This window comes from Microcoleus sp. MON2_D5 (assembly GCF_036701905.1).
Lineage (GTDB): Bacteria > Cyanobacteriota > Cyanobacteriia > Cyanobacteriales > Microcoleaceae > Microcoleus.
Genome location: NZ_JAUBRM010000004.1, coordinates 1 through 103321, shown reverse-complemented (window position 1 = coordinate 103321; position 103321 = coordinate 1). Strand labels below are relative to the sequence as shown.

Below are 103321 nucleotides of genomic sequence, written 5' to 3'. Positions count from 1 at the left end.
TGTTCTAACTCGGAGATTTGAGATTGAAGTTGATTTTGATTCTGGTTTGCTGTCTCGGCTTGACTTTGAATTTCCGACAGTTGAGAATAAACTTGCGAGCGTTCTGTGTTAGCAGTTTCTAGCTGAGATTCCAATTCCGAGCGACTTTGACGCACACTTTCTAGCTGAGCTTCTAAGCCGGATACTTGAGATTGAAGTTGAGTTTGATTTTGATTAGCTGTTTCGATTTGACTTTGCAATTCCGAAATTTGAGAAGTGAGCTGAGCTTCCAATTCAGAGCGACTTTGACGCACACTTTCTAACTGTTGTTCTAACTCGGAGATTTGAGATTGAAGTTGATTGTGATTCTGGTTTGCTGTCTCGGTTTGAGTTTGCAATTCCGAGATTTGAGAATAAAGTTGCGAACGTTCTGTGTTAGCAGTTTCTAGCTGAGCTTCCAATTCAGAACGAGTTTGACGCACACTTTCTAACTGATGTTCTAACTCGGAGATTTGAGATTGAAGTTGAGTTTGATTCTGATTGGCTGTCTCGATTTGAGCTGGGAATTCCGAGAGTTGAGAATAAAGGTGCGAACGTTCTGTGTTAGCAGTTTTTAGCTGAGATTCTAATTCAGAGCGATTTTGACGCACAGTTTCTAACTGATTTTCTAACTCGGATACTTGAGATTGAAGTTGAGCTTGATTCTGATTGGCTGTCTCGATTTGACTTTGCAATTGCGAGAGTTGAGAATAAAGGTGCGATCGTTCTCTGTTAGCACTTTCTAGCTGAGATTCTAATTCAGAGCGAGTTTGACGCACAGTTTCTAACTGATTTTCTAACTCGGATACTTGAGATGGAAGTTGAGCTTGATTCTGATTGGCTGTCTCGATTTGACTTTGCAATTGCGAGAGTTGAGAATAAAGGTGCGATCGTTCTGTGTTAGCACTTTCTAGCTGAATTTCTAATTCAGAGCGAGTTTGATACACACTATTTAGGTGATTTTCTAACTCGGATACTTGAGATTGAAGTTTAGCTTGATTCTGATTGGCTGTCTCGATTTGACTTTGCAATTGTGAGATTTGAGAAGTGAGCTGAGATTCCAATTCAGACCGACTTTGACGCACACTCTCTAACTGTTGTTCTAACTCGGAGATTTGAGATTGAAGTTGATTTTGATTCTGGTTTGCTGTCTCGGTTTGAGTTTGGAATTCCGAGATTTGAGAAGTGAGCTGAGCTTCCAATTCCGAGCGACTTTGACCCACAATTTCTAACTGTTGTTCTAACTCGGAGATTTGAGATTGAAGTTGATTTTGATTCTGGTTTGCTGTCTCGGCTTGACTTTGAATTTCCGAGAGTAAAGAATAAAGGTGCGAGCCTTCTGTGTTAGCAGTTTCTAATTGAGCTTGCAGTTCTGATAACTGAGACTGGAGTTGCGAGTTATCTCCCTCCTTGCGATGTATCTGAGACTCCAGTTCTGACAACTCAGCCAGCAGTCTCTCTCGCTCTAAAACAACCATTTCGGATTGAAGTTGTAGTTCATGAAGTTGAGAGTTTAACTGCATTTTATCCAGATTAGCAGCTTCTAACTGTGTTTGCAGTTCTAATAATTCAAATGGAGGTTGCTGTGCTTGTTCGCGAGCGGTTTGCAATTGAGAGTTGAGTATTTCGCGTTCTTGCTCTGCACTCTCCAATTGAGCTTGTAGCTCTGACAATTCCGAAGTAAATTGCGATCGCTCTGCTTCGACTAATTGCAGTTGAGTTTGCAAACCAGACAATTGAGACTGAAGTTGCTGCCGCTCTTCAATGGAGCGATCGAACTTAATTTGAATTTCTGACAACTGGTACTGTACCTGCAATCTGCTTTGAGTAGCAGTCTCCAACTGATTCTCAAATTCAGACAGCAAAGCCTGAAATTGAGAACGTTCTGCATCAACCCTCTCTAATTCTGCTTGCCTTTCCAGCAATTGAGCGTTAAGCTGCGATCGCTCCTGCTCCCCAACTTCTAACTGATATTTAAGTTCTGCCACTTCTGCTAACTGCGACTCAGCTTGCTTAGCATTTTCTAGCTGAAACTGCAAATCAGCAATCAGAGAATCAATTTGCGATCTATCTTCGGCAATTCCTGCCAAAAATCCTTCCATTTCCGACACTTGATTTTTTAAAATATCTTGCTCGCGAGTCACACCCTCAAACCGACTTTGCAACTGGGACAATTCAGAATTTAACTTATTTTCATTCTGAACCTTTTGCCGCAATTCCGAATTTCGGGCATCCAACTGAGCAGCCAAATTCGATATAGCCTCCTGCGAACCCTGCATCCGCACCAAATTGCGTGAATTTCGCTTATGCAAAATTAGCCAGCAGACTAATGCCCCGCCTCCTAATCCTATCAATAAAAGTAATGCTTGCATTTTTTTTTCTAATTAATATAAAGTGAGTTTTTTTGCCCCTGACCAAAAAATGGACATCCACAAATCGCTATCTTAGATCGTTTCCGGTTGCATCGGAATAATAAAATCGACTCAACAGTTAACAATCAACCATGCAGTTTTGCGACCCGCCCGTCAACAGTCAACAGTCAACAGTCAACAATTCCGGAGGAGTGCAACCGGAATTGATATTACTCAAAACTATCACAACTTGCCAGCCTGTGTTCACTTGATCCAACAATTTATATTTCTTTACAAATCCCTTTTGTTTACAGGTAAGGTGCAGCGCACCCTGCAAGTCCGATTAATGAAGCAAATCCACAATATGAGGAATAATTTCGATATGCTGAGTCAGCAAATAATCCAACCTATCCGCGAGTAAACTAAAAATTAAATCGTTATAACTCATTCCGTATTCCGCCAAACCTAAAGCTACCAAACTCGTCACATTTTCCCCAGGGTGTTTCAGATCCGGTTTGGGATTTGCTTCCAAAACATAAAGTGAGCCATTCGCATCACTCCTGACATCAATCCGCACCAAACTGTTCAAACTAAACTCCCAATAAATTTTTCGAGCTAACTCAATTAACTCTTGTTTTAGTTCAGGTTCCTCACCACCCATTAACCGTCCTCTATCTGCCGTTATCGCCTTTTTATCCATAGAAGTAAAGATGCGTTCTTCCGGCTCTAGCACCCGCTCCACAGTCGAAAAAGCAAAGGGTTCTGTACTTTTATCAAATCTGCCTTTAGCATAAGTAACATAGCCGCAGACGGCTACACAAAATTCTCGTCCAGGCAAATACTTTTCAATTAAAGCAGTATTGTGAGTGTCTCGGTGAACTTCCGCAACCGCCTGAGACAAACTCTCAATCTTATCTACAAAATGAACGTGCAGCGAAGCGCGACCGGATACAGGTTTAACAACAAACGGCCCTTGATAGTCACCAAAAGCAATGGCAAAACGCTGATGCAAATTAGGCTCCAAAATTCCTTGAGAAGGATGCCAAGTCATAAACGGAGCGGTTTTAATTCCAACTGATTGCAGTTCCCGTTTAAAAGCGTGTTTATTATCTAACGTTGAACTGTTTAAAGGATTGTGACCGACATAAGGCATTCCCAACATTTCCAACAAGGCGGGAGTGTGACAAACAGGATTGTAGCCCTGGACTCCACCAGTATTCAGCCACACTAAATGAATATTTTTTTGTTGGAGTTGTTCCGGCAAGTTCATGTCGTCAGGTAGGACAAAGACGTGCTTAAAGCCAATTTCTGCTAATGCTTTAGCAATCTCGCGGGCGACGACTTCGTAACTCTTCCAAGCGCGGGGATTGTGAGTTTTGTAAATCACTGATCCGGGGCGATCGCAGTCGCCGCCGAACACCACAGCAATCCGCAATTTAGCAAAGAGTACCTCCAAATATTGAGGCAGCAAATTAAAGTCATAATGCCAGCGATTCCGGTTAATTGATGGGGGAATCATTTAAGTATTTTTCCTCTTTGTTTCATTTTTTAGCGACCGAACCGCTAGATTTACCCAAATATATTCCAGCCAAAACCACAGAGAAAGCAAACCAATTAAACAAGCTCAAACTTTCCGAAAACAGCACCCAAGCCATAATCGCCGTAATTACGGGTTCTAGCAGCAGGAAAAAAGCTACAAATTCCGAGGACAAACGACCTAGACTGTGGATAAGCAGTCCCTGACCGAAAGCTTGGCAAATCACCGCCAAAGCAATTACAGTCAGCCATCCCTGCCAAGAAGAAGGGAAAACTCGATCGCCCGCAAGCAGAACCAGTGGCAAAACCAATATACTCCCAATGAAACATCGCCATATCAATATAGTTGTTGCCGGAAACTTGGTTCGCAAGTGTTCTGAAATGAGCAGATTTCCTGCATAAAACATCGCCGATAAAAGAGCAGCAAGGTCGCCGACAAGAGTATCTCCCGCCGTTTGCAAATCTTCCATGCCGATCGCAATTGCGCCACACAAAGCCACCGCCAGTCCCACCAAAAACCTGTTGTCAAAGCGCCGCCCCAACAGCAGCCATCCCCCCAAAGTAGTAAATAAAGGAGTTAAGTTTCGCAGTACAGTAGAATTAGCGACATTAGTCTGACTCAGTGACCAAGCCCAGAAAACCACAGAAGCAGAAGAAACCACGCCTACCGCTGTTAACAGCATCACATCCTGCAGAGTGTAGTTCGATCGCTCTTCAACTTGTTCCCCAGACATTCGGCGACGCGCAGCACCCGCACCATTCCACACTCCAAATACTACAGTTGCTATCCACAAACGGTTAAAAACAGTAGCATTCGGGCTGATTTCCCGTTCGCTCAACCTAATAAAAATCGCAGCCAGCGACACCGCTAGCAGCGCCGCCGACAAGGATGCGATCGCCCAAATTTTGCCTTGACTGTCAGCTAATTCACCGTTTTTTAAACTGTCAGGCTTTCCTGAAACAAGAGTTTTGTCTTCAGTTGTTAAGGCAGAGTTTAACTCGGTTTTTTCCAAAATATTGCGCTGAAGTTCAATATTTGGATCTGGCAATCCTAGTTTTTTTGACATTATTAAAAGTTCCAATGAAGGCAGAAAGCAGTTGTGTAGAGTGCGTGACAAAACAATACTTTGCAGGCGAAGGGAATAACTCAAAAGTCACGCACTCTACTTACTATGGCTGCAAAAACTATTTTTTATAGTTAACAGCAGCTTAGGCTGAAGGTTTGACAGAAAGCCTTGTCAAAGCCTCCTTTAGCGCCGGCGGCAATTGCCGGATAATCTTGTTCTTGTCGCGATCGACACCAACCAAAGTTACCTGTGCTGTCACATATAACTCCTGAGTATCAGCCGATCGAATTTGGTAATCCCAAAGCAGCCGCACACCCTCGGTAGCAGCGATCCGCGTTCTGACTGCCACAGATTGACCCATTTGTACAGCCCGGTGGTAGCGCAGCGAAAGTTCCACCACGGGCAATTCCAAACCCTGCGCCACCCAGTCTGCATACTCGATGCCAAGAGAGCGCAAACTTTCCACCCTAGCTTCCTCCATCCAAGCCAGATAAGTCCCGTGCCAAACCACACCGCTGTAGTCAGTATGGTGAGGGTACACTCGCACCAAATATTCAAACCAGCCCTCAGAGTCGATCCCGCGCCGATTTTGAATAGCACCAGCCGGTGCGAGTTCTGGTTGAGTTCGATCGTTTTCTAACACGTTACAAATTGTTCCAAAACGCTACATTTCTACAAATCATAAAGCAAACTTCAGGCTTATGCTTGACATTAAGCCACTAGAGTACCAACGCCCTAGTTAGAGCGTCGCACAAGAAAACTCAACTATTTTTACCGCCCAAACCATGATAGAAAAAATTTTAGTAGCCGTCGCCGGTCGCGGCTTGTGCGAAGAGATGTTTAATATGTTGATGGACATCCCTTCCTTGCAAAAAGCCTCTGTCACTGTCTTGCACGTCGTGCCGCCGCAAGTAACATCCGAGGGCATGGCAGCCAAGTTGGAAGAAGGAGGCAAGATCTTAGCACAAGCAGTCCAGTCTTTGAAAATAGAGCCCAGCAAAGTCAATCCCCGGCTCAAACAGGGTGATCCGAAAACAACAGTTTGCCAAGTCGCAGAAGAAGAACAATCCGACTTAGTAATTATGGGTTCCCGGGGACTCGGACGGCTGCAATCGATTTTGGAAAACTCAGTCAGCCAGTACGTTTTCCAGCTAACATCCCGACCGATGCTGTTAGTAAAAGACGACATCTACGTCAAAAAAATCAAGCGCGTCATGGTGGCAGTAGACAAATCAGAAGCTGCCAAACAGTCATTGCAGCTTGCGCTATCTTTGGTCAAAGAAGTCAGTGGCGGAGAGATAATTTTAGTACACGTCACTAAAGATTTGACGGGAAAAGCCAGCGAAGATTTAACAGCTAGTGCTGAAAAAGACCCCGTATTAACTCCGGCAGTAGCACTAGCGAAACAAATGGGAGTTAGCTACCGCTGCGTTAGTGCTACAGGCAAGCCAGGGGAAGAAATTTGTCGGATTGCAGACGACATGAATGCCGACTTGTTGGTGCTCGGTTCCCCGGATCGGCGACCCAACGTTGCCAAAAACTTTGTGGATATCGATCGACTCCTGGGAAATTCGCTATCAGACTACGTGCGAGTTTATGCCAACTGTCCCGTCTTGCTAGCCCGCACAGTCGGCTAGAATCTCATCGTTAAGAGCGAGCAGCTAACACTCAACAGTTAACAAAAAAAGCGCCTCAGCAAAAAGCTGTTGGCGCTTTTTTTTGCAAGCAGCAAAGCCAGACAGAAATAGCAGCAGTTGCTAATCTTTTCTGCTTTGACGGCTAGCCGTTTGAATGTACAGAATGATTAGAAAAACGCTGGGAACCAATACAAACAGAATGGTTGCCACAAACCCTAAATCGTTAACTTCCATGAAGACGCTCGCCTCTATCGGAAAATAGGAAAATACACACAACTAGGATATCACTCAAAGGCGAAAGGCAAACTCGAAGATAGAAGGAGGACTGGCAGACAAGCGTCGAAACCCGGTTTCTGTCTGGATGCCTGGCAGCCCAACCTTTTATTCCTAGAAACCGCGTTTCTTTTCCTAGGTCGGCAAAAGGAATGATTATACAGTTAAATAGGAAAAAAAAACAAAATTCTTGGATTCTGAATTTTTCTTTCCTTCTGCATAAAAGCATCTCTAGCCTTCTGCCTTCTGAGAGTCACGGTTTAGTCTTCACGCTGACCTGGCCATTGACCATAGCTTGACAAGCCAACCGATAGTTTTCGGGCTTTTTCTTGAGCTTGCGGTTTTCAAAGTCAGTGCGCGGCGACAGATTTTCACTTCCCTCGACAATTTCCACAATGCAGGTGCCACATTGACCTATGCCCCCGCAATTCATGAGCTTTCCCGAAAATGTGTACAAGTCGATGCGATTTTCTAGAGCTTTGAGCCTCAAATTGGCCCCGTCTGCTGCGATGACTTCCTGATTTTCCTTCACAAACTTGATATTGGCCATTGCCGATTTCCTAACGCAGTTGACATGGAACTCTATTACAAAATATTAACGAATGTGTCAGACGTTTAATACAGGATGTCCAATTGTTCTGGTAATTAAAGCTCGCCCCAACTCAATTTCAAGGAGCATCCGAGAGGTTATTCGTGGGAAGATTGCTCACAGCCCGCTGAAGAGACGAAAGCCCCAGGTTGTAGGTGACAATTGCCGACAATCGGTTTCTCTCAGCCCTAGTCAAATCAGTTTCCGCCTGAATCACATCCGTCTGAGTACCCACACCAGCTTGAAACCGCAGTCTCGCCAAACGCAAAGCTTCCCTTGACTGCAAAACCCCCGCCTCAGAAGTTTCGATATTCTCAAAACTCGACTCTAAGCCAAAATAAGCTTGTTCCACTTCGCGGCGAACCTGGTTGCGGAGTTGGTCGAATCGACTTTCGGCGATCGTAATATCAGCATCCCGCTGTCTCACCCTGGCGTTCGCCGCGCCTCCATCGAAGATACTCCAAGTCAGACTCGCCCGGATCGAATAACCATCGGCCCAGCCGCGAGCAGCAAACGGGTCCGGGTCGTCAGGGTCTTGCCCCAGCACGTTGTAACTACCCCCAACACTCAGTTGAGGCAAACGCCCCGCCTGAATCGATCGCCTCTGCTGCTTGCTGATATCCCTCTGCACCAACTGCTGTTCCAACTCGGGGCGATTCCTAAAAGCCTGCACGATACTCTCTTCCAAAGACAGCCTCCAAGAGCCGGCTTGCTCTACCGGATCAGCCGCTGTCAAGTTCGTTGACTGGCTGATATTCAAAATCTCAGCCAGACGCCGCTGGGCAACTCGCTGATCGCGGCGGGCTACTGACAGTTGTTGCACTTCGTTAGCCAAATTTGCCTGAGCCTGCAACACAGCAAACCGGGTTCCCACCCCTGCCCGTTCCAAGGCTTCGGCATCCCGCAAACTTTGCTGGGCATTTCTGACCGAAGCTTGGCGGATGGCAACTTGTCCGTCCGCGTTTTGCAAGTTGTAGTAAGCCTCAGCAGTGTCGAAGCGCAGTTCCTCGGCTTGGCGTTCCACATCCAGTTCCCGAAGGCGCACCTGTTCCTCTGCCGCGCGGATGTTAGCCCGCCGCCTTCCGAACAAATCGATGTCATAGTTCAACTGCAAAGTGCTGTTGAGACTGTTGCTGCCGAAATTTGTGCCGGCTTGGGGGGCGGGCTGCCCGGTTCCGTTAGCCCGAGAGTTTAACTGGCGCTGCAATCGCCGGACTCCGAGTTCTCCGCCAGCAGTCATTGAACGGCTGGCGTCCATTTGAAAATTCAGGTCTGGATAAAGAGCAGCTTGCTGTTCGCGCAAAGCTGCTCTGCTTTGTTCCACTTGCTGTCCGGCGATTTGCAAAACTTGGCTGTTGCGGCGGGCGAGGTCGATCGCCTGCTGCAAGGTAATTGACTCTGTTTGCTCGATCCTGACATCCTCGGGGTTTGTCGGAAACAGCAGCGGATTCGGGTTGGGTTCCAGGGAAGCCGGAGGATTGGTGTTTAAGAGGCCCCTCGGAGGGAGAGGGGGGAAACTTTCGTTCGGAGTGCCCCGGAGAATGGGTACCGGGGAACTCGGCACAGGAAGATTGTTTGGAGGGTTCGGGGAAGGCTGCTGAGCGTCTTTCGGTTCCAACCCTCTTAGAGGTGTTGAACCGCCCTGAGACAGAGTTGATGGGGAAGCCGGAGCAGCCTGTTGAGGCTTTGATGCTTGCTCGGGCCCGGTTGGGGTAGTTGATGCGATCTTGGCTCCCCCTGGCTGCTGAGACTTGGAGGTTTGAGGGTTAAGGGCGATCGACTGTTCCGTCTCTGATGCTGATTCTGCCGCTGTGTTCGAGGTCGATCGAACATTCTGCCCTAATTCGAGCTGATTGCTAAGGGCGGAACTGTCCTGAGGTTGAGCAGGAGTCTGTGCTGAAGCACTCTGTGCGGCGTTGCTGAAAGTAATTGCAGCGCCCACTCCGACTACGATGATTTGACGAAAAACACGCATAATTTTTTAATTACTCTGCAATCCTAGAGACAATTTTAGAGCAAGATTGAGGTCTCAAGTTTCTAGTCTGTAGCCTGAACTCGACGGTTACAAGTCACAATTACCCTACTCATCTTAACTTTTGAATGTTCGATTCAAAATTTAGAATTTAACTTCAGCATTTGCCAGACCGATCGCCGCCGATATTAGTTCCTCTACTCCGCTCACCGGCAAAATCCGGGTTTTCAGCGAGCTGGCGAGCTGTTCGAGGGTCATGTCGTCTAGAAAACGCGGTTCCCCCTGTTTTAGCATCACCGACGGCAGCAGGATACCATCTCCCAAGTCTCGCCCCTGCAAAGCTTCGAGCAAATCTTGCCCGGTGAGCAAACCCGTAACAGTGATAGTTTGTCCCCAGTAGTGGCTGCACAGTGCTGCCATGTTGACGGACAAGCCCGGAATTTGGTTTAGTTGTTGTACGATCGGCTCAAAAGCTTTTTCCACAGCATTCCCCACCACCCAAACTAACTTGCGCGCAGGCTCGACTTGCATCGGTTGCAGCTTCTCAAAAGCCGTTTCAAACTGCTGGATAAACTGGCGGATAGAACCGACACCGTTACCAATTTGCGGATAATCTTCGTAATCTGCAGCCGACGGCAAATCTAAACCAGCTATTAAAAACCACTCGTCCGCCAGCCAAATGCACCGCGATTTTGAATTCGGCTTTTTCGCCCTTTGGCCACCTTTTCCTTTACTCAAAAGCACTTGAATTTTCTGCACTTGCTCGATTACTTCTCGCGCTTTTTCCGCAGTTACTGCAATTAGTTCATCTTCGGCTGGGCGAAAGCGAGTTAAACCTACTGGCACTACCGCCACCGATGCTACAGCCGGGATATTTCCGGTATGAAATTTTGCCAAATCTAACAAAGTGCGTTCTAAATGTTCGCCATCATTAATACCGGGACAAACAACTACTTGAGCGTGAATTTGCAAGCGGCGTTCTTGAAACCATTTGATTTGTTCGAGAATCTTCCCAGCGCGGAGATTTTTTAACAGTCTAATTCGTACTTCCGGTTCGGTAGCGTGCACGGAAACATAGAGAGGAGAAAGCCGCATTTGTTGGATTCTGTCCCACTCTTTTTGAGTCAAATTTGTCAGAGTGAGATAGCTCCCGTAAAGGAAGCTGAGGCGGTAGTCATCATCTTTGAGATAGAGAGTTTCTCGCTTTCCCGGTGGTTGTTGGTCGATAAAGCAAAAAGGGCAGCGATTGTTGCACTGAATTAGTCCGTCAAAAAGAGCCGTTTCAAATTCCACTCCCAAGTCTTCGTCATAATCTTTTTCTATTTCTAACTTGTGAGTTTTTCCTTTAGTGTCTAATACTTCTAATTCTAGAAATTCATCGGCGCACAGGAATTGATAGTCGATCAAGTCGCGGGGTTTTTGACCGTTGATGGCGACGATTGAGTCTCCTGCTTCAAATCCGATTTCGGCGCCGATGCTGTCGGGGATAACTTTGGTGATTAAGGCTGGTCGGATTGATAAGTCGCTCATATTTATTAGTGATTGCCCATTAGTTATTTGTTATTATTGGGACTCTGTTACACTTGTTTTGAGTTGATAAAACTTAGGCTATTTTATCGCCAACGATGACAGCGATTGGAACCGCATAATGAATTTCCTCGCCTCGAAAATGCGCGCCAATTCCGAGACTATCAACACCAATATCCTCTCTAAAGATTTCTCTGATTTTCTGGTCATCGCCGGGGTTGGGAAAAGAAGCAGCTAACTGTTGTTCTAGCCCAAGTTCTACCTTGTAAAAAGCCAATTTAACATTTTGAAGATTGGCATCTGCGACTAATTTTGGAAACTCTTCCAGAGTCAAGGCGCGAGTATGAGAGGGATCGCGCAACTTCTCAATCCGGTCATAAGCATTCACTTTATCCGCTGGCAAAGCAACATCAGCAATGAGGATTCGACCACCTGGACGACATACGCGAACCATCTCTGATAGAACAACATCTGGCTGCAAAAAATGATGGAAAGCGTAACGACTCAGAACCAGAGAAAAAGTAGCATCGGGAAAGGGTAGTGTTTCAATATCTCCTTGTTGCCAGGACAGATTAATCAAGTTTTTCTGTTGCGCCAGAATCTGGGCTTGTTCGAGCATCGCTGGTGTGATATCAATGCCAGTAACGTGACTGGCAACTTCCGCAAAAGCACAACTAACAATACCTGAACCGCAAGCAACATCTAGAACAGTGTCTTTGTCAGATACACTCGCCATTTCTCTCAGCAGGTACAGAGACTCTTGATTGGTGTGAGCGTACAATTTAGAGAAGGGAATTGCCTGACGAGTGAACTGGTCGATGATGGATTCCTGATGTGCTGTCATAGTTTAGGATGTGGCTAGCGGAGAATGTTTACAGTTTAACTTGTCTAGGCTGAATTTGGCGATCGGCCGATCGCTTCTGCCAGTCTAGGCGAGTGAATTGTCTTTAACAGAATTGACTTGTCTGGTTGCTAAACATACAGCATTATATTTTTTCCACAAACAGTCCTGCAATCCGCACCTCAAAAGTTATTCCAGGTAGCTGAGGCTGCCATCCAAATTGCATGGCTTGCCGTATCCATTGTGCTGCATCAGAGGGTGTTACTGGTCTCATTTGGTTAGTACCCCAACATGGAGGATGAGGTCGATCCGTGAGAATAACTAACACGCCCGCCCGGTTTTTCAGCGTGTTGGATAGCAACATGAATATTTCCGCAACCGTAGTCTGCTTGCATATTAGTAGCTTGTCTTCGGATTAGCCAGATGAAAGGCTGCCCATCAACAATTATTTTTCTGGTTCCTTTTTTCGGTATTGACATAGTTTGCTAAGGTCGATCGGCTTTAGCATCAGGGTTAGTTCTGGGTTGTGAATTTATTTGAGCTGTGACAGAATAAGGCAAAAATCTTTAATTTATGAAATTCAAAATCTTGACAGGGCTCCTAACCGGGTTAGTTGCTTGTACCACAAGTGTACTTTTTTGTCAATCCAGTAGGGCGGGAAATGATAGCTTTTTTAACAACGGCACTCTCAAATATATTAACACTGGGATTCTGAATGCAGAACCCGTGATGTGCGCTGCTGTTAATCAAGAGGATACTGGTACAAATAGGACTTTACTATTGACTCTGAAGCAGGGGAGTGATACTGAGGCTACATTGAAAAAACTGCCAAAAGTTGACTTAACAGTTGTAGAGTTTACCAACAGTCAAAAGTACAGCGTTGCTCACATTGGCAACTCAGATTTGGCGGCAGGGACAAAAGCTGAGGATTTGTTTATTCGGGGTGAGCAAAAATATGAAAAAGGAGATTATCAAGGCGCTATAGCCACTTACACTCAAGCAATTGCGCTTAATCCTAACTATGCCCAAGCCTACCACAACCGGGGAAATGCCCGCTCTAAATTAGGAGACAACCAGGGTGCTGTAGCCGATTACAACCAAGCTTTACGAATTAATCCTAACTATGCCAAAGCCTACTACAACCGGGGAATTTCCCGCTCTGAATTAGGAGACAAGCAGGGTGCTGTAGCCGATTACAACCAAGCTTTACGAATTAATCCTAACTATGTCTTGGCCTACAACAACCGGGGGCTTGCCCGCTTTAAGTTAGGAGACAAGCAGGGTGCTGTAGCCGATTACAATAAAGCTTTGCGAATTGATCCTAACCATGTTAATGCCTACTACAACCGGGGACTTGCCCGCCGTGGCTTAGGAGACAAGCAGGGTGCGATTCAAGACTTTCAGAAAGCAACAGATTTATATCAGAAGCAAGGAGATCAAGATAGCTATCAAAAAGCCCTTAACCATCTAAAAAAACTTAAATAAACTGCAACAAACGTCTTTTTTTATTGATAGGTAAAATTCATGAAGTTGTCTCAAAAAATTTCCATCGCGTTGATTGGTGCTGTTGCAATAAGTGCGATCGCACAACCAACCCCAGTTTGGGCTATATGTGCTCACGTTCAGAGTTCGCTTGTGCTGACACAGACAAAAGCTGAGGATTTCCTTATTCTAGGTGAGGCAAAGTATAAAAAAGGAGATTATCAGGGTGCTATACAAGCTTTCAGCCAAGCAATTGTGCTTAATCCTAATTATGCCGAAGCCTACAACAACCGGGGAAGCGCCCGCCGTACTTTAGGAAACAGCCAGGGTGCTGTAGCCGATTACAACCAAGCTTTGCGAATTAATCCTAATTATGCCGAAGCCTACAACAACCGGGGAAATGCCCGCTCTCAATTAGGAGACAAGCAGGGTGCACTCGCTGATTTCAACCAAGCTTTGCGAATTAATCCTAACTTGAGCTTTGCATACAACAACCGGGGAATTGCCCGCCGTGCTTTAGGAGACAAGCAGGGTGCACTCGCTGATTTCAACCAAGCTTTGCGAATTAATCCTAACTTAGAAGCAGCCTATAACAACCGGGGAATTGCCCGCTCTGAATTAGGAGACAAGAAGGGTGCTGTAGCCGATTACAACCAAGCTTTGCGAATTAATCCTAAGTATGCCGAAGCCTACACCAACCGGGGGGAAGCCCGCTTTGGTTTGGGAGACAAGCAGGGTGCTCTAGCCGATTTTAACCAAGCTTTGCGAATTAATCCTAACTTAGCCCCTGGCTACTACAACCGGGGGGAGGCCCGCTCTGAATTAGGAGACAAGCAGGGTGCAATTCAAGATTTTCAGAAAGCAGCAAACTTATTTCAGAAGCAAGGAGATAAAAATAACTATGAAAAAGCCATTAACTTTCTGAGGAGACTTCAATAAACTGCCGCCTTACTAATCGCTATAGCCTGTTTAACACCTGACAAATCCTCTGTCCTTCTATTTGAGCGAAGTTTGTACGAGGAACCTAACTTTGAAGTTCCTCCCAGTCGATCGCTTGCAATTAGTGGAGAAAGGCGAGTATGTTTAATTTCAAAGCTATTTTATTCCCAGGTAAAATCAATGAATTTTTTTAACAAACGGACGATCGCGTTAATTGGTACAGTTGCAATAAGTGCGATCGCACAACCAACCCCAGTTTTCGCTATATCTGCTCAGGTTCCGAGTCCCTCTGTGGTGGCTGCGATGAAAGCTGAGGATTTCTTGATTCAGGGAGAGGAAAAATATGATAAAGGAGATTATCAAGGCGCTATAGCCGCTTACACTCAAGCCATTGTGCTTAATCCTAATTATGCCGAAGCCTACAACGGCCGGGGAAATGCCCGCTATCGTTTAGGAGACAATAAGGCTGCTGTAGCCGATTTCAACGAAGCTTTGCGAATTAATCCTAATTATGGCGAAGCCTACGTCAACCGGGGGAATGCCCGCGATGACTCAGGAGACAGCCAGGGTGCTCTCGCCGATTACAACGCAGCTTTGCGAATTAATCCTAACGATGCTCTCGCCTACTACAACCGGGGAGTTACCCGCTCTCGTTTGGGAGACAACAAGGGTGCTGTAGCCGATTACACCGAAGCTTTGCGAATCAATCCTAACTATGCCTCTGCATACAACAACCGGGGACTTGACCGCTCTGATTTAGGAGACAACCAGGGTGCTGTAGCGGATTTCAGCGAAGCATTGCGAATTAATCCCAACCTTCCCGGTGCCTACTTAAACCGGGGGATTACCCGCTATCGTTTAGGAGACAACAAGGGTGCTGTAGCCGATTACAGCGAAGCTTTACGTATTAATCCTAACTTTGCTCTTGCTTACTACCACCGGGGGAATATCCGTTATTTTTCAGGAGACAACCAGGGTGCTGTAGCCGATTACAACGAAGCTGTGCGAATCAATCCTAACTTTGTCGAAGCCTACACCCACCGGGGGAATGCTCGCGATGATTTAGGAGACAGCCAGGGTGCACTCGCCGATTACGATCGAGCTTTGCAAATTAATCCTAACTTTGCCAGTGCCTACTTAAACCGGGGCGTTACCCGCTTTCGTTTAGGAGACAACAAGGCTGCTGTAGCCGATTACAATGCAGCTTTGCGAATCGATCCTAACTTAGCCGGCGCCTACTTGAGCCGGGGAATTGCCCGCGCTGAGGGGGGAGACAAGCCCGGGGCGATCCAAGACTTTCAGAAAGCAGCAGACTTATTTCAGCAGCAAGGTGATAAAGATAACTATCAAAAAGCCATTAACAATTTGAGAAAACTTCAATAAACTGCCAAAACTCCCGAAAGCTCGATCGCACTACTAAGCGCTAAAAAATAGAATAATTATAACCCAAACTTCTTTTTTAAGAAGTCTGAGTTATAATTAAACATTATCATAATCAGATAACTTAATTGTTTTTATAATTTTTATTAGTTACTATAGGGCGGGTAAATGACTTATGTAAATCAAAGAATAGTCCTAATTTAAAATTAAATAAAAGACGCAGAGAAATCGTTAGCCTTCATCCTTCTTAAAAGCACGCAGCTTTTATCTCAAATTTTCCTATCTACATGGATTTTTAACTATCAAAAAATTCGTTACTTGTGATTTTTTTATTTTGTGTTACAAAAAAATAAATTGTAATTTGGCGTTCCCGTTATTAATTATACCGAGTTCAGAGCGACATAAGTCGCTCCTACTGCTATCGAATTTCTATTTTATATATTTCGCAGTGCCCCACCTGCGATCGCCGTTAAAATGGCCACGCCAAATGCCAGCCGATACCACACAAACACCCAGGTGTTTTGAGTTTGCAGGAACTTGAGCAGCCACGCGATCGACAAATAGGAAAACACAAATGCCGAAATTGTCCCCACTATCAAAGCTGCAACTCCAGCATCACTGATTCCTTCTCCCAAAGCACCCTTCAATTCTACTAATCCAGCCAGAGTAATTGCCGGAATTCCCAATAAAAAAGAAAATCGCGCGGCGGCGGATCTTTCCAATCCCATGAACAATCCTGCTGTGAGAGTGGAACCCGATCGCGAACACCCCGGAATCAAGGCTATTGCTTGAGCTAATCCCATAAAAATGCCGTCTGAAACAGTTAACTTTTCATAAGTGCGATTGCGCTTGCCAATTTTTTCTGCTGTTGCTAACAGTAGCGACATGACGATCGAAGCAATGGCGATGCTGGTCAAACTTCTCAGCGGCGAGCGATCGAAATCTGGAACCAATGCCTTGATTAGCAGCCCAAAAAAGAGTATAGGTATTGTTCCCAAAGCAATTCCCAAGGCGATCCGAAACTCTTGCGATTCGTAGTCGCGTCGCCTCACGGCATCTACAGCACCCAAAGTTATAGTTGTCAAGTCTTTCCAGAAATACCAAAGCACTGCCACAATGCTGCCCAACTGAATTACAGCAGTATAAGCAACCCCCGGATCGTCCCATCCAAGGGCGATCGGCACTACCTTCAAATGAGCGCTGCTGCTGATAGGCAAAAACTCTGTTAATCCCTGTACAATTCCTAAAACAATCGCCTGCAACAGATTGATTTGAGCGGGCCCGGAAACATCAGCAGCGGGCGTTTGGGCGAGGATTGTGTCAAGCAAAGCTATCATTAGTTATTAGTTCCCAGTTGTCAGTTTCTAGTTATCAGTGGAATTTAACATCTTGCACCCTTCTCAGAAGCTAGAAGCCCAGCCCGCAACAAATAAAGTTCATTGTGGCGCAGATACTTCCAGCCCGCCCCTGAAAAACCGATGGCAAATAGTGTTTTTGGATCGGTAGAATCACCGTGTCGATCGCTACAACAAGCAAATTATCATAGTCTATCCGAAACTACGTTAACCTACTCAGGAACATTTGCATACAGTTGCTGATAAACTTAGGAAAGTTTTTGCATCTGATTTCGCTTTCCTTACAGCCACTGCCAACAACCTATGATATTTCCTGAGAACAAAAATTCAATTGTTACTCCTGCTTCTGGCCTGGGCTTGCTGAAGCGAATCTTGTCAGCCAGTCTTTTAACCGTCGCGATCGCACTTAGCTTGATACTGCTAAGCGGTACGGCGCCAGCTTTGGCAACTCTCACAGACGATCGCTTCGACGGTACAATATTTTCCCTCTACGCCGGCAACGGTTCCCTAGTTCCTCCTAAAGCCAAGCTTGCAGATTCTTTCAAACGCCATAAACCCGTATTGTTAGTGTTTTACACTGACGACAGCAGCGACTCCAAGCAATATGCGATCGTCGTGTCTCAACTCCAGGAATTTTACGGCCGGGCAGCCGATTTTATGCCGATAACAGTTGACTCTTTGCCTCCCCAACCGTCACCGGAACTCACCGAGCCGAGCCATTATTACGAAGGTTTCGTACCTCAAACTCTCATCCTCGACCAATCGGGAAAAGTAGTTTTTAATGAGAAAGGACAAATACCATTTGAACAGGTAGATGATGCTTTTCGGAAAGTATTTGATTTGCTGCCCCGTGAAAAATCCATCCCACTCAAACGCCGCGTGGTGAACGAACTTAATGTCGAATTGTCGAAGTAAAATGTTGCAATAAGTAAGCTAATTTCAACAAACGAAATACTCGCGAGACCCGACTTATTGAAAAAGTCAGGTCTCGATTAGCTCTCCAACCAATTCACTCTCAAAAATGAAGTCAGGAATCAAAATATTATTAATCGCGGTTGTGACGGTATTTTTAGTTTTAGAAACTGCCGAAGTTGGGCGATCGATAATTAGCGCTTTTCCTGACAGCAGTTCCCGCAAACCTTTAGCTTTAAATCAATATACAGGCGTAGCCTATCTCGATTCCGTTTCCTGTACAGGTTCGCTGCTAACGGGAGGGTTGTACGTTCTCACGGCGGCCCACTGTCTGAACGAAGGGGGAGTTAAGGTTCCTGCTGAAACGGCAATTAAAGCAATTTTTAAATTGCCTAGCGGTGAAGTTAGCATCCCCGTTAGCAAATATTATATCCATCCGGGCTGGACTGGTTACGAATCGGAAGTTGGCAACGATATTGCTATTTTGGAGCTGAAAAGGGTAGCGCCGCCAAGGATCGAACAGTACGAAATAAATAGAAACAAAAATGAAGTGGGGAAAGTATTGACAAAAGTTGGATACGGGTATATCGGTTTAGGTGCAAAGGGACAAGAGGAAAATTCTAATTCTGAGGCGAAAAGATATAGCGGACAGAATCGCTATGATGCTTTAATTGATGTTTTGAAAGATGCTACAGAATCAGATATGTCGGAATTGGTTTTGGGAAGTCAATTAATCTTTGATTTTGACGCGGGAACTAGCGAACACGATGCTTTGGGGAGGCATTTTCCGAGGTTGCGTGATCGCGGTTTGGGCAAAAATGAGATAGCTACCGCTAGCGGAGATTCCGGCGGGCCTTCGTTTGTTGACGGGAAGATTGCGGGGATTAGTTCTTGGGGTTATAGCGATCGAGGATTTTTCAAAACAAACATCAGCGATATTGATAAAATTGACGATAATGGCAGTTTTGGGGAAATTTCTGGCGACACGCGGGTATCATTTTATGCAAGTTGGATCGATCGGGTGACAAAAAATCCCTGATAGGGTTTTGGGTTAATTGCGGCTGAGTTTTGAGGATATTAAGAGGGATAGGCATCAAAATCAAAGAAGGCGGGTTTTTTGCTGTTTGTGCGGGTTCGGAAGTATGCTCGCAAAAAAACCCGGTTTCTGAGTGCGATCGTTGATCTTCCCATCCCGCTTCTGTTTCAATCCCTGATAGGGTTTTAGGTATTTTCCGGCTCGCGTCTTTGGGCTTGGGATTGTAAGACGCAATTTTCCCAAAAATATAGGTCGCCCCCAAAACCCGCAGACAGCCACAATTCTCTCCATAATTATAAGCTGTCGAGCAAAATAGATCAGAACCCTTAAACTTCAAACCATGACCAAAACCTTAATTCCCGTAATACTCGCCGGCGGTAAAGGCGAACGCTTCTGGCCTCTCAGCCGCAAGCAGCGCCCCAAGCAGTTTTTGAGTCTCGACGGTAGCGGCAAGAGTTTGCTGCAAGCTACAGCAGAAAGACTATTAACATTAGGTAACGGCTGGGACGATTTGTGGGTGGTAACGTCGGAAATGTTGGCTGCGGGAGTCCGCGAACAGTTGCCGCTTTTACCCCCTGAGAATTTGCTGGCGGAACCGGAGGGCCGGGATACTGCGCCGGCGGTGGCCTGGACTGCTATAGAAACTGCCAAGCGTTACGGTGAGGATGCGGTGGTGGGTTTTTTCCCGGCGGATCACTGGATTGGGGAACCCGAGGAGTTTGTCAAGACTTTGGAGGCGGCGGCCGAGTTGGCGAGAAATCAGGATGCGATCGCCACTTTGGGAGTAAAACCGAGTTATGCTTCCACCGGCTACGGCTACATCGAACAAGGCGAGGAAATTGGCAGTTTTGCCGGTTTTCCGGCCTATCGGGTGGCCAGGTTTACCGAAAAGCCCGATCGCACAACTGCTGAGGAATTTGTAGCCAGCGGCAAGTTTAGTTGGAACGGCGGAATTTTTGTCTTTCGAGTTGGAACAGTCTTGACAGAATTGCGAAATCATGTACCGGAAATGATGGCAGCTTTGGAAGCAAAAGGCGCGCAGGCTTACTCGGAATTACCTAAAATAAGCATCGATTACGCGCTGATGGAGAAGACGCAAAAAGCTTGTGTTCTGCCCGTAGGCTTTAGCTGGGACGATTTGGGTGATTGGAATGCGATCGGCCGTTTGCTGCAAGGAGACAAACCGAATGTCGAGTTAGCAAAACACGTCGGAATTGACACCAAAGGCGGCATTTTCTATGCAGCCGATGAGAAGGAGGTGATTGTCACCATTGGTTTAGAAGATGTGGTAGTTGTCAGAGATGGCAACGTAACTTTGATTGTAAAAAAAGAGAGGACGCAGGAGATTAAACAGGTAATTAAGGTGTTGGGAGAAGATGAGAAATTGAAAGATTTGTTGTGATGTAAGTACGGCACAGATTGGGAAGGCGAATCCAGAAAGAATTAATCAGCCTTGATCCGGACTTTCGTTTCTTAATCTGTGTCGTACTTTACTCTTCTACTTTTGTTGTTCGCACTTCCACTGAAGCCATTTTTGTAGCAGATTCCTAATTAAAGCAACTGCTTCTGAGGGTGACATAGGTTCTTTTGGTGGAGCATTCTTATCGACACCATCCCGTGCATCATCACCAATTGCGCTTTGACTATTAGCAGTATGCGTGAATTGGCTAATCTTATCTTTAGTCCACTGTTCAATCTTTTTTTTACCAGCATCTTCTGGCTTTTTTCCGAGCTAAAAAGGAGAGACAATCGCCCATGGTGGCATTGCCTCTCCTCTATTCTGCCTGGGACTTTATTTTTTCCCAAGTCCCCAACTATTAACCGTTCCTCAAGAAGGATTAATCAATCAGTTCCGGCGTAGGAACTTGTGCATTAATCTGAGCCTGAGAAAACGAGGGCATGGCCCAAGTTGTCTCACCCGCTTTAAAAACTTTAGCAGGGGCAACATTCAATTCAATACCACCCGTTGCTGCATTCGTTGTAGCAACTAGCTGCGTACCATCTACAACCTTAATAGCAACCGGTTCAGTCAAAGAAAGTGGCTGAGTCGCCGGACCTAAAGTAGCTTGAGCCCCTGCTGGCAAGTAAATACCATCGCAATCCCAATCATCATCTGTAATCTCACCGGCTGCCAGGAAATAAAGTTGCGTCGGCGATTTTTTCGGCTTATTCGCATAAACTGCCAGCGTTTGCCCGGTTTGATTGCGGCACTGAGCCCGCTTTCTAGCAGTTTCGATCACGTACTTCTGCATTTGCAATTCGGCCAACCGCTGTTGGTACTGTTCAGGCGTATAACCCGCAGTCGAAGGATCGCTCTGAGCTGACAAAAGTTGAGTCAATTCCTGTGTCACTTCCGCATAGTCAGCCCCCTTTGTGAAATCCTTGCCGGCCCAAGAAGGCTGAGCTACAGCTAAGTTTACGAAAAGCACTAAAGCCACCAGAATTAGTTTGAAAAATTTGCTCATTTTTGTTGTCCTTTGTGTAAGAAATCAGAGTTTGTTCTTAGAAAACCCCTCCACTTTGCTGAAGTTATAAATTATTTATTTTTCAACTTCAGCAAAGTGGAGGAAACTTGAACCCTAGTTTACCTCAAATTTTTCGACTTGAGGTGCAGTCTCTAACGATTGATAACTGTCTTTAAGCAATATCAGCAGCCACAAGCAACTGATAGCTACAGTAACTACCATTAAACCGCGATCCTCTAGAGTATGGCTATCGAGCAGGATCAGCGTACCCAGACCCATTAGAACGAAGGGAACAAGGGAATTACCGTAGCGGACAAGTAGGGTCGCGATCGCGCTCATGCGAGTTAGTTGATACGCCACATAACACCAGACACCCACTAGCAAGAAAAAGACGCTCAGAATCACTAGCAGGCTATCCCAAGTGCAGTTAGCAAACAACGGGACATAAATCCCCACATTATCACCTCCATTAGCAAATGTCACCGCAGCTACGCTATAAGTTTGTGGCGATAAAAGACTAGCAAAGATAGTGGATTGAGGCGAATCGGTAGCTGTATTTTCATCATCAGCCTCTGTATCTCTATTTAGCAGGCGGCTGACTCCAATAGCAATTGGTACTAACCCCAACATCCCCACCCAAGGGCGCGGCACCATCATACAGCCAAAGAAGCTAGGAAGACTAAGCAGCACCAGTGCTGCGAACCCAAGATATTGTCCTGTAACAATGTGTTGCCGTCTAAAAACAGCATTGACTTGGGAGAAAAACAGCAGCAAGATGACAATATCATCTAAATTTGTGGCTGCGAAAGCTGTAATACCTGTGGAAATAGCGGTAAGGAAGGGGTTCATATCTAACTGCCTAGATTGTGATGGGAGTAGGCCTGCAATAGTGCCGGAGATTAATTGATTTATAGGTTTTTTTTAGGTTAGAACTGTTACTTAACAGATTGGCGAGACTGACGCTCTCATTCACTGGTTAGTAACGTCGCTTGTCACAGCTTGAAATAGCTTAACGCGGATACCGAATGTGTAGAGGGCTTTTGAGTTGGAAGTGAAATTGGCATCACTTCTGCATATTTTGATGAGTAAAAGTTCGATTTAAATACTTGGGGAAGTAGTATGGGAACCTCAGCCTTCTGCTTCTGATCCGAAGCAGACGGCTTAGCTGCTTCATTAACTTCGGTAATTGCTTTAACGGGGGCTGGCATCACCATCTCTTTGATGGGACTGACAGACTGCTGTTGCTGATTGAGCTTTTCCATTAAGTCAGGAATGTGGTGGCTTAATCGATCGAGCTTTTCGTGCAGTAGTACCACATCGTTAGCGGCTTTGAGATTAACTTGATGATTGTAGAGATTTTGTTCGCGTTCGGCATCCGACTGGCGGTTTTGACTCATTAACACAATCGGTGCAGTGTAAGCAGAGGCAAAGGAGAATACTAAGTTTAGCAAGATAAAGGGCTGCTGATCCCAGTGAGGAATGCCCGGTGTCAGGTTCGCGCCCACCCACCCGGCGAGGACTACTGTCTGTCCAATCAAAAAGGGCCACGAACCCACTTTCGCTGCTAGGGTATCTGCTAAATGCTGTCCGCGAGTTAAGGCTTTTTCCTCTGGTTTTTGAGGCGTAGCCTGTAAAGGCTTTTGATGGCTGGCGGTTTTCATTTTTGCGTTAACGCTGTTGGAGAGAGTGGATTTCATGGCAAACCTCACGGGTGAATGTCTAGTTGAAGCTGACTGGTTAATGTTCGCTGGCGTTTTTCTTTGATGCCTTTACTTTAGTCAAACTCCACTCATAAGAGCAAATGTTCTTTTTTATCAAATCAATCACTTCAATTTATAGACTTGTGGGGAAATACTAAAGCCAAAGTCAAGATGGGTATTTTATCCAGAGGCGGCAAAGCTAGTAGTTTAGAACCAATCCCAGCAGATGACCGTGATACTCAGTGGCAGACAGTTCTCGTTTGCCTTACTCGGTCAACTCGCCTGCAAATATGACGTGGAAGAAACTCAAACCAATTGTACATTTGCTAGAAACGACCTATGAAAAAAGGATTAAGGCTCCATCTCAGGAACTAGAACACTACCTCCGGTTCTGGCATCGCTGCGAAATCCTGCCTAAATGGGATATCACAATTGTTTCCACTTGATTGGGATTTTATTTAATCGCCAGTCGCTTTCTGGTAAAAATACTTTAGGCTGTGTCTCAATAAACTTATTCCACTCTGCGGAATCGACATGGAGCAACATCTTTTCAATATATTTTACAACTAAGGGATGCCAAATATTTTTTCCCTTCTGTATACAATTCGGTGCTACTTTGATTTCTTCTAACTCTAAGTAGCAAAGGATTTCACCTACCTAAGCTAAAAACAAAGAAGAAAGATATTGATCGGCAAGCTGTATCTGATTATCAAATGCTGTAAGAGTGTAATCTTTGTAAATCGCTTGAGCTGTGTTCAACCCCGAAACAGCCTGGATTCAAACGCTCTGCGGTTATCATAATTTTTCATTGTAAAGGCATTTTGTGCCGATTTGAGATTCGCACGGAAATCAGCATAAAAACTCAGGTCTATTTTACGATCAATTCGCTTCAAGCGTTGTTCAATTTCTTCTAACCGCTGTAGTACGACAATAAATGCTGTACATGAGACAGTTAAGGTGAGGATACTGGCAACTGAACCACACTGAGATATAGCAATCCTTGCAGGAGTCGTAAATTTTTTACCCCACCCCAACCCTCCCCGAACCCGCTCGCTCGGGAGTAAGAAATTCACAAATGATGCGAGGATGGCTATAGTAGGGTGGATACTGGAGAAAGATTAGAGTTTACTTTACGCAACATAGCAACTATTTCAGGCGGCTGCTTCTGTGCATCCCGAATCACACCGCAAGCTCGTAGATACTTCCCACTATTCTAAACCTTGATTACTCGACTCAGGAATAGTAAATGTTACATCAACTGCACTCATCTTTTTGACCTTTCCTAAATCTGAATATTTACTTTACTTATATAATTAAATTTATTGACGTAAAATTTTTAACTATAAAAATATTATGTGTGCTTTAAATGTATATTACTATCAGGAGTAATGCCAAAGCCAAAAACCGATCGCCCCCACACCCCAAAATTCGTGAAGCGAAGCTATCCCGTAGGGAATCGCACGCTTTCGCGCAAGTTATTCCCCAAGACACTGGTCAGCCCGGTCAACAGCGCTATCCTAGTAGTTATATAGCCCTTAAACCCGATCGACCCGGAGGCCCCTTGTTTAGCCTAGTTCAAAACACTTCTCGCAAAGGAGAAATTCTAGAGGTCGTCTTCCGCAACGGTTGGGACTACATGAAAAGCCTCCTAACCGGCCGCAAAACCGACGCACCCAGTCTCCCAACTCCAGCAGTTCTCCGCAACATCCTCGTCGAATTAGGCCCAGTTTTTGTCAAATTGGGACAATTGCTGAGCACCCGTCCCGACCTTTTACCGGCCAGCTACATCGAAATCCTCTCCACGCTACAAGCGGAAGTGCCGCCCGTACCGTGGTCGCAAGTAGAACTTATCGTCCGCAAGGAACTCACACAATCTCTCGAAGATACCTTTGCCAAATTTAACACCGAAGCTGTCGCCGCAGGTTCGATCGCCCAAACCCACAAAGCTACTTTAAAAGACGGTCGCGAAGTCGCCCTCAAAGTTCAGCGCCCCGGTATTGAGATTGTCATCGAACAAGACATCGCCGTGCTCCGAGGTTTGGCAGAACTTGTCATGCTCACAGACTTCGGTCAACAATACGATATTGTCGCCCTCGCAGAAGAATTTGCGATCGCCCTGCGTGCAGAACTAGACTTCATTCAAGAAGCCAGCTACACAGACGAACTGCGCCGCAATTTATCTAAAAGTAAATGGTTTGACCCCACACAAGTTGTCCTACCACAGATTAACTGGGAGTTGACTACAAAAAAACTCTTAGTAATGGAGTGGCTGAACGGAGTCCCAATTTTGTTAGGCGACTTGCAAGGAATTCGCCATAAAGGAGATGTAAATGCCGAACGCGAAGAAATTACAACCTTGCTTTGCCGCGTTTTCTTCCAGCAGTTGTATATCGACGGATTCTTTCACGCAGACCCCCATCCCGGCAATTTATTTTATCTCAAAGACGGCCGCATAGCTTTGCTGGACTGCGGCATGGTCGGCAGATTAGACCCGCGCACTCAGCAAAATTTGACAGAAATGTTGCTGGCAATTGTCGATTTAGACGCTCAGCGCTGCGCTCAATTAACTTTGGAAATGGCTGAATTTGCTCAGCCGACAAGTTTAGTTAATCTAGAGAACGATTTGGCTCGAATGCTCCGCAAGTATTACAATATCAGCTTGTCGCAAATGAACTTGTCGGAAATTTTTTATGAGGTGCTGGAAATCACCCGCAAAAATAAAATTCGGCTCCCCAGCAATCTCGGTTTGTATGCAAAAACTCTAGCTAATTTGGAAGGACTGGCGCGCTCTTTTAATCCCCGATTTAATATTGTAGAGCAGGTCAAACCGTTGATGACCGATATGTTTCGGCGTCAGTTATTAGGAGATGATCCAATCCAAGCTCTGCTGAGAACTGCCCTGGATCTGAAAAGCTTATCTTTGCAATCTCCGCGACAGGTGGAAGTGCTTTTAGACCGGGTTACTTCGGAAACTTTGAAGTGGAACTTGACACTAAAAGAACTCGATCCGCTACGCCGCACTCTGGGGGATTCTGCGAACCGACTTTCTTTTAGTATTGTTGTGGGTTCGCTGATTGTGGGGGCGGCAATTATTTCTTCTAACGCACAAACTCCTCAGCTATCTTTTCTGAGCACTGGTTTGTTTGGGGCGGCGAGTTTTTTGGGTTTGTGGTTAGTTATTAGCATTATGCGATCCGGGCGTTTGCGGAGTTAATTGTACAATATCGCTATGTGTTGTAGAACGGGCCGGGAAGCCTGTTCTTGAGAATGGTGGAGGATGTAGAATATAGCCAACAAGTGCAACAACCGCATAAAGGTAGGCTATGTCACAGCATGATGCTTCTCTCCCAAATTCGGCAATTAGAGACAACCGCCACCGCGGCACTGTGGGCGATTTTTTGAAAGCCAAGGTTGAGGAAAACTCAACCTTGTCAATTGTTTCTGCTTACTTTACAATTTATGCTTTTGATGCTTTGAAGGAACAACTTCTAAGTATTAAAAGCCTGAAATTTCTCTTTGGCGAACCGCGCTTCATCAAGTCCCTTGACCCCAGTAAAACTGATAAAAAGGCTTTCCAAATTGAGGATGAGGGCTTGCAGCTACAGAATCGGTTGGAGCAAAAGCGGGTTGCGAAAGAATGTGCAGAATGGATTGAAAAAAAAGTACAGATACGGTCGGTAAAGCAATCTAATTTACTGCACGGCAAAATGTATCACATTGCTCATAAGGAAACTGAAAATGCTATTATGGGCAGTTCAAATTTTACCGTGCGGGGACTGGGATTAGGTACAAAATATAACAATATTGAACTCAATCTAGAAGTAGATAGTAAACGCGATACCCGCGACCTTAAAGCCTGGTTTGATGAACTCTGGAATGATGCCGAACTCCTCGAAGATGTCAAACAAGATGTGCTGCTGTACCTAGAGCAACTTTACCAGAATAATTCTCCTGAGTTTATCTACTACAAAACTCTGTTTCATATCTTCGAGACTTTTCTAGAGGATCTAGAAAAAAGCGATATTCTCAGCGAACAGCTACACCTATTTGATACAGAAATCTGGAAATCTCTATTTGAATTTCAAAAAGACGGAGTTAAGGCAGCCATCAATAAAATTCGACGATATAACGGGTGTATTATTGCTGACAGCGTTGGTTTAGGGAAAACATTTGAAGCTCTAGCGGTTATTCAATATTTTGAACGGCGGAATGAAAAAGTTTTGGTTCTGTGTCCCAAAAAACTCCGCGAGAATTGGACTGTATATCAAGCACAGAACAATAGCGATATCAATCCTTTTATTAAAGACCGCTTTAGCTATACAGTCCTATCTCACACTGACCTGAGCCGCGATTCCGGTTGTTCTGGGGACATTAATTTAGAAACGATTAATTGGGGCAACTATGACTTGGTAGTTATTGACGAATCCCACAATTTCCGCAACAACATCAAGAGTAAACGGGACGAATTTGGCAATCTAATTAGAAAGAGCCGTTACGAAAGGCTGATGGATGACATTATCAAGAGCGGTGTCAAAACTAAGGTGCTACTCTTATCAGCAACTCCGGTTAACAATGATTTAAAGGATTTGCGGAATCAACTTTATTTTATCACAGAAGGTGGCGACGCTGCGTTTGGGGAATCGCTGGGAATTGCCAGTCTGCGCGATACACTAGCTGATGCTCAGGGGAAATTTACCAAGTGGGCCAAGAAAAGTCGCGATCGCAAAACTAGCGAACTGCTGGAAGAACTTAGTTCTGCTTTTTTCAAACTGCTTGACGAATTGACGATCGCACGATCTCGCAAGCACATTCAAAAATACTATAAAGATGCGATCGCCCAATTAGGCGGCTTTCCAGAACGGCTCAAACCCATCTCGGTATTTCCTGAGATTGACCTAAAGGGTGAGTTCATGTCCTACGAACAGCTTAACAGCGAAATTTCTAAATATCAACTCTCCCTATTCAACCCCTCAAAGTATGTCCTATCGCAATACGGATCGCTGTATGAAAATAAAGGAGTGCGAAATTTCAAACAGAGCGATCGCGAACGCTCTCTGATCGGCATGATAAAGGTTAATTTTTTGAAACGCCTGGAAAGCTCGGTGAATTCCTTCGCTATCACAATGCAGCGGACTATTGACAAAATATCAGAGTTACAAAAACGACTCGAATCCTTCAGGAATTGGCAAGACGAAAACGCGGAAATTGATTTCAAGGATTTAGAGTTCGAGGCAGAAGAAGACGAGGATTTACGAGCGGCGTGGGAGGTGGGCAAGCTAAAAGTTAAAATGGTGCACCTCGATGTCGAAACCTGGTTAAAAGACATGAAAAGCGACAAGAAAAAGCTTAAAAAAATTTACAATTCTGCCCAAAGCATTTCTGTTGAACGCGATGCCAAGCTGGCTGAGTTAAAAGAACGGATCGCCGAGAAAGTTAAGCATCCTACAACTAACAAGTATGGCCAACCAAATCGCAAGGTTTTAGTCTTTACTGCCTTTGCAGATACGGCAGTCTATCTCTACGAAGGATTGCGGGAATGGGCAAAAGTAGAATTGAAAATTAACTTAGCTTTGGTGACTGGGGGATCGGTGGCAAATAAGACTACCTTTGGCAAAAACGAGTTCAATCACATCTTGACAAATTTTTCGCCTTTCGCCAAGAAACGCGCCCAAATTCCATCTATGCAGCAAGACGGCGAGATTGATTTATTAATTGCCACAGATTGTATTTCAGAAGGGCAAAATTTACAAGATTGTGATTATCTGATTAACTACGACATACACTGGAACCCAGTCCGAATTATCCAGCGGTTCGGTAGGTGCGATCGCATTGGCAGCCCCAACCACACGGTACAATTAATTAATTTTTGGCCGACAGAGGACTTGGATCAATACATCAATCTGAAAAATCGAGTAGAAGCACGGATGGCTTTAGCGGACATGGCTGGTACATTTGAAGATAACCTGCTGGAGGCAAAGGAGATTCAAGAACTGATTGAGAGTGATTTGAAATACCGCGACAAGCAGTTGCTCCGATTTAAAGACGAGGTGCTGGATCTCGAAGATTTCACGGAGAGTGTAGCCCTAACGGAATTCACTCTCGATGATTTCCGAATGGAACTAGCCAAATACATTGAGAGCAACCGCAAACTACTCCAAGATGCCCCTTTAGGACTCTATGCAGTAGTTCCAACTAACTCGGAGTACCCGATAATTGCTCCCGGCGTAATTTTTTGCCTCAAACAGAAAGGCGATTGTCTTGATAATAAAACCGTCAACCCACTGCAACCATACTTTTTAGTTTACGTTCGAGAAAATAAGGAAGTGCGATTAACTTTTGCTCAACCCAAACAAATACTTGAAATATATCAGTTGCTCTGCGCGGGGTGTACTGTTCCCTATGAAGAGTTGTGCAACTTGTTCGATCGACAAACTAATAACGGATTTGATATGAGTTTGTATAATGATTTGCTTCAGCGGGCGGTTGATTCAATTGCAGGTATTTACAACAAGCGGCTCATCGGCAATCTGCTGTCTAGCCGCCGTGCTGTGTTGGTTGAGCAAGCGCATCAGGTTAAAGCAACAAGTGATTTTGAACTGATTACCTGGCTGGTAATCAAATGAGCGTCAGCGAACAACAAGCCAAAGCATCTATCAATCAAGCTTTAAGTAGTTTTGTCAAGGGAAAACTTGCCGATAACGCTAGAAATTTGTTTTTAGCTCTTGGCTACCGCAGTGACAGAACGAGTCAATTTTATCCCAATACTTCGGATAACTTTATTGCGAGTTTTGACATAGATCAAAAGCTAAACTCCCAAAAAGCTCTTTTAAACGAATGGCTGTCGGTTGATTTTCTCTTCCAATTTACCGGGAGCGAAATTGCAGATAATAGCCAGTTTGTCGAATTTGATACTAGCAGTAGTGAGAGTGCCTTTTTTACTTCGTACTTGTTTTTCGCGATCGCACTGCGGAGGAGTGCGTACACTATCGAAGAACTTGACGGCATTATCCGCGAGATTAATAAAATTTTACCGATGCCGGCGATCGTTCTCTTTCAGCATGGAGAAACTCTGACTTTATCCATTATCAACCGTCGCCAACACAAGCGCAATCAATCTGAAGATGTATTAGGAAAAGTCAAACATATTAAAGATATCCCATTCGCTAGTCCGACAAACTCTCATTTAAAAATGCTCTTCAATATTTTTTTAACAGAGTTGCATGAGAATCATGGCTTTAGCAACTTTGACGAATTTCATGAAGCTTGGCATAAAACTATTCCTGACAGCATCAAATTTAAAAAAGAGCGCCTACCGCCAGATTCGCTTCGGGTTTACCTGCAAGAAATCGGTCGAATTCCCATGCTCAAAGCTGACGAAGAGATTGAACTAGCTCGTAAAATTGCTGAATTAGAATTAGAGGGCAGCCGAAAAGCTAAAAACCAAATGGTAGAGTCTAACTTGCGGCTGGTAGTCTCCATTGCTAAAAAATATCAAAATAGAGGGCTGGATTTCTTAGACTTGATTCAGGAGGGAAATCTCGGTTTAATGAGGGCTGTAGAAAAGTTTGATTGCACGAAGGGCAACAGGTTTTCCACCTACGCATATGGGTGGATTCGTCAGGCAATTACGCGGGCTATTGCCGAACGATCGCGGAGTATCCGCCTACCAGTTCACGTTTATGAAACTATTTCGCAGATTAAGAAAACTACCAAACAGCTTTCTGAAGAAATCAGTCGCAAGCCTACCGAAGAAGAAATCGCTACTAAAATGGAGATAACAATTGCCAAATTGCGATTGGTTATTAAATCTGCTAAATCTATCATTTCCTTAGATACTAAAATGGGTGATTATGAAGACTGTACATTGGGAGACTTGATTGAATTCGATGGAGAAACACCAGAAGAACAAGCAGCTAAAAATTTGTTTGCCGAAGATTTAGAAAGCGTTTTAGATACTCTCAGCCCTCGACAACGTGACGTTATTCGGATGCGATTCGGTTTGGATGACGGCCGCGAGAAAAGTCTACAGGAAATCGGCAATATATTTAATCTTACCCGCGAGCGGATTCGGCAAATTGAGGGTAAGGCTTTACTAAGATTGCGCCATCCCAACCGCAACAGCATTTTAAAAGATTATATTCGGCCTACACCAATTTATCAAACTGAGACAAAAAGACCGATCGCCAAACCGATGCAGCCCAGACAGTTCAACATTCCAGAAAACTTGTCTCGTAGCCATTGCGACACTTTCTTACAGGAGCCTGTTGATGATAAAATAGTTGAAGCAGCTAATATGACCGAACCCTTAATTCCTTTTAACACTTTCATAGAAAAATCCAATATAGAACAAACAAACTTGGCTCAGACTTACCTGTCGATTGCAGATGGAATTGAAAACTATCTCAATTATGCAAATTTGAATCAGGATAATTGGCACAGAACCCAAATAACAGAAAATGAATTGAATAAAGCGATTAAACCGATGAAACAAAATTCAGCAGACTTACTCAAACAACTCACCGCACTGGAGCAGGTTTTTTCCCAATTAGAAAAACGGCTGTCAGAGGCGAGTCAAAAATTGCTAGACCCTGGTATACCTATATCTCAAAAGCTGATTCAAGAACTTGATGAGTCCCATAAAAAGTTTATTCAGCTTCGCGACAAGGTGCTAGAACTGGCTGAATATTTGGCAGTATCGACAACGCTGAAAGTTGAGGAAATTGGTTCTTTAGCAGATATCAAGTCTGTACTTGAGCATGTGGATTTGGCCGAGAAGCAAAAAAGTGCAATCGCTCTTGTCCGCGACTCTGCTTTGAGGGTTCTGGAACGAATTTTAGCGATCGCCCATCGAGTAGAGAGCAATTTTCAATCATTGCTGGAATGTCAGGACAAAGCCCGCGAACTTCAACGCGCCATCTCCGAATCGCAGGAGTCTGACTTGCATCCCGACACCCTACTATTGGCTGACGGCAATCATCCTTTCTCCAAACTGCTAACACTGATTGCAGAATTGGAAGAAGCAGATGAAGAGCGTTTGGATTCCTTACATGATGCCGTATCTGAATCGTTTGGAAGAACTCTGGCGATGGCAGCAGTCAGAGGAAAACTGATTATTCAGGCGGAAGCAATACCAGATTTGCCTGCTGTTTCTACTAACAATAACTTAGACGAAACTTCCTTAGTTGATGAGCCGGAATCTGAAACTGTGCTTATTGTCGAACAACCACCCGCAGCAGAGTTGACATCGGTATTGACAGATGAGGCGATCGCGCAAACCCCTAAAAATATCCCAGATATTCCATCAATAGAACCGCAAACCTCAACTCACAGCGATCGGCAACATTCGGAAAATAAGCAAGGGAAAGAAGTAGAAAATCAGGAAAATAAAAAAAGAGAAGAAAAACAGCCTCTTTACAGCTCATCGCCCAATGATACCGCTCAAAAAATCGCTCAATCTATCTTGGACGACCCCGATATAAAACGCCCAGCAGTTCTGCACGACTTAGTTTGGCGGCTGATTCTCGAACAAAAACTCAGCCTTGCCTTTCATTTAGCTCACTGCTTTGAAAAACAATACTCCAACTTAGATCCGCACCTGCCACCGCAGTTAATTCGAGCAATATTGCTAGGACAAAACCTGCGCGATGATGTAGGATATGGAAAACTTGCAAATCTGCTTAAAGATGACTTCACCAGTTACACCGCCAGCTATTCATTACCAGAAAAAAGTGAATGGAATCAAGCCGTAAGCTTGCTCTTGGCAGCAGCAGCACTGCGACCGTCTTTACTAGCCCCAAATACAGGTGCTTCGCACCTTTTCCAGGAGCTTCAATTCGGTAAAGCTGGACTCGACAAACTGTATGATTATTGCCAAATAATCGCTAGACACGGCGATCGGCAGCGGGCCCTAGATACAAAAGCCATCAAGAAAGCAAAAACTCTGGCAGCCTTGCAAAAAGATTTAGACGACTTGTATATAAAAATCGAGGATTGGTGGTCTCAGGCACCGCAACAAGATTTGATTTATGGTCATGCAAAGAAAGTTTGGGTCGAGTGGTTGAATCCCGGTGAACTTTTTTACACTCTGTGGCTTCCCATCAAGCAAAAAGATTTGAGCCAACTTCCCTTCCTCAAGAAGCAGATCGAGAGATTATCTAATGAGTCCAATCTAGACGGGGAAATTCAGCGAACAGAGCGCAAAATTCGTCGCCCTAAAGGTGCTGGTATCATTACAGGTAAAGCCCTCATTCAGCTTCGCTCTCGCGCTCGGCAATTTTTGAATTGGGTGGGTCGCTGGGTTAAGGAGCAGGAATCGCGCTTAGCTGAAAGCGAAAATTATCTTCAGAAAGAAGCCAAACAGTTAAAACAAGATATTGAGAATCTTCAAGATATGGTTCTCCAAGAATTAGATACCTTTGAGGCGACAAAACCTCCAGTGTTTATTTTAGCTGGTATTGCCTGTTGCCGAAAAGCTGTGGAAGACATCGGCAATATCTTCGATCCAGATACCGAATTGCCAACCGCAGAACCTTACCTAAAACATATCCTGCACGCAGATCTGTTGAGAATGCCATCTATCCCGATCGACGATGCCTGGGAATTGGATATTGCTAATCCTGAAGCGGGTATAAAGGGAATTTTGGAGTTAGTCAAAAATGACATTTGGGATTGGCAACAAGCATTCGATCTGCAAAGTTATGCCTGTAGTTCAAATGCTGTCGGAAATCACGAGGCTACGGCGCAAATCATCGAATACCTCGAACTCTACCCCGAACCAAAAATAGACCTCGCTCAGCTAAAGGACTTACGAAATAATCGGATTGAAGAGTGTCAAAAAATTTTGCAGGATCAGGTCGAGACTACCAGCAAACAGCTTGAAAGTGCCGTAGCTTTTGGTTTACTAAGAGAAACAGATAGAAGTGCTTATGCAGCACAGATTGAAAGCATTAAAAATGCTCATGTAACAACCAGGCGGTTTTCCGAAAAAATTGAGCTGCTTCGGGCGATCGGTCAAGGAATTAGCGCCAAGCGCCAGGAACAGATCGATCGAGTATCCGAGGAATTAGAGAGTCTTCAGCAAACAGGTATAGCAGATGCCGATCGTACCAGAATTTGCAGTGTATTGGAGCAAGGCGATATCCTGACGGCTAAGGAATATATATCTATGCTGCAAGAGCGGCGATCGCTTCCTGAACCAGAGGAAAAAAGAGATGCTTTTAAAGACTTCTTCGAGCATAAGTATGCTGCGATCGAAAAAGTGCTTGAGGAGTGCGATCGCGATCGACAAAAAAAGCAAGACCTAATTCCCAACATTTCCAAAGGGAAAAGTATCGCAAAAATCCAGATACCGCAAGGAACTCAAGCCAAAAAAGCCGCTGATATGCTAGACGCTTGGTTTGCAGCCAAGGGAAGGAAGCAAGAAATCACAGAGAAAGATGCTCGCCAAATTCTAAGCAACCTCGGTTTTAACATAACATCTCTTACATTTAAAAAATCAGGACAAAATACCTGGATTGACGTTAATGCTGAGCCGATATTTGACCAAAATCGCTGTCCTGTGTCTGCCTATGGTTCAGCCGCGAAGGGTCATTACCGCATTCTTTGTGTATGGGATAGACCGAACGAACAGGATCTCCTCAATGCCGTTGGAGAAACTGCTCTTGGAGGGCCGATATTCGTCTTTCATTTTGGGCGAATGACTGAAAAGAAACGCCGAGATTTGGCTGATTTGTGTCGGCAGCGTCGGAGCACTTTCATTGTGATAGATGATGTGCTGATGCTCTACCTTTGCGGAGAACAAAAAACACGCTTACCTGTATTGTTTGATTGTACCTTACCCTTTACTTTCTTAGAACCTTATAAAACCGCAGCAGGAGAGGTTCCGCCTGAGATGTTTTACGGGCGAGTACGAGAACGGGAATCCATAATCGATCCTCTTGGTTCTTGTTTGATTTATGGAGGTCGGCAGTTAGGTAAAACCGTTTTGCTTAAGTATGTACACCGGACTTTTCATGGAACCGACGCGGGAAGGAACGCCCTATTTTTGGATATTAAAGAAATTGGACGCAACCAAGCTTTAGATAAGATTTGGGATTTACTAAACGGAGAATTGGATAAATTGAAAATTCCTGATACCAATCGGCGCAATTCCGTTCGCGAAAGCAGCTTGCTGCGGATTAAAAATTGGCTGGAATTGGACAAGCAGCGGCGCTTTTTGCTGTTGTTGGATGAGGCAGATAATTTCCTTGAAGCCGATGGTAAGGAGGATTTCCTCCGCTGCGATGAGCTCAGAAAATTAATGATGGAAACTGACCGACGTTTTAAGGTAGTCTTTGCCGGATTGCACAACGTTCTGAGAACCACTAGACAAGCAAATCATCCGCTGGCTCACTTTGGCAGGCCGATCTGCATTGGGCCTCTGCTGAATAATGGTGAAATGCGTGCGGCAACAGCTTTGGTAGAACGTCCGCTGGCTAGTCTTGGCTATCGTTTTGAATCACTTGATTTAATCCCGCGCATTCTTTGGCAGACTAACTATTATCCGAGCTTGATTCAACTCTATTGCGAGCAGTTACTCAAGCACATTACTAACCCAGATGTCCCTACTTTCGATCCTAAAATTAGTCCGCCTTATGTGATTACTTCTCGCCATGTAGAAGAAGCTTATCAAAGTCAAGACCTTCGCAATAATATTCGCGATCGCTTTAAGTTGACATTGGGGCTCGATAAGCGCTACGAGGTAATTGCCTACTCGATTGCTGATGGCTCTCAGGAGGATGAAACAGGCATGGAGGATGGGTTTTCTGTATCTTGGATTCGCGAACAAGTCTTGTATTGGTGGTCGGACGGATTCGCGGGAAGGTCATCGGAAGATGAAATTCTTGCTTTACTAGAAGAAATGGTCGGATTAGGAGTTTTACGAGAAACCAATCCAGGTTACTTCACTCTGAGAAGTTCTAATTTAGCCTTGCTTATGGGTACGCAACCAGAAATTGAAGCAGAACTTCTGAGACCGCGTGAAGCTCCACCTGAATACGAACCTGCTACTTTTCGGTCTCCTCTTGTCAAAAATAAAGCTGATTCCCGGCGCAGTCCTTTAACTGTTCAACAGGAATCAGAGCTGCTGCGCCGGGAGTATGGTGTCTCTATTATATTTGGCTGCCAAGCCGCAGGAATTGACGATTTGAGAGTTTTTATGGAAGCAGCATTTAGTAAGAAGGATTGCAAAATTCACTATTTAGAAAATCTCTCAGATCGATCGGATTTCAGCCAGCGTTTGACAGAAATTAGTAACCGTCGCAAGAAAGATACTACGACACTTATTTTTGTGTCTGCCAGCACCCTTTGGAGTAAGGATTGGGTTGATGAGGCAATTCAGAAAATCAAAAGATTGAAGAAAGAAGCGTTTATTCAGCTTGTTTTTGTCGCCGACCCTCAGAAGGCTTGGCAGTTAGTTATTCATAATTGGACAGGTTTTGATTTCTTTAAGGATCTGAGATTTTTCAGTCTCAAACCTTGGCACGATGCGGCGCTGCGACATTGGTTGGAAGATGCTAAGTTGCCCAGCGGACTAGAAGTTAGAAAGAAGATTACGGAAGTTACAGGCAATTGGTCAAACCTGTTGCAAAAATTCTATCAATTTTCTCAATCTAATCCGGATCGCTGGCAAGATTCCTTGGCGGAACTGAAGAATCAATTTAATAACTCTGACAAATTAATTAATTCAATGGGCTTTGACGGTTGCGAACCTCAAATAAAGCTGGTGATGAGAACTTTGGCCCAATGGCGAGAAGCAGCAGCGGTTGAGGAATTAATTGAGGTTCTTGATGATGTATCGCCTGAAATTCTCAAGCAGACTCTCAGATGGGCGGAGCTCCTCAGTCTTGTCTCGCATTTAGGAAATCAGAAGCAAGACGGTAAGGATTACTGGCAGATTGACCCTGTAGTTGGTCGTCTGCTCGAATCTATGGCAGAGTAATACAAACTTTCTGCTGTGCGATGTACTTAAGCAGATCTCTGACTTAAGATAGGCGATCGCACGCAGCCGCTAAGTCTAAGCTAGAAATTATTCCATAAACCTAATTGAGGAAAAAAAGATGAGTAGCGGTCACGCCAGCCATAAAGGATCTTCCACAAAACCCAATACCAACACTAACGGTCAAATTACATCCCCTGCGGACCAACCCGCTGACCCGCTAAATCAAGAAACATCCGGTTATCCGTTCCATAATGAAGCAATGGAAAATCCTGTAGCCACCGCACGGCCCGACGAAGAGGCTGAGTCTGCCGAAACACAGCAATAGTTATATCGATTAAATTAGCACCGATATGCTATCTGCGAGGCGGTTCATTAGATTTTTGATAACAACTCACGTTTGTACTAATTACATCTTGCACCTGTCCCCAGAGTCCGCCAGAGTTTTCAATCTCGGCCGGACTCTTTCGGCAGGTTCAGTAGTACCTAAAAACTTCTAGACTAAAAACTCAAGTCCTTACGAGAAACCTACTTAACATAAAATTAAAGTTAGGGATTATTGCTAAATGAGCGGGATTAACCAAGTATTGGAACAGGAAAAATTGCCGGAATTGGGGCTAGTCTGCATTACAACATCCGATGCAGTGCGCTTTCGCACTGTCACCCGGAAGCGACTTTTACAGCTTTCGGAAGCTGAACAAGAAAAAGTATTGCGCGAGTTGTATGCAGACAACTTAAAACGGCTTCACAAAGCCATCGACTTCTGTTCAGCTAATCAGATTAAGCTCTACCGGATGACTTCTGCACTGTTCCCTTTTGCAGATACAGATTTGGGGGAAGCAGTGCTAGACTCCATGACTGAGGAATTGCGGACTACGGGCGCTCGCGCTCTTTCTTTGGGCATCCGCTTGGTACTCCATCCCGATCAATTTGTGGTGCTCAGTTCCGACAAGCTTTCTGTGGTTGAAAATAGCATTAAAATTCTCGCCACTCATGCTTTAATTTTAGATATGTTGGGACAGCCCCGATCGCCCCAGGCACTGATGAACATTCACGGCGGCAAGAGCGATCGCAGTTCGCAGCTCAAATCAGTCATCCGCGACTTACCAGAATCAATTCGATCGCGCTTAACGTTTGAAAATGACGAATACGCTTACAGTTCCTCGGAAATTTTAGAAGTTTGTCTCGATACCGGCGTACCAATGGTTTTTGACGCCCACCACCACGTCATTCACGAACATTTAGAAAGTTATGACGACCCCAGCGTTGCCGAAATGTTCGCAGCAGCCCGCACAACTTGGTCGGTTCCTGAATCGCAATTAGTACACATATCAAATGGCAGAGAATTTTTTGCTGACCCGCGCCACAGCGATGTAATTACAGAAATGCCTAATTGTTATTATCAGGCTCCTTGGATTGAAGTAGAAGCTAAATTCAAAGAATTAGCTATTGAAAAGTTGCGCGCTGAATGGTTGTCTGCGAATGTTCCACAATTTACCAGTGTCTCGTAGGGGCGGGTTTTACCAACAATAATTTCCTCAAACCAATCATCTCGAAAACCCCCCCCCACCCAACGGTAAATCCAAAGAACAGGCAAGATGCCTGTTCCACAAAGAATGAATTTTATTGTGGGGTGGGTGTCCCGCCCGCCCGGTTTAGCCCGACAGTCCGAGAGGGGTTTTTAACCCATATCTCATAGCTAAAGTCTTCTAAAATAGGACTAAAATAGATAGATATTGAGATCGTATTTCCAGTCGGTTTTAACTTACATCTTGCACCATTGTCAAGAACAGGCAAGATGCCTGTTCCACAATAAAATTCATCTCTTGTGGAACAGGCATCTTGCCTGTTCCTAAACAAGTAATTAAGAATGTTGCAATATCTCAGTTTTAACCGACTTTAGCGTTGAGGCAGGCGTTTAAACCCCTGCCAGAATGCCGGATTACCCAACTGTAGAACTGCCGGAATCGGTAAAAACCGCGTTAATACCAACTATAAATTATGTGCGGACGATACACTTTAACTACTTCAGGTCAAATCATCGCCGAATTCTTCAAACTGTCGGAAGTTCCCGACATCAAAGCGCGATACAATATCGCCCCAACTCAATCAGTGGCGACAGTCACAGCTTCTCCAAAGCAAATGGAGCGACAGTTTCAATTCATGCGCTGGGGTTTGATTCCAAGTTGGGCAAAAGACATGAAAATGGGCAGCAAGATGATCAATGCGCGATCGGAAACTGTAGCCGAAAAACCTGCTTTTCGCAGCGCCATCAAGCACAGGCGATGTTTGATAGTCGCTGACGGTTTCTACGAATGGCAACAGCAGGGAAAGAACAAACAGCCTTACTATTTTCAAAAGGCAGACGGCGAACCTTTTGCTTTTGCCGGTTTGTGGGAAAATTGGGAATCTCCCGAAAAAGAAAACATAGTATCTTGCAGTATAATTACTACCGCTGCTAACGAAACAGTGGAGCCGCTGCACGATCGAATGCCAGTGATTCTCCCCGACAGCGATTGGGAACAGTGGCTAGATCCTTCTGTTAAAAATGCTCAGGAAGTTTTGCCCCTGTTAAAGCCTTATGCTTCCGAAGCTATGAAAGCAAAGGCGGTAAGTGCGATCGTCAACAGTCCAAGTAGAGACACTCCCGAGTGTATTAGCGATGGGCAATAAATCATTGGATCGGACAAAACCGAGATAGTTTGAGTTAGGATCTAAAATGATGTTTGAGCTGTAGCTTTGGTTTGCTAAGGCTCAGTTTAACTCAGTTGTTATTTGCTCAAACATTTTTTAATCTTAACATCAGTTAGAAGACAAAAAATATGATCGGATACGTTACACTCGGTACCAACGATATTGAAAGTGCAGCAAAGTTTTATGATGCTTTGCTTGCTGAAATTGGCGCTAGACGATTTATGGAATTAGACCAATTTATCGCATGGAGTGTTTCTCCCGGTCGACCAGCACTTGCTATTACAAAACCATTTGATGGTAACAGAGCAACTGTTGGCAATGGAGTAATGATAGCTCTTCAAGTTGACAGTCCCGAAAAAGTCAACTTAGTTTATAACAAAGCGATCGAACTTGGGGCTAAGGATGAAGGAGCAGCAGGACCAAGAGGCGTGTTGCCGGGGTTTTATGCGGGATATTTTCGGGATCTTGATGGTAACAAGCTGAACGTGTTTTGTATGATGGGGCCAAACACTTAAGATTTTGATTTTTCGGGAGGCTCGCATAAAACAAGCAACTTCCGCGTGTTAGGTATTAGTTATCAATTCCTAAATAAGAGTTGATAACTAATAACTAATGACTAATGACTAATGACTAATAACTAAATTAACTCTCGTACATCCGGGCTTCAGCCGCCTCGGGATTTTCCTCGCAATACTCGTCAAAAGCCGTTTTCTCAAGCTTCAGCGATCGCTGATGAGAAGCCTCAGCCTGCATTTCCTCTACAATATCCCACGCTACCGCGCACTCTCTAGAAGTAGCGCCTTTCTCGGCACAGATAGTTCTGGCATCCGCGATCGCCTGTTCGATTTCTTCCTCAAATAAAACACTTTTCGGCTTCTCGACAAAATCGCTTTTTGTCAAGATATCCGTTACCGAAATAATACCCAGCAGTTTGTCTTTAATCACCGGAGCTCGGCGGATTCGGGTATTGGCGAACAACCTCGCCACGTATTCCACGCCCAAGTCTGGATTCACCGTGATGCACGGTTTGGTCATAATCTCGAAGACGCGGACTTTCTGGGGGTCTACTCCGTAGGCTGTTACTTTGTAAACAATATCCGTTTCCGTGACAATGCCGTAGGCGTCTTGTTCGTGGCGGCGTTCCACAATTAAAGCGCGCAAACACAGTTCGTTCATCATCGCCACTGCTTCAGCTACAGTCGCTGAACCGCGAATGGTGACAACTTCTGTGGTCATAATATCTTGGGCTTTCATCATCATTTTTTATTGCTTCCTGCTTATAAAGTCTAGTGCGTCCCGATTGGCGGCTGTCCATGTGATTCCTCATCATTAGGACTTACCCTCAGAAACCCGGTTTCTACTGAGATGTTCCACCATTATCAATAACCCTTCTATGGGCGGGCTCTCCTGCCCAACCCCTACTCCCCACAAGAAAATGCAGTTGTTGTGGAACAGGCATCTTGCCTGTTCTTGACAATGGTGCAACAGATGAGTTTCTACCCAAATGTTGGGTTTAGGAACGATAAATCCGGTCAGTAACCGGGTTTCTGAGAAATCGTGCGATCGCAAACTAATCATAAAACCTTTAACGCCACTCGGGCTGACAAGTTGCCTGAAACAGCCGATCGCTCCCCCGGAACCTCCGGAGTCCGCGAGTTCCCGCTTGCATAGGGGCCAGCGTGCGATCGATCGAGCAAGAGTGAAGCATTCGGGTGATCGATCTTTGAGCTGGTTGAACCCAGATTTTCCAGCCCCAGTCTCAAAGAAGCAAAAGTTAACACAAACTAAGCAACTGCTTGCGCTCGCACAGATCCCCGCCTCTGATAAACTTGATTGCTGGGAGTGCAAAAGAGCACAAGGCACGCATCAGCAGTTGGGAGGATCTAGTTCGTGGACAATGTAATCGGTTTAGAGATTATCGAAGTAGTTGAGCAGGCAGCCATCGCCTCCGCTCGCTTGATGGGCAAAGGCGAGAAAGATGAAGCCGACAGAGTGGCTGTAGAAGCCATGCGGGAGCGCATGAACAAAATTCATATGCGCGGTCGCATCGTGATCGGCGAAGGCGAACGCGATGACGCACCCATGCTTTACATCGGCGAACAAGTAGGTATTTGTACCCGCGAAGATGCCAAAGATGTCTGCAACCTAGATGAATTGATCGAAATTGACATCGCTGTTGACCCCTGCGAAGGTACTAACCTCGTGGCTTACGGTCAAAACGGTTCGATGGCAGTTTTGGCAATCTCTGAAAAAGGTGGTTTGTTTGCGGCACCGGATTTCTACATGAACAAATTGGCTGCTCCTGCGGCTGCTAAGAATCATGTAGATATTCGCAAAACGCCAACCCAAAACCTCAAAATTATCTCTGATTGTCTCGGCCGCAGTATTGAAGATTTGGTGGTGGTGGTCATGGATCGCCCCCGACACAAAGATTTAATTAATGAAATTCGGCAAGCGGGTGCAAGAGTTCGGCTGATCAGCGACGGCGACGTTTCGGCAGCGATTTCTTGCGCGTTTTCTGGTTCCAACATCCACGCACTTATGGGTATTGGCGCAGCACCGGAAGGTGTGATTTCCGCAGCAGCAATGCGCTGCTTGGGCGGTCACTTCCAAGGGCAGTTAATTTACGATCCGGCTGTTGTAAAAACTGGTTTGATCGGTGAAAGCAAAGAGAGCAATATCGCCCGCCTGAACGAGATGGGCATCACAGACCCAGACAAGATTTACAATGCTGAAGAGTTGGCATCTGGAGAAACAGTTCTGTTTGCAGCTTGCGGGATTACTCCTGGAACGCTGATGGATGGAGTTCGCTTCTTTGGCGGCGGCGCTCGCACTGAAAGTTTGGTAATTTCTTCTCAGTCGAAAACTGCTCGGTTTGTGGATACAATCCATATGTTTGACCAGCCGAAATCTTTGCAATTGAATTAGTGATTAGTTAGTGGTTAACAGTTAAATGTTAACAATTAACAGTTAACGGTTAACAGTCACCGATGATTAGCAATTAGCGATAAACTAAGAACTAATAACAGGTGACTGTTAACAACTAAGAAAGAAATAGTGACAAATCACAGATATGAATATTGCAGTCGTAGGTCTCAGCCACAAAACAGCGCCGGTAGAAGTTCGCGAAAAACTGAGCATTCCAGAACAGAAAGTTGAAGCGGCGATCGCCCAATTGCGCGGCTACCCGCACATTCAAGAGGTTGCTATTCTCAGCACTTGCAACCGCTTAGAGATTTATATTGTTACCAGCGAGTCGGAACCGGGTGTGCGAGAGGTTATTCAGTTCCTTTCAGAATGCAGTAAAGTTCCTTTGCAGTCTTTGCGCCCTCACCTGTTTATTTTGCTGCACGAAGATGCCGTGATGCACTTGATGCGAGTGGCTTCTGGTCTCGACAGTTTGGTGCTCGGAGAAGGACAAATTTTGGCTCAGGTGAAACAAACTCACAAACTCGCCCAGCAGTACAAAGGTGTAGGCAGAATTTTAGAGCGCTTGTTCAAGCAAGCTCTCACAGCAGGGAAGCGAGTTCGCACGGAAACTAGCATCGGTACCGGTGCAGTTTCGATTTCTTCGGCGGCTGCAGAATTGGCTCAAATGAAGGGTCAGCATTTAGCAAGCAGCAAAATTGCGATTATCGGTGCTGGCAAAATGTCGCGGCTTTTGGTACAGCATTTGCTCTCAAAAGGAGCTAGCCATATTTCGATCGTTAACCGCTCTGTGCGTGGCGCCCTGGAGTTGGCCGGTCAGTTTAAAGATGCTGAATTGCACCTGTATCAGCTCTCGGAAATGATGCAGGTAATTGCCAGTTCTGACTTGGTTTTTACCAGTACGGCAGCTACTGAGCCACTGTTAAATAAAGCTAAATTGGAATCGGTTTTAGACCCGAATCGCCCTTTGATGTTGGTGGATATTTCTGTGCCACGCAACATTGACTCGGATGCGAACGAACTCGCTAATGTGCGATCGTTTAATGTGGACGACTTGAAAGCAGTGGTAGCTCAAAATCACGAAAGTCGCCGCAAAATGGCAATGGAAGCTCAGGGCTTGCTGGAACAGGAAGTAGAGGCTTTCGATCTCTGGTGGCGCAGTCTGGAAACAGTTCCTACTATTAGCTGTTTGCGGGATAAGATAGAATTGATTCGGGAACAAGAGTTAGAAAAAGCTTTATCACGTCTGGGTGCGGAATTTTCGGAGAAACATCAAGATGTGATTGAATCTTTAACCAGGGGGATTGTGAATAAGATTTTGCACGATCCGATGGTACAGTTGCGCGCTCAGCAGGATATTGAGGCGCGGCGGCAAGCGATGCAAACTTTGCAAACACTGTTTAATTTGGATGTGGATGTCAATCAGCAGTACAGCTAGTTTGTCATTAGTCATTGGTCATTAGTCATTAGTCAGTTGACAGGAAAGCAGTTGGCAGTTGACAGGCAAGCAGGAGTCAGATTATGTCCGGTCAATTACCATGAATAAAAATGCCTCCAACTCTTGCGGAAAAAGCATCGTTCGGGAGGGGCAATTGCTTGAGCCTGATATTAGTTATCATTCAACCAATAACTAATGACTAATAACTAATGACTAATAACTAATGACTAATAACTAATGACTAATAGGCGAATTTATCAAATAATTCTACTGATTGTAGGGCTGTGGCTGGTTTTGGAGTTGGCCTCCCGCATTGCGGCAGAAATTCTCTGGTTTCAGGAAGTTGGATATCTTCAGGTTTTTCTGTTAAAGCTGAAAACTCAAGGGTTGCTGGGGGCGATCGCAATTGCTGTTTCTTCTGCCTTTTTGCTGGGAAATTTGGCTTTAGCCCGCCGCCTGCAACATCCCGCAGAAGAAATGAAATCGCCGGTTGCGGGGGCGCTATTCGCTTCACTGAGGGCGAACAAAACTGGGAAGAATTACGAATTACCGGTTGCGAAATCCCAAATTACCTTTTCCTGGCTGCTGTTGACGGTATTCGGATTGAGTTCGATCGCAACTTTGACAGTAATTCACTGCGGGCTGTTAGCTGCAAACAGCGTCACCTATTTTGGTCTAGCTGACAATTTGCCGACACCGCCCGTGCAGTTTGGAATTGAGTCAATCCAGCAAATAGCAGTGCAGCTATTTTCTCACTGGGGGCAGTTGGGCTTGCTGCTGGGCGCAATCTTAGCTGTGGCAATTAAGCCGGATTTTTGGCTGCGGACGATCGCCCTTTTTCTCAGTTTAGCGATCGGGCTTATTTTCGCCAGTCGCTGGACAAATGTTTTGCAATATTTTCACCCTATTAATTTTAACACAACCGACCCTCTTTTCAATCAAAATATTAGCTTTTATGTATTTATTTTGCCAATCTTAGATTTGCTAGGATTCGGGCTGACAGTTGTATTTTTGTACAGTTTAGTATCTTGTGCTTTAACATATTTGCTGTCAGGAAATAGCCTGAGCCAAGGGATATTTTTGGGGTTTTCTCGATCGCAGCAGCGGCACTTGTACGGGTTGGGTGCAGCTTTAATGCTAGCCGTTGCATTCCGCTACTGGTTGGGGCGCTACGCATTGCTGTATTCGCGGGGAGACGTTACTTACGGGGCGAATTATGCTGACGTGACGGTGCGGCTGCCCTGCTATGGATTTTTGAGTATTTTGGCGGGGGCGATCGCACTTTTGATGCTGTGCCAGGTTTACCAACTCAAAATTAAAAATGAACTCATAAAAAAGATTACTTTAGCGTGGATAACTTTAAGTTTATTGGGAACTTTGCTAATGCCAACACTTGTGCAGCAACTCCTAGTTAAACCCAACGAACTAGCACGAGAAAAGCCGTACCTCAAGCGCAGCATTGCCTTTACTCAAGAAGCCTTTGACCTCAAAGAAATCGAAATAAAAACTTTCGATCCCGCCGGGAAACTTACTTATGCAGACTTAGAAAAAAATAAACTTACTATTAGCAACATCCGGCTGTGGGACAAGCTGCCGCTGCTGCAAACCAACCGACAGTTACAGCAAATTAGACCTTATTATACATTTCCTGATGCCGATATCGAGCGCTACACAATCAAAAATGAAAAAGCAAAAAAGGGAGATTCTGAAAGCCAACAAGTGTTTCTGGCAGCGCGGGAATTAGATTACACAGCAGTTGCCCCCGAAGCTCAAACTTGGGTGAACGAACACCTGGTTTACACTCACGGTTACGGCTTTACTCTTTCTCCGGTAAATACAGTCGGTGTCGGCGGTTTACCCGATTATTTTGTCAAAGATATTGGAGTGGCAGCCCAGAAAGGAGAGACTGCTTTAGAAGTAACGAGCGATCAAATTCGCGCCAGTATTCCGATAGGCTACCCGCGAATTTACTACGGCGAAGTAACTGATACAGACGCGATGGCGCCCACAAAAGTCAAAGAATTCGACTATCCCAGCGGCGAAGACAATGTTTACAATACTTACAGCGGTAGGGGCGGAATTGAGCTCGGTTCTATGTGGCGGCGCTGGCTGTTTGCTAATTATCTCAAAAATTGGCAAATGGCGCTGACGCGCAATTTTACCCCAGAAACTAAATTGCTGTACCGCCGAAATATTAACAAAAGAGTCCGGGCGATTGCTCCTTTTTTACGCTACGATTCCGACCCGTATTTAGTAGTAGCAAACGCCAATCTTAGCAATGAAGATATAGAAAAAGAAAAAGATGAAAATGGCAACGAGATTAAACCTTCACCCTCGGCCACTGATAAATATCCCAACTATCTTTACTGGATTATCGATGCCTATACAGCGAGCGATCGCTATCCGTATTCTGACCCGGGAAATCATGAGTTTAACTACATCCGCAACTCCGTTAAAGTAGTAATTGATGCCTACAACGGGTCTGTTGACTTCTACGTTGCCTATCCCTCTGATCCGATTATTAACAGTTGGATTGCTATCTTTCCCGGACTTTTCAAACCCCTTGACAAAATGCCTCCGGCTCTCCGCAAACATATCAGATATCCAGTAGATTTGTTGAGCATTCAATCCGAACGTTTGCTAACTTATCATATGGATGACCCGCAAGTGTTTTACAATCGGGAGGATTTGTGGCGAGTTCCCAATGAAATTTATGGCAGCGAACAGCAGCCCGTAGCACCGTATTATTTGATTATGAAGCTGCCAACTGAAAAAGCCGAAGAATTTATTTTGCTGCTTCCATTTACACCAGTAAGTCGCAACAATTTAATTGCTTGGATTGCAGGGCGATCGGATGGTAGCGAGTACGGAAAATTGCTGCTGTATTTATTCCCCAAACAGCGATTAGTTTACGGCCCGGAACAAATAGAAGCTTTAATTAACCAAGATCCGGTTATTTCCGAACAAATATCTCTCTGGAATCGCCAGGGTTCCAAAGCAATTCAAGGAAACTTATTAGTAATTCCCATTGAACAATCTTTACTGTATGTGGAACCTCTTTACTTAGAAGCCGAGCGCAATAGTTTGCCCACTTTAGTCAGAGTTATTGCGGTATACGAAAACCGGATCGTCATTGCAGAAAATCTTGACTTGGCACTCAAGGCACTTTTTCAGCAACAATCTACCAATAAACCCGCAATTATTCGACCTGTAGAAGGGACTGAACCAGCTTTAAAGAATCAATGAGCTGCAAAGAACGCTCTTGACGCACAGAGAAGAGACAGCGAAAAGATAAGATAAAGAGAGAAATTTATTGAGGTTTATGGGTCGGAGGCGATTTACATCTGCGTGTTTAACTATGACATTTATCATGTAAATTACTGCGATTTCTGTTTGGTAGCAGTTTTGACATCCTGCTACCAAACATCCGCATAGGGCCACATCAATGTCTCATCTCCTCCAAAATCTAGTTTCACTGTCACCTCATAACGGTCAATATGCGTGAGCTCGCAGTTTTGCCATTCAAATACAATTGTTTGGGATTATCGGTGATAATTTATACCCTTTGATTCAACAGCGGCAGCATCTGGGTAGAAGAACCCTGAAACGAATTTTTGCCTTAGCTCGCATAGCTGCAAATCAAAAAAAATTACATTGAAGCTAGGAAAAATACCGTACAGAAACCCACAGCTAGCAGTGTTTTTTGTTGCAAAAAATTGGTATGAACGCTCGCGATTCCTAGGATGATAGTTCCGAAAAATAAAAGACTTGCCACTAACAGCCCATCTCCCATAAACTTGCTACCAAAAAACATCAGGGCTATCTCAAAACCAAATAATGCAGCTACCCAATTCCACCCAGCTAGCAACGATGCAGATAGTAGTCAATTCATTGCTACAGTAAGGGCGATCGCCATTGCTATTGCCCCAACTGGTGCTGCATAATCGTACTGTCTGAAGGGAAGAAGAACAAAAAAGACTAAAGCATAAGCAACACCCGCAAAAGCCTGTCCTAATCCACTAATGATTGCGTTCCAGTTCAGCATGGCGATGGATTTTTGGAGCGGTAAAGTGAAGCGTTCATCTTCTGTTCTGATAGTAGCCGTTGAAAACCCCCAGCGGACTAAGGCCAGGAACTCTAACCCTAGGATGCGCCACAAGCAGCTTACCGCTATATTTAGGGGAGGGAACCGATTTGTTAACCAAGCGTGCTATCACAGTTTCCGAAGGTGCAAGATTAACGATGCTCGAAGACACCAGTCAGCCGGATCTGAAGGGAGAATTTTCAGACAACCAGATTATTTAGGGTCGATCGACTTAACAAATTGTTGCACAGGCTGCGGGAGAGCCGGCACAAAAGTCTTTCTAAAACCCCTAACATCGAACACTCGCCACAAAATACCTACCGCTACCGTTAAGAAAAATAACGCTCCCAAAAAATTGAACACAGTAGACAGAAAACCGCTGTTCCTTTTTTTCGGAGGTGTAATATGTTTCATGCGATATACAGCCGGCTCGTAATCTCTCGACTCCTCGCGACTGCGCCGCGGCGTTTTGGGGCGCGAACTCGCACTGCGCTTCTCAGTCAAACCCGTTTTATTAGTTTTAGTAAAACTGCTGGCCGACTTCAATTCAGAAGCGCCGCGGGTTCCCGTTAACTGGCTAGCAGAAGCCCCCGTTTTGCCTACAGCAGCATCCTGAATTCTGCTGTTAGGGCGCTGAGTCGATTTGCGTTCTGCGAGGGTACGCATCAAACTTTGCAATTGCTGAGTCGCCGCCGGCGGGCGTTCTCCTTTCCTCGCCCAATTTAACAGCATCGCCCCGGTAATCCCGCAGAGATTCGTAGCGCCTACAGAAGCCAGCCGCTTCAGCAGAGGCTGGCTGTTGGAAACAAAAATCACCAATGCCTCCGGGTGTTCCTGAGCCAAACCGTAAACGCACTGAGCCGTCGCCACCACGAGCATTGCTGGCTTGCTTTGATTTTTGATCGAAGGTTCGAGAGCTCGGTGTGTTTCCTGAGCGTCAGTTGCAATCCAGCCACTGTCGGCAAAAAATCGCATAAACTCTCTAGCTACTTGCTCTTGAGCTTTTTCTACCGCTTGCCCTGTCAGACGATCTATTTCGTCGTACACTACTTCCGGGATATAGCAAGTTCCCACCTTGGCATATTCTTGCCACACTTGGGTTCTGCCAGTCATTAAAACATCTGCATCAAAAGTTACCAATACAGGAGGAAGTTGATTAGCCATGACTTTATCCTAGAGGCTCAGATAAGTTATTTAAACTTAATCGCTCAAGTTTAAACAAATTTTGGGTTATAAAAAAATCAACTTTTGGTAGTAGATAAATTGCCCTGGGCGCGGGTCTTAATTGGAAATTAGTAGTTAGGAACCAGCTCGCCCTTCAGTTCCCCAGTTCGATCGCTCAATTCCTAGATTCCACTAATTTACCGCAACCCAAGAGCCTATTACCAGAGATGCCCGACTACTGTTAGTTCCCGATTCCCAGACGGCCAGCCATTGCCGGAGTCAACGGCAACAGCGCAGCAATCATCAAGAACAAAGCTAGCAAACCCAAAGCCGCGCGAGCGTCGTCAGGCTCAGTCAGCTCGTTGAGGCTCGGCCGCTCCAGATTTCGCTGTAAAATCAGAATCACGATCGCCCAATACAGAGCCAAAGGATTAACTAAAGAAACGATGGCCAGCACCACAAAAGTCGCCAAAGTAGTGCGACTGGCTATTTTCCGACCGTAGATTGCTTGCACGATTCTACCCCCGTCCAACTGTCCCGCCGGCATCAAATTAATCGCCGTTATTACCAAGCCCAACCAACCGATAACTACCAGCGGGTGAACGTCAACAATCTGCTGCTGCAACGCCGAACCCAAAACCACTTTTGCCAAAGTTCCCACCAAAACCGATCCCTTGAAAAATTCTGCGGGAATTTGAAACAAACTGCCGGGGTGAGACAGCAGCAAACCCGTTACCAGCATTAGCAGAGAAACTATTCCCCCAGCCGCTGAGCCGGCAAAAGCGATGTCAAACAAAACTTTACGGTTGGGCAGCAGCGACTCAAAACGGTCGATCGCTCCAAAACAACCTATCTGCAAAGTTGGTATAAAAAACGGCCAACTCAAGCGAACCTTGTACCGATTTGCCAGCACTCTGCGGGCAATTTCCCCAGAGCCTAAAACCGCCCAAATTCCGGCTGCAATTGGCAGAACTTCTAGATATCTAGCCGGCGAGTTAAAGAAATCGAAACTTAGCAGCAAACCGCCTGTCTCTAAGCTAGTAGCAATTGTTGCCAGCAGCAGCACGACTGCTAGGATTTTTTGAGACACGGTTGTTGGCTGCGGGTCGTTGGTGCTGGGCAAGATAATAACTACGGGCTTGTCGTCCTGATTTTCTACTAAAAATAGGCGGTAGCGATCGTTTAATTTTTCTTCCAAACTTGCCGTCAAACGTGAGTGTACTTGTTCTGGGTCTCCCCGGAGATTGCCTTTGAGAATTACCCCATCTTGATAGGGAATCGTTTCTGTGGCAAAGAAAGTATCAATTCCAAAGATGCCTTTAATTGCCTTCAGGTCTTCAACTGGAACGGGAATTATTTCTGATTCCTTATTCGCAGGCGAGGATGTCACGATCTTAATGGTTTCTGGGCCTGGTGTTCCCTGCGAGTCAGGAGCGGAGAAAGCATCGCTTTGAGACTTTACCTCAGCAGCATCCGGGCGCGGGAGCACTGTATCCGATGCAGCCTTACGCAATTGCCGGCCCAGATAAATGTACAATCCCGTGGATGCCACGAGCAGCAACAATACCGCCACTAGATTGAGGTAAATTCCGGCGGCGAACAAACCAAAGAACAGCAGCCAGGGACTCATCAGCGCAACAGACTGCAACCAAGCCAAAATTCCCAGTTTGCCAAAAGGTCTGGCGCGATAAAATCCCCAACCCAGAATTCCCATAGCAACCAATACGAGCGCAATTGTTGCCGTATTTTCCGATGCAACTATAGGCATTCCGGTTGCTTGCGCCAATAGGGGCTTTAATCGGTCGATCGCGCTGCGGTCGAGTAATAGCATTAAATTTTGGGGAATATGAAATAGAGTTGTTGGGAACATATCCAAACCTATCGGAAACTAGCCTGATTACTAAGGATAACCCCTGAGGGCTACTCGGCCCACAACCTGCTGCTGGTGCTGTTTGAACATCGCAGGAGCTAGGCTATTGACACAATAGCCTTTTTATGGTAGCACATCGGCTGGGGCAAACCTCTACTCAGAAGGGTAGCAGTGTCGATCGCCCAGAAGCAGGCAGATTCGCCCAGTTTGGCAGGCGGGGCTTTTTTAAGGATTTGTTTCGGATTCGGGCATCGGAAACAAATCCCAAGCAAATAAGATCTCAGCCCCTCTTTCCTTGGCGGGAAAAAAGTGCTGAAACCCTTGATATCATTGAATTTGTGTAACGGGTACGGCAGGACTTGAACCTGCGGCTCGCTGCTTAGAAGGCAGCTACTCTATCCAACTGAGTTACGCACCCAACTCAAAAATCGCTAACAAGATTATTGTATCGGTGCAGTGTGCGATCGAGCAAGTAAATTATGTGATGACTTACGTAGAAAGCTCTGTGATGTACAAAAATATGGCGTGCAGCGCGATGGTTCGGGAAAAAAAACCAAGGTTATGAGAGTGTCTGTGCCTCCAAGACTGTATGTGACAAAAGCTGGAGGGACTCACCTGCAAACAGCACAATTGTAAATTTACAATCAAAACTAGGTAGGACCTGAACTCGGGTAAAGTATTTAGAGGTCGAGGTGAAACCCAACTATTTGGTCGATCGGATCTCTCTCCCAATTAAGACGGAACTCAGACAGCACAAGAGTCACAAGTGCTTTTTCCCAGATTTCTATTGGTTGTGTTAACATCCCCTAGTGGCAAAGCCTAAAACGCTGACCGCATTACCGAAAAACCAGAGATCGTTCCCTGAGTTTAGGTATGAGTTGAGACAGAATGACTAATTGGCTGATGTTTAGTTATGTTTGCTAACATTCTTCTCGACTTGATATTTGATAAAAATGTGGTAGAACTAGGATTGAAAGACTCAGGTGAAAAGCCCTGATGGTACGGAGCCTCTATATAAGCTTCCTCTACGGCATCAAAGCAAAACAGTCAATCGCCCGCTCGGCACGAGCGCGAAAATCAAGCGTTGCCAGTACAGCAGTCGTAAATTGTGCGCGGGGGATTTTCCTTCGTGCATTGATTTATACGCTCAGGCTGAGAGACAATCTCAGCTCAGATATTTGTTAGCATTTGTTAGCAAAAAAGTATCGGAACGCTTGAGGAGAGAACCATCTCTAGGTGATCGGGAGCAATCCTGTTAATTTAAGTGGACTCGCTGAATCAAGAATCCCTTCGCCTTTAGGCATCGGGAGTGTCAAAAGCACAGCACCTCGGCCATGACAGGAGTCAAATCGCAGTGTCATGTTTATTCTGAAACGGCAGGATGTTGAAATAACCAATTTTCAACACCCAAAACGGGATCAACAAATTCCCATTCTCAATTATCAGGGGCAGACTTTTCGCCTGATCAGCGCCTTCAACGGCAAGCAAGCAGAAGACGCCAGAGCCTTGTGGCGGGACTTAACCGACAACCGAGGCAAAGCCTGTGTTCTGCTAGAAGAGCCGGATCGATATAGCGTCTGGGGAAAAGTCCGTTTAGATCAGCTTGCCGGTGAAGAACCGGCAGGTAATGAAGCAGCCAAAGCACCGCTGTTCGCGCAGGGTTGTCTGCTGCTGCTCCAAGCTGTTTACTTCGATGTAGAAGACCTCTTAGGCGCAAGGCAAGCCACATCGTTTCAGAAAGATATCGCCAAGGTATTTCAGCAGGGAAACTTCCCCCAGGCAGACTCCCCTGATGCGATAAAAAATTGGCTAACCGTTAGTCCCTTGCAAAATCACAAGGTGCCTGCTTGGCAAGAGCAGCATCTCAAGACCTTATTGCAAGAACTCCACCGTTTGGGGAAATCATATTTTGGCAATACGGACTTCGCTGAGGGAGTCAGCGATGTGCTGCAAGATATGCCAGCCTCGGATCGGACTCAGTTTCTAGATTGGTTGAAACAATCAGCCCTCAACAAATTGTGGATCGCAGGATAGAAAATCTTTGACAATTGCTCAGACAATTGGACTGAGATAATTTAGCTTAGATAATTGCACTGTAGGGGGTAGGGGATATACAGGTTGGATTGCCAACTTGTATTGATCGACCAAATTGTTGATTCGGTTTGGATGCCACCTATGGTCTGGCAATTTAACTCAGTGTCGATCGCAGTCCCCACCCAGAATTATTGATATGAGTGGGGGAGTGTGAAAGCAAAAAAAACAGATACCTCAACCTTTGATGGTAGAATTTAAGAGATAGATAGGGTACTGTAAAAACCTTAAGGGTGGAGACATATACCGGATTTCTATCATTATATTTCCGGGTACAAGATCGACTAACGACTAATTTATTGAATTAGTAAATAGATATTATTCTTGCTTAGTCTTTCGAGAGTGTACGAGGGCAAAAGTCCCGACGACACACTGAGGACGCCAGTTATTCCGGAAGCGTCAGATCGAGGTTTTTTAAGGTTTTTTGGCGAAAGAATCCTCATCTTTAATCAAAGATTGAGATGGGGTGCGTTCAACCGCTAGTTAGGTCTCGTGGAATCCCTATGAGTAGCACTTCAGAAAAGTCATCTACATCTTCATCTTTACTGTCAGCTCAGACCCTAGTGATTGCGGGTATTGTCTGGGCTGTCATGGCGCTGCTGTTCTTTTTGCTGTTCAGCGTCCCCCTCTCAGCAGAAGAGGGTTTACCTCTGTGGTACTCGATCGGCACTTATATTTTTGAATGCGGAGCATACTTGGGAGCGGCTTTAGTCTGTTTTAGAAACTGGCAAAGCCCCCACATGGTCAGTGGGCGCAACGTCTGGCTGGGCATAGGTCTGGGGATGCTGTTCTATTTCATAGCCGGCGTGCTGTTCGGGATTTGGGAACTCTATTTCGGGTTAGACCCGGACGTGTCTCCAGCAGATGCCTTTTATCTGGGCAGCTATGTGGTACTGATCGGAGGCATGGTTGTAGCTGTGACTTCCAAGCGGCTGAATCTAGATATTTGGCAGTGGGGTTTGTTAGCGGGAATTGCAGCCTTCGGGATTGCTGTAGCTATTTGGGTTGCTGCACCAGACTCTTGGAGGACCCAGCTAGGAATGGCTCCGGCAGCCACTCAAGAAGTAGTGACAGAATCTGAACCAGCAACCACTGCCACAGGAAGAGCGCCTGCTTTGGAAAATTCGTCTAAGTTACAGGTAAAAGCAGCCGCGACCGATGCTGCATCAGCACCCGAAGAAGAAGAAGCAGAAATCAAAGCTCCCGGATGGGTGATGGCACTGGACAAGCAACTGGCGCCTTACGCCTATGCAATCAATTTGTTTTACATCGTCGGGGACGTTTTTCTGCTGATTATTGCTACTGCACTGCTGCTGGCGTTTTGGGGAGGACGTTTTTCCCAATCTTGGAGAATGATTGCGGCTGCAACTTTTTCGCTTTACATCGGAGATATGTACTTTAAATGGCGCGATACTCAGGCTGAGGGTACTTATCAAAGCGGCAGTTTGCTGGAAATCTTTTTTGTGTTCAGTGCCATCCTGTTTGGGATTGGAGCTATCTTGGAACATGACATCTCAACCCGTTCTCGCCAGAGCAGGCGCAGTCGTCGCGCAGCCTAGCGATTTGATATTGGGGTTGCTTTGGCAAGCGATGGGGAAGCGAAAGCTTTTTTGCCCTTGTCGGCATCTCTGAGCTTGAAATTGAAAATGAAAAATCAAAGTTCGCTGACTGCTAGCCTGCGTCTTTTCACGTCTTTTTGCTGGGAAACTTGGCATGACGCCTACAAAACTCTCCGATTCAGACAAACGCGAACTCATCAGGCTGTACCGACAGTCAAACGAGAATACTATCACTCTGGCAAAGCGCTACGGAGTGAGCAGTTCGACTGTGAGGCGCATCCTTCAGGGTGCTTTGTCGGAGCCGGAATACGAATTTCTAGTGCAGCAAAAACAAAAGCGTTTGTCCGATCGCAGCAGTGTTTCTGAAGCGACAGAGGCGGCTACTGAGTCGTCGGCAGATGGCGAAATCGATCCTGTAGCTGTCCCCCTGTCGGAGCCAGTCCCTGTCCAGCCGTCAGCCTCACATTCGAGACCGACGATCCGAAAGCGTTCTGAATCAGTCCCTAAACCAGTTGCAGAACTCGAAATTCGAGGGAATGCAGAGTCGGATTTGGATGTCTCTGATGTGCCAGATGCCCCAGCAGCCAATCTTGCCGATCCAAGCCACCGCGCTGTTGTGACTGGTGAACTAAAGGCAATGCTGCCAGCAGAAGGGCTGCTGGCAGGGGAAGACTTTAGGGATTTCGAGGACGACGACGAGGATGAGGAGGATGATGATGAGGATGAAGACGATTTAGATGACGACTTCGACGAAGATGTAGAGGATGAAGACTCTCTGTTTGAAGGCAGTCTCCTGGGTTCACTATCGTCGGGCGAGTTGATCGAGCTTCGGGGTACAGGACAAATTCAAGTTTTGCCTTTAAGCCAAGCATCTCTGCCCAAAATTTGTTATTTGGTGGTCGATCGGGCAGCGGAGTTAATCACCAGACCTCTAAAAGCTTTTGGCGAACTGGGTCAAATTCCGGCGGCGGAAATTCGCGAGAAAACCCTGGCAGTGTTTGACAATCACCGAGTGGCGCGCCGATTTGCTACTCGCAATCAAAGGGTTTTCAAAATTCCTGACAGCAGTATGCTGCAAAAAGCAGCGCCTTATTTGCGAGCTAAGGGAATTACTCGGCTGCTGATTGACGGTCAGGTATATTCCCTCTAAGCGATCAAATCTCTTTAATATTGTACGGTGTCGGATTCTTCTGGATTTGCCTGAAATTTAGGACGTGAGTTTTGGGAATCTGAAATGTTCCACAGCGGTTGCAGTAGCGCACCTCCGATCAGTCCTGCACTCATGCTCAGTGCCAATACTACTCCTACGGGCAGTTGTATCGATTGAAAAAAGATAAAGTTTAAGGATACTGGGGCGGCATTTTGCACTGAGATAATGCCGATCGCGCTTACTAAAATTGCTACTAAAAAACTAATGGCGAGCAGAGGAATTGTTTTCATAAACGGGTTGACAGGCTAATAATTTAACTTGTATACTTGTTTTATAATTGAAATATGTGTAAAATTTTTATTTTTGCAAACACCCCATTATATAATAATATACAATAAGATTAGGGGAAAAGTCAAGTAGAGAGGGAAAAAATAGAGAATTTTTTTTAATTAATTAAAAATTAAACAAACATAAATAAATTTACACTTCCCAAACTTAAACAAATCCAAGTGTATGGCAAATATATAACTGGCCCAGCAGTATCGATGATTAATGTTCAGAGGCTTTGCCAGAGTTATCAAAAATAGGTAAGGTGCGCCAAGCGCACCTCACAATCCCAAGCGCTAGGGGAAAAACCCCCGTTGGAATAGGTAGAAATTTAAACAGGTTCTAACTGGGAAATTACCTTTTCCATGTGTTGGGCAACTTGGCTTTCTTTTTCCACAGAATTGGTTTCCATGTAAACGCGCATCAAGGGTTCGGTTCCCGAAGGCCGCAGCAGTACCCAGCCACCGTCTTCAAGATAAAGTTTAATTCCGTCTTTGCGGCCGATTTCCTTAACGCCGATACCTGCTACTTCTGTGGGGGGATTCTTGGTAAAAGATTCCAAAACGGCTGCTTTGTGGGCTTCTTCTAGGTGCAAGTCCAAACGTTTGTTGTACAGGGGGCCGTCGGCTTCTTTAATGGCTTCTTCGACTAGCTGAGAAAGCGGTTTGCCTTCATAGGCGATCGCCTCAGCAACTAGCATATCAGCCAAAATCCCGTCTTTTTCGGGAATGTGACCCAAAACGCTCAAACCGCCAGACTCTTCGCCACCGATGAGCACCGCAGTTTCCCGCATTTTTTCGCCGATGTATTTAAAACCGACTGCTGTTTCGTAGATTGTTAAACCGTACTTGGCGGCCAAATTGTCCAGCAAGTGGGTAGTTGCGACTGTACGGACGATCGCCCCAGTCAATCCTTTATTCTTAACCAAGTGACGCGCCAGCAGCAACAGTACAGTATTTGGAGTCAAGACATTTCCCAACTCGTCAACAATACCAAAGCGATCGCTGTCGCCATCGGTAGCTAAACCCAAATCCGCCGAATCCTTCTTAACAGCTTCCACCAACTCAACTAACTGTTCGCCCTTGGGTTCCGGCATTCCGCCACCAAACAGCACGTCGCGGTAGGTGTGAAAACTTTCGACATCGCAGCCGCAGTGTTCCAAAACGCCGTCGAGATAGCCGCGAGAAGTCGAGTAGAGAGCGTCGTACTTCACCTTCAACTTAGCAGAGCGAATCCGCTCCACATCGATCAAAGTATAAAGAAACTTCAGATATTCGGGTTTCGGGTCAAAACTGGAGATTTTATCGTTGTGGCTGCCTTTGGCGGGGGCATCAGAAGCACCAGCAATATTGGCCACAATTGTATCAGTAATTTCCGGGGTTGCCGGGCCCGCGTAGTCGGGGATGTATTTGATGCCACAGTAAGGTGCGGGATTGTGCGAAGCCGTGAACATCAGGGCTCCTGCAGAGTTGAGATGCTTGGCGCTGTAGGCGATGACTGGTGTGGGGCAATCTCGATCGACCACTTTCACCGTCCATCCCAAATCTGCCAATACTTCAGCCGCCGTGCGGGCGAACTCGTCTGCCAGAAAGCGGGTATCGTAGGAGACTAGGACTGGGCGGTCTTTTGGGTAAGCGGTTTCTAGGTAACTGGCGATCGCCCGGGTGACTTTTCGCACGTTGGCAAAAGTAAAGTCATGGGCAATCAGTCCTCGCCACCCATCGGTTCCGAACTTAATTTCAGTTGAATTGCTGCTAGCGCTCATTTTATCCACTTCCTCTCGTCCTACTAATCCTACCCGAAGCCATAGCCTTAAAGACGTACTGGCCGTGCTGTTTGTGAGGATCGATCGCCCGTGGGGCCCGCATCAACCTCATCCTATCGTTGTAGAGACAGGCTTCGGGCTCCGGGAGAGGACTCGAAAAACTCAGAGTTGGCAAAATGTGGGAGTGATCGGGCTACTCAGTCGCTAATTCCGGTTGTGAGGGGTGGTTTGCCGATCGAATGGACGACGATCGATTGCGGGCAATTCCCTACGGGATAGCTTCGCTTCACGGGGAAGCTAAAAAACCGATCGCAAAAAACGGCCCTGGCAATGGTATTAACTAAATGCACATAAATCTGATTCTCATCTCAAATTTAATTTTTTATTTAGAAAAGCCGAGCGTTAAATTTGTTAGGGTTTCCTAACAATCGCCAGACTAAAAATACATTTCTAATTCAGCTATAGAAATAAATTAACCAAAGTCACCCCCTAGAACGTGCTGTAGCCTACCTTCTTAAAGAGATTAGGGCGCTCAACCAAAGCGCTTCAAAACAAAGATAAGGTATTTCAAGCAGCAGTTTTTTTTAAGCAGACTTAACTTTAATTCTCAGCTTTTAAGACAAATTAAATTTATTTCCAGCCTTCATTATACGTCAAAAAAATAGATTAGGGTCGCGATCACAGGGTGATGGTGATCGATCGCACAATAAATAACGTTATTAACGTGCAGCTTATAAAAGATGCAGGCAGTCGAGCCAAATGGCTTATAGCTTTAAGCGTAATGGCTGATGACTGTCAGCGTAAAAATGCAGAAAATTGTAGTTAACAACGTTAAAAATTAGGGGAATCGATCCGGTGCGACTTAATAAAAAAACGAGGTTTATCATGACGGGTATTTCACAAATATCTTCAAAATCTTTACCAGCAGCAGACAAACTTAAACAGGGCGCAAGTCAGGCGTCCCAAGGTATTACCGGACCGGAGACTGACAAACTCCCAAAAGCTAAAGGGGCCAGCGTTTCTTCCTTCGCAGTTAGCTGGGCAAAAAAATATTACAGTACCGTTGCGACACGAGAGAAGAAAGCGCCACGCCAAATTCTCCCCAGCCTCGATTTAATTAATTTTGAGGGAAATAGAGCCCCAATAGTTGACAAATTGACAGATACCCTGAAATTAGCCAGCGAGATAGCTTGGAGTAGAGTAGAAGCTCTTTTAGGGAAACAAATAGAGCGGCACGCTATCGATAAGAGCTTAATTAATCCTTTAGAAATTTCCGCCGACACTCGTACCTTATATCAGAAAGCAATAGACGCTTATGCGGATAGAGAACCTGTTTTCCGCGTGTCAGTGCTCGTGGGAAAAGATATTATCAAAGTGAGGCGAAAATACTCAGAGACAGATCCGTTAGTCCTGGGATTTGTGACACTGGAATTTCAATACACTAGCAAAATCTTGTTAGGATGTCTTTCGGACTCAGAGCGAGCGGAATTTGCGCCCTACTTAAAAGTTGTAGACGACTACCTGCACATTCCCTACGGAGAGATTAACGAGGCTGCGGCGAATCAGCCCCCGAATTCAAGAGCTCTATTAGCCGTTCAGCATTTGTTGCAGCACACGACTCAGATTGCTAGTGCAGTGTACGATCGAGCTAGTTCCCAGCATCAAGGATACCGCAGCAGCAGCGGGTATTTGAGCGATCGCGAGGTAAAAATTTCTGGTATCCGGGATGTCGAGATTTTTCAAAGCTATTTGTGCTGGTGCGTTTTGGAAGGTAGCATTCACCCGGTACAGCAAGAATTGTTTCCAATTTGCGTGATGTTGTATCCGAAACTTCATGTAAGTTGGGAGTTAGTGCAGGATATGCTGCTGATTTTATTTTGGGAAATATGCGAGCGGCTTCCTGCTGAAGATTTAACGGTATTTGTACCTTACTTGCGTACTGTGACTGAGATGTTTTCCAGCGATGTTTTTGAAAATTAGATAATTGGGAATTGGGAATTGCCTCAAATTTACGAATTGCCTATTTAAAACTAAAAGCTGCGACTGCCAAACATCCCCAACCGGCAATAAAAGCAACCCCCCCCAGTGGCGTAATTGCACCCAGCCATTTGATGTCGCTCAAACTCAGGGCGTACAAACTGCCTGAAAAGATGATTGTGCCGGCAATAAAAGCCCATCCAGCAACTGCAAAAAAGGTTTGAGACTCTTGGGCGCGACTCAAGAGTAAAGCGACGAGTAATAAAGCCAGGGCATGGTACATTTGATATCGGGCGCCAGTCTCAAAAATGGTTAAAGCTCGATCGCTCAATTGATTTTTCAAAGCGTGGGAGGCGAAAGCACCGCCTGCAACTGATAAACCTCCGAATACGGCTGCCGCTGCTATAAAAATGCGAATTAAAATTAGCGTTGACATAATATTTAGTGAATTGGGAAGAAGGAAGAAGGAGCAGGGAAAAACATTTAATTGTTGATATCGAATGTGCGCGGTGCGTGGCTTACTTTTCATTGCTAGCCTCCGCCAAGCAATCGCATAGTAGAGATGTTCACTGGCCTAACTCTGGGAAGGGAAGGTGCGCGGGGCGCACCCTAGGCTGATTAGAAATTAGCTTTTTTGCAGATATTTTTAACCTATTTCCGCACAGCTTCCAGCAAGCGAGAATAGTAAAAGCTAGTGCTAGTCATCGCTGTTCTGTTAATAACAAAACCATTGCTTTCTAAGATTTTGATAATATCAGCTTCGCGGTGCTGGTAAGCTCGGGTAGTTTTGCTCGGGCCGGGGAAAAGTTCACCAATTTTTTTGAGGGCGGTGAGTGCTAAAGTTTTGGGTGCAAAACTAAGAATTAGTCGCGATTCGGCGATCGAACTTAGGTGAGCGATCATTTCTGCCGCCTTATTTTGAGGATAGTGGATGAGCACATCCAAACAAATCACTGTGTGGAATTTGCCGGTTAAAGCTTCCAAATCTTGGGCTGCGAAGGAGATGTTGTAGAGCTTGCCGGGGACTGCTGTCGATCGATCGTAAGCTTCTGCTACCATCTTTTCAGAGATATCGCTAGCGCAAACAATTGCCCCAGCGTCAGCCAGAGGAATGCTCAGAGAGCCTACACCACAGCCAGCATCGCAGACACAAAGCCCAGGCAAATTGCCGTCAGCTTGCAGCCATTTGATGACTGTATCCACCGTTTGCTGGTGGCCGGTGCGGATGTCTAGCTGAACTTTATTGACTTTGCCCTCGCCGTAAATTCGCTGCCAGCGATCGAATCCCGTCGAGTTAAAATACTGTCTAACTATAGTCTTGTCGTCTACCAAATTCATCGATCTGCCTGCTGCTGAGTTATTGCCAACGGTTAGATATTATATAGCAATCCGGTTCGGAAAATGTGCAACTTGCAACAACAGATTTTAGATTGGCGATTTTAGATTTTCGATGAAAACGGCACATCTAAAATCTAAAACTATCGGGTAATATCAGTTGACCGATTCGCACTTTTTCAATTCTTTAATCTAAAAGGGTATAACAGGCTAAAAGAGTCGATGCCAAGTCAATTCCTTTGTCGTCGCATTTAAATTCCAGCGCAACAATTGAGTTGCCGATTTGCCCATAATTCCCGAAATTCCGATCGCCCTTCTCGGAGATTCAGTTGCCAGGGCGATCGCACTTTCGGCATCGCAAATCCCCCACTCCACCAAATTCTGCACTCCCGCCAACAGCGGCAGAGTTGTACCCGCCAAAGTAGCAGATTCCAGGGGGGAATGGTAATCTAATCTTACCCAAGCCGTACCTTTTCTGACTTCAATTTGTCGGGAATCCCAAGGATAAACACCGTCAGGCAAACCCAAAGGAGCCAAAGCATCGCTCACTAAAAAAACGCCTTTTTCATACCTACCAGCGCGCAGAAAAAAATCAATCATTGTCGGAGAAACGTGCTTGCCGTCAGCAATTAAACCGCATTTTACGCCCGGATGAACAATCGCCGCTCCCAACAAACCCGGTTCTCGGTGGTGCAAACTCGGCATCGCATTAAAAGCGTGAGTTACCATTGACGCTCCCCGCTCAAATGCTTGCTGCGCTTGCTCTGCCGTCGCTTGGGAGTGTCCGAGACTGACGGAAATTCCCAAACTTTGCAAATAGGAAATGACTTCGCCAGTGCTGTCTAACTCCGGCGCTAAAGTAATTATTTTGACAATATCGGCACAATCTCCTAAAACTTGCTTGACATTTTCTATAGTGAGCGGTAATAAAAACTCAACTGGGTGAGCTCCTCGCTTCTGGGGGTTGAGAAAAGGGCCTTCGAGGTGAACACCGAGAATTTCCGCTGTTTTGGGCTTAATTGTTGCCGGAGCAGCGGTTTGTACAGTGCGGATATAATCAGCTATAGTCGAGAGCGATCGCCTAAACTTATCCAGCGAAGTTGTCACCAAAGTCGGCAAAAAAGCATCGACTCCCTGATTCCACAAAAATTGACAAATTTTCGGCAACATTTCCATATGCTTGCTTTCTAAATCGGGAAAAGCAAAACCTAGGGCGCCGTTAATCTGCAAGTCAACACCGCCTAGAGAAAGCCAATCGCCTGCTACATCAAGCACTTGCAAATCGGGAGGACAAATCCGTTTAAATACGGCGTCCATCGGGCAAACTTCTTGAATGATGCCCATTTCGTCAACAGCAAGCATCTGCAAATCCTTGCAACCGGGGAGGCGAACATTGAGAATATCTGTGCGGGCGGCAGTTGGGGTTGTGGCTTCAGTCATCCGATTTTAGATTTTAGATTTTAGATTTTAGGTTTAATATTCGCTACGGATAAATCCGGTGGCTGGCGATGAGGAGGGGGAGCTTTTTGCTTTTGGCTGGCTCCAGGGCTGCTCAGACGGGGGCTTGTGGCAAAATTGCTTTTAACGGTCAGTTTTGGTACAAAATATCTAAATTTGAGTTAACGCAATCATTTAAAATTAGCATTTATCTGAAATCTCAAATCTGAAAATTTTATGAATCAAGCGACAGTTGGAATTATCATGGGTAGCGATTCGGATTTGCCAACCATGAAAGATGCGATCGCAGTTTGCGAAGAATTCAGTGTTGCTTGCTCCGTGGCGATCGTCTCGGCGCACCGCACCCCCGATCGCATGGTGGAATACGCCCAAACCGCGCACCAACGAGGCTTGAAAGTCATTATCGCAGGAGCCGGGGGAGCGGCGCACCTCCCGGGTATGGTAGCATCTTTAACGCCCTTGCCAGTAATTGGCGTGCCTGTACCCAGCCGCCACCTGCAAGGGGTAGATTCGCTGTACTCGATCGTGCAAATGCCAGCGGGGATACCCGTAGCAACAGTGGGGATCGGCAACGCTAAAAATGCTGGCTTGCTGGCAGTTCAGATACTGGCAGCTCATCAGCCGGAATTGCTAGATCGAGTCTTGCATTACCGCAAAAATTTGTCCGAATCTGTACTGAAAAAACAAAATCAATTAGAAGAGCTAGGCTATCATAACTATCTCAATCTCAACAAATAATCCATAAACGTTTGTAGTAAGATTGGAAAGTTTTCCGAATATTGCTGAGCTTACTAGCCGTAAAGAGGGTAAAAGTGATTAAAATGACTGTCGGAAAGAAAAAGTCGAAACAAGTCAGGCGGGATGCTTTAAATTTGCCAGCAGCTAAATTTTTTACGAAAGTCAACAGGTTGAAGAAGTTACAACGGGCGATCGCCCGCCTCAGTCCAAGTTGGCAAGCCTGCATACCTTTAGCTGCAATCATCGTCTTGGTGTGGGGATATGCGGCGGTAGCCCAAACCCCTGCCACGCCAACCACCGAGGAACAATTAGCAAGCCTTAAGGTGGGCATGGATACCATGTGGGTCATGGTTGCTGGGATGCTAGTGTTCTTTATGAACGCCGGTTTCGGTATGTTGGAAACCGGTTTTTGCCGCCAAAAAAATGCAGTCAACGTGCTCTCCAAAAACTTGATTGTTTTTGCGCTTGCTACGATCGCATATTGGGCGATCGGCTTTGCCTTAATGTTCAGCGACGGCAACGGTTTTATAGGCACCAGCGGCGGATTTTTTCTGTGGAATGTAGCCGACAACAGCCCCGCCACAGGAGAGGCTTATCAAGGCATTTTCGACTCGCTTAACTGGACGGGAGTCCCCCTCAACGCTAAATTCTTTTTCCAGTTAGTTTTTGCGGGAACTGCTGCGACGATCGTTTCTGGAGCCGTTGCAGAGCGGATTAAATTCCTTGAATTCTTAATTTTCAGCTTGCTGCTAGTAGGCATTGCTTACCCAATTACCGGACACTGGATTTGGGGCGGCGGCTGGCTGGCAAAAGCAGGCTTCTGGGATTTTGCCGGTTCGACAGTGATTCACTCGGTAGGCGGTTGGGCTGCTTTGATGGGAGCGGCATTTTTGGGGCCGCGGATCGGCAAGTACCGCGACGGCGATACTGTGGCGATGCCGGGACATAATATGAGCATTGCCACCCTGGGCTGTTTGATTCTGTGGTTGGGCTGGTTCGGGTTTAATCCCGGTTCGACAATGGCAGTCGATCCAAATGCGATCACCCACATTGCGATCACCACCAACACTGCTGGTGCCTTCGGGGGAGTTGCTGCAACCATTACTGCTTGGCTATACCTTGGCAAACCCGACCTTTCGATGATTATCAACGGCATCCTTGCTGGCTTAGTGGGCGTAACAGCTAGCTGCGCTTGGATCAACGTGCCCAACTCTGCCATAATCGGCACAATCGCCGGCATCCTGGTAGTTTTCGCCGTAACTTTCTTCGACAACTTGAAAATTGATGACCCTGTAGGCGCAACTTCAGTTCACTTAGTCTGTGGCATCTGGGGAACTCTGGCAGTGGGCTTGTTTGCTGACGGGCCTACAACTGGACTTTATACCGCAGGCCCCGCCGCCGGATTGCTCGTGGGCGGAGGTTTCGGTCAACTCTGGAACCAGTTGGTCGGCATTATCTCTGTAGGCGGGATGACCGTGCTACTGAGTACGATTTTTTGGATGGCACTCAAAGCTTTGCTGGGTATCCGCGTTTCTGCTTTAGAGGAGGCTGAAGGTTTGGATATCGGCGAACACGGAATGGAAGCTTACACCGGGTTTGTGAAGGAAACGAGCTTTGATAACAGAAGTGAGAGCGGCTACGGCGGTTATGGTGGGGGTTCTGGGGGGAAAGCTAACAAACTGTAGACCGTGCGATCGATCAACCAATTCAGCTTTCGTGTCCTAGATTAGCTATTTATCAGCTAATTCACGCCTTTATTCAGAAAAACCACAATCTGAAATCCGCCTACTTATGGCTGTCTATCGTTGTGCTCGCGTTTCAATCTTCGATGCGAACGCGGGCATAATTTTATTTTTAGTTAACGTTTAAGGGCTGACATATGGCGTTGCACAATTGGAGGATGATTATTGTGGGGGGTCCCGGCTGCTGTGAAAATACACGCCTTCGGGGTCAGGGGCCCATCCCATAAAAAAAATCAAAATCATGCCGCTATTATGCAACGCCTTACATATAGTAGTTTCCGATTGGATGAGATGTGCGCCGGTAATTGGTAATTGGGAATTGAGAATCTGTAAATGACGAGCTTTGTAAACTGGTTTATTGATTAGAGTTTACCGCCAATGGCTTTAAGTTCTTCAAGGATGCGCTTGTTCTTCGGATTGCTGCTGCCATCAAGGCGGGCGGAGACAACAGTGATTATTTCTAGTAGATCTTTAGCTAAATCCTCGTCACAGCTAGCATTTTCGGTTTGATTGACAATCACTACCTCTGTCCCAAACTGTTCGCACAAATTAAAAATTAGTTCACAACCAAATCTCAGCAGTCTGTCTTTGTGAGTTAATACCAGCCTTTCTACTTGATTGTCTGCGATCGCCCTAATTAGATGTTGTAAACCCCGCTTACTGTAATTAACCCCAGAACCCACATCATCAATGATTTGGAATTGCCAGCCGTGAGAGGCACAAAACAATTCCAAAACTTGTTTTTGTCTGTCTAAATCATCTTTTTGGTCGTGGCTGCTAACCCGAGCGTAAGCTATGGTTAAAGCGCCGTTGGGTTTTAAGCCGAGAAGATGAGCTAAGTCATACCGTCTGTGACCGTTAGCCGTGCGTTCCGGTATTAGCTTGCCTTCGGCTTCCCACCTGCGTAAGGTGGAAGCGCTCACACCTTTAATTTTGGCTGCTTCAGTTATAGTTAATTTTTTCATTTTTGGATTTTAGCATCATAACTGAGTAAGTTCGATCACTTTTAGATATATTTTTGTGCAGTGCTGCAGTTTTGACAAATCCGATTGCGGTGCAAGAAAGTTTGGTAGGCAGATTTTTTATGGTAAAGTAGTGCGAAAAAGCAAAGTTCTGCATCGCCGCCCTTGCCCAACACAGCACCGTGCTTGATTCTTACAAGAATTGAGGCTTTAATTGAGCGGTAAAATTTGATGCAGCAATGAGTGCAAATTATTCGGTGTGAAGCCTGCAAATAGCTTGAGTTTATGGAGAAGTTTGGAGGAGGTAGCAGAAGTAGAACTCATAAATCCCTCTTAGGGATGGAAGTTAGCCGATCGAAAGCTGTTCCGGTTTGGGCTTTGCTATCTTTGGTGACGAACGGGGTACTGATATTCACACTTGCTCAACTACTCCTGGGGGGACACAACTTGACAGAAAGCTTCCAGGCGAATGATGCGGTGACGGCAGAAGGCGCTGAGGAACAAATTGACCAACTGGCTACCTCTGCAAACGCAGCGCTAGACGTGCCTGTTCCCGGACCGCGACATAAATGGACTTACCAGCAGTGGGTGACGCAGTTGGGTCGCGAAGCTGAGGCGGCGGCGGCGAATCGACCCTCAAGACTGAGTGTTTTGGCTGGGGATTCTCTAAGTATGTGGTTTCCGACCAAGCTGTTACCAGTCGATCGATTTTGGCTGAATCAAGGGATTTCGGGGGAGACTTCCGTGGGTTTGCTGAAGCGGTTGCAGTTGTTCGATCGAACTGTGCCGGATACGGTGTTTGTGATGATCGGGATTAACGATTTGTTGCGGGGGACCAGTGACGAAGGGATTTTGGACAACCAGCGGCAGATTATTCGCGATTTGCGGTGGGCTCACCCCAAAGCACAAGTGGTTGTGCAGTCGATTTTGCCCCACAGCGGGGAACAAGCTACTTGGGAAAATCGCGATCGCCTGTTGGCGATTCCTAACAGTCGGATTAGGGCAATAAATCGACGGCTGAAAGAAATTGCTAGTTCTGAAAATGTTTTGTATCTGGATTTGTACCCGCTGTTTGCGGATGCTGACGGCAATTTGCCAACCGAACTCAGCACAGACGGCTTGCACCTTAACGATCAAGGTTATCTGGTGTGGCGCTCGGCCCTGCAACTGTTCGATCAGATGCAGTTGAAAAATGAGTCATGAGTCATTAGTTATTAGTCATTAGTTAGAAAGATAAAGGATAAAGTAACATTCTCCCTAACTCTCCCTCTTTCCTCCTCCCAGTCTCGCCAACTCAAAACTCTTGCCATCTCCTCAACTCCCCCTCCCCGACTACTCTGTTGTCACTGGCTATGTCAAGTATCCACTGATAGATTAAGAAATATGATACTTAGCTATTTAGTATAGGGTGATACAGAATAACTGTTTGTACAAATGGTGCAATCCAAAAGGCATAGAGCATTGGATTGAGGGTTGACGAATTTAGATGAGTCCGGCTATACGAAGTCAGGGGGTTGAGGATTGGGGAATTATCTATTGAAGATTTGTTCCGCTAAAACAGGGACTTAAAACCAAATAACTATTGCATCTAAAATCCTCGCATCTAAAATCGGCTCGGTCTTCCCTGAAAATTGCTGAGTATGAGAAGGTACAACTAACGTGATCAAAAAAAGTTTAATGATCGGCATCATGGCGCTGTGGCTGTTAAGCGTGCCGCTAACGGACAATGCCTTAGCTCAAGATGCTGCTGGTGCTGCTGCTGCGGTGGCGCCGAATCCGATCGACACCGGCGATACGGCCTGGATGTTAATCTCCTCAGCACTGGTATTGCTGATGACACCGGGACTGGCCTTTTTCTACGGGGGACTGGTGCGATCGCGCAACGTCCTCAACACCATGATGATGAGCTTAGTCATGATGGGAGTCATCGGCGTCACCTGGACGCTGTGGGGCTACAGTTTGGCTTTTGATGTCACTCGCAGCAACCTCAATGATAAAGGGTTTGCCCAAGGACTCGAAACCTTCATCGGCGGCTTGGACTGGATGTTCTTGAACAACGTCACGGCGGACACACCAGATCCGATCGGCTACGCACCGACAATACCGCACCAAGTCTTCATGGTTTACCAGATGATGTTCGCCATCATCACTCCAGCCTTGATTTCCGGGGCGATCGTCGAACGGGTAACATTTAAAACCTATTTCTGGTTCGTGCTGCTGTGGTCTACCTTCATTTACTCTCCTTTAGCCCACTGGGTTTGGGGTAGAGGCTGGCTGCAGGCGATCGGATCTCTGGACTTTGCCGGCGGCACAGTGGTGCACATCAGTTCCGGTGTTTCAGCGGTTGTCGCAGCTTGGATGATCGGGCCCCGCAAAGACCACTTAAACAAGCCCCACACCCCCCACAACGTACCCTACGTCTTGCTGGGAATTGGGATGCTGTGGTTTGGCTGGTTTGGCTTCAACGGCGGTAGTGCTTTGAGTTCTGGTTCTTTAGCAACAGTGGCTTTTGTCACCACGATGATTTCAGCAGCAGCCGGCGGTTTAACTTGGACAATTGTGGAATGGGTGCTCAGAGGCAAACCGACAGCAGTGGGAATTGCTAGCGGTTTCCTCGCGGGATTGGTGGGAATCACACCTGCGGCTGGATTCGTGTTTCCAGTGGGAGCGCTTTTGATCGGATCGATCACTTCGGTTTGCTGCTTCTTTGCCGTTAGTTTCCGGGCTAAGCTGGGATTTGACGACTCTTTGGATACCTTCCCGATTCACGGCGTCGGCGGAACTATAGGAGCGATTCTGACTGGCGTGTTTGCGACTAAAGCGGTTAACGCAGCCGGAAATGACGGGCTGTTTGCCGGGAATCCGGGGCTAATCGGCATCCAGTTGGTAGGCATTCTAGCTACTTACCTGTTTGCGGCTGTCGGCACTTTTGCGATCCTGAAAATTTTGGGGCAGTTTATGGAACTGCGAGTGCCCTCATCTGCTGAAGACCAAGGTTTGGATATCGGCGAGCACGGGGAAGAAGCTTACGGTGAGGATTTTGCCGGCGGTTTCAGTTCGTTTGAATCGAGTTCTCCTTTTGCGCCTAAGAAGATTTGAAGCTGATTTTTTGAATAAGTTCGATCGTGTAGAGACTCAGCTATCTGGGTCTCTAGGCTTTTTTTAAGTTTTTTTTTTAACGAACCGCGAAGGCGCGAAGAGCGCGAAGAAGGAAGAGGAAGAAGGGTTAAGATGAAAGTATGATTCGTTTGATGCCTTCTTTGAGGATGGGAACGTTGAAGTTGATCAGAAGGCCCAAGCTGTTTTTGGTCATTTTAAGATAAGAGATAACTTGGGCTTCGTGGATGGGAGCTAGCTTTTCTACAGCTTTTAGTTCGACAATGAGGATATCGCCAACCATAAAGTCTAATTGACCTTCGCCGACTTGATGACCTTTGTAGGTGATTGCTACTGGCTTTTTAGGCTGACAAGGTATCCCCCGCATCCGAAATTCAACTTCTAAGGATTCCTGATACACTGATTCTAAAAATCCTGGCCCCAAAAGCCGATGCACCTCAATAGCCGCCCCAATCACTCTATAAGCCAACTGTTCTACCTGTTCGCCCAATTGTCTCATTCTTCTTTCTTCTTCCTTCGCGTTCTACCCTACGGGAACGGCTTCGCCGAACGCGTCTTCGCGGTTCATTCCTTCTTCCCTCTCATATCATTTCCGGTTACACCGGAATGATGTTGACGGTTGACTGTTGACTGTTGACTGTTGACGCCGTGAACAGTCAACCGTCAACAGTGAACTCGAATTTACTATTCCGATGCTAACGGATTTGATATCATGTGTCGATCGTATAAATAGCATATCCCCTCTTCCCTACTGAGCCAATAATCGCGATCGCACCCCAAGCATTCTAAAATCAAAGGTAATTAACCTAGATTTCAACTCGATACCGCATGGATACTAAAGCTTTTAAACGATCGCTCCAACAGTCTGAAAACTACCACCGCAAGGGTTTCGGACACGAAGCTGAGGTAGCTGGGGTGATGCAGACGGCTTATCAAAGCAGTCTGATCCAGCAAATTCGCGACAATAATTACAGGCTAGAACGCGGCGCAGTTACGATCCGGCTAGCTGAGGCTTTTGGGTTTTGCTGGGGGGTGGAACGCGCTGTAGCTATTGCTTACGAGACTCGCCAGCATTTTCCGTCAGAACGGATTTGGATTACTAATGAGATTATTCACAATCCCTCTGTAAATCAGCATTTGCGGGATATGGAAGTTGGTTTTATTTCTGTTGAGAAGGGACAGAAAGATTTTTCGGTTGTCGATAGCGGCGATGTGGTAATTTTACCAGCTTTTGGAGCAAGCGTTCAAGAAATGCAGTTGCTTAATGATAAGGGCTGCAAGATTGTTGATACTACTTGTCCTTGGGTTTCTAAGGTTTGGAATACTGTTGAAAAGCACAAAAAAAGGAATTATACTTCGATTATTCACGGTCAATACAAGCATGAGGAAACTGTTGCTACGAGTTCTTTTGCTGATAAGTATTTGATTGTATTGAATTTCCAGGAAGCTGAATATGTCAGCAATTATATCTTGCATGGGGGCGACCGCGATGAGTTTCTTGCTAAATTTAGCAAGGCTTATTCTGCTGGTTTTGACCCAGATGTGGATTTGGAAAGTGTTGGTATTGCTAACCAAACTACTATGCTCAAAACTGAGACAGAGAACATTGGTAAGTTATTTGAAAAAACGATGATGCGGAAGTTTGGACCTGAAAATTTGAACGACCATTTTCAGAGTTTTAATACTATCTGCGATGCGACTCAGGAACGCCAAGATGCTATGTTGAGTTTGGTTGAGGAAAAGTTGGATTTGATGCTGGTGATTGGGGGTTTTAATTCTTCTAATACTACGCATTTGCAGGAAATTGCGATCGACAAAACTGTTCCTTCTTATCACATTGATTGTGCGGAGCGCATTTTACCCGGAAATCGGATCGAACACAAGCCTTTGGGGGCAGATTTGATCGTAACTGAAGGTTGGCTACCGGATGGTAAAATTGTGGTGGGCGTGACTTCTGGTGCTTCTACGCCGGATAAGGTGGTTGAAGATGCGATCGATCGAATTTTGGCGATGAAAGCCGCTGCGGTTGTCTAATTATATTGTTTCTGCACTGCACTGGGAATCATAATTTTCTCAGTGCAGCACTTGCGTGATTCCTCGCTGGTGACATCGCTCGATCGCTCGCACGTAAGCCAAGAGAGTATAATTGCGATATAACCGGATTTGAGATTCAACTAATTTCAACCCATTAATTCTCCGCACTTACCCGATTGCTCGAATTGCTGATACTATTCACCCGCGCCATCGTTCCTGTGAATTTTTCCCCTGCGTCCAACCAATTATTTATTAAATAAAATATTAAAAATTTGCCTTTTTTTTTGCGGTAAAAACCTTGACGCTGCTGGCTTGACAAGGTATTATTTAATAATGGGAATATTGGCGAAATTAAAATTTGTTTTACCACTCCCATTATCTAAAATATAGCCCAAAAATCAACTTAAATCAATAGGTAAAAACTCCTTTTTTTGCGCCGCGATTTGAAAGTATGAAAGCAGCAGGATCGATGCAAGAAAACATGGCGAATAAAGCTTTGTTGGCCACCCTAGATTGTGTGGCGTTTGCCTGAATCACGAGACGTAAGAGAGCAATTTATGGCATTTCTGGCTTAAGGGGGATGCCAAAAGAATCGAAACTAAGTTACAAACAAGATCCAGCGCACATTTGAGCCTTAAATTTATAGTCTTTAGCCACCCTATAGGCCCGCGCCAAAAATTCGAGTAGTCCGCATCCAGTTAAAATAAAAAAAGCAGGACTCGCACAGCGACTATTTCATGAAACAATCACTGACTCCCCAAATCACGGCAGGTATCGGAATGGTCGTGGCCCTGCTAATTTTCAATGCGGCAACTTCCTACCGCAACACTCTCAAGTTAATCCAAAACGAACACTGGGTGAGCCACACTCACAAAGTTTTAACCGAACTCGAAGCTACGCTTTCCACCTTAAAAGATGCTGAAACCGGACAGCGCGGTTATTTGCTGACGGGAGAAGAACGGTATTTAGAACCGTATAACAGCGCGCTCGCCCGCATCAACAAGCAAGTAGTCGGATTGCAGCAGCTAACGGCTGACAATAAGCGGCAGCAACAGCGCCTTCGCGATTTGAAAATTGCGATCGACTCTAAATTAGCCGACCTTGAAACAACCCTCAATCTGCGACGCAAACAAAACTTAGCAGCAGCCGTGCGGCAAATAAAAACCGGTAGGGGAAAGCAAATCATGGGGGACATTCGGCAGCAGATAGCCGCCATGACTGCCGAAGAAACTCAGCTATTGCAGCAGCGCGCCCGAGAATCTAAAAAAAGCGCTCATTTGACAATCCTGAGTTTTACCGTTGCGAGTTTAGTAAATTTCCTGTTGATGCTGTTGGTTTACTATTTGGTGAAGCGCGATCGAACTTTGCGCGACAATGCCGAAATCAAGCAAAATCAACTTTTAGACCAGCTAGATCACGATCGCCACTCCCTACAATTAAGCGAAGAACGTTTCCGTCGCGCCATTCTCAACGCACCGCTGCCAATTATGCTGCACGCTGAAAACGGAGAAGTTTTGCAAATTAACTGCGCTTGGACAGAACTCTCAGGCTACGAATACTCAGAAATTCCCACAATTGAAGATTGGACAGAAAAAGCTTACCACAGCCGCCAATCGCTAGTGCAAGCACATATCGATCGGCTGCACCAATTAAACGCCCGCATTTCTGAAGGCGAATATATGATTTCCACAGCCAGCGGCGAAACTCGAATTTGGGAGTTTTATTCCGCACCTTTAGGCAAGCTTTCCGACGGCAGAAGTCTAGTAATTAGTACCGCCCTTGACGTAACTGCGCGCAAACAAGCAGAAGCAGAAATTCGGATGCTCAACGCTACGTTAGAACGGCGAGTGGAACTCCGCACCAATCAACTTCAAGCAGCTAACGAAGAATTAGAAGCTTTCGCCTATACCGTAGCCCACGATTTGCGTGCCCCCCTGCGGGGAATGCAAGGATTGGCTGAAGCTTTATTAGAAGATTACCGTGACATCCTCGACGAACTCGGTCAAGAATACGCCCAGCAAATTGTTAATTCTGGGCAACAACTAGAAGAATTAATCCAAGATTTGCTAGCTTACAGCCGCCTGAGCCGCACAGATTTATCGCTGCAAGTTTTGGACTTAGAATCTGCTGTAGCCGAGGCAATTGCTATGGTAAAAGCTGACGCTAAATCCAGGCAGGCTCAAATCAGTGTTCGAGCGCCCTTGCCTGCGGTAATTGCCCACCGCGTTACTTTAGTTCAAGTAATCGCCAATCTGCTCACCAATGCTATAAAATTTGTGGAAGGCACACCACCCCAAGTGCATATCTGGGCCGAGGAACTTGAGCTGCCTCAAGAGGGAGAGACAGACAGCGATACAGCGGGAGAATTGGAAAGGGGAACTGTGGGACAGTGGGAACATTCCCAGTTACTTATGGTCAGCCCTGTATTGCCAGTCCCCATAATCCGTCTGTGGGTAGAAGACAATGGTATCGGTATTGCTCAAGAACATCAAAAACGCATTTTTCGGGTTTTTGAACGGCTGCACGGTATCGAATCTTACCCCGGAACAGGTATAGGATTAGCTATTGTAAAAAAAGGAGTCGATCGCATGGGCGGTCAAGTGGGAGTGGAATCTCAAGTAGGACAAGGCAGTCGATTTTGGATACAACTGAGGAAGCATGACCCAAATGCAGACGATTTTGCTGGTGGAAGATAACCCCGTTGATATTCTATTGATGCAGCGGGCATTTCGCAATGAGACTTTTGCTAATACTTCGCTGCAAATTGTCCGAGATGGAGATGCAGCGGTTTTTTATTTAAATGGGGACGGAGAATACAGCGATCGCGATCGCTATCCTTTACCTGCGATAATTTTACTGGATTTGAAATTGCCTAGGCGATCCGGTCACGAAGTTCTAATTTGGCTGAGGCAGCAGCCGGAACTAAAACGCTTGCCGGTGGTTATGCTTACTTCTTCTAGGCAAACACCTGATGTCAAGCGAGCTTACGATTTGGGGGTGAATTCTTATTTAGTTAAACCAGTCGGGTTTGCTTCTTTATTAGAAATGATGCAGAGTTTTAACGAGTATTGGCTCAACTATACCGAACTGCCGGAACCGAGAGAATTTGGTGGTTTGTAGTGGCTGTTTACCGATTTTTATTGCTTGTTTCCTCGTTACCCGGCTGTTTATCGTAACGAGTGAATTAAGTTTTTACTGAGGAAGCCCGTCATTTTTTATTTTAAAAGGGCAACATCCAACATTTTTATTAGGAGTGATTGATCGGCACTCTAGCTAACGGCACCATTATAAATTGTTAAAGTGGTACACATTCTGGTAATTGACGACAACCCAACGGATCGGCTGCTTGTCAAACGCGAGTTAGAGCGGCAATTCTCGCAATTGCAAATAACAGAAATTCCCGACGATAAATTATTTGCGGAAGCACTGACTCGAGGCGGATTCCATCTGGTAATTACCGACTACCAACTACGCTGGACGAACGGTATAGATGTGCTTGAAACTATTAAAGCCCGTTATCCAGAATGTCCGATTGTAATGTTTACGAATACTGGCAACGAAGAAATTGCTGTAGAGGCGATGAAAGCCGGATTGGACGACTACATTATCAAGTCGCCGAAGCACTACGTCCGCCTTTGCGTTGCGGTTCGCGGCGTACTCGATAGAGTTGCCGCCTGGGAACGAGTCGCCCGACTAGAAAATCAACTTAATTCTCTGCTAGAACGCTTAAATGTCGGAGTTTTTCGAGCGACTTCCGACGGGAAGCTTTTGGAAAGCAATCAAGCTTTCTTGCGCTTGTTTGATGCCAGCAATTTAGCAGATGTCCAAGGGATTTATCTGCAGCAATTGTTTTTGCAACCGGTAGATTCAGGGGAGTCTCGGTGTCAAACTCTGGAAATTACATTTCCTTTGGCAGACGGTCGAGTAAAATGGATTCGCTTTACTCAATATCTCTACCGCGCCGAAGGTGAAAGTACCATTGAGGGATTGGTAGAAGATATTACGGAACTCAAGCAAGCTGAACTTGCTTTGCGCGAATTTAATGAAACTTTGGAAGAGCGGGTGAGAGAGCGTACTGCTGAGTTACAAGAAGTTAACGCACAGCTAGAATCGTTTACCTATTCAGTTTCTCACGACTTGCGCGCTCCTCTGCGGGGAATTTCGTTTTTTGCTGAAACGTTGCTCCAAGATAGAAGCAGCGAGTTGGATGCTACCGCCCAGGATTACTTGTATCGGATTAATGACGCTGCAAGTCTGATGAATACTTTAATCGAAAATTTGCTAGAGTACAGCCGCCTCAGCAAAGCTAACTTGCCGCTAAAAGCAGTCTCTCTGAATTTAATTGTGGCTGGCTCGATCGCGCAACTAGAGGCTGAAATTGCCCAAAAACAAGCTCGGATAACGGTTGTTGAACCGCTACCTACGGTGTTGGCCCATCCTGGTACGCTGCTGCAAGTCTTGGCTAACTTGCTCTCCAATGCTATTAAGTTCGTGCCGCCTGGGATAGAGCCGCAGGTGCGAGTTTATGCAGAAGCTGAGGAGGAATATATCTATCTTTGGGTAGAAGACAACGGCATTGGTATTGAAGAAAAATTTCAAGAGAGAATTTTTGGGTTGTTCGATCGCCTGCACGGTCAAGAAGTGTATCCGGGGACGGGAATTGGGCTGGCGATCGCTCGCAAAGGAGTCGATCGGATGGGGGGTGCGATCGGGGTGAAATCGACTTTGGGAATCGGTACCCGCTTCTGGGTAAAATTACGAAAGTGCGAGAGTTGAGGAAGCAAGTTCGGCAACGCGCAGTGAATCGGGATTTAAAAAAAGATGAGGTTCTACGCAAGAGGGTTTGAACAGCAATATTCGGCTGTAGCTCAAAGAATCAATCAACCCGCTGGTTCACACCCGAAGACAGAATAAACAATTAGTATAATGATAGTTAAGTAATCTCTTGCACCGTTACCGGCTGAGCAGGCTTTCCGATCGGTTTTACAACAACTTACTTAATTAATTTGCTTGTGGGCTCGCCCCTAAAAAGCTGGTTGAGGATATTACAAGCTTTAAAATATAATAAAATACAAGCAAATACAATAAAATTATTGGCAAGTCTAATTAACCCACCAAGTACATATTCAAATTGTCGAGATTGCTTAAGAACATATTATTAGATTTAAGAGTGTTTGCGCCCATATAAAAACTAAAAGGCTAATGCTGTCTATTCTGTTAATCGACGACAACCCGAACGATCGCCTGATGATCGAGCGAGAACTGAGGAAAACTTTTCCCGATTTAGAAATTAAATCCGTTATTGATATCCCAACTCTAGAACACATCCTGGCAGCCGGGGGTTTTGATATAGTAATTACCGACTACCAACTCCACTGGAGCGACGGATTAACTATTCTCCAAAAAGTTCACAGCCGCTACCCGAATTGTCCGGTAATTATGTGTACGGACAGCGGCAGCGAACAAGTGGCAGTCGAAGCTATGAAAGCCGGCTTAAGCGATTACGTGTTCAAAGGGCGGTACTTAAAGCGGCTGGCGGGGGCCGTGGGCGAAAGCTTGAAAAAACAGCAGTTGCGCGAGAACTACGCGAAAACGTCGGCGCAGTTGGCAATTTCGGAGGAAAGGCTGAGATTGGCGATCGAAGCCTCGAAAATGGGAATTTGGGATTGGAATGTATTAACTGGCGAGGTCGTTTGGTCGGAGGAACAGGAACTGTTATTCGGGTTGGAAAAAGGCAGTTTTCCGGGAACTTATGAAGCGTTTTTTGCCTGCATTCACCCGGATGACCAAGCCTCGATCGCCGACGCTCTTGCCTTTGCTTTAGAAAACAAAATAGAATACAAGTACGAATTTAGAGTCCTTTGGCCCGATGGCAGCTTGCACTGGATCGCGGCTAGGGGCAAGTTTTTTGATGATGATACGGGTAAATCGGTGCGGTCGAGCGGCCTGGTTTGGGATATTACGGATCGCAAATTATCGGAAGCCAGGGTGCAAGAAAGCGAGGAAAATTTGCGCTTTGCCCTAGAAGCAGCTAACACGATCGCTTTTACCTGGGATGTGGCATCGGGGGAAGTCCGCCGTTCGTCCAATGCCGAAACACAGATGGGTTTGGGCCCAAACAGCACCTTTGGTACTTTTGAGCAAAAAAAGAATGCGGTGCATCCAGAAGACCGTGAAAGGTTTTTGGCTGATGTGGATGCCGCACTCACCGGGACGGGAGTTTACGAGTCGGAATACCGCAAAGTGCGACCCGACGGCTCAGTGATTTGGCTTCACGAGAAAGGGCGGGTGGTTTTTGACGCATCCGGCACACCCCTCCGGCTGTTCGGCGTGGCGATCGACATTACGGGTCGCAAACAGTTAGAATACGACCGTTCGCGCGCGTTGGCCCGCGAGCAGTCGTATTTGCGCCGCCTGCAAAAGTTAACCTCCGCGTCAGTTGCTATCAACTCCACGCTGTCGGTGGCAGAAATACTTCAGTTAGCAGCAGATAGCGCCCGCCACATTCTCGAAGTCCACCAGGTAGCGGTTAACCTCGACCCTGCCGCCACCTGGGATGCGGGAATTAGCAAGTTTTCCATGTCAGAAAAATACGCCGCGTGGCAAGATTACTGCGAAGAGCCAGACGGTACGGGCATTTACCAGGAAGTTTGCCAGCACCAACAGGCGATGCGGATGACTCAAACCGAGTTAGAGGCTCACCCGGCATGGCGGAAGTTCGGCAAGGCTGCGGGGAAGCACCCGCCGATGCGGGGCTGGCTGGCTGTACCGCTGAGGACTCGGGACGGCAGAAATCTGGGATTGATTCAGTTGTCGGACAAGTATGAGGGGGAGTTTGCCGAAGATGATGAAACTATTTTAATGCAGTTGGCTCAGGCGGTGTCGGGGGCGATCGACAATGCCCGACTTTACGAGGAATCTCAGCAGGCAAATCGCATGAAAGATGAGTTTTTGGCAACTCTTTCTCATGAGCTGCGATCGCCCTTAAACGCGATTTTGGGCTGGGCGCAACTGCTGCTGCAACGCAGTTTGAGTCCGGCTGCTACTGGGCGGGCTTTAGAAACGATCGAGCGAAATGCTAAATTGCAAACTCAATTGATTGATGATTTGCTGGATATTTCGCGAATTATTCGCGGCAAGTTGACTTTGAATCCTTGTGCGGTAAATTTGATTTCCCTGGTGGAAGGAGCGCTGAATACGGTGCGGTTGGCTGCCGATGCTAAGTCGCTCGATTTGCGGTTTGCAATTGGAGATTTGGGTTTAGAGACTGCTGAATTTTCCAAGCTTGGGAAGGTTTCTGGCAATCCTGAATCTGAGTTAAATCCGAGATTTTGGGTATCAGGAGACCCTGGCCGCTTGCAGCAAGTAATTTGGAATTTGCTGACGAATGCGATTAAGTTTACGCCGCGCGGGGGGCGAGTTGAAATCCGGCTTTCGAGAGTTGATTCGGAGGTTGAGCTGGCTGTTACCGACACGGGAATTGGGGTTGCACCGAATTTTTTGCCTTACGTGTTTGACTCTTTCCGCCAAGCGGATGCTACGATTACTCGCATTTATAGCGGTTTGGGGCTGGGTCTGGCGATCGTGCGGCAGTTGGTGGAACTCCACGGCGGCACGGTTTGGGCCCAGAGTCCGGGACTGAATATGGGCTCGACTTTTACTTTCCGTCTCCCTGCGATGCAGGTAAATTCGATCCCAGACGAGGAAGCGCAGGTTTGGGCTGACGCTGGTAATTTACTGGGAGTTAAGATTTTGCTGGTTGATGACGAGGTTGATTCGCGGGAATTTATGAGGTTTGTCTTGGCAGATTCCGGGGCCACTGTCAAGGTTGCATCGTCTGCTGCTGAGGCGTTTGAGGTGGCTTCGCAGTTTAGCCCGGATGTTGTGGTCAGCGATATCGGAATGCCGGAGGAAGACGGCTATTCGCTGGTACGAAGGCTGCGTTCTTTGAACACACAGACAGGGAAATTTTGGGCGATCGCTCTGACGGCTTATGCTAGGGATGAAGACCGCGATCGTGCTTTTGCTGCGGGTTTTGACCGACATCTGTCTAAACCTGTGCAACCCGATGTCTTGGTAGAGACTATAGTCCAGTTGAGGCAGCAAGGGCTAACAACTTAAAAAAATCTCTTAATAATTGGGAATTGGTAATTGGAAATTGGGAATTAGGAATTGTGTTTTTAGTGACGACTTTAATGCTCGTAAAACTCGCTCGTACTTGCATTCCTGACTACAAATGTATAATGCTAATTTTACCGGATACAACCTGATTAACCCGACTGGATATCGACGGAATCGCTCAACTGAAAAATATAAAAAATTTGTATTTTTCAAACTATTCAACTTATTCTTGTGGGACTTTGCTTGTAGCCAGCCTAAGATATGCAATTTCTATGCCGATTAGGTGAGGGGTTTGTGTTAATATGCTAAAATATCCAACAACCACGCGGTAATTAGGTGGACAAACTTCAGACAGATATAGAGGCAATTTACTCTCAAATAGAGGAATTGCGCCTGGAACGCCAGCAGCTTAGTATTGCCGATGCTGTCCCAGCCGGTGATTCGCCCCAAGCGATCGCCGATGCTTATCGGCGTCACGCGAGGGAAACAGCACAAGTGTCGGCAGAAGTCAAGGGTATAGATGACGCGATCGCGGCTCTGTCTGCTCAACTGGCTCAGAAACAGCAGCAGTCGGTAAAGTTGCAAAGAATCACTCCGATGGAGCAGCAAGTTGAAGAAGGAAGATTGCTGGCTCAGGGACACGCGGAACGGATTAATGAACTGGCGGCGGAACTGGCGGCGGAAGTGAAGGGACTTAAAGCTATCGCCGACCAAATTAGCCCCAGCTACTGGCAGGTTTATTACAAACCTTTTATTACTGGTTTTAAGAGTATATCTGTTCCCTACGTGCGATCGGACGGGGATGTTTGGACTATTGTCAATCGAGTAGTTTAGAGAGGCTGCGGGAGCAGAAATAATAAGCGCTCAAGACAATTTTTTCCTGTCCCTATTCCTCAACCTCAACCTCGCAGCAATTGCTTAATAGTGCCGACCAATTCCTGAGGGTGAAATGGCTTGGCGATGTAAGCGTCGGCTCCTTGTTTCATCCCCCAATAGCGATCGAACTCTTCGCTTTTGCTCGAACACATTACCACCGGCAAATTTTGGGTTTTAGGGTCGCTTTTGAGCCGGCGACAGACTTCGTAGCCGTTCATCCGGGGCATCACGATATCCAGAACGACTAAATCTGGGCGGTTAGCCTTGATTTGCTCTAGAGCTTCTACGCCATCACTCGCTACCGTGACGTTGAGTCCTCTACCTTTGAGCAAGTCGGCGATCATCTCCCGCAGAGTGACGCTATCATCAACAACCATAACTGTACTCATAGAATAATCCCTACCAAGTTTCTGGGTTGAAACGTTCACATTAACGTTTACACTAACGTTCACCTTCAAAAGTGTCTTTTCCTGATTGAGATTGCGCTCTGCTAGATGTAGTTTACCCACTTTTGCTGATTTCTCAATCATTTTCTGAGTAATTACCGCAAAATTTAAAGATCCGCGCAATCTCGGTTGACACACAAGGCTATGTCCGTTAGTCTATCATTTTCTTTCTCAAATGGTACTATTATCACAAAATAAGGGTATAGCTTGGTTGTGCGTTTCCGGTTGAGGACGGCGGCGCTCGGCCGCCTGCATCAACATTTGTCTACTTAGGATTTTTCGTACCTAAAGCCGATAGTTTTTGGTCGTAGAGCGTCTCTAGAACGACCGGGCGCTGGCGGTAGCTCTGACCGGTGTTTTTGCAGCCGTTAGCAACGATTCCCAAGACGGAAGCTCCAGAAATTTTTAATTCTTCTAAAACTTTGCGAACTTGCGCTCGGTCTGTTTGCCCAATTTGGACGACCATAATCGTAGCGTCTGTATGAGCTGCGATCAAGTGGGTGTCTGCCAAGCCAGTTACTGGCGGGGTGTCATAAATTACTAAATCAAAAAATGCTTGAAATTGCTCCATCAGATACTGCATTTTTTTGGAAGAAAGAAGCTTGATCGGATCGGGGGCAATTTGGCCGGCGGTGAGTACGAACAAATTTTCTTGGTTCGGGGCTCGTTGAATCGCGTCGTTGAGGCTGAGATCCGTGGAGATGGCATCGCCCAGGCCACGCACGTTTGGCAGTCCTAACTTAGCGTGCAGTTGCGGGCAGCGCAAATCTGCATCTACTAACAATACTCTCTGTCCGACTGCTGCTGCTGTGGCTGCCAGGTGCAAAGCTACTGTAGATTTGCCGTCTCCGGCTACGGCTGAGCCGACTAAGAGCGATCGAATCGCCGTGCCTGCACTGAGCAAGTGAATGTTCGTGTAGAGCGATCGAAATGCTTCTAAAAATTGATAGTCCAAGTCGCTCAAAATACTTGGTTCTCCAATCTCCTGACCAGTATGTCTAGCTTGGCCCGGTTCGACTACTTCCACTTTCGAGTTCGAGCGAGCCGATTTTAGTTTTCTCTGTCTGGCTGGCCGTCTGCGCTTGACTTTCTTGGTAAACGGAATTACCCCGAGTATTGGCAATCTTGTGGCCATTCTCAGTGATTCTGGAGTGTGGAACACAGTATTTAGTACCTCTACGAGCAAGCCGACTGCTATGCCCAGCAGACTGCTTAAAATTACTGCCAGCACTAACTGTTTTTTGGTTTGTTTGACGGTAGCTGTTATAGGGTTGCCGAATTTGTCTAGCGGAATTTCCGGAGGATTTATCAGCACCCAGGGTATTTGCTGCTGAGCCGCATCGATCCGCAAGGCTTCTCGTTTTGCCAAGAAGTCCGAAAAACTCTTAGTAACTACTTGCAGTTCCCGCTGTAAATTGTCGTATTCTCGGGTTGTGACTGAAAAGTTTCTAATTTTTTGGTTGAGAGCATTTTGCAAAGCTGTCATTTCGCGATCGCGCGCTTCAATTTCTTTGATTTGGGTCTCTAAATTTCCCATCACCACTTCTCTTGCTTGTTGGGTGGCGGTTAAAATCAGTTCTTCCCGACTTTTTCGCAGCGCTAAAACTGGCAAACTGTCTTCTCTGTACTGAGCTAATTTTAATGACAATTCCGAGTCTATTCTCTGAATTTGACCTAATAGTCCGCCGTAAGCTTGTCCTTGGGTCATCAGCAGCCCCTGGGGATTATTTTCGTTGAGTAGTTTTTCATAGCTTTGGTAGAGGTTTCGCATCCCTTTTAGCTGAACTCTAATTTCTACTTGCTTGCCCCGAATGCTTTGAACTTGTTCCGAAAGAGATTTTCCCTCTATCTGGGGTTCAAACAAGTTGCTCTGCTGCCGCAGTCTTTGGACTTGCAGTTGCAGAACTTCCACTCTTTCTCGGAGCTTGGGCATCTCCGTATCTATAAATTTAATACCTTGATTAATGCCCATCAGCCGTTGCTGCAAGCTGTAATCTAGATAAGCTTTAGAAATTTTTTCCAATACGCGGTAAATTTTTTTTCGGTTTGAATCTTTGTAGCGAACTTGTAAAATTTTTGTGCCTTGCTGTTTGCCATCTTTCGTGTAGCTGATGCGCTGGATCGACATTTTTGATATCAGTTCGCTATAGTTCATTTTGGGATACGAAGCCCGCAATTCCTCAATCACTGGCTGCATCATTTTGGGACTTCGCAAAATCCTAATTTGGGTTTCGTAGTCTAGTAGGCTAATTCCTTCTATATTAATTCTTGCTAAGTCGGCAGCTTGGGTGTTGTTTAATTGTTTGGATTGCAAACCTTCAGCCGTGGCTGGTTCTACTAACAGGGAAAAGGAGCCTTCATACTCGATCGTTATGCTTTTAGAAGTGGCGATGATCGCTGTTCCTGCGAGGGCGCTCAAAGCAATGGTGGCTGCTGCCATGACCAGGAAGCGACGGCGCACGACGCCGAACAGCCAGGACAAGTCTAGCTTTTCTTCTTCTCTCTCCTCTCCGAAGTGATCTCTGTAGTTCTGAGCAGATAACTCCGGCAGTTTGCCATTCGATTTGGGTGTGAAGGGTTGGTAATCTTGTCTGCTATCCATATTCAGCCTAGGTATTTTTGAGGTTGATATTTTTGAGGTTGATATTTTTGAAGCGGGCAGGTCGCGGCTGGGTAATCTTATTGTTTAGTTTATTCTAGCCTTTGCCAGGAATTATCCACCTCACCCGCCGCCTTCTTACCTGAATAAAAATCGGAGAACGTTTATAAAATTTAACACTCCCGTCGCTGGGCCGACAGGCCCGATTACAGCGTTCAGGCGATCGACAAAATTGACGAGACCCCTGCGAGATACGATAATCATGTCGTTGTTGCGAAGTTGAGGATTGGTTTCTTCGTTAATTCCTTGACTTAAATCGATTTGGATCGTCCGTTTAGTAGCTGTACCGTCGGTATTGAGGCGGACTAGCTCAACTTTATCTCTTCTCGCTCTGGTATTCTCGTACCCAAAAAATCCTCTGGAAACTAAAGCTTGATTCAGCGTGGCATTAGCTGGGAGTCTCAAGGGATCGAGGGATGTTCTGAGTTCTCCTACTACAAAAACGTTAATGCCAGTGGGAGCAAAGTTAGTGCTAGCGAGCACACCAGCTTCTGCGGGGTTGACGATCGTAGCTTTGGGTACGATGATCGTGTCTCCCTCCTGGAGGATGGTATCTTGGGCGCCGTCGCCGGACTCTAGGAACTGCCACAGGTTGACTGGGATAATTTGTTCGCCTCTTCTGGTGACGCGCCGCACTTGGATTTGCCGGATGTCGGCATCCGAGGTGATGCCGCCGGCTAGCTGAATAGCCCGGATGACGGTAGGGAAACCTTCGCGGCTGAGGTCGTTTGTGGTGTTGCCGCCGATGACGACGTAAGCCCCAGGGCGGGTGACTTGACCGACGATGGAGATCGATCGAGGTTTTTCTGGGGGTGGCGAAAAGTTGGCCGTCGCAAATTGACGAGCTTCTGCTTGGTTGAAGTTGGCGACTGTGGGAATCACGATTGTGTCTCTGTCTTGCAAAATGATGTCTTGAGAGATGTCTCCTTCTTGCAAGAATTTCCACAGGTTGACGTTGAGCACTTGATCCGGGCCGTCTCGTTGGGGACGGCGGACGCGGATGTTGCGGATGTCAGCGACACCCGTGACGCCTTCTGCGAGTCTGATCGCTTGGGTGACGGTAGGGTACTGGACACTCGGCGAGGCTCCCGGGCCGGGAGTGAGGGTCATAATGAAGTTTCCGGGCCTGGTGACTTCTCCGATAACGCCGACGTTGAGGGGGCGGGCGGCGACGAGGCTGACTGTGACGATGGGGTCTTTGAGGACGCGACGGTAGGCGTTGCGGATGATGTTGGTGGCTTCTACTAAGGTGCGGCCGCGGACGGAGACCAAGCCGATTAGGGGCAGGTTGACTGAACCGTCGGAAAGGACTTCGTAGCCGCGGCTGAGTTCGGGTACTTCGAGTATTTCTACTTGGATGCGATCGCCGCCACCGAGTTTATAGCTTTCCGGCGATCTCGTAACGGGCGCAACATTCTGGGCTTGCTCTGCGCCTAGCGGGATGGGAAGTTGTGCCGGGGTGCTTCTGGCGTCAGCGATGACAGTGGAAGCAAACAAGACAACACCCACAACCGACCGGGCTATCTGTCCTGGAAAATGGGTGTTAACCATACACCACCTAATTTTATTGACTATGATTTATATAAGTGTAGCCTTTTTAGTGCTGGGCAAAAAGCTCATTATTTTAAGCTATCGCCCAAAAAAGGATGCTGTATTTTTGCTGTATGCCTAATTTCTGTGCTAGCGTGGTTGCGGGTTGACGGCTATATTTTATATCTATATAACTTGATCTGGTTTTTGATAAAGGAAAGCAATTATGACTCAACCAGTGTCTAAAGCAAATATGCTGAAGGAGCTGATTTTAGGTAGTTCTTCATTAACATGGATGCTAATTGCTATACTCGCGATGGCAACTATACTATTATTTCAATTTGCCAGCTATAAAAAAATTGGTTTGGCTTTAGAAAAAAGCTTTGCTATTTTATATATTTTCATCTCTCCCGTACTGACACAACCTCCTTTTAATTACTTGCATTTTATTAATTTAAAAGATCCCGAAGGTGGCATTTTAAAACTGCTACCTTATTTTTTTTACCCCTGGGTATTACTTATTTTGTTTTCACGAATTAAAATTTTTAGTAGCAATTTTATACAGTTTTTTGCTAAATTATTAATTATGAATTCTTTTTTTTTACTTTATACATTACTTCCATTACTGTCTACATTATGGTCCCTAGTTCCTGAAGAAACCCTAAGAGCAGGTCTAGCTTTTTCAGGATTTACTGTTTTCGGGTGTTACATTGCAGCGCAATATAAATGGGAAGATTTATCTCGTTTTTGGCGATGGGGATACACGGCACTCGGTTTGGCCAGTTTTGTAATGAAACCCCCTGGCTCAGGTGATTTTGTAGGCTTAACTCTATCTAAAAATTCTTTGGGGGGAGTCTTAGCTTTATGTACGGCATTTTGGTATTTGCATTATTCTCAAGGAGCTAAAACTCAGAAAGAACGCTGGATTGCTTTGGGAATGATGTTATTTTCATTTTACCTGGTGAGGGCTAATAAGTCTGGCTCTGCTCTAGTGATTACTATCATATTAATAATTGCAGTCTCCTCGCTAAATTTTCTAAAAAATTTAAGTTTTCAGTGGGCATTTACGGCGATTATATTTTTCCTGGTTTTCAGCATAATTATGACTGTTTTTGTAGTAGACAACCTAGAGGATATTATTGTAGGTGGGTTAGGCAAAGACTTGACTCTAACTGGGCGCACCGAATTCTGGCCACAGTTAATGGATGCGGTCAACCAGCGCCCCTGGTTTGGCTACGGATACGATGGATTTTTTCAACAAGATAAGTTAGGCTCGGCTACTCCTGCTTATTTTATTTATACTCCTAATGGATTTCAACCTAAAAATCCTCACAATGGGGGGATCGGTATCTTGTTAGCATTCGGTTGGCCGGGATTAATTCTAATGATGACTTCCTTGCTGCTCAATTTAGCTTACGCAGTTCGGTATTTGAGTCGTAGCACGCTGGAAGAAGCGGGAATACCTATTTGTTTTCTAGTGTCTATTATTATAAGCAATATCACAGAAGGTTATATTATAGATATAGGAAATCCTTGGCTGAGTTACGCAATGTTGACGGTTCGACTTGCGATAGATAATGCTAACAATAGTTCTAACAGTAGCACCAGTAACCCTCAAAGGCGTTCTTTAGCTCGCACTGTCCATTGAAGTAACCTTTATTGAACGGATCGTGAGTCAAGTTGTGGTATGTTGTTATAGGATCAACCAGTCTAATTCTGCGAGATTGCCGAGCCTGCCAGAACCGCGTTTGTGTTTTGTAAAGATTTAAAATATTCTGATGCTAGATAAGTTAACTGCGGTCAGTCAAAGGCTCGCCCCTAGTCTGCGCCAGGTACTCAGCAACATAGCTTGGCTGTTCACTGACCAAATCTTGCAGATGGGTCTAGGTCTGTTTGTAGGCCTTTGGGTGGCTCGCTATCTTGGTCCGACACAATTTGGATTGCTCAACTACGCGCTCGCCTTTGTGTCGCTGTTTAGTTCGGTAGCAACGATGGGCTTGGGTACTCTGGTAGTGCGGAATATCGCTCGCGACCCCGAATGCAAAAATGAGACCCTGGGAACTGCCTTCGGACTGCAATTTACTGGTGGCTGCATCACTTTGGTGTTAAGTGTCACCGTGATTGCGCTACTCAAGCCCAACGACACTCTGACTCGGTGGCTGGTAGGTATCATCGCAGCAGGAACCATCTTTAATGCTTTTGAAGCAATCAATTTTTGGTTCCAGTCCCAAATCCAGTCAAAATATACAGTGTTGGCTAAAAATTCGGTATGTTTTTTAGTTGCTGCAGTCAGAATTGGGTTAGTGACTATTAAAGCCCCCCTGCTTGCCTTCGCCTGGATTCGATTGGCAGAGGTGGCATTGGTAGGAATGGCTTATGTATATTTTTATAAGCTTACTGGGAATAAAATTAAGGATTGGCAATTCAGTTGGGAGCGGGGTAAGGAACTGCTATCGGAGAGTTGGCCGATAATTTTGTCGGGATTGGCAATTTATCTGTACTCAAAAACCGATCAGATCATGCTCGGTGCGATGAATAAAAATGCTGAACTGGGCTATTATGCTGCAGCGGTTAAAATTTCGGAAATCTGCGATTTCTTGCCGATGATTCTATCAAGCTCTATTTTCCCCAAACTAGCGAATTTGAGAAAGACAAATTATGAAGAATATCTAAATAAATTTCAAATTTACTCGGATATTATGATATTTTTATGGTTGGGAGTGGCCATACCGATATCATTACTTTCTCCATGGATAGTGCATCTGCTTTACGGGGAAAACTATGCGAAGTCAGCAGCGGTACTGGCTCTCTATGTTTGGGCGCAATTTGGTAGTAATTTTGGAGTAGCACGGAGCACATATTTGAACATAGAAGGTCAGTTGCGCTACGGTCTTTACTTGACTGTAGTCGGATCTATTCTAAATGTAGGGTTGAACTTTTGGTTGATTCCTAAGTATGGAGCTTTTGGAGCAACGGCGGCTACTCTGATAACTTATTTTTACGTGATTATATTAGTCAATTTCTTAATTAAGGAATTGCGGCCTTTTAGCACTTTCATCTGGCGCTCCTTTAACTTATACAAGGCGGCTGGTAGAATCAGAGGATTAGTAAAGTGATTCAAATTAAACCTAAAATCGAACAGCGCTCGAATTGCCCCTATTGCGGGACAGAACTTAATGCCAAAAGTATTTTGTGGCAAGGAATACATATTGTTCTGGACTGTAAGTGCGGGGGATGTGGAAGCCAAATAATGGACGAGTTGAGAGTAGGTCATGGAGTTAGAAACTCCGTCCAAGTTGATACCATCAAAGGTGAAGTTTTTGCAAAAGTTGCTAATATAAAAGAATGGCTAGGCAAACCATTACTCTCTTCACTCCAAAATCCTCAACCCGAAAAACTTGAGATTGTCAAAGAAAGTTTTAAACCCTGCAAGCGGGTAATTATCTTAAACTGTATCGATCATCTTTATGGTCATTCCCTGCTGAAGTTGCTAAATGCACAAAGGCACTTAGAATGCAACTTTGACTGCGGGTTAGTTGTGATAGTTCCTAAGTTTCTAAGGTGGATGGTTCCTGATGAAGTTGCCGAAGTCTGGACAGTACCTATTTCTTTAAAAAATGGTCAAACTTACTATCCCAGCTTCGCTGAGTTTGTTGAGGAAGAAACGAAACGCTTTGATGAAATTTATGTCAGCGAAGCCCATTCTCATCCTAGCCAGTTTGACATCACGCGGTTTACTAGAGTTCCCAAACACAAATTTGAAGAGCCAGAAATAAGAATTACTTTTATTTGGCGCGAAGATCGTTTATTAGTTAACAGTGGGCTGTTCCGAGTTTTGAAAAAGCTCAATCAACGAGAAAGGGCATTGCCATTACAAAATTTGAAAATTCAGCAGTTATTTGAGAAAATCAGGTTGCAAGTACCAGAAGCAAAATTTGCCGTAGCTGGTTTGGGGACAAAAACTAAGTTTCCCGAATGGATTGAAGATTACAGAGTGGAGAGTTTTAATGAAAAAGTTGAAAAGGAAATATGCAGTGTTTATTCACAAAGCCGCTTAGTAATTGGTCTTCACGGCTCTAATATGTTGCTACCTTCGGCTCATGCTGGTATGACAATTGATTTGATAGATGAGCGTTGGGGGAACTTTGCCCAAGATATTTTATACCAAGAACGTGACCCTAGAATGGCTACTTTCCGCTATAGATTTTTGCCCTATCAGACTAGCAATGATACACTGGCATACATAGCGGCTGTGATGCTTCAGAAGTGGTTGAATTTTAAATCGCAGATGACTGCTGATGTTGTTAATTCAAATGTTGAAGAGTAGTAGAAAAAGTAGAGTAGAAGAAATGTCCAATTACAAAATCCAAACACCCGTCGCTTTTATAATCTTCAAACGTCCAGATACAACGGCTAAAGTATTTGAGGCAATTCGTCAGGCCAAACCCCCCAAATTGTTAGTAATTGCTGACGGCCCACGTTCAGATAGGCTTGGAGAAGATCAAGAATGTGCTGCCACCAGAGCTATTATTGACCAAGTAGATTGGGACTGCGAAGTTATTAAAAATTACGCTGACGTAAATTTGGGTTGTTTGCAGCGGGTTTCTAGCGGTTTGAATTGGGTATTTGATATGGTTGAAGAGGCAATTATTCTTGAGGATGACTGTCTCCCTCATCCTACTTTTTTCCGCTTCGCTGAAGAATTGCTCGATCGTTACCGAGACGACCAGCGGATTCTGTCAATTTCGGGTCAGAATGTTCAATTTGGGCGGAAAAGAACTGATTATAGTTACTACTTTTCTGTCTACAATCACTGCTGGACCTGGGCTAGTTGGAGGCGAGCTTGGCAGCACTATGATTTAGATATGAAGTTGTGGCCGGAAGTTCGCGATGGTAATTTTTTGGTGGATGTATTGGGAGACTCGCACGCTGCAAAAATTTGGACAAATACTTTTCAGCTTTGTTATGAAAGGAAAATAGATAGTTGGGCTTATCGGTGGACATTGGCGAGCTTTATTCAAAATGGAATGAATATTTTGGCGAATGTCAATTTAGTTTCTAATATCGGACATGGTTTCGGAGGAACTAACACGAAGGATGTTAACAGTCCTTACAGTAATATGCCTGTAGAAGCTATAACATTTCCGCTGAAACACCCACCATTTGCAATTCGGGATAAGCAAGCAGATAATTTTACCGAGAACACTTTATACGATTACGATCCGCCGTTTTTAAGAAAGGTGCAAAAAAAAATTAATAAACTTTTGAAACAAATCAGGTAAATATCGTCGCTCACCTACTAAATGATTACTTAGCCCAACATTACAAAACTGAATATTTAGCCCAAGGCATCGCCTGGGTATTGGGATTTTAATATGAATATAATCCCTCTTTTGTGAAACAAGTGTAGAATCCCGTCAAAAATTATTGAAGGTTAAGGTCTAATATGCTAAGAGTTGTCTACGATTATCAAGTTTTTAGCTGGCAAAGATATGGTGGAGTTTCCCGTTATATATATGAGCTAGCAAGTCACCTATCTGAAATAGAAGATATTGACGTAAAAATTTTGGCATTTTTTTATGTAAATGAGTATCTAAAAAAAAGCCAACCTGGTTTAGTCGCGGGTTTTCCAGTACCTTTTATTGCCAGTGGACAATTTCACAAAAACCTCGCGAGATTGAATAACGCAATTTCTCAAGTCTGGTTAAACATAAAAGAACCTGATATTGTCCACCAGACTTATTATAATCAAAGCTACATTCCTAAAAATGCTAAGGTAGTTGTAACCGTTTATGATATGATTCACGAAAAACTAAGTCAATTTTTCGAGCATAAGGATATTTTTAATAAGCAGGATAAAACGACTCAATTTAAAAGGAAATCGGTGAATGAAGCAGACGGTATTATTTGTATATCAGAAAACACGAAAAAAGATTTAATAGAAATATTAGAAGTAGACCCCAACAAGATATCAGTTATTTATCTGGGCTTCTCTCCTAACAAATGGCCCAAAATTGAAAAATTTGTTTCTATCGCCTACCAACCATTTATTTTTTATGTAGGAGAAAGGGGCGGCTACAAAAATTTTGAAGCCTGTTTGCAAGCTTATGCGAGTTCCAGCCAATTGAAGGACAATTTTAATCTAGTATGCTTTGGGGGTGGTAAATTTTCTCAACAAGAGCTTGCTCTAATGGATACCCTAGCATTATCAAAAAATAAAATCTTTCAAGTTTCAGGGGATGACGCTGCTCTAGCAGATTATTACCGCCATGCTTCAGTTTTTATTTATCCATCCCTTTACGAAGGTTTTGGCATCCCTCTCTTAGAGGCAATGTCTCTGCAATGTCCGATCGCTTGCAGCAATACTAGCTCCATGCCTGAAGTAGTCGGAGAAGCAGCCGAATTATTTGACCCGAATGAACCTGACAATATTGCTGAAGCCTTGCAGAACATTTTGTTCTCTACGCAAAAAACTAAAAAGTTAGTACAACTCGGTACAGAAAGAATCAAGCTGTTTTCTTGGGAGACTTGTGCAGAACAAACTAAACAAGTCTACTTATCTCTGTTATAATTTTGTTAACTGATGTACAGGAAGAAGACCGATGTCTCATTTTCATATATTAGTTTTTAATTGTGAACCCATTTCCCTGTTTTTAGACAACTTTGACAAAATCAATAATTTCGCTCCCGAGCCACATAAACTTTATATCTTAGAGGCTTCTTTTAATCATAAACAAGAGCCCGAGAAAGTGGCTAAGAAGGGAAATAAAAAAAATGACGGTTATGGAAGTCTAAACCAATTTATAAATTATGAAAGGCACTAGAATTGCTGTCCTTTTAACTTGCTTCAACCGCAAACAGAAAACATTAGCTTGCTTAGATGCTCTTTTTAAGCAGGCACTTCCAGCCGATGTTGATATTGTAGCCTATTTAGTCGATGATGCCAGCACGGACGGAACCAGCGAGGCAGTTCGTCACACCTATCCTCAAGTCAAGATTTTGTCCGGCGATGGGAACCTATTTTGGAACGGGGGAATGCGGGGGGCTTTCACCGAAGCAATGAAAGATGATCCCGACTACTACCTCTGGTTAAATGATGACACTCTTATTTATCCCGAAACAGTAAGTGTCTTGCTAGAAACCACTCAAAAATTCTCAGAAAAAGGAGAAACTAAAGCAATCGTTGGCGGTTCTACCTGCGACCCAGAAACAGGTAAAACAACATACGGCGGTGTTGTGCGAAATAACCCTTTGCACCCCTTCCGATATGGTGTCCTCGAACCAACAAAAGAGCCTCAGATGTGCGATACTATGCACGGCAACTGCGTATTAATTCCCCGCAGTGTTGTGCAAATGGTCGGCAACCTCGATCCGGCTTTTGTCCATTATATTGGCGATTGGGATTATGGTTTACGAGCCAGACAGAAAGGATGTACAGTTTGGATTGCTCCTGGCTATTTAGGTACTTGTTCCCTCAACCCCCAGGTGACCAAAACGGCTGCTGATAATTTAAGCGAAGGATTGGATAAAATGAGCCAACCGAAAGGTTTATCCTTCAAAGATACTACCCTGCAACCGGCTCAAGAGTGGAAAGTATTTACTCAGCGGCATGGTGGCTGGTTGTGGCCAATTTATTGGCTGCTACCTTATCGTAGGTTAGTTTGGCTTTCAGTGTTGAGTAAACTGGGATTGACTAAAAACAAAACTCAAGGTGAATAGGATGGTTGATAGAAATGAACTCCGCATTGCTTGGCTTGTCCCGGAAGTGGGACTGGGAGCCTACTGGCAGCCGGTTTTGAGAGAATTTACGAAGGTTTTTAAGAATACTGTATTTTATACTGGTGGGGTTTGGCCGGGATTCGATCCCACAATGCCGGGTTCGTCGGTAATTCAGTTAGTAGGAAAGACGAGTTTTGTAGAGACGACAAAGATAGATACAGGCTACGATCGCGGATTTATCGTAGTATCACCTAGTATTATCGGCTATCTGCTCGAATTTCGTCCTCAAGTCGTATTTCCCCAAGCTTTCTCTTTGTGGACTGTGATTGTAGCGCTTTTAAAACCGCTGATGCGGTGGAAAATTGCGATTATTTATGATGGTAGTTCCCCCAATACAGATTTTCGAGATTCAAGTTTTCGGACATTTGTTCGCCGGGTACTTGTGCGGTTTGCTGATGCTTTTGTTTCTAACAGTAATGCGGGTCAGCAATATCTGATAGAAGCGCTTAATGTACCGGAGGATAAAATTTTTACCCGAACCTATCTTGTCCCAGATGCGGGAGCTTTAATGAAACGGCTGGAGGGCACTGAGTCGCCGAATTTGGAGTTGAAACGCCCAATTTTTCTGTATGTGGGGCGCATCACATCAAGAAAGGGAATTAAGACGCTTTTAGAAGCTTGCGCTATTCTTAAAAGTCAAGGTTATGTAGATTATTCGCTGTTGATTATTGGCAAGGGAGCTCAGCGGGAGGAACTGGAAGATTTTATTAAAGAGCGCAATTTTGAAGAGCAGGTAACTTGGGCCGGATGGGTGGAATATGGAAGTTTGGGTTCTTACTTTCAGCAAGCTGATGTTTTTGTATTTCCTACTTTTGAGGATGTCTGGGGAATGGTGGTACCGGAGGCGATGGTTTTTGGCAAACCTGTACTCTGCTCAAATGGCGCAGCTTCCTGCGAATTGATTGCTGAAGGGGAGAATGGTTACATTTTTGATCCTAGAGACTCTCAAGGTTTGGCTGAGGCGATCCGGCGTTTTCTGGACAATCCAGATTTGATTAAGTCAATGGGAGAGCGCTCACGCGAACTAATTGCTCAAAAAAATCCCGAAACAGCCGCCCAAGCTTATGTCGAAGTAACATCCTTTTTAATGGGTAGTGGTTAAGCTGTTGTGGGTAGTAGAAAAAAACAACGTTTTTAAGTAACCAACAAAAACTAACCACTAACAACAAATTAAAAACTCACGCCTAACAACTAACAAGTAACCACTAATAATTGCCGATGAAAATTCTTTTATCTGCCTTTGCCTGCGAACCCGGACAAGGATCTGAGGAAGGAGTGGGCTGGAATGCGGTGGTAGAAGCCGCCAAACATCAAGAAGTTTGGGTACTAACTCGCACCTTTTACCGTACCGCTATTGAAGCTTTCCTCGCCGCGAACCCTAACCCTAACCTGCACTTCGTCTACATTGAGCCTTTCGGCTGGAGCGAAAATTTTAAAGGTAGACAGGGAGGGCTGCAATTGCACTATTACCTGTGGCAAATTTTGGCTTATTTAGAGGCGCGCGCTCTCCACCGCCAAATTAATTTCGACATCGCCCGCCACGTCACCTACGTTAAATTTTGGTCGCCGAGCTTCATCTCGCTGCTGCCTATTCCTTTTATTTGGGGGCCTGTGGGCGGTGGCGAAGCAGCCCCTAAACCTTTTTGGGAAGATTTTAGCTCCAAGGCAAAACTTTACGAAACAGCGCGAGACTGGGGGCAGCGCCTCGGTGAGAGAGATCCCTTTGCCAGGATGACGGCTCGGAGAAGCGTCTTAGCTTTGGCGACGACGGAGGACACGGCTAAGCGGGTGCGGGCGATGGGGGCTAAAAAGGTGCAGGTGCTTTCTGAAGCCGGTCTGTCAAAGGCAGAGATGGCGCGGCTGGGAGAGTGCAAAATGCCAGGGGATTCGCCGATCAGGTTCATCAGTATGGGGCGGTTGCTGCACTGGAAAGGCTATCACCTGGCGGTACGGGCTTTTGCCCAAGCTAACTGGCCGAATGCCGAATATTGGCTGCTGGGGGATGGCCCGGAACGCGATCGCCTTCAGTCTCTAGCGGAAGAATTGGGCATTGCCTCTCAAGTTAAGTTGTGGGGGAGGCTGCCACGCGAGGAAACTTTGGGTAAGCTAGGGGAGTCTCATGTACTTATTCACCCTAGCTTGCACGATTCAGGTGGCTGGACTTGCTTGGAGGGGATGGCCGCGGGGCGTCCCATCATCTGCTTGGATCTGGGAGGGCCGGCTACTCAAGTGACGGCGCAAACGGGGGTAAAAGTACCTGGTTACAATCCAGAACAGGCAGTGCAGGGTCTAGCTGAGGCGATCACTAATTTAGCCGGCGATGCCGATTTGCGATCGCGCTTGGGTGAAGCAGGTCGAAATCACGTCAGGGAAATCTATGATTGGGATGTTAAAGGTAAATTCTTTGCCCAATTGTGCGAAGATGTATGCAAGGAAAAATCAGGCTAACTTCCTATTTGTTCGATCGGGCAAAACAAATAAAACTATATTTTTTCAGGCGGTGAAACGTGGGCGTTGCAATCATTACTGGATCTGCGGGTTTAATTGGCTCTGAGGCGTGTAAATTCTTTGCCAAACAAGGCTTAGATATAGTTGGCATCGACAATAATATGCGCCAGTTCTTTTTTGGTGCGGATGGTTCTACAAACTGGAACCGCCAACAGCTAGAAAAGTCCTTGGGAACCAAGTATTATCACTTAGATGTGGACATTCGCGACTATGAAGCGATTACCAATATCTTTCAGCGGTACGGCGAGTCGATCGAATTAGTAATTCACACAGCAGCCCAGCCCAGCCATGATTGGGCTTCCCGTGCTCCGAAAATAGACTTTACCGTCAATGCCAACGGCACTCTCAATCTTCTAGAAGTAACTCGCCTGTACTGTCCCAAAGCTGTTTTTATTTTCACTTCTACAAACAAAGTATACGGCGATACACCTAACAGTTTGCCTTTAATTGAATTAGAACACAGGTGGGAAATTGAACCCGGGCATACTTACGAAGGTGGCATTCGGGAAGATATGTCAATCGACCAGTGCCTGCACAGTTTGTTTGGTGCTTCTAAGGTAGCTGCTGACGTTTTAGTTCAAGAATACGGTCGATATTTTAATATGAACACCGCTTGTTTTCGCGGTGGCTGTTTGACGGGGCCAAATCACTCGGGAGCTCAATTGCACGGCTTCCTCGCCTACTTGATGAAGTGTGCCGTGACGGGAACTCCTTACACGGTGTTTGGCTACAAAGGCAAGCAAGTCCGCGATAACATTCACAGCGCGGATTTAATTGCGGCATTTTATGAATTTTATAAAGCTCCCAGAAGCGCCCAAGTTTATAATACAGGAGGAGGCCGGTACAGCAATTGTTCGATGTTAGAAGCGATTCAGATGTGCGAGGCAATTGCGGAACGCAAATTTAATTGGACTTATGCTGAAGGAAATCGGATTGGCGATCACATTTGGTGGATTAGCGACAATTCAAAATTTTCCAGTCACTATCCTAACTGGAAAATGAAATATAACGTTAAACAAATCTTACAGGAGATTTATGAATGTAACCGCGAGCGTTGGCTGAAAGAAGGGTCGGATAATTAAGGAAAAAAAAATGTGCAGGGAATTTGGGTAAACGATTGAATATAACGTTAAACAAATTTTAGGGGAGATTTATGAGTGTAAGCGCGAGCGTTGGCTTAAAGAGGTGTTCCATGATTGATAAAGGGAAAAAGAATGTACTCGGCATATTAGTAAATGCCGTTAATTATGAAGCGGCTGTGAGCAAAATTATTGCGGCAGCTAGCGCCGGAAAACCCATGTCAGTTTCGGCTCTAGCGGTTCACGGGGTAATGACTGGCGTTCTTGACAGCACTCATCGCTATCGGATCAATCACATTGACTTAGTATTGCCCGACGGACAGCCGGTAAGGTGGGCGTTAAATTGGCTCTACCATACGGAATTGCCCGATCGAGTTTGCGGGCCGAATGCTATGTTACAAATCTGCGAACGTGCGGCAGAAGAAGGATTACCTATCTATTTGTACGGCTCTCAAGCTTCTGTACTCGAGGCTTTATCTCGCAATCTCTGCCAGCGTTTTCCCAAGTTAATTATTGCTGGAACTCAGCCTTCTAAATTTAGGCACGTATCGGCCCAAGAGAAACAAGAAATTGCGCAGCAAATCCGCAACAGCGGTGCAGCAATTACTTTTGTCGGTTTGGGGTGTCCGCGACAAGAAGTCTGGGCTTACGAATACCGGGACGACTTATCAATGCCGCTGATTGCTGTAGGTGCTGCTTACGATTTTCATGCGGGTAATTTGGCTAAATCTCCTGAGTTTTTATCTAAGATAGGTTTGGAATGGCTGTTTCGGATGATTAAGGAACCCAAGCGCCTCTGGCAGCGGTATGTTTTTTTGAATCCGCTTTATATCTGGCTGTTTTTGCTGCAAGCTTTGAAAATCAAACAATTCGACCCCACAGACGCCACCCCGCCTGTGGAAGAAGTATTGTATGGTTGAAATTTAAAAGTTTTAGGTGAATTATGGGTGCTCACAAGTAAAAAGTAAACAAGCAAAAAGTACAGATAGTAACTAATTATTTTGAGGTGCAACTGCGATCCTATCTTCAAGAGGAGTTACGTCAGAAAGCAATTTTTACATTATTTATGGGGTAAGGTGCGCACTGCGCACCCTACATATAGAGTTTGTGCGTCAGTCTCGATCGAGCCAGCTTTAGTGCTGGGTCAATAGTCGTATTTGGTTTGAGCGCACTCCTGGCATTGGGGATTATCGCAGGGGAGCGCAAAAGTATTTTGAGTGTGTAACCAAACTGGATATAAAACCAAAAGTTTATTGCTATTACCTCGCTTGCGCTATGGCTTTTGGGCTACAATCCGGATCGAATCGTACTTGTTTTCATCAGCCGCAAAAATTGTTTTCAGCAGTAGATTCCAAGCTTGGGCCTTACTGTTTTCTTTGGGCTTTACCATCCGATGGGATTCCATTGAATCGAACAAACTCAAAATTTTTCTTTCCTCCTCGATCCAACTGTTGGCAAATTGGCGATAGTAGCCATTAAACTCGGTAGAAATTATCTCAAATCCCACTTTTTTACAGATAGCGCGAAAGCTCTGCGGGGTGAAGAAATACAAATGCCTTGGTACATCTCGATGCATCCATGCAATCCCTGAGGACTTCAGCCCCATAAGAGTTATTTGGTACTTCCATCACCAATTTGCCACCATCCACGAGCAACTGCATGGCATTGCGGAGTGCAAGTAAAGGATCTCTGGTATGTTCGAGTACGTGGTCCATCACAATCATGTCGTACTGTCTAGACATGACTTCCGGGGGCAAAGATTCAGCAGTACCATAAAATACATCAAGACCTCGCTGCTGGGCCAAAACCAAAGCTTGTCGATCTGGTTCTACGCCCCAGACTTTGTGACCATCTGCTTGCAGTTCTTGCAGCATTTGGCAGTTGGCGCAACCGATTTCTAAGATCGAGCAGGAAGCAGTCCCGAACTGTTGCTTCCACCATTGACTTGTGACATCTACTCCGCGATCGAAACGCCAAGCTAGATGCCCGCGCAATTTATCCAAGAAGGAAATAGAAGAGGAAGACTCGGAACCTGTAGAGTCTGTATGATGAGTATAATACTCGTCAATCTCGTAGAAGGTGGCGATTTCGTTGAGTTCGGGTAAAGGATGAATGCATCCAAGTTGTGACTTTTCGCATCAGTAAAATTGAAAGGATTCTTTGTTTGCAGGTCTGCGCCAATCACCGGGTATCAATAGCCACGGTTTCATACTCTGTCCCGATATAGGGCAGACTACGGTAGGACTTAAGCAATTTTGACTTTGCATTTTAGTTTTCATTATTTAGGTACTTGATGTACTAATAACCACTGATCTTGGATTTCAAATCCGCAAAGAAATTATGTGCCAGTGACCATTGCGGAATCCGAAATACCGCGGATGATTGCCCCAAAATTATTAGGCTTCGGAAACACGATTGCTGCGGCGTGGTTTTCAGCTTACATCGAATTTAAGCTAACGCATTTAACTTGCTTGGTCACATTTGATAAAAAAACTATACATTCTGCTATCTGGCTGTGAGTAAGTTTTCCTATATTTAGGAATTCAGCAATAATTAAAGTATAAATTAAGTTATACAACTGGGTAGCGATGTAGGCTGCGAGCGAGACCAATAAAAACTTTCTTGCATTTGTAGCTAAATAATATTGCTGAAATCTTTTGCGAAAGCGAAGTATAAAATTTGCGATTTCATATATCGGTGGGCGCAAATGTTGCGCCCGCTACTGTTGCTCGATCTAAAAATTTAGCTCCCAGTTGAGTTAGGAAGCCAAACTTTTCTTTAAGCTTCAGCACAAGAGCTGATTGACAAGCGCGCATTTTTATGAATTGGTAGCGAATGCCTCTTATCGATCGGCGTAAGCCCCCATCCGTTCTTTGATAAACCGGATATAAAAATGCCTGAAAGTAGACTTAATCACCCGAGGCATACCAAAGTCGATCGGCATCATGTTTTCCGGCAACTTCCAATCCAAAACCTTGAGATGTTCAGGCTGCAAAAGCGGAAAATCAATCGCCTCTAAATTCGAGCAAAGTCCCAATCTCATCGCCGCAGCTACAGTGGGAACCGTCGCCGGATCAGCATTAATAATTTCAACTAAAGTTCTGTCCAAAGCAAACACATCATCAGACGCGGCCAAAATTCCCAAGAACTTAGGTTCGCCGCCGCTTGGCCCGTTACCTTCGTGACCGATAATTCCATCCAAAATCGTCAAATTTGGGTTAATTGCCCGGGCAGTTTCTACCAGCATTTCACCGAATCTGGCGCTATCTTTGCCAGCTTCCATGTGCCACCAAGCCTTCATTTTGCCGGGGACGCACCCAAACAAATTTTTCACGCCCATTGTCACGGTTAATTGAACGTGAGATTTTAGTTTTGGCAAATTAATCACTACATCCGCTTCCATTGCTTCTTTGCAAATTCGCAGATGATTGAAATCTTCGCTGACAGTTTCGTAGCGTTTTCCTTGAAACTCAACTACTGGCAAATTCAGTTCTTCCAACAGCGGCAAATAACCGTTGGCTTTGGCTACACCCATGGCGCTGCCAAAAGCTGGACTATCACCTAAAAACGGTTTTCCTCCCGCTTCAATCACCATTTTAGCGACGCAGTAAACCAATTCCGGGCGGGTGACGCATTCTTTTGTAGGGCGAGAACCTGTCAGGAGATTGGGTTTGAGTAAAACCCGATCGCCCGATTTGACAAAAGCCGAGATTCCGCCCCAGGGTGCGAGCAAACTTTCTAAAGATGCTTGCAAGATTTGGCGATCGTATGAATTGGCACGAATTAAACTAACAGCCGACATAATTGGTAATTGGTAATTGGTAATTGATAATTGGTAATTAGTAATTGGTAGTGGGTAATTTTCCCTCGCTATTAATTGTCAGCGATTATCCTTACCCATTACCCATTACCGCTAACTAGCAACTCGGTTTAAGTATCCATCGGCAATCTGCCCGCTGCCGCCCGCTGCATGGTACTAACTCGCAGCGAGTTAGAGAATACTCCTTGACCTTGAAGTGCCGGGATAGCAGGTTTTACTTCTACTTTTACTACCCGGGCCGTACAGATAAAAACCGTTTGATCTGCTAAATGGAAAGTCAACCAAGGTTGATTTAACAAATTCAGCACTTCCTCTTGGAATTCTTGTGCAGGCATCGGAAGAGTAAAGGTTTCTGCGTGACCTTCCACATAATGAAATGTCACGTGAGTCGTGTTCTCTTTATCTTGAGTTAATTTGGCAAAGGAACCTGCACGCATAAATTTTGCTCCAAAACTTTAAACTATAAAAAAATTCAGAATTAAATATCAAAAAATTGAATTCTGAATTGTTTAACTTTAACCTGTGACAGCCATCAAGCAGAACTCAGAAGGCAGAAGGCAGAATTAAATCGAGTTCAGCCTTCTAGTTTCTAGCTGATACCTGCGAGATCCTAAACGTTAGCAGAAGATGTCGGCATCGCACTCATTTTCTCTAAATCTAGAACTTTTGCCAAGTCTTCTGCACTCATTAAACCCCGTTCTAACACAATTTGCCGCAAAGATTTGCCCGTTTCTAGGGATTCTTTAGCGACAGCGGCGGCGTTGAGATAGCCGATGTGAGTGTTGAGGGCGGTAACGAGGGCGAGACTGCCTTCTGCGTAAGCGAGACACCGATCGCCCTTAGCTTCAATTTTTTCGAGGCATTGCGTAGTCAAAGCGCTGATGGTATTGCCCAAAATTTCGATGCTGTGAATCAGATTGTAGGCGATCAGGGGCATCATCACGTTCAATTCTAATTGTCCCGCTTGGGCGGCCAGGGCGATCGCGCTATCGTAACCCATAACTTGAAAACAAACCATCGATGTCATTTCTGCCATCACAGGGTTGTATTTTCCCGGCATAATTGACGAACCGGGTTGCACAGGAGGCAGTTGAATTTCTTTCAAACCTGTTTTCGGCCCGGAGTCCATCAAACGCAAGTCGTGGGACATTTTAACGCAATCCTGAGCAAGATTTCGCAGTGCACCGGACACATTTACAAACGGTGCCATACTCTGCATAGCAGCCATTAAATGCTTTGCTGGTTTCAGGGGGTGGTCGATTAATTCTGAGAGAATATCAGCAACTTTTTGACAGTATTCAGGGTGAGTATTTAACCCGGTTCCTGCCGCACTTCCCCCCAATCCCAGTGATGTCAAATCATCGGATGCCCTGTCAATTCTCAAAGTATGTTCTCTGAGAATTTGCGCCCAAGCGCCGAAGGTATCGCCCAGTCGAACCGGCACAGCATCTTGCATATGAGTGCGGCCGGATTTTACAATATCTTTGAATTCTTCTGCTTTGTTTTCTAAAGCGACTACGGCATCCGACAAAGCCGGAAAAAGAGTTTTTTCTAACGCCAACAATCCGCCAATCCGAATCGCCGTCGGAATCACATCATTGGTCGATTGACCGTAGTTTACGTGGTCGTTAGGACTGACGCGCTTGTAGTTGCCTTTTTCATCGCCCATAATTTCCAAAGCGCGGTTTGAAAGAACTTCATTAACGTTCATGTGGTGAGAAGTTCCGGCGCCGGCTTGGTAGACATCAACTACAAATTGATCGCGCAATTTGCCAGCTAGGATTTCATCTGCTGCTTGGACAATTGCTTGACTGATATCTTGGGGAATGCAGCCGAGTTCGCCATTGGCGATCGCCGTTGCTTTTTTAATTAAAACACAAGCATCAACGTATGTTGATAAAGGCTTAATGCCGCTAATCGGGAAATTTTCAACAGCCCTTAGAGTTTGGATGCCATAATAGACATTAGATGGGATTTGTTTGTCTCCCATCGAGTCGCTTTCAGTGCGATAGGTTGCGGTTGGGTTTTGAGTCATATCGTCTGGTTTGTGATAATTAGGAATTGTGCAAACAGAACTTACGCACAGTTGGTCAAAAACCGGGTTTCTTGTCGGGGAATCTGTTTGAAAGCGTAGTTTTTTGTCAATAAACCCGGCTTCTGAAGGTTTTTGTGCGTCCTGGACTGGCAATTTTTTTGGTAACACGGCTGACGGGCGATCTTACTTTTCTGCGCCCGCAGGCAACTTTACAGTAATGCGTAAGTCCCGATCGTACAAAATTATCCCACATCTTAGGCTTCAATCTAAAATTTCAAATCTCAAATCGATTGACAGTTTGCAAAAGCTAAAATTAGTCGATCGGTAAGGGCGATCGCACGCAGACAAGGCGAGTCACCTATAATCATACAAGTAAATCCATTTCACAAGAGTGTTAAACTACTATGAACAAACCCGCAAAAAATTTCAAACATCCGCTAAATATTTTGATAATCGGCTTAAGTGCCTCTGCAATTTTTCCGCCTTCAGTAAAGGCTAGATCCAGCATTGTTCCCACCGCAGCCATCCCGGAAAAACCGGCGATTTTAATGAGTCAGCGCCAGCAGGAGATTCAGTTTAAGCGCGGTGCTAGTTCAGCGGAAGTAAAAGGAGGAGTAGCGCGCGGCGAAGTCATGATTTATCTGATTAACGCCAAAGAAGGTCAAACCATGAATGTTGAGATCCAATCTGTTGAGGGAAATGCTGTTTTTAAGGTGGTCGATCCCAATACAAACGCCGTAGCTGAAGGAGAAAAAAGCTGGTCTGGAGAATTGCCCCAGACGGGTAAATATCAGATAGTTGTTGGTACAGAACGAGGAGGAGCCAGTTACACTCTATCAGTTTCGATCAACTAATTGTATGGTGCGTCGCCACGAGATATTGAAGCTGCTTGGAGATTGTTGGTGTTAGAGTCGATAGAGGTGTTGCCACCTCTACCTCTCCTTCAGAACCGGACGTGAGACTTTCACCTCATCCGGCTC

At 45.5% G+C, this 103321-nt stretch carries 76 protein-coding genes, 1 tRNA gene and 1 pseudogene; 43 read left to right on the top strand and 35 right to left on the bottom strand.

What is annotated here, in order from left to right; translation table 11 throughout:
* The 4 genes and pseudogenes from QUA47_RS02630 to QUA47_RS02615 all read right to left on the bottom strand — a co-directional run.
* Positions 1–2390: pseudogene (locus tag QUA47_RS02630) on the bottom strand (hypothetical protein); the annotation flags it as partial.
* Positions 2391–2712: 322 nt separating this feature from the next.
* Positions 2713–3888: an ATP-grasp domain-containing protein gene (locus tag QUA47_RS02625; RefSeq protein ID WP_333429603.1), complete on the bottom strand. Its 1176-nt coding sequence runs from the start codon at positions 3886–3888 to the stop codon at positions 2713–2715.
* A gap of 22 nt (positions 3889–3910) precedes the next feature.
* A complete protein-coding gene (locus tag QUA47_RS02620; protein WP_333429602.1) occupies positions 3911–4972 on the bottom strand; it encodes a DMT family transporter in 1062 nt (353 codons plus the stop codon).
* A 142-nt stretch (positions 4973–5114) separates the two neighbouring features.
* Positions 5115–5615: a YbgC/FadM family acyl-CoA thioesterase gene (locus QUA47_RS02615; protein ID WP_190661416.1), complete on the bottom strand. Its 501-nt coding sequence runs from the start codon at positions 5613–5615 to the stop codon at positions 5115–5117.
* Between the two features lie 142 nt (positions 5616–5757).
* Here QUA47_RS02615 and QUA47_RS02610 point away from each other — a divergent pair, with 142 nt between their 5' ends.
* Positions 5758–6609 carry a universal stress protein gene (locus QUA47_RS02610; RefSeq protein WP_333429601.1) on the top strand — a complete coding sequence of 284 codons (852 nt, stop codon included), beginning with the start codon at positions 5758–5760 and terminating at the stop codon, positions 6607–6609.
* A 120-nt stretch (positions 6610–6729) separates the two neighbouring features.
* Here the strand turns inward: QUA47_RS02610 and psbM are convergent, their stop codons facing one another.
* The 6 genes from psbM to QUA47_RS02580 form a co-directional block, all read right to left on the bottom strand.
* Entirely contained in the window at positions 6730–6843 is a 114-nt protein-coding gene (gene psbM, locus QUA47_RS02605) for a photosystem II reaction center protein PsbM (protein WP_006631488.1), read from the bottom strand.
* Positions 6844–7135: 292 nt separating this feature from the next.
* Positions 7136–7432, bottom strand: a complete 297-nt coding sequence (locus QUA47_RS02600) for a 2Fe-2S iron-sulfur cluster-binding protein (protein WP_006631487.1) — start codon at positions 7430–7432, stop codon at positions 7136–7138.
* Positions 7433–7550: 118 nt separating this feature from the next.
* A complete protein-coding gene (locus tag QUA47_RS02595; protein ID WP_333429600.1) occupies positions 7551–9446 on the bottom strand; it encodes a TolC family protein in 1896 nt (631 codons plus the stop codon).
* A 141-nt stretch (positions 9447–9587) separates the two neighbouring features.
* Complete coding sequence (locus QUA47_RS02590) at positions 9588–10973, bottom strand: TIGR03279 family radical SAM protein (RefSeq protein ID WP_333429599.1); 1386 nt, start codon at positions 10971–10973, stop codon at positions 9588–9590.
* 73 nt (positions 10974–11046) lie between these two features.
* Complete coding sequence (locus tag QUA47_RS02585; RefSeq protein WP_333134987.1) at positions 11047–11814, bottom strand: methyltransferase domain-containing protein; 768 nt, start codon at positions 11812–11814, stop codon at positions 11047–11049.
* Positions 11815–11956: 142 nt separating this feature from the next.
* Positions 11957–12175, bottom strand: a complete 219-nt coding sequence (locus QUA47_RS02580) for a hypothetical protein (protein WP_333285031.1) — start codon at positions 12173–12175, stop codon at positions 11957–11959.
* A 209-nt stretch (positions 12176–12384) separates the two neighbouring features.
* On the opposite strand from QUA47_RS02580, the gene QUA47_RS02575 reads away from it, so the two are divergent.
* From QUA47_RS02575 to QUA47_RS02565, 3 genes are all read left to right on the top strand, one after another.
* Entirely contained in the window at positions 12385–13296 is a 912-nt protein-coding gene (locus QUA47_RS02575; protein WP_333429598.1) for a tetratricopeptide repeat protein, read from the top strand.
* Between the two features lie 39 nt (positions 13297–13335).
* A complete protein-coding gene (locus tag QUA47_RS02570) occupies positions 13336–14232 on the top strand; it encodes a tetratricopeptide repeat protein (RefSeq protein WP_333429597.1) in 897 nt (298 codons plus the stop codon).
* A gap of 180 nt (positions 14233–14412) precedes the next feature.
* A complete protein-coding gene (locus QUA47_RS02565) occupies positions 14413–15615 on the top strand; it encodes a tetratricopeptide repeat protein (protein ID WP_333429596.1) in 1203 nt (400 codons plus the stop codon).
* Positions 15616–16046: 431 nt separating this feature from the next.
* On the opposite strand, the gene QUA47_RS02560 is transcribed toward QUA47_RS02565, so the two are convergent.
* The gene (locus tag QUA47_RS02560; RefSeq protein WP_333429595.1) at positions 16047–16949 is read right to left on the bottom strand and encodes an undecaprenyl-diphosphate phosphatase; all 903 of its coding nucleotides are present in this window, start codon (positions 16947–16949) and stop codon (positions 16047–16049) included.
* A 321-nt stretch (positions 16950–17270) separates the two neighbouring features.
* On the opposite strand from QUA47_RS02560, the gene QUA47_RS02555 reads away from it, so the two are divergent.
* The 3 genes from QUA47_RS02555 to QUA47_RS02545 all read left to right on the top strand — a co-directional run bounded on the left by QUA47_RS02555 (position 17271) and on the right by QUA47_RS02545 (position 20317).
* Positions 17271–17882 (top strand): thylakoid membrane photosystem I accumulation factor, encoded by a 612-nt coding sequence (locus QUA47_RS02555; protein WP_190661428.1) that lies wholly within the window; start codon positions 17271–17273, stop codon positions 17880–17882.
* 106 nt (positions 17883–17988) lie between these two features.
* Entirely contained in the window at positions 17989–18918 is a 930-nt protein-coding gene (locus QUA47_RS02550; protein WP_333429594.1) for a trypsin-like serine protease, read from the top strand.
* Between the two features lie 337 nt (positions 18919–19255).
* Entirely contained in the window at positions 19256–20317 is a 1062-nt protein-coding gene (locus QUA47_RS02545) for a mannose-1-phosphate guanylyltransferase (RefSeq protein ID WP_333429593.1), read from the top strand.
* A gap of 436 nt (positions 20318–20753) precedes the next feature.
* Here the strand turns inward: QUA47_RS02545 and QUA47_RS02540 are convergent, their stop codons facing one another.
* The 3 genes from QUA47_RS02540 to QUA47_RS02530 all read right to left on the bottom strand — a co-directional run bounded on the left by QUA47_RS02540 (position 20754) and on the right by QUA47_RS02530 (position 23077).
* Positions 20754–21380: a hypothetical protein gene (locus QUA47_RS02540; protein WP_333429592.1), complete on the bottom strand. Its 627-nt coding sequence runs from the start codon at positions 21378–21380 to the stop codon at positions 20754–20756.
* Between the two features lie 114 nt (positions 21381–21494).
* The gene (locus QUA47_RS02535; protein WP_333285014.1) at positions 21495–22229 is read right to left on the bottom strand and encodes a cadmium resistance transporter; all 735 of its coding nucleotides are present in this window, start codon (positions 22227–22229) and stop codon (positions 21495–21497) included.
* Positions 22230–22372: 143 nt separating this feature from the next.
* Positions 22373–23077: a DUF1003 domain-containing protein gene (locus QUA47_RS02530; RefSeq protein ID WP_333285012.1), complete on the bottom strand. Its 705-nt coding sequence runs from the start codon at positions 23075–23077 to the stop codon at positions 22373–22375.
* Positions 23078–24641: 1564 nt separating this feature from the next.
* Between QUA47_RS02530 and QUA47_RS02525 the strand changes: the two genes are divergently transcribed.
* The 7 genes from QUA47_RS02525 (at position 24642) to QUA47_RS02495 (ending at position 40264) form a co-directional block, all read left to right on the top strand.
* Positions 24642–26294 (top strand): AarF/ABC1/UbiB kinase family protein, encoded by a 1653-nt coding sequence (locus QUA47_RS02525; protein ID WP_333285048.1) that lies wholly within the window; start codon positions 24642–24644, stop codon positions 26292–26294.
* Positions 26295–26403: 109 nt separating this feature from the next.
* Positions 26404–29703, top strand: coding sequence for a helicase-related protein (locus tag QUA47_RS02520; protein WP_333429591.1), 3300 nt, complete (start codon positions 26404–26406; stop codon positions 29701–29703).
* Positions 29700–37058, top strand: a complete 7359-nt coding sequence (locus QUA47_RS02515) for a sigma-70 family RNA polymerase sigma factor (RefSeq protein ID WP_333429636.1) — start codon at positions 29700–29702, stop codon at positions 37056–37058. The genes QUA47_RS02520 and QUA47_RS02515 overlap by 4 nt, the downstream gene beginning before the upstream one ends.
* Before the next feature lie 118 nt (positions 37059–37176).
* Entirely contained in the window at positions 37177–37383 is a 207-nt protein-coding gene (locus QUA47_RS02510) for a hypothetical protein (protein ID WP_006631475.1), read from the top strand.
* A 238-nt stretch (positions 37384–37621) separates the two neighbouring features.
* Positions 37622–38566: a UV DNA damage repair endonuclease UvsE gene (gene uvsE, locus QUA47_RS02505; protein ID WP_333429590.1), complete on the top strand. Its 945-nt coding sequence runs from the start codon at positions 37622–37624 to the stop codon at positions 38564–38566.
* 490 nt (positions 38567–39056) lie between these two features.
* Positions 39057–39728: an SOS response-associated peptidase gene (locus tag QUA47_RS02500; RefSeq protein WP_333429589.1), complete on the top strand. Its 672-nt coding sequence runs from the start codon at positions 39057–39059 to the stop codon at positions 39726–39728.
* A gap of 149 nt (positions 39729–39877) precedes the next feature.
* A complete protein-coding gene (locus tag QUA47_RS02495; protein ID WP_333429588.1) occupies positions 39878–40264 on the top strand; it encodes a VOC family protein in 387 nt (128 codons plus the stop codon).
* Positions 40265–40391: 127 nt separating this feature from the next.
* Here the strand turns inward: QUA47_RS02495 and QUA47_RS02490 are convergent, their stop codons facing one another.
* Both QUA47_RS02490 and QUA47_RS02485 read right to left on the bottom strand, forming a co-directional pair.
* Positions 40392–41009: a CP12 domain-containing protein gene (locus QUA47_RS02490; RefSeq protein ID WP_190661461.1), complete on the bottom strand. Its 618-nt coding sequence runs from the start codon at positions 41007–41009 to the stop codon at positions 40392–40394.
* 314 nt (positions 41010–41323) lie between these two features.
* Positions 41324–41530 carry a hypothetical protein gene (locus QUA47_RS02485; protein ID WP_333429587.1) on the bottom strand — a complete coding sequence of 69 codons (207 nt, stop codon included), beginning with the start codon at positions 41528–41530 and terminating at the stop codon, positions 41324–41326.
* Positions 41531–41639: 109 nt separating this feature from the next.
* Here QUA47_RS02485 and glpX point away from each other — a divergent pair, with 109 nt between their 5' ends.
* From glpX to QUA47_RS02470, 3 genes are all read left to right on the top strand, one after another.
* Positions 41640–42677 carry a class II fructose-bisphosphatase gene (glpX, locus tag QUA47_RS02480; protein WP_006631470.1) on the top strand — a complete coding sequence of 346 codons (1038 nt, stop codon included), beginning with the start codon at positions 41640–41642 and terminating at the stop codon, positions 42675–42677.
* Between the two features lie 145 nt (positions 42678–42822).
* Positions 42823–44115 (top strand): glutamyl-tRNA reductase, encoded by a 1293-nt coding sequence (locus QUA47_RS02475; protein ID WP_333219229.1) that lies wholly within the window; start codon positions 42823–42825, stop codon positions 44113–44115.
* Positions 44116–44352: 237 nt separating this feature from the next.
* A complete protein-coding gene (locus QUA47_RS02470; RefSeq protein ID WP_333429586.1) occupies positions 44353–47361 on the top strand; it encodes a UPF0182 family protein in 3009 nt (1002 codons plus the stop codon).
* Positions 47362–47998: 637 nt separating this feature from the next.
* On the opposite strand, the gene QUA47_RS02465 is transcribed toward QUA47_RS02470, so the two are convergent.
* From QUA47_RS02465 to QUA47_RS02455, 3 genes are all read right to left on the bottom strand, one after another.
* Complete coding sequence (locus tag QUA47_RS02465) at positions 47999–48274, bottom strand: hypothetical protein (protein ID WP_333429585.1); 276 nt, start codon at positions 48272–48274, stop codon at positions 47999–48001.
* Positions 48275–48412: 138 nt separating this feature from the next.
* Positions 48413–49363, bottom strand: a complete 951-nt coding sequence (locus tag QUA47_RS02460; protein WP_190661473.1) for a PIN domain-containing protein — start codon at positions 49361–49363, stop codon at positions 48413–48415.
* A 241-nt stretch (positions 49364–49604) separates the two neighbouring features.
* Positions 49605–51233, bottom strand: a complete 1629-nt coding sequence (locus tag QUA47_RS02455) for a site-2 protease family protein (RefSeq protein ID WP_333429584.1) — start codon at positions 51231–51233, stop codon at positions 49605–49607.
* Between the two features lie 125 nt (positions 51234–51358).
* Between QUA47_RS02455 and QUA47_RS02450 the strand changes: the two genes are divergently transcribed.
* Complete coding sequence (locus QUA47_RS02450; RefSeq protein WP_333429583.1) at positions 51359–51577, top strand: hypothetical protein; 219 nt, start codon at positions 51359–51361, stop codon at positions 51575–51577.
* Here the strand turns inward: QUA47_RS02450 and QUA47_RS02445 are convergent.
* A tRNA-Arg gene (locus QUA47_RS02445) sits at positions 51578–51651 on the bottom strand. It abuts the gene before it with no gap.
* A gap of 941 nt (positions 51652–52592) precedes the next feature.
* Here QUA47_RS02445 and QUA47_RS02440 point away from each other — a divergent pair.
* The 3 genes from QUA47_RS02440 to QUA47_RS02430 all read left to right on the top strand — a co-directional run bounded on the left by QUA47_RS02440 (position 52593) and on the right by QUA47_RS02430 (position 56033).
* On the top strand, positions 52593–53267 hold the full coding sequence (locus QUA47_RS02440) for an Npun_F0813 family protein (RefSeq protein WP_333429582.1): 675 nt from the start codon (positions 52593–52595) through the stop codon (positions 53265–53267).
* 560 nt (positions 53268–53827) lie between these two features.
* The gene (locus tag QUA47_RS02435; protein ID WP_333429581.1) at positions 53828–54883 is read left to right on the top strand and encodes a hypothetical protein; all 1056 of its coding nucleotides are present in this window, start codon (positions 53828–53830) and stop codon (positions 54881–54883) included.
* A gap of 154 nt (positions 54884–55037) precedes the next feature.
* Positions 55038–56033: a hypothetical protein gene (locus tag QUA47_RS02430; protein WP_333429580.1), complete on the top strand. Its 996-nt coding sequence runs from the start codon at positions 55038–55040 to the stop codon at positions 56031–56033.
* Between the two features lie 14 nt (positions 56034–56047).
* Here QUA47_RS02430 and QUA47_RS02425 read toward each other — a convergent pair whose 3' ends face one another.
* Positions 56048–56323, bottom strand: a complete 276-nt coding sequence (locus QUA47_RS02425) for a LapA family protein (protein WP_333284988.1) — start codon at positions 56321–56323, stop codon at positions 56048–56050.
* Positions 56324–56691: 368 nt separating this feature from the next.
* Positions 56692–58125: a phosphoglucomutase/phosphomannomutase family protein gene (locus tag QUA47_RS02420; protein WP_333219245.1), complete on the bottom strand. Its 1434-nt coding sequence runs from the start codon at positions 58123–58125 to the stop codon at positions 56692–56694.
* 885 nt (positions 58126–59010) lie between these two features.
* Between QUA47_RS02420 and QUA47_RS02415 the strand changes: the two genes are divergently transcribed.
* Positions 59011–60105 carry a hypothetical protein gene (locus QUA47_RS02415; RefSeq protein ID WP_333429579.1) on the top strand — a complete coding sequence of 365 codons (1095 nt, stop codon included), beginning with the start codon at positions 59011–59013 and terminating at the stop codon, positions 60103–60105.
* A 40-nt stretch (positions 60106–60145) separates the two neighbouring features.
* Here QUA47_RS02415 and QUA47_RS02410 read toward each other — a convergent pair whose 3' ends face one another.
* The 3 genes from QUA47_RS02410 to nagA form a co-directional block, all read right to left on the bottom strand.
* Positions 60146–60538 (bottom strand): DUF423 domain-containing protein, encoded by a 393-nt coding sequence (locus tag QUA47_RS02410; protein ID WP_039886547.1) that lies wholly within the window; start codon positions 60536–60538, stop codon positions 60146–60148.
* 215 nt (positions 60539–60753) lie between these two features.
* Positions 60754–61440 carry a magnesium protoporphyrin IX methyltransferase gene (gene bchM, locus QUA47_RS02405; RefSeq protein ID WP_190661485.1) on the bottom strand — a complete coding sequence of 229 codons (687 nt, stop codon included), beginning with the start codon at positions 61438–61440 and terminating at the stop codon, positions 60754–60756.
* A 207-nt stretch (positions 61441–61647) separates the two neighbouring features.
* A complete protein-coding gene (nagA, locus tag QUA47_RS02400) occupies positions 61648–62877 on the bottom strand; it encodes an N-acetylglucosamine-6-phosphate deacetylase (protein WP_333429578.1) in 1230 nt (409 codons plus the stop codon).
* Positions 62878–63111: 234 nt separating this feature from the next.
* Between nagA and purE the strand changes: the two genes are divergently transcribed.
* Positions 63112–63633: a 5-(carboxyamino)imidazole ribonucleotide mutase gene (gene purE, locus QUA47_RS02395; protein WP_190735709.1), complete on the top strand. Its 522-nt coding sequence runs from the start codon at positions 63112–63114 to the stop codon at positions 63631–63633.
* Positions 63634–63716: 83 nt separating this feature from the next.
* On the top strand, positions 63717–65318 hold the full coding sequence (locus QUA47_RS02390) for an ammonium transporter (protein ID WP_333429577.1): 1602 nt from the start codon (positions 63717–63719) through the stop codon (positions 65316–65318).
* A gap of 419 nt (positions 65319–65737) precedes the next feature.
* On the opposite strand, the gene QUA47_RS02385 is transcribed toward QUA47_RS02390, so the two are convergent.
* The gene (locus QUA47_RS02385) at positions 65738–66340 is read right to left on the bottom strand and encodes an IS607 family transposase (protein ID WP_333429576.1); all 603 of its coding nucleotides are present in this window, start codon (positions 66338–66340) and stop codon (positions 65738–65740) included.
* A 336-nt stretch (positions 66341–66676) separates the two neighbouring features.
* Between QUA47_RS02385 and QUA47_RS02380 the strand changes: the two genes are divergently transcribed.
* Both QUA47_RS02380 and QUA47_RS02375 read left to right on the top strand, forming a co-directional pair.
* Complete coding sequence (locus QUA47_RS02380; protein ID WP_445302476.1) at positions 66677–67540, top strand: SGNH/GDSL hydrolase family protein; 864 nt, start codon at positions 66677–66679, stop codon at positions 67538–67540.
* A 456-nt stretch (positions 67541–67996) separates the two neighbouring features.
* On the top strand, positions 67997–69436 hold the full coding sequence (locus tag QUA47_RS02375; RefSeq protein WP_333429574.1) for an ammonium transporter: 1440 nt from the start codon (positions 67997–67999) through the stop codon (positions 69434–69436).
* A gap of 127 nt (positions 69437–69563) precedes the next feature.
* Here the strand turns inward: QUA47_RS02375 and QUA47_RS02370 are convergent, their stop codons facing one another.
* Positions 69564–69953 carry a GxxExxY protein gene (locus QUA47_RS02370; protein ID WP_333219261.1) on the bottom strand — a complete coding sequence of 130 codons (390 nt, stop codon included), beginning with the start codon at positions 69951–69953 and terminating at the stop codon, positions 69564–69566.
* A 329-nt stretch (positions 69954–70282) separates the two neighbouring features.
* Here QUA47_RS02370 and QUA47_RS02365 point away from each other — a divergent pair, with 329 nt between their 5' ends.
* The 6 genes from QUA47_RS02365 (at position 70283) to QUA47_RS02340 (ending at position 80443) form a co-directional block, all read left to right on the top strand.
* Positions 70283–71488, top strand: coding sequence for a 4-hydroxy-3-methylbut-2-enyl diphosphate reductase (locus QUA47_RS02365; protein WP_333219263.1), 1206 nt, complete (start codon positions 70283–70285; stop codon positions 71486–71488).
* Positions 71489–72225: 737 nt separating this feature from the next.
* Positions 72226–74184, top strand: a complete 1959-nt coding sequence (locus tag QUA47_RS02360; RefSeq protein WP_333429573.1) for a CHASE3 domain-containing protein — start codon at positions 72226–72228, stop codon at positions 74182–74184.
* Positions 74147–74608: a response regulator gene (locus QUA47_RS02355; RefSeq protein WP_333406404.1), complete on the top strand. Its 462-nt coding sequence runs from the start codon at positions 74147–74149 to the stop codon at positions 74606–74608. The genes QUA47_RS02360 and QUA47_RS02355 overlap by 38 nt, the downstream gene beginning before the upstream one ends.
* Positions 74609–74788: 180 nt before the next feature.
* Complete coding sequence (locus QUA47_RS02350; RefSeq protein ID WP_333429572.1) at positions 74789–76264, top strand: ATP-binding protein; 1476 nt, start codon at positions 74789–74791, stop codon at positions 76262–76264.
* 426 nt (positions 76265–76690) lie between these two features.
* Positions 76691–79609, top strand: a complete 2919-nt coding sequence (locus QUA47_RS02345; protein WP_333429571.1) for a response regulator — start codon at positions 76691–76693, stop codon at positions 79607–79609.
* A gap of 336 nt (positions 79610–79945) precedes the next feature.
* Complete coding sequence (locus QUA47_RS02340) at positions 79946–80443, top strand: hypothetical protein (protein WP_333429570.1); 498 nt, start codon at positions 79946–79948, stop codon at positions 80441–80443.
* A 65-nt stretch (positions 80444–80508) separates the two neighbouring features.
* Here the strand turns inward: QUA47_RS02340 and QUA47_RS02335 are convergent, their stop codons facing one another.
* The 3 genes from QUA47_RS02335 to QUA47_RS02325 form a co-directional block, all read right to left on the bottom strand.
* A complete protein-coding gene (locus tag QUA47_RS02335) occupies positions 80509–80874 on the bottom strand; it encodes a response regulator transcription factor (protein WP_039886668.1) in 366 nt (121 codons plus the stop codon).
* Positions 80875–81196: 322 nt separating this feature from the next.
* The gene (locus QUA47_RS02330) at positions 81197–83533 is read right to left on the bottom strand and encodes a polysaccharide biosynthesis tyrosine autokinase (protein ID WP_333429569.1); all 2337 of its coding nucleotides are present in this window, start codon (positions 83531–83533) and stop codon (positions 81197–81199) included.
* 135 nt (positions 83534–83668) lie between these two features.
* A complete protein-coding gene (locus tag QUA47_RS02325; RefSeq protein WP_333429568.1) occupies positions 83669–85141 on the bottom strand; it encodes a polysaccharide biosynthesis/export family protein in 1473 nt (490 codons plus the stop codon).
* Between the two features lie 205 nt (positions 85142–85346).
* On the opposite strand from QUA47_RS02325, the gene QUA47_RS02320 reads away from it, so the two are divergent.
* From QUA47_RS02320 to QUA47_RS02275, 10 genes are all read left to right on the top strand, one after another.
* Positions 85347–86768 carry an O-antigen ligase family protein gene (locus QUA47_RS02320; protein WP_333429567.1) on the top strand — a complete coding sequence of 474 codons (1422 nt, stop codon included), beginning with the start codon at positions 85347–85349 and terminating at the stop codon, positions 86766–86768.
* Between the two features lie 130 nt (positions 86769–86898).
* Positions 86899–88236, top strand: coding sequence for a flippase (locus QUA47_RS02315; RefSeq protein WP_333429566.1), 1338 nt, complete (start codon positions 86899–86901; stop codon positions 88234–88236).
* Complete coding sequence (locus QUA47_RS02310) at positions 88233–89447, top strand: hypothetical protein (protein WP_333429565.1); 1215 nt, start codon at positions 88233–88235, stop codon at positions 89445–89447. Before QUA47_RS02315 ends, QUA47_RS02310 begins: the two co-directional genes overlap by 4 nt.
* Positions 89448–89469: 22 nt before the next feature.
* Positions 89470–90402 carry a glycosyltransferase family 2 protein gene (locus QUA47_RS02305; RefSeq protein ID WP_333429564.1) on the top strand — a complete coding sequence of 311 codons (933 nt, stop codon included), beginning with the start codon at positions 89470–89472 and terminating at the stop codon, positions 90400–90402.
* 164 nt (positions 90403–90566) lie between these two features.
* On the top strand, positions 90567–91691 hold the full coding sequence (locus tag QUA47_RS02300) for a glycosyltransferase family 1 protein (protein ID WP_333429563.1): 1125 nt from the start codon (positions 90567–90569) through the stop codon (positions 91689–91691).
* 239 nt (positions 91692–91930) lie between these two features.
* Complete coding sequence (locus tag QUA47_RS02295) at positions 91931–92839, top strand: glycosyltransferase family 2 protein (protein WP_333429562.1); 909 nt, start codon at positions 91931–91933, stop codon at positions 92837–92839.
* A gap of 1 nt (position 92840) precedes the next feature.
* Positions 92841–94001 carry a glycosyltransferase family 4 protein gene (locus QUA47_RS02290; protein ID WP_333429561.1) on the top strand — a complete coding sequence of 387 codons (1161 nt, stop codon included), beginning with the start codon at positions 92841–92843 and terminating at the stop codon, positions 93999–94001.
* 116 nt (positions 94002–94117) lie between these two features.
* Positions 94118–95347, top strand: a complete 1230-nt coding sequence (locus QUA47_RS02285) for a glycosyltransferase (RefSeq protein WP_333429560.1) — start codon at positions 94118–94120, stop codon at positions 95345–95347.
* Positions 95348–95406: 59 nt separating this feature from the next.
* Positions 95407–96489, top strand: a complete 1083-nt coding sequence (locus QUA47_RS02280; RefSeq protein ID WP_333406416.1) for an NAD-dependent epimerase/dehydratase family protein — start codon at positions 95407–95409, stop codon at positions 96487–96489.
* Positions 96490–96560: 71 nt separating this feature from the next.
* Positions 96561–97406 carry a WecB/TagA/CpsF family glycosyltransferase gene (locus QUA47_RS02275; protein ID WP_333406417.1) on the top strand — a complete coding sequence of 282 codons (846 nt, stop codon included), beginning with the start codon at positions 96561–96563 and terminating at the stop codon, positions 97404–97406.
* A 353-nt stretch (positions 97407–97759) separates the two neighbouring features.
* On the opposite strand, the gene QUA47_RS02270 is transcribed toward QUA47_RS02275, so the two are convergent.
* The 5 genes from QUA47_RS02270 to QUA47_RS02250 all read right to left on the bottom strand — a co-directional run bounded on the left by QUA47_RS02270 (position 97760) and on the right by QUA47_RS02250 (position 102341).
* Positions 97760–97993, bottom strand: coding sequence for a hypothetical protein (locus QUA47_RS02270; protein WP_333429559.1), 234 nt, complete (start codon positions 97991–97993; stop codon positions 97760–97762).
* A 4-nt stretch (positions 97994–97997) separates the two neighbouring features.
* Positions 97998–98489 (bottom strand): class I SAM-dependent methyltransferase, encoded by a 492-nt coding sequence (locus QUA47_RS02265; RefSeq protein ID WP_333429558.1) that lies wholly within the window; start codon positions 98487–98489, stop codon positions 97998–98000.
* Between the two features lie 839 nt (positions 98490–99328).
* On the bottom strand, positions 99329–100288 hold the full coding sequence (locus tag QUA47_RS02260; protein ID WP_333429557.1) for a DUF362 domain-containing protein: 960 nt from the start codon (positions 100286–100288) through the stop codon (positions 99329–99331).
* A 128-nt stretch (positions 100289–100416) separates the two neighbouring features.
* The gene (locus QUA47_RS02255; protein WP_333284934.1) at positions 100417–100743 is read right to left on the bottom strand and encodes a hypothetical protein; all 327 of its coding nucleotides are present in this window, start codon (positions 100741–100743) and stop codon (positions 100417–100419) included.
* 173 nt (positions 100744–100916) lie between these two features.
* Positions 100917–102341 carry an aspartate ammonia-lyase gene (locus tag QUA47_RS02250; RefSeq protein ID WP_333429635.1) on the bottom strand — a complete coding sequence of 475 codons (1425 nt, stop codon included), beginning with the start codon at positions 102339–102341 and terminating at the stop codon, positions 100917–100919.
* Positions 102342–102745: 404 nt separating this feature from the next.
* Here QUA47_RS02250 and QUA47_RS02245 point away from each other — a divergent pair, with 404 nt between their 5' ends.
* The gene (locus QUA47_RS02245) at positions 102746–103195 is read left to right on the top strand and encodes a hypothetical protein (protein ID WP_333429556.1); all 450 of its coding nucleotides are present in this window, start codon (positions 102746–102748) and stop codon (positions 103193–103195) included.
* Positions 103196–103321 lie beyond the last annotated feature (126 nt).

Excerpts from the sequence above, each read along its gene's own strand:
- QUA47_RS02495 (WP_333429588.1), top strand. The coding sequence starts at position 39,878 with ATGATCGGATACGTTACACTCGGTACCAACGATATTGAAAGTGCAGCA.
- QUA47_RS02285 (WP_333429560.1), top strand. The coding sequence starts at position 94,118 with ATGAAAATTCTTTTATCTGCCTTTGCCTGCGAACCCGGACAAGGATCT.
- QUA47_RS02520 (WP_333429591.1), top strand. The coding sequence starts at position 26,404 with ATGTCACAGCATGATGCTTCTCTCCCAAATTCGGCAATTAGAGACAAC.
- QUA47_RS02590 (WP_333429599.1), bottom strand. The coding sequence starts at position 10,973 with ATGAGCGACTTATCAATCCGACCAGCCTTAATCACCAAAGTTATCCCC.
- QUA47_RS02555 (WP_190661428.1), top strand. The coding sequence starts at position 17,271 with ATGATATTTCCTGAGAACAAAAATTCAATTGTTACTCCTGCTTCTGGC.
- QUA47_RS02535 (WP_333285014.1), bottom strand. The coding sequence starts at position 22,229 with ATGAACCCCTTCCTTACCGCTATTTCCACAGGTATTACAGCTTTCGCA.
- QUA47_RS02580 (WP_333285031.1), bottom strand. The coding sequence starts at position 12,175 with ATGTTGCTATCCAACACGCTGAAAAACCGGGCGGGCGTGTTAGTTATT.
- QUA47_RS02435 (WP_333429581.1), top strand. The coding sequence starts at position 53,828 with ATGAGTAGCACTTCAGAAAAGTCATCTACATCTTCATCTTTACTGTCA.
- QUA47_RS02420 (WP_333219245.1), bottom strand. The coding sequence starts at position 58,125 with ATGAGCGCTAGCAGCAATTCAACTGAAATTAAGTTCGGAACCGATGGG.
- QUA47_RS02355 (WP_333406404.1), top strand. The coding sequence starts at position 74,147 with ATGACCCAAATGCAGACGATTTTGCTGGTGGAAGATAACCCCGTTGAT.
- QUA47_RS02470 (WP_333429586.1), top strand. The coding sequence starts at position 44,353 with ATGACTAATAGGCGAATTTATCAAATAATTCTACTGATTGTAGGGCTG.
- QUA47_RS02335 (WP_039886668.1), bottom strand. The coding sequence starts at position 80,874 with ATGAGTACAGTTATGGTTGTTGATGATAGCGTCACTCTGCGGGAGATG.
- QUA47_RS02565 (WP_333429596.1), top strand. The coding sequence starts at position 14,413 with ATGAATTTTTTTAACAAACGGACGATCGCGTTAATTGGTACAGTTGCA.
- QUA47_RS02570 (WP_333429597.1), top strand. The coding sequence starts at position 13,336 with ATGAAGTTGTCTCAAAAAATTTCCATCGCGTTGATTGGTGCTGTTGCA.
- QUA47_RS02245 (WP_333429556.1), top strand. The coding sequence starts at position 102,746 with ATGAACAAACCCGCAAAAAATTTCAAACATCCGCTAAATATTTTGATA.
- QUA47_RS02410 (WP_039886547.1), bottom strand. The coding sequence starts at position 60,538 with ATGTCAACGCTAATTTTAATTCGCATTTTTATAGCAGCGGCAGCCGTA.
- QUA47_RS02620 (WP_333429602.1), bottom strand. The coding sequence starts at position 4,972 with ATGTCAAAAAAACTAGGATTGCCAGATCCAAATATTGAACTTCAGCGC.
- QUA47_RS02585 (WP_333134987.1), bottom strand. The coding sequence starts at position 11,814 with ATGACAGCACATCAGGAATCCATCATCGACCAGTTCACTCGTCAGGCA.
- QUA47_RS02610 (WP_333429601.1), top strand. The coding sequence starts at position 5,758 with ATGATAGAAAAAATTTTAGTAGCCGTCGCCGGTCGCGGCTTGTGCGAA.
- QUA47_RS02365 (WP_333219263.1), top strand. The coding sequence starts at position 70,283 with ATGGATACTAAAGCTTTTAAACGATCGCTCCAACAGTCTGAAAACTAC.
- QUA47_RS02255 (WP_333284934.1), bottom strand. The coding sequence starts at position 100,743 with ATGCGTGCAGGTTCCTTTGCCAAATTAACTCAAGATAAAGAGAACACG.
- QUA47_RS02275 (WP_333406417.1), top strand. The coding sequence starts at position 96,561 with ATGAGTGTAAGCGCGAGCGTTGGCTTAAAGAGGTGTTCCATGATTGAT.
- QUA47_RS02305 (WP_333429564.1), top strand. The coding sequence starts at position 89,470 with ATGTCCAATTACAAAATCCAAACACCCGTCGCTTTTATAATCTTCAAA.
- QUA47_RS02455 (WP_333429584.1), bottom strand. The coding sequence starts at position 51,233 with ATGTTCCCAACAACTCTATTTCATATTCCCCAAAATTTAATGCTATTA.
- QUA47_RS02425 (WP_333284988.1), bottom strand. The coding sequence starts at position 56,323 with ATGAAAACAATTCCTCTGCTCGCCATTAGTTTTTTAGTAGCAATTTTA.
- psbM (WP_006631488.1), bottom strand. The coding sequence starts at position 6,843 with ATGGAAGTTAACGATTTAGGGTTTGTGGCAACCATTCTGTTTGTATTG.
- QUA47_RS02550 (WP_333429594.1), top strand. The coding sequence starts at position 17,989 with ATGAAGTCAGGAATCAAAATATTATTAATCGCGGTTGTGACGGTATTT.
- QUA47_RS02315 (WP_333429566.1), top strand. The coding sequence starts at position 86,899 with ATGCTAGATAAGTTAACTGCGGTCAGTCAAAGGCTCGCCCCTAGTCTG.
- QUA47_RS02380 (WP_445302476.1), top strand. The coding sequence starts at position 66,677 with ATGGAAGTTAGCCGATCGAAAGCTGTTCCGGTTTGGGCTTTGCTATCT.
- QUA47_RS02595 (WP_333429600.1), bottom strand. The coding sequence starts at position 9,446 with ATGCGTGTTTTTCGTCAAATCATCGTAGTCGGAGTGGGCGCTGCAATT.
- QUA47_RS02515 (WP_333429636.1), top strand. The coding sequence starts at position 29,700 with ATGAGCGTCAGCGAACAACAAGCCAAAGCATCTATCAATCAAGCTTTA.
- nagA (WP_333429578.1), bottom strand. The coding sequence starts at position 62,877 with ATGACTGAAGCCACAACCCCAACTGCCGCCCGCACAGATATTCTCAAT.
- QUA47_RS02385 (WP_333429576.1), bottom strand. The coding sequence starts at position 66,340 with ATGAAAAAATTAACTATAACTGAAGCAGCCAAAATTAAAGGTGTGAGC.
- QUA47_RS02530 (WP_333285012.1), bottom strand. The coding sequence starts at position 23,077 with ATGAAATCCACTCTCTCCAACAGCGTTAACGCAAAAATGAAAACCGCC.
- QUA47_RS02545 (WP_333429593.1), top strand. The coding sequence starts at position 19,256 with ATGACCAAAACCTTAATTCCCGTAATACTCGCCGGCGGTAAAGGCGAA.
- QUA47_RS02330 (WP_333429569.1), bottom strand. The coding sequence starts at position 83,533 with ATGGATAGCAGACAAGATTACCAACCCTTCACACCCAAATCGAATGGC.
- QUA47_RS02300 (WP_333429563.1), top strand. The coding sequence starts at position 90,567 with ATGCTAAGAGTTGTCTACGATTATCAAGTTTTTAGCTGGCAAAGATAT.
- QUA47_RS02475 (WP_333219229.1), top strand. The coding sequence starts at position 42,823 with ATGAATATTGCAGTCGTAGGTCTCAGCCACAAAACAGCGCCGGTAGAA.
- QUA47_RS02490 (WP_190661461.1), bottom strand. The coding sequence starts at position 41,009 with ATGATGATGAAAGCCCAAGATATTATGACCACAGAAGTTGTCACCATT.
- QUA47_RS02290 (WP_333429561.1), top strand. The coding sequence starts at position 92,841 with ATGGTTGATAGAAATGAACTCCGCATTGCTTGGCTTGTCCCGGAAGTG.
- QUA47_RS02575 (WP_333429598.1), top strand. The coding sequence starts at position 12,385 with ATGAAATTCAAAATCTTGACAGGGCTCCTAACCGGGTTAGTTGCTTGT.
- QUA47_RS02460 (WP_190661473.1), bottom strand. The coding sequence starts at position 49,363 with ATGGCTAATCAACTTCCTCCTGTATTGGTAACTTTTGATGCAGATGTT.
- bchM (WP_190661485.1), bottom strand. The coding sequence starts at position 61,440 with ATGAATTTGGTAGACGACAAGACTATAGTTAGACAGTATTTTAACTCG.
- QUA47_RS02430 (WP_333429580.1), top strand. The coding sequence starts at position 55,038 with ATGACGCCTACAAAACTCTCCGATTCAGACAAACGCGAACTCATCAGG.
- QUA47_RS02345 (WP_333429571.1), top strand. The coding sequence starts at position 76,691 with ATGCTGTCTATTCTGTTAATCGACGACAACCCGAACGATCGCCTGATG.
- QUA47_RS02390 (WP_333429577.1), top strand. The coding sequence starts at position 63,717 with ATGACTGTCGGAAAGAAAAAGTCGAAACAAGTCAGGCGGGATGCTTTA.
- QUA47_RS02325 (WP_333429568.1), bottom strand. The coding sequence starts at position 85,141 with ATGGTTAACACCCATTTTCCAGGACAGATAGCCCGGTCGGTTGTGGGT.
- QUA47_RS02295 (WP_333429562.1), top strand. The coding sequence starts at position 91,931 with ATGAAAGGCACTAGAATTGCTGTCCTTTTAACTTGCTTCAACCGCAAA.
- QUA47_RS02625 (WP_333429603.1), bottom strand. The coding sequence starts at position 3,888 with ATGATTCCCCCATCAATTAACCGGAATCGCTGGCATTATGACTTTAAT.
- QUA47_RS02260 (WP_333429557.1), bottom strand. The coding sequence starts at position 100,288 with ATGTCGGCTGTTAGTTTAATTCGTGCCAATTCATACGATCGCCAAATC.
- QUA47_RS02560 (WP_333429595.1), bottom strand. The coding sequence starts at position 16,949 with ATGATAGCTTTGCTTGACACAATCCTCGCCCAAACGCCCGCTGCTGAT.
- QUA47_RS02600 (WP_006631487.1), bottom strand. The coding sequence starts at position 7,432 with ATGGCCAATATCAAGTTTGTGAAGGAAAATCAGGAAGTCATCGCAGCA.
- QUA47_RS02450 (WP_333429583.1), top strand. The coding sequence starts at position 51,359 with ATGGTAGCACATCGGCTGGGGCAAACCTCTACTCAGAAGGGTAGCAGT.
- QUA47_RS02250 (WP_333429635.1), bottom strand. The coding sequence starts at position 102,341 with ATGACTCAAAACCCAACCGCAACCTATCGCACTGAAAGCGACTCGATG.
- QUA47_RS02360 (WP_333429573.1), top strand. The coding sequence starts at position 72,226 with ATGAAACAATCACTGACTCCCCAAATCACGGCAGGTATCGGAATGGTC.
- QUA47_RS02510 (WP_006631475.1), top strand. The coding sequence starts at position 37,177 with ATGAGTAGCGGTCACGCCAGCCATAAAGGATCTTCCACAAAACCCAAT.
- QUA47_RS02540 (WP_333429592.1), bottom strand. The coding sequence starts at position 21,380 with ATGAGCAAATTTTTCAAACTAATTCTGGTGGCTTTAGTGCTTTTCGTA.
- QUA47_RS02500 (WP_333429589.1), top strand. The coding sequence starts at position 39,057 with ATGTGCGGACGATACACTTTAACTACTTCAGGTCAAATCATCGCCGAA.
- purE (WP_190735709.1), top strand. The coding sequence starts at position 63,112 with ATGAATCAAGCGACAGTTGGAATTATCATGGGTAGCGATTCGGATTTG.
- uvsE (WP_333429590.1), top strand. The coding sequence starts at position 37,622 with ATGAGCGGGATTAACCAAGTATTGGAACAGGAAAAATTGCCGGAATTG.
- QUA47_RS02370 (WP_333219261.1), bottom strand. The coding sequence starts at position 69,953 with ATGAGACAATTGGGCGAACAGGTAGAACAGTTGGCTTATAGAGTGATT.
- QUA47_RS02320 (WP_333429567.1), top strand. The coding sequence starts at position 85,347 with ATGACTCAACCAGTGTCTAAAGCAAATATGCTGAAGGAGCTGATTTTA.
- QUA47_RS02415 (WP_333429579.1), top strand. The coding sequence starts at position 59,011 with ATGACGGGTATTTCACAAATATCTTCAAAATCTTTACCAGCAGCAGAC.
- QUA47_RS02440 (WP_333429582.1), top strand. The coding sequence starts at position 52,593 with ATGTTTATTCTGAAACGGCAGGATGTTGAAATAACCAATTTTCAACAC.